Here is a 115,343-nt window from a genome sequence, read left to right as displayed (position 1 = left end):
ACGCTGTTGGCCGTGCCGGTCTGGAATGACCGCGACAGCCTGCCGGACGCGCCCGACGGCGACCTGGAACTGATGGTGATCGATACGGCCAGCGCCACCCCGCGCGCCTGGAGCGTGCTGCGCGGCGCGGTCGACAGCGACGCCGTCCGCTTCGACGGCGTTGCCCTGGATACCGCCCGCTATCGGCTCGACGACGCACACTGGACCTTCGGCGTGCGTACCCGCTTCACCGGCGCGTCCAGCCCCAACCCGTATTCGGAAACCCGGCTGCGCCTGATCGCCTACACGCCGGGCCACCTGCAGGTGCTGACCCAGCCGATCAGCGTGGACATCGCCCAGGGAGAGTGGGATACCCGCTGCGCCGGCGAGTTCCAGACCACCACGCGCACCCTGGAGGTCGGCGCACCGCGCCCACCGGGATTTGCCGACCTGATCGTCCGCGAGCGGCAGGTGGCGCGACGCAGCGCCGTGCGCGGCGAAACCTGCGTGGACAGCGACGCGCCCGCGGTCCAACGCAGCTACCGGCTGCGCCACGATGGCCGCGCCTACCCCTTCCTGGATGCCCTCAGTCCCTACTGAGGGGGGGGCACCCGGTCTGCGCGAAGCTGCGTGACGCAGTGCACTTTATGACGCCGACAACGCCCCTGCTCCGGGCGTCGCGGGGCGATGCCGCACCCTGTCACGGTTGCGTCATATGACAGACGCTGCGCTGTCATCGAACCGTTATGGAATGGGCGCCGGGCGGGACACCCCGCACCGTCATCCATCCCAGGAGCCATCCCGTGATCCACGCCTTCAAGTCGCGCGCCGCCGTTGTCGTCCTCGCCGCGTCGTCCGTGTTTGCCGCCAATGCCGCCGATGTCACCGGCGCGGGCGCCTCGTTCATCTATCCGGTCATGTCCAAGTGGTCGGCCGACTACAGCGCCGCTACCGGCAAGAAGGTCAACTACCAGTCCATCGGTTCGGGCGGCGGCATTGCCCAGATCAAGGCGGCGACGGTGGACTTCGGCTCCTCCGACGCCCCGCTGAAGCCGGAAGAGCTGGCCTCGGCCGGGCTGGCCCAGTTCCCGTCGGTGATCGGCGGCGTGGTCCCGGTGATCAACGTGGCCGGCATCGCGCCGGGCGCACTGAAGCTGGATGGGCCGACCCTGGGCAACATCTTCCTGGGCAAGATCAAGACCTGGAACGACCCGGCCATCGCCGCGCTGAACCCGGGCGTCAAGCTGCCGGACGGCAAGATCACCGTCGTGCACCGCTCGGACGGCTCCGGCACCACCTTCAACTTCGTCAACTACCTCTCCAAGGTCAATCCGGAGTGGAAGAGCAAGGTTGGTGAAGGCACCTCGGTCCAGTGGCCGGTCGGCATCGGTGGCAAGGGCAACGAAGGCGTCGCCGCGTACGTCAAGCAGATCAAGGGGGGCATCGGCTACGTCGAGCTGTCCTACGCGCTGCAGAACAAGATGTCCTACGCCGCCATGAAGAACGCCGCCGGCAAGATCGTCCTGCCGAGCGACACCTCCTTCGCCGCCGCAGCCTCCAGCGCCGACTGGGGCAGCGCCAAGGACTTCTACCTGGTCATGACCAACGCGCCGGGCGCCGATGCGTGGCCGATCACCGCCACCAACTTCATCCTGGTCCGCAAGCAGCCCAAGAACGTCGCCAACGCCAAGGCCACGCAGGAGTTCTTCCGCTGGATCTACCGGAACGGCGACGCCCAGGCCAAGCAGCTCGATTACGTGCCGCTGCCGGACACCCTGGTCAAGCAGATCGAGACGTACTGGTCGCAGAATCTGAAGTACTGAGGTGCCGTCACGACCACGGTCGTGACCCACCCCGGCCGGGTACCGCCATTGGCCGGTACCCGGCCGGATCGACGGACAAGGCAATGGCGGCGGCAGGTCCTCTCTCCCCCTGCCGCCGCCGGGCGCGGATCGCAAGATCCGCGCCTTTTCTTTTTCCGCACGTGCCATCGCCGGCCCCCGTCCCACCGGGCTTTCCCGTGCGTCCGGTCACGTCGTCATACGGCTGTAACAAAAACATCATTTCATAGCAGCGTCGCCGGAGAGACCGGCCCCCATCCCGCTACGGAGTGACGCATGAAACTGCACACGGCTGGCTTGACCGCCCTTACCCTGGCCATCGCGCTGGGCCTTTCCGCCTGCAAGCCGGGCGCTGAAGGCCAGGCTGCCGCGCCGGCCGCCGACACCCCCGCCGCCGCGCCTGCCGCCGGCGACAGGCTCACCGCCGAGATCTCCGGTGCCGGTGCCTCCTTCATCTTCCCGCTGGTGTCCAAGTGGTCGGCCGACTACAACGCGGCCACCGGCGCCAAAATCAACTACCAGTCCATTGGTTCGGGTGGCGGCATCGCCCAGATCAAGGCCGGCACCGTCGACTTCGGTTCCTCCGACAAGCCGCTGAGCAGCGAAGAGTTGGCCCAGGCCGGCCTGGGCCAGTTCCCGTCCGCCATCGGCGGCGTGGTCCCGGTGGTGAACATCGAGGGCCTGGACGCCGGCAAGCTGCGCCTGAGCGGCGCGCTGCTGGCCGACATTTTCCTCGGCAAGGTCAAGACCTGGAACGATCCGGCCATCGTTGCCGCCAACCCGGGCGTGAAACTGCCCGACGGCAAGATCACCCTGGTCCACCGCTCGGATGGCTCGGGCACCACCTTCAACTTCTCCAATTACCTGTCCAAGGTCAGCCCGGACTGGAAGAGCAAGGTCGGCGAAGGCACCTCGGTGCAGTGGCCGGACGGCGTGGGTGGCAAGGGCAATGAAGGCGTGGCCTCGTACGTGAAGCAGATCAAGGGCTCGATCGGCTACGTCGAACTGGCCTACGCGCTGCAGAACGGCATGCCGTACGCCTCGATGCAGAACGCCGCCGGCAACTGGGTGCAGCCGAGTGCGGAGAGTTTCGCCGCCGCGGCCGCCAGCGCCGACTGGGCCAGCGCCAAGGACTTCAACCTGGTCATCACCAACGCCCCGGGCGACCAGGCGTGGCCGATCACCGCCACCAACTTCATGCTGATGCACAAGCAGCCCAAGGATGCCCAGCGCAGCAAGGACACCCTGGCGTTCTTCAAGTGGGCCTTTGAAAAGGGCCAGACGCAGGCCAACGAACTGCACTACGTGCCGCTGCCCGCCGAACTGGTGACGCAGATCGAAGCCTACTGGGCCGCTGAATTCAAATGACAACCCGGGCCCGCGCGCCGCGCGGGCCCTCCCTTGTCGCCACCACGCCGCACCCCACCTCTCGGGCCCCTGCCTTTCCCATGAATGCCATTGCCCAGCCTGTTCCCGCACCGTCCCTCCGCGACCTGCGTGATGCCCGCAACGACACACTGTTCCGCTGGGTACTGATCACCACCGTCGTTCTGGTGCTGGTCGCCCTGGCCTGCGCCGCGCTCTCGATGCTGTGGGGCGGCCGCCATGCCCTGCAGGAGCAGGGCCTGAGCTTCTTCTACTCGTCCGAATGGAATCCGGTCGAAAACAAGTTCGGTGCGCTCGCGCCGATCTACGGCACCCTGGTCACCGCGCTGATCGCCATGATCATCGCCGTGCCGGTGAGCTTCGGCATCGCCTTCTTTCTGACCGAAGTCGCCCCGCGGTGGATGCGTGGTCCGGTCGGTACCGCCATCGAACTGCTGGCCGGCATTCCGTCGATCATCTACGGCATGTGGGGCCTGTTCGTGCTGGTGCCGGTGATGACCGAATACGTCACCCCGTTCCTCAACGACCACCTCGGCACACTGCCGGTCATCGGTCCGCTGTTCCAGGGCCCGCCGCTGGGCATCGGCGTGCTCACGGCCGGCTTCGTGCTGGCGATCATGGTGATCCCGTTCATCTCCTCGGTCATGCGCGAAGTGTTCCTGACCGTACCCACCCGCCTGAAGGAATCGGCATACGCGCTGGGGTCCACGAAGTGGGAAGTGAGTTGGGACATCGTGCTGCCCTACACCCGCTCGGCGGTGATCGGCGGCATCTTCCTCGGCCTGGGGCGCGCCCTGGGCGAAACGATGGCGGTGGCCTTCGTGATCGGCAACAGCGTGCGCCTGTCGCCCTCGCTGCTCGAGCCCGGCACCACCATCGCCGCGCTGATTGCCAATGATTTCGGTGAGGCCACCGAAACCTACCGCTCGGCACTGCTGCTGCTCGGCTTCGTGCTCTTCATCGTGACCTTCGTTGTGCTGGCCATTGCCCGCCTGATGCTGATGCGCCTCGCCCGCAAGGAGGGCAACTGATGTCCACCATCGCCCCGTCCGCCGCACAACCGCTGTACCTGCGCCGCCGCATCGTCAACGTGGTCGCGCTGCTGATGTCCTGCCTGACCGCGCTGTTCGGCCTGTTCTTCCTCGGCTGGATTCTGTGGACGCTGGCCTCCAAGGGCCTGGCCGGGATCAACCTGGACCTGTTCACCAGGATGACCCCGCCCCCCATGCAGGAGGGCGGCCTCGCCAACGCCTTCTTCGGCAGCGCGGTGATGTGCGGTCTGGCGATCGCGATCGGCACCCCGCTGGGCGTGCTGGCCGGCACCTGGCTGGCCGAGTACGGCAACTTCCGCAAGGCCGGCACGGTGGTGCGTTTCGTCAACGACATCCTGCTCTCGGCGCCGTCGATCGTGCTGGGCCTGTTCGTCTACACCCTGTACGTGATGCAGACCGGCGGACAGTTCTCGGCGTTCGCCGGTGCACTCTCGCTGGCGTTCATCGTGCTGCCGGTGGTGGTGCGCACCACCGACGAGATGCTGCGACTGGTGCCGTCGCAGATGCGTGAGGCGGCGCTGTCGCTCGGCATCCCGCAGTGGAAGGTGACCGTGCAGGTGCTGTATCGCAGCGCCGCCGCCGGCATCGTCACCGGCATCCTGCTGGCCCTGGCCCGCATTTCCGGCGAGACCGCGCCGCTGCTGTTCACCGCCTTCGGCAACCAGTACTGGAACAGCAACGTGTTCCAGCCGATGGCCTCGGTGCCGGTGGTGATGAACCAGTTCGCGGGCAGCCCGTACGAATCCTGGCAGGTGCTCGCCTGGGCCGGCGCCCTGGTGCTGACCGTGTTCGTGCTGCTGGTCAGCCTCTCTGCGCGCGGCATCCTGCTGCGCAACCGTATCTCCCATGACTGACCTTTCCACGGACATCGCCATGAACGATCTCTCCAACGCCGTACCGATGCAGCGCATCGTGGTCCCGGCCTCGCATGAAAGCCTGCACACCCCGGCGCCGATCAAGCTGGCCGCGCGCGGGTTGGACTTCTACTACGACAAATTCCATGCGCTCAAGGGCATCGACCTGGAGATCCCGGAGAAGCGCGTCACCGCGCTGATCGGTCCGTCCGGCTGCGGCAAGTCCACGCTGCTGCGCATCTTCAACCGCATCTATGCGCTGTACCCCAAGCTGGAAGCACGCGGCGAAGTGCTGCTGGACGGTGAGAACATCCTCTCGCCGAAGTATCCGATGAACCGCCTGCGCAGCAAGGTCGGCATGGTGTTCCAGAAGCCGGTGCCATTCCCGATGACCATCTTCGAGAACGTCGCGTACGGCATCCGCCATCACGAAAAGCTGTCCAAGTCGGAGATGACCGACCGCGTCGAACAGGCGCTGCGCCAAGGCGCGCTGTGGGACGAGGTCAAGGACAAGCTCAACCAGAGCGCGCTGGGGCTGTCCGGCGGCCAGCAGCAGCGCCTGTGCATCGCCCGTGCCGTTGCGCTGCGCCCGGACGTGCTGCTGCTGGATGAGCCGACGTCGGCACTGGACCCGATCTCCACCAGCCGCATCGAACAGCTGGTCGAAGAGCTCAAGCACGATTACACCATCGTGATCGTCACCCACAACATGCAGCAGGCCGCGCGCGTGTCCGACTACACCGCCTTCATGTATCTGGGCGACCTGATCGAACACGACCGCACCGAAGTGATCTTCTCGCAGCCCAACAAGCAGCAGACCGAGGATTACATCACCGGGCGGTTTGGCTGAGCGCCTGCGTCTCCACATCATCCAGCCGGGCAGAGCCCGGCTCTACGAGAATCATCATGAACTTTCCCAACGACCATATCGTCAAGAGCTACGACGAAGAGCAGCAGCGGCTGGTGGCCGAGATCGTGCGCATGGGCGAGATGGCCGTGGCGCAGCTCGATGCGTCGATGGACGTCATCGAGAAACGCGACGAGAACGCGGCACAGCGCATCATCGCCAACGACGAAGCCATCGACAGCCTGGAACAGCAGATCAGCCACGATGTGATGCGTCTGGCGCTGCGCGGCCCGATGGCGCGCGACCTCCGCGAGATCCTGGCCGGCCTGCGCATCCCGGCCGACATCGAACGCATCGGCGATTATGCCGCCAACGTCGCCAAGCGCTCGATCGCCCTGAGCAAGGTCCCGCCGCTGCCGCAGATCCAGGGCCTGCGCTCGCTGGGCCGGCTGGCCGCACAGCAGGTCCGCCGTGCCATCGAGGCCTACCGCGACAACGATGCCGCCGCCGCCCTCGCCCTGCGTGATGACGATGCGCGCCTGGATGCACAGTACACCGCGCTGTTCCGCGAGCTGCTCACCTACATGATGGAAGACCCGCGCAACATCACCCCCTGCACGCACCTGCTGTTCATGGCCAAGAACCTGGAGCGCGTGGGCGACCATGCCACCAACATCGCCGAGAACGTCTGGTTCCTGGTGCACGGCGAGCAGGCCCTGCCGCCGCGCGAGAAGCGCGACGAAACCAGCAGCACCGATCACGTCTGAGGCATCCTGCCAATGCAGGGAGCAGACGCCGCGGCCCTCGGGTCGCGGCTTTTTTTTTGAATCCGCGAGATGCGCCCCGTCGAGTGCCGGGGCGCACGCGGGGGATGGACGGCCGGGGGCCGCTGGGCCGCGCGGGGCCCGCGCGGAGCGACCGCCGTGTACGCAGGGTCCTGTTGCATTGCCACGATGGGAATCTCCCACACTTCACGAAATGTTGAATGCTGTGTGAGGATTCGTTGAGCGAGGACCGGCCATCATGGCCGCACCTGCTGCCCCACCAGCAGCCATTCCGGGCACTGGCCCATACCCAAGGAGCACCATCGATGAGCACATCCACCCGTTCGCTGTCCCTGCTGGCGGCCACCGCCCTGGCCGCCGGCCTGGGCGCCACCACGTCGGCCTCTGCATTGAGCATGACCGACCTGGCGCAGGGCTACCTGGTTGCCGGCCAAGCCGCCGCCAAGACCGCCGAAGGCAAGTGTGGCGAAGGCAAGTGCGGGGCGCATGGTGCCAAGGGTGGGGAGAAGGCCGGCGCCGCAGCGGCCGGCAAGACCGCCGAGGGCAAGTGTGGGGAAGGCAAGTGTGGCGCCGACAAGGGCAAGGCCAAATCCAAGGCGGACGACGCCAAGGCTCCGACCGCGGCCGGCAAGACCGCCGAAGGCAAGTGCGGCGAAGGCAAGTGCGGTGCCAAGCACTGACGCCCCGGCCACCGCGCTGCCCCGGTCGCCGCTGCCTGCGGCGGCGACCGGACTGGGGCTGCGCCGTGCGCTGCTGCAGGACCTGCGCGAGGCACCCGAGGGCGATGTCGATTTCCTCGAGTGCGCGCCGGAGAACTGGATCGGCGTGGGCGGCCTGGCCGGCGAACAGCTGGCCGAGCTGGCGCGGCGCCATCCGCTGAGCTGCCACGGCCTGTCGCTGTCGCTGGGCGGCACCGCGCCGCTGGACACGTCACTGCTGGAGCAGGTGGGTCGCTTCCTGGACCAGCATCGGGTGCCGCTGTACAGCGAACACCTGAGCTACTGCAGCGACGAGGGCCATCTGTACGACCTGCTGCCGATTCCCTTCACCGACGAGGCCGTGCGCCATACCGCCGCCCGCATCGCCCGCGTGCAGGATCTGCTGGGACGGCGCATCGCGGTGGAGAACGTGTCCTACTACCTGGCGCCGGAACCGGCAATGGATGAGCTGGCCTTCACCAACGCCGTGCTGGCCGAGGCCGACTGCGACCTGCTGCTGGACGTCAACAACGTCTACGTCAACGCCTTCAACCACGGTTACGACGCGGACGCCTTCATCGCCGGGCTGCCCGCGCATCGCATCGCCTGCCTGCACGTGGCGGGCCACCTCGACGACGCCGACGACCTCAAGATCGATACCCACGGCAGCGCGGTGATCGATCCGGTATGGGACCTGCTCGGCCGCACCTATGCACGCATTGGCCCGCGCCCCACCCTGCTCGAACGCGATTTCAACTTCCCCCCCTATCCGGAGCTGCGCGACGAACTGCGCATCATCCGAGGCCTGATGGCCGCGCACGGAGCGGTGTCCAATGGCTGACACATCCCCTCGCCTGCACGCACAGCAACGCGCGTTCACCGCGCATCTGCGCGATCCGGAGCGTGTCGCCGCGCCGACCGGCCTGGACCCGCGCCGGATGGGCATCTACCGGCGGCTGGTGTTCAACAACGTGCTGGGGCTGCTCGGCAACGGCTTCCCGGTGTGCGCGCGGCTGCTCGGCGAGGCGGCCTGGGCAGCGCTGGTACGCCGCTTTCTTGCCGATCATCGCGCGCAGACGCCGCTGTTCACCGAGCTGGCCGCCGAATTCGTGCAATGGCTGCAGGAACGCCCGGTACTGCCGCATCCGGCACTGGCCGAACTGGCGCACTACGAATGGGTGGAGACCGCGCTCTATCAGCTCGACGCCTGTCCGCTGCCGATTGCCACGGGCATCGACCCGCAGGTTGTGCCGCTGCAGCGCTCGCCCTTGGCGTGGCCCCTGCTCTACCACTGGCCGGTCCATCGGCTCGGCAGCGCCGACGCGCCGGCCGAGCCCCCCACCGAACCGACCGGACTGCTGGTTCGGCGCGACGCGGACGGCCAGGTGCGCTTCGCGACGATCAGCCCACTGGCCGCCCACCTGCTCGAGCGCATCGGCCAGTCGCCCGGCCAGACCGGCGCTGAGCACCTGCAGGCGTTGGCGCAGGCCCACGGCCTGCCCCCCGATGTCCTGCTGACCGAGGGAACCGCGCTGCTGCAGCAGTTCCTGCGCCACGCCGTGATCGCCCCGTCCCCTCCGCCTGCCTGACCCCTTTTCCAGGAGTTCCCCTTTGATGAAGACACTGCACCGGGTCGCCCTGCGCGACCGGCTTGATCGGCTTGCGCCGTGGATCGCCCCGCTGGGCCTGCGTCTGCTGCTGGCCTGGGAGTACCTGGAGTCCGGCCGCGAAAAGCTGCGCGGACAGAACTGGTTCGGCGACCTGCAACAGGCCTTCCCGTTTCCGTTCGACCAGCTCCCGGCCAGCCTCAACTGGCACCTGGCCATCGGATTGGAGTTGGTCGGCGCGCTCTGCCTGCTGCTGGGGCTGGGTACCCGGCTGGCCGCCGGCAGCCTGCTTGTCCTGACCGTGGTGGCGACCTGGGCGGTGCACTGGCCGATGCACTGGGACGGACTGGCCGAGCTGTGGCAGGGCTATGCCATCACCGACCAGGGGTTTGGCAACTTCAAGCTGCCGCTGCTGTTCATGGCCATGCTGCTGCCCCTGGCGCTGCAGGGCGCCGGCCCGCTGAGCGTGGACCACCTGCTGCGCCGGCAGCCGGGGCGCCGTCCCGCAGACGCCTGAGTGGCGGGGGCATACAGGCCCCCTCTGCTAGAATCCACGGATGAACGATGCCGCCTTGCCCCCTGCCGCCGCCGAAACGACTGCCCCCGCGGCGAACCTGGCAATGGCCCAACGCTTCCGTGGTTTCCTGCCTGTCGTGATCGACGTGGAAACCGGCGGCTTCGACTGCAACCGCAACGCACTGCTGGAAATCGCCGCGGTGCCGATCGAAATGGACGAGAACGGCCTGCTCTATCCCGGCCCGACCGCCAGCGCCCACGTGATTCCGGCCGACGGGTTGGAGATCGACCCGAAATCGCTGGAAGTGACCGGCATCATCCTCGACCACCCGTTCCGGCTGGCCAAGTCTGAAAAGGACGCGCTCGACCACATCTTCGCGCCGGTCCGCGCCGCCGTGAAAAAGTACGGCTGCCAGCGCGCGATCCTGGTCGGCCACAACGCGCATTTCGACCTGGGCTTCGTCAATGCCGCGGTCAACCGCACCGGCCACAAGCGCAATCCGTTCCATCCCTTCAGCGTGTTCGACACGGTGACTCTGGCCGGCGTCGCCTACGGCCAGACCGTGCTGGCGCGCGCGGCCAACGCCGCCGGGCTCGGCTGGGACGCCGACGAAGCGCACAGCGCGGTGTACGACACCGAGCAGACCGCCAAGCTGTTCTGCACGATCGCCAACGCCTGGCCACGTCCCTGACGCACCCGCGCGGGGCGGCCGAACCCTGCTCCGCCCCGGCCTGATCGTCACCCGATGGCGGTGCGGTCGCGGCCTTCGCTCTTGGCGCGGTACAGCGCGCGGTCCGCGCGCTGATACAGCAGCATCGGGGTACGGTCGGCCGCATCCAGTTCGACCAGTCCGGCGCTGAAGGTCACCTTCAGACCCGCCACACCGGCCCAGTCGGGGTGGTCGTGGAACAGGCCACGCAGACGTGCGCAGACCTGCGCCGCTTCGTCCAGGCGGGTGTCATTGAGCAGCAGGGCGAACTCCTCACCACCGGTGCGTGCCGGCATGTCCGAATCGCGGCATGCCGAGGCGATCAGGCGCGCCACTTCCACCAGCACCACGTCGCCGACGCTATGGCTGTGCCGGTCGTTGACCTCCTTGAAGTGGTCGATGTCCAGCACCACCAGGCACATCGGGTGACGGCTGCGCTGCGACCGGGCGAAATCGCGGGCCAACGCTTCGTCGAATGCACGCCGGTTGGCCAGGCCGGTCAGCGCGTCTTCGCGCGCCTGGCGTTCAAAGGCTTCGGCCTGCACGGCCAGACGTTCGGCCAGCGCGGTCTTTTCCTCGTTCAAGGCCTGCAGGTGCATGGTCTGCGCCTGCAGGTCGCGCGTGGCCTCATTCACCCTCCGCGCCAGGCGGATGTTGCTGGCCTTGTAGCGATTGATCAGATAGCGGTACAGCGCCACCAGGCCGGCCAACAGCAGCAGCGAAGCGATCACCTGCACGCTGCGCCGCTGCCACAGGAACGGCTCGACCGTGAACGCCCAGACCGCCTCGCTGTCGCTCCATGCACCGCCGGGGTGGGCGGCCGACACATGCAGCGTGTAGTCGCCCGGCGGCAGACCGATGAATTCGACGTTGCGCTGCTGCCCGCGCTCGATCCAGCCGCTGTCCAGGCCCTCCAGGCGGGTGCGATAGCGGATCCGTTCGGACAGCAGATAGCTCAGCCCCACATAGCTCACGCTCAGGCGCTTGCCGCCGGGAATGCGGTTGTAGTCGTTGCCCTGCCAGTGCAGGGGCGTGCCATCCACCTGCACGTTCTCGATCACCGCCGGCGGCGCCAGGCGCTCGCGGAAGCGCTGCAGCCGCAGCGGATCGACCGTGCTGAGGCCACCGGCAGTGACCACCCAGAACGTCCCGTCCTGGCGCAGGATCGCCGACGGGCCGGAACTGCCATTGGCCTGCGAATTGGCCATGCCGTCGATTTCGTTGTAGTGCTCCACGTCGATGTGCGGCGCGCGTCCGTCGGCCACATCGTTGAGCATCGCCATGTCGGTGCGCAGGACGCCGCGGTTGCTGCTGATCCACACATTGCCGACGCGGTCGGGCACCAGCTGGAACACCGTATCCACGGGCATGCCCTGCTCCAGCCCGACCCGCGCCAACCGGCCGTTCTGCCAGCGGTACAGCCCACGGTCGGTGCTTACCCACATCGCATCGCCGATCTGCTGGAAGCCGAACACGCTGCGGCCGCCGCCCATGCGCTCCAGGTCGATGGCCTGCACGCGGTTGCCGCGCAGCACGCGGATGCCTTCGATCGTGCCGATCCACAGATTGCCCTCGGCGTCGTGGGCCAAGGCGGTGATCAGCCCGGACGGCATGCCGGGCACGGTCGGCACGGCCACGCCACGCGCATCAATGCGCACCACGCCCTTCTGCGTGCCGGCCCAGACCCCGCCGTCACGGTCCACGCTCATCGCACGGATGTTGCCCCCCGGCAGCCCATCGGCGGTGCCGTAGGTGCGCAGCACCCGGCCCTGTGCGTCCACCCGGAACACCCCGTCGCCGAAGGTGCCCACCCACAGATCACCTGCACGGTCCTGGGCCAGGCTCAACACCGACGGCGGCTTGCCGCCCTGATTGCGCAGCGCGATCGCATGGAAGCGGCCGTCGCCGTCCATCCGGTCCAGGCCGCTGGCACTGCCGATCCACATCTGGCGTTGCCGGTCCTCATACACGGTGCGCACGTAGTCGCCACTGAGTCCATCGCGTTCGGTGTAGCTGCTGAACAGCGTTTCGCGCAGGCGGTACAGACCGCCGTTGGCGCCGACCCAGATGCTGCCCTCCGCATCCTCCCGCAGGCTGACCACACGTCCACCCGGCAGCGAAAGACCGGCCGGCAGCCGCTCCAGCCCATGCCGCGAGAGCCGCAGCAGGCCCTGATTCTCGGTGCCCAGCCACAGGTCGCCGTGGCGGTCCTGCAGCATCGCGGTCATGTGCATCTGGCCGGGCAGGCGGTGCTGCAGCTCGGGCACGCCGTCCTGCATGCGGTAGATCCGCTCGCCGGCCACGATCCACATCACCCCGTCGGGCGCCCGGTACGGCCACACCAGGCCACGCCCCAGCCCGAAGCTCTCCGGCGCACGGCGCAGGACGCCGTCGTTGTCGCGCACCACCAGGCCATCCAGGGTGCCCACCCACACGCGGTCCTGGGCGTCCACCACCATTTTGGTGAAACTCATCGCCATCGGCACGTCGGCCGCCGGCGGTGTGTATGCGATGCGGCCGTCCGGGTCGAGGCTGCCGATGCCCTTGCCTTCGTACAGCAGCCACAGGCGCCGATGGCTGTCCATCTGCATCGCCTGGATCAGCACCTGCGGCGTCCCCGGCTGGTGTTCCCATACCCGCCACTGGCCATCGCTGCCGCGGCGGGTGACGTTGCCGCGCGAGTCGCTGATCCACAGGTTGCCGGCGTGGTCGACATACAGGGCGCCCACGCCATTGTCGCGCAGGCCCGGCCGCGTGCTGCGGTCGAACACGGTGAAGTCCAGCCCGTTGTAGCGCACCAGACCCTCCCAGGTGGCGAACCAGAGGTGGCCTTCGGGCGTCTGCGCGATGTCGCGCAGCGAGTTGTGCGGCAGGCCGTTGCGCGAGGTCCACACGTCGATCGCGTAGTCGCGCAGCGGCGGTGGCCCATCCTGCGCCGACAGCGACGGAATGGCCGCCAGCCACAGCAGCAGGCACAGCCCTGCGGCCTGCAGCCACGGCAGGACGCGTCCTCGGGATTGGACCGGCCGCCGCCGGTTGACGCCCCCCCGTTCCCTCATCCGTGCAGGCCTGCCCGCATGGCGTTGGGAAGGGAAGCCCCGGCCCGCAGGCCGGTTGATTCGTGCGCTCTCATGGGGGAGAAGCTGGCAAAGAGGTGCCCATAGTAGGCAAATCCGCGCCCGAACGGTCGTGAAGATCTATCCGGTGCGGCTTCCGGTTGCAACCCGCCAGGTGGCCGGCCAACGCACCACGGCCTCCAATCCCCCCTGCGGATGATTGCGCAGGTGCAACGTGGCACCGTCCTTCTCGGCCAGCGCGCGGGCGATGGTCAGGCCCAGCCCGGCGCCGCCCGTATCGCGCGAGCGCGAGGTCTCCAGCCGCACGAACGGATCGAACACGGCCTCCAGTTCGTCCTCGGCCAGGCCCGGCCCGCTGTCGCGGATGCGGACCACCACGTCATGCTCGGTCTGCTCCACACTCACCCGTGCCGACTGCCCGTACATCACCGCGTTGTCCACCAGGTTGGAGAACAACCGGTGCATGGCCAGCGGGCGCAGCATCATCACCGCGCCACTGGCCTGGTCGAAGCGCACGTCGGCGCCGGCTTCGGCGGCGTCCTCCACGATGCTCTCCAGCAGCGAATCCAGCACCAGGGCAGCGCGCTGTTCGGCGCTTTCGGCACTGCGGGCCAGCTCCAGACCCTCGCGGATCAGCGCCTGCATCGCGCCCAGGTCGCCGATCAGGCGCTCACGCAGCGCCTCGTCGGTCACGTTCTCCAGCCGCAGCCGCAGCCGGGTCACCGGCGTCTGCAGATCGTGGGTGATCGCGGCCAGCATCTGCGTGCGCTCGCCCAGGTGCCGCTGCAGGCGCTGCTGCATGGCGTTGAAGGCTTCGGCAGCGCGTCTGACTTCCAATGGCCCGGTCACGGGCATCGGCGCGCCCTGCAGGTCGTCGCCCAGCGCCGCGGCGGCAGCGGCGAGGCGCTGCAGCGGCGCGCTGGCCATGCGCGCCACGATGTAGGCCAGGATCGCGATGGCGATCACCAGCAGGGTCAGGAACAGCGGGTCCACCGCCAGGATGCCGTTGTGCGCCACGGCCGGGGAATCCAGTGCAAGCCGCAGCGGCGTGCCGTCGCTGAGTACCACCGACACGGCGCGGCATTTGGGCGGGATGAACGCCGGATCGCGCTCGCGCGGGCGCTTGGGCGCGCCCATCTTGTGCGGCGGCGGCGGCAACAGCTCCGGCAGCCGCGGCAGGCAGGAGCGGAACGAGGTGAAATGGACCTGGGCGTGGGCCACCGGGCCGGGCCGGTCATCCAGCACGGCCATCATCGCGGTGTCCCTGCGGCCCTGGCGCGCGCCGTCGGGCAGCTCGCGCACGCTGGGGCCGCCCACGGCCAGCAGGCGCTCGCGCAGCTCGGGGTTGCCGTCCAGCAGGTTGACGTAGCCCTGCAGCCGGTCTGCGATGCGGTTGAGGTTCTGCCGTTCAAATTCCTGCTGGCGCTTGGCGCTGGCCAGCACGGTGGCACCGATCGCGGCCACCGCCATGCCCAGCAGCAGAATCAGGAACAGGCGCCCCACCATCGAAGCGAAGAAGCGCCGCAGGCGTTTCATTCCAGCCCCACCGCCGTGGCCAGTACGTAACCTTCGTTGCGCACGGTCTTGATCAGCCCGTCGCTGCCGCCGTCATCGCCCAGCTTGTTGCGCAGGCGGCTGACCTGCAGGTCGATCGCGCGATCCTGCGACTCGTAGCTGCGGCCACTGCTCAGCGCCACCAGCTGCTCGCGCGACAGTACCTTGTTGGCATGTCCGACAAACACCCGCAGCAGGCGGAACTCGGCACCGGACAGCACCACCACCCGGCCATCGGGGTCGACCAGGTGCCGGTGTTCAAGATCGAATATCCAGTGCGAGAACCGCGCGCGGCGGATCGCCAGCGGCTCCAGATTGGCCGGCAGCGCCTCGGTCCGGCGCAGCACGTTGCGGATGCGCGCCAGCAGTTCGCGCGGCTCGAAGGGCTTGGCCAGGTAGTCATCGGCGCCCATTTCCAGGCCCAGCACGCGGTCGATCGGCTCGCTGCGCGCGGTGAGCATGATCACCGGCGTGCTTGACCGCGCACGCAGGTCACGGCACAGGGTCAGCCCGTCTTCGCGCGGCAGGTTGAGGTCGAGCACGATCAGGTCGACGTGTTCGCGTTCAAGCACCTGACGCATGCCGGTGCCATCGCTGGCGGTGCTGATCTGGTAACCGGCGCGTCCCAGCTGTTCGGCAAGCAGTTGGCGGATATCGTGGTCGTCGTCGACGATCAACAGGCGATGCATGGTGGTGGTGGTCTCCATGCGGTCATGATCCCCTGTCCGGAGATGAACCGCATCAATGGGAATGCGTACGCGTGTGTCAGGACACGACGACGATACACAACGAAACGCGGGACAGCGCGTCTGGTTACCCTTTGATACACGGCGAGCGTTGAGCCCTCCGGCGTGGGTCTTCACAATGCTGACAACGCCGACGCAACGGCCTGCCGAGTAGACGATCATCGTGAAGCCCCGCCTGCCCCACACCCGCCGCGGCCGCATCCTGCTGCTGATCGCCTTCGTCGTCGTGATTGCCGCGATTGTGGCATGGTTCGCCCGCAAGCCTGCCGCCCCGGCCCTGGCGACCACGCCGGTCAGCCGTGGCGACATCGAGCAGACGGTGGAGGCCACCGGTGTGGTCGATGCCTACAAGCTGGTGAGTGTGGGTGCGCAGGCCTCCGGCCAGATCAAGTCGCTGAAGGTGCAGCTGGGCGATACCGTCAAGGAAGGCCAGCTGATCGCCGAGATCGACGCCACCACGCAGCAGAATCAGGTGCTCAACGCCGAAGCCGCACTGGACAACATCCGCGCCCAGCGCGCGGTACAGCAGGCCAGCCTGCGTGAGGCCGAACTGGAGTTCGCCCGTCAGCAGCAGATGCTCGCGGCCGAAGCCACCTCGCGTGCCGAGTACGACGCGGCCGACGCCAGGCTGAAGACCGCACGCGCGCAGATCCAGTCCTACGACGCGCAGATCAAGGGTCGCGAGACCGAACTGGGCACCGCCCGTGCCAACCTGGCCTACACCCGCATCACCGCGCCGATGGACGGCACCGTGGTGGCGGTGGTGGCCGAGGAAGGCCGTACCGTCAATGCCAACCAGACCGCGCCCACCATCGTGATGCTCGCGCGCCTGGATCTGGTCACGGTCAACGCCGAAATCTCCGAGGCGGACGTGGTCAAAATCAAGGCCGGCATGCCGGTGTACTTCACCACGCTGGGCGAGCCGGACCGCAAGTACCACGCCACGCTGCGCCAGATCAATCCGGCGCCGTCCTCCATCGCCAGCGACAATGCATCAAGCTCCAGTTCCTCCGGCTCCAGCTCGAGTACGGCGGTGTACTACAACGCCCTGTTCGACGTGGAGAACCCCGACGGCACGCTGCGCATCGACATGACCGCGCAGGTATCGGTGATGCTCAAGCAGGCCAAGGGCGTCCTCATGATCCCGGCGGTGGCGCTCGGCCCGAAGACCCGCGATGGCCAGTACGTGGTCCGCGTCGCCGACGCCGACGGCATGCCGGCGCCACGCAAGGTGCGGATCGGCATCAACAACGGCGCCAACGCCGAAGTGCTGTCCGGCCTGACCGAGGGCGAAAAGGTCATTGTCGGCGAGGGTGGCGCGGCGGCAGGGGGCAGCAGCGGCGGCGGCCGTGGTGGCCCGCAGATCCGGATGGGTGGGCCGGGCATGGGCGGGCCGCGCCGATGAGCGGTGCCCCGACCGGCGCGCAGCCCACGCGCGCCCCGCTGCTGCGACTGCGCGACCTTCGCCGCGAGTTTCCCGCCGGCGAAGACACCATCGCCGTGCTGCGCGACGTCAACCTGGACATCGATGCGGGCGAGATGGTCGCCATCGTCGGCCAGTCCGGGTCGGGCAAGTCCACGCTGATGAACATCCTCGGCTGCCTGGACCGGCCGACCCGCGGCAGCTACCAGGTGGCGGGCCGCGAAACCGGCAGCATGCTGCCGGACGAGCTGGCCGAGCTGCGCCGCGAGCATTTCGGCTTCATCTTCCAGCGCTACCACCTGCTGGGCGACCTCGATGCGCGCGGCAATGTCGCCGTGCCGGCGGTCTATGCCGGCAGCCCGGGGCCGGTGCGCACCGCGCGCGCCGAGCAGCTTCTGCAGCGCCTCGGTCTCGGCGACCGCATGCACCACAAGCCCGGCCAGCTGTCCGGCGGCCAGCAGCAGCGCGTGTCGATCGCGCGGGCGCTGATGAACGGCGGCGAGGTGATCCTGGCCGACGAACCGACCGGCGCGCTCGATACGCGCTCCGGCGAAGAGGTGATGGCGATCCTCGGCGAGCTGCATGCCGAAGGCCACACCATCATCATCGTCACCCACGACATGTCGGTGGCCGAACACGCGCAGCGCATCATCGAGATCCGCGACGGCGAGATCATCGCCGACCGCGCCAATGCGAACGCCCCCCGTTACCGCGCGCAGCGCCAGCCCACCGTGGATGCCGGCCGCGGCCACAGCTGGCGCGCCGCGCGCGACCGCTTCACCGAAGCGTTCCGGATGGCGCTGCTGGCAATGAACGCGCACCGGTTGCGCACCTTCCTGACCATGCTTGGCATCATCATCGGCATCGCCTCGGTGGTGTCGGTGGTGGCGCTGGGCAACGGCTCGCAGCAGCAGATCCTGCAGAACATCAGCGCGCTGGGCACCAATACCATCGACGTCTATCCCGGTCGCGGCTTCGGCGACATGCGCTCGGCCCGGGTGCAGACGCTCAAGGCCAGCGACGCCGATGCGCTGGCGCGGCAGAGCTACGTGGACAGTGCCACGCCCAGTGTGTCTTCCTCGGTCACCGCCCGGTACCGCAACCAGTCGGCCACCGCCCAGGTCAGCGGCGTGGGTGAGCAGTTCTTCCGGGTCAAGGGCGTGACCCTGGTTGCCGGCAGCTTCTTCGACCGCGATGCGGTACGCGGCCTTGCCCAGGTGGCGGTGATCGACGAAAACACCCGCACCCAGTTCTTCCCCAACGGCGAGGACCCGATCGGCCAGGTGATCCTGCTCGGCAACGTGCCGGCGCGCGTGGTCGGCGTCGCACAGCGGCAGAGCTTCGGCTTCGGTGGCAGCACCAGCCTGAGCGTGTGGGTGCCCTACACCACGGTGATGTCACGCATGCTTGGCCAGAGCCACGTCTCCAGCATCACCGTCCGGGTGGACGACAGCACGCCGATGGATGCCGCCCAGGCAGCCATTTCCAAGCTGCTGGTGATGCGCCACGGCACCGAGGACTTCTTCCTCAGCAACAGCGCCGAAATCCGCCAGACCATCGAGCAGACCACGCGCACCATGACCCTGCTGATCAGTGCCATCGCGGCGATCGCGCTGCTGGTGGGCGGCATCGGGGTGATGAACATCATGCTGGTGTCGGTCACCGAGCGCACCCGTGAAATCGGTGTACGCATGGCAGTGGGCGCGCGCCAGAGCGACATCCGCCAGCAGTTCCTGATCGAAGCGGTGCTGGTCTGCCTGCTCGGCGGCCTGCTTGGCGTGGGGCTGTCGCTGGTGGTGGGCTGGCTGTTCGGCAAGTTCGCCCCCGACTTCCAGATGCTGTTCTCGACCGCGTCCATCGTGGCCGCCTTCGCCTGCTCCAGCCTGATCGGCGTGGCGTTCGGCTTCCTGCCGGCCCGCAGTGCGGCACAACTCGACCCCGTGGAGGCGCTGGCGCGCGAATGACCATGTTCCCGATTCCCCTGATGTCCCGGCGTCCGCTGGCCCTGGCCTGCCTGTCCGCACTGGCGCTGTCTGCCTGTGTCAGCACCGGCCAGTACCGGGTCGACCCGCCGGCGGTGCCGGCCAGCTACGGTCGCGGCGATGCGGCGCGCAACGCGCCGGTGCAGGCTGTCGCCGTGTCACCGGCCGAGGCGGGTGCCGACGTGCGCCACGACGCCTGGTGGACCGGATTCGGCGATCCGCAGCTGGACGCGGTGATCGCCCGTGCCTTGGCCGCCAACACCGACCTGGCGTCTGCCGGGCTGGCCGTGCAGCGTGCGCGCCTGCAGGCCGGACTGGCCGACAACGCGCTGTGGCCGCAACCCTCGGGCAGCGTCGGCAGCAGCGGCAACCGCGCGATCGACCAGTCTGCGGACTGGAACCGCAGCAGTTCGGCCAGTGTCGGGCTGCAGTGGGAGGTTGATCTGTGGGGACGGCTGCGCGCCCAGCGCGACATCGCCCAGTGGGAAGCACAGGCCAGCGCCGAGGACCTGCAGAACACGGCGCTGCTGGTGATCGGCGATGTCGCCACGCAGTACTGGACGCTGGCCTTTCTCAACCAGTCCATCAGCGCCGGTGAGGCCAATCTGGCGCGCCTGCAGCGCACGCTGCAACTGGTGCAGGCCCGCTTCGATGCCGGTGCGGTGTCGCGGTTGGAAGTGCGCCAGGCCAGCCAGAGCCTGGAGGCGCAGCGCGCCGCACAGAGCGCGCTGGAACAGCAGCGCGTGGCCACCCGCAACGCGTTGACCGTGCTGCTCGATGGCCAGCCGTTGGCCCTGTCCGACGAACCCCGCCAGCTGGAGCGTGCCACCAGCCCGGCCATCGCCGAAGGCCTGCCGGCCGATCTGCTCGGTCGCCGGCCTGACCTGCGCGCGGCCGAACTGCGCCTGCGCAACAGCCTGAAGACCATCAAGGTGACCGCCACCCGGTACTACCCGGCGCTGAGCCTGACCGGCAGCGTCGGTAGCGGCGCCACCTCGCTGTCGGACGTGTTGAAGCATCCGGTGGCCACGCTCGGTGCCGGGCTGTCGCTGCCGTTCCTCAATGTGCGCCAGGCCGAGTTGGACACCCGATTGGCCGGTACCGATTACCAGATCGCCGCCAACGACTTCCGCCGCACGCTGTACACCGCACTGTCGGAAGTGGACAACGCCCTCTCGGCACGCACGCAGTTCGCCACGCAGGTCGCGGCGTCGCAGGCGTCGTATGACGAAGCGGTGGAAATCGAGCGGATGTACGAGGTGCGCTACCGGGTCGGTGCGACCGACCTGCGCACCTGGCTGGAAGCGCAGCAGACCCGGCGCGATGCGGAGCTGTCGCTGGCGTCGGTGAGGCAGCGGCAGTTGATCAACGATGTCACCTTGTTCAAGGCATTGGGCGGCAGCGCAGGCTGATGCCCGCCGCGCGTCCTCATGTAGCGCCGACCGTTGGGCGGCTGCCGCGCCGCGCGCGGCCGCGTCGAAACGGGCGGCGCGCAGGCGGATCGGATGTCACGACGCCGGAACGAAGGGCGGCCGACCAACGGTCGGCTCCACACCCCCGCCCGCGCGCGGCTTACAGACCGCGCTGGCGCACGGCCTCGAACAGGCTGACCCCGGTGGCGACGGAGACATTCAGGCTCTCGATGTCGCCCGGCATCGGGATCTTGACCAGGCCGTCGCAGTTCTCGCGGGTCAGGCGACGCAGACCATCGGCCTCACCGCCCAGCACCAGCGCCACGTTGCCCTTGAGGTCGATCGCATACAGCGATTCGGTGGCTTCGCCGGCCAGGCCGTAGATCCACACGCCCAGCTTCTGCAGGTCCTTCAGGCAGCGCGACAGGTTGGTCACGGCCACCACCGGGATGCGGTCGGCGGCACCGGCCGAGGTCTTGCGCACGGTGGCGTTCACCGTGGCCGACTTGTCCTTGGGGATGATCACCGCAGTGGCACCGGCCGCCGCTGCGCTGCGCAGGCAGGCACCGAGGTTGTGCGGGTCCTGCACCTCATCGAGGATCAGCAGCAGGGCCTTGCCCTCGGCCGCTTCGACCAGCCCTTCCAGCTCGTTCTCGCCCCAGGTGCGTGCAGCCTGGTAACGCGCGGCCACGCCCTGGTGACGCACCGACCCCCCCACGCCGTCCAGCGCCTGGGTGTTCACCTTGCGCACGTCGATGCCCTTGCGCCGCGCGTTCTCTTCGATCTCGGTCAGACGCGGGTTCTTCGCGCCGGCCTCGATCAGGACCTCGCGGACGTTCTCGGCATCGTTCTCAATCGAGGACGCGACGGCGTTGACGCCGACAATCCACTGGCTTTGCTTGCTCATTGCGGGGGGCGGGACCGGAAAGGGGGTGGTAATGGTAGAGCATCGGCGGCGCCCCCGCCTCACGCGGCGGGCGGAGGCCAGTCACCGGTGTCGTGGTCGGGATGCTGGTGGGAGACCAGGTGCTGCAGGTAGACCGCCTCCGGGTCGTCTTCGTCGCGGATGGCGCTGAGCCGGTCCAGGGCATCCACGAACGGCAGTTTGGCGTCGATACCGTACTGGACCGTGGGCGGCAGGCGCGCGGGCGTATCGAAGGCGCCTGCGGCGATCGCCATCCCGTTGGGGGCCTCGTAGGTCAGCGGGGTGCCGCAGTCCGCGCAGAATCCTCGCTTGACCAGATTGGAGGAGGCGAAGCGGCGCGGTTCCCCGCGCGTCCAGGCGAATGCCACCCCGCGCACCGAGACCAGGGGCGCGTAGTAGGCCCCGAACGCCTTCTGGCACATCCGGCAATGGCAGATCGAGCTGTCGGTCAGCTCACCGCGGACGTGAAAACGCACCGCACCGCATTGGCAGCCGCCGCTGTATTCGGGAAGGGTAGTCATGGGGCCCGTCCGTTCCGGGGTGACGGAGGGCCGGCCAGCGGCCGGCACTCCGGTTCAGTACGCCTGCTTCCGGCGCTTGGCCGGCTGGCCACGTGGCGGCAGCGCCGGGAGCTCGTCGTCCTTTTCCTCGACCAGACGGAAGTCGATCTTGCGCTCTTCCATGCTGGCCTTCAGTACCAGGATGCGGACCCGGTCACCCAGGCGGTAGGCCTTGCCCCGGCGCTCGCCGCTGAGGGTTTTGCGCACCGCATCGAACTGGTAGTAGTCATGCGGGAGCTGGGTGACGTGGACCAGGCCGTTGACCTTGGACTCGTCCAGTTCCACGAACAGCCCGAAGCTGGTCACGCCACTGATGACGCCGTCGAACTGGCCGCCCACGTGCTTCTCCATCCAGGCCGCCCGGTAACGCTCGTCGACCTCGCGCTCGGCCTCGTCGGCGCGGCGTTCGCGTTCGGAGCACTGCAGCGCCAGCGCCGCCATCTCGCGCGCGGAATAGGTGTACTTGTCGAGCGAACCGCCGCTGAGCGCGTACTTGATCGCACGGTGCACCAGCAGGTCGGGGTAGCGACGGATCGGCGAGGTGAAGTGCGCGTACGCGTCCAGCGCCAGGCCGAAGTGGCCCTGGTTGTCCGGCGAATACACCGCCAGGCTCTGGCTGCGCAGCAGCACCGATTCCAGCAGTGCCGCGTCGGGGCGCTCGCGCACCTTCTTGAGCAGCTTGGTGTAATCGCCCGGCTGCACCTTCGACCACGGCGGCAGGCTCAGCTTGAATTCCTTCAGGAACTCCAGCAGATCATCGTACTTGGCTTCCGGCGGCTTGGCGTGATCGCGGAACGGCGCCGGCACGTGCTTGCTGAGCAGGTAGCGCGCCGCCTGCACATTGGCCGCGATCATGCATTCTTCGATCAGCTTGTGCGCGTCGTTGCGCACCAGCATGCCGGCCTGGGTGACTTCACCGGTGTTGTCCAGCACGAAGCGCACTTCGGAGGACTCGAACTCGATCGCGCCACGGCGCGTGCGCGCCTTGGCCAGCACTTTGTACAGTTGGTGCAGACGCTCGACCTGCGGCAGCACCGCGGCGATCTGGTTGCGCACCGCCACGTCGTTCTCGCCTACCGCCTGCCAGACCTGGGTATAGGTCAGGCGCGCGTGCGAATTCATCACCGCCTCGTAGAAGCGCGAGTGGATCACCTCGCCCTCGCGGTTCACCTGCATGTCGCAGACGAAGCACATACGGTCGACCTTGGGCATCAGCGAACAGATGCCGTTGGAGAGGGTCTCCGGCAGCATCGGCACCACGAACCCCGGGAAGTACACCGAGGTGGCGCGCTTCTGCGCTTCGTCGTCGAGCGGCGTGCCCGGCCGCACGTAGTTGGACACGTCCGCGATCGCCACGACGAGACGGAAGCCCTCGGCATTCGGTTCGCAGTACACCGCGTCGTCGAAGTCCTTGGCATCTTCGCCATCGATGGTCACCAGCGGCGTGCTGCGCAGGTCGACGCGACCGCCGATCATCGACGGTTCCACCACCAGCGGCACGGCGGAGGCTTCGTTCAGCACCTCCTGCGGGAACTCGAACGGCAGCTCGTGGCCGTGGATGGCGGTTTCCACGATCAGCGAGGCGGTCAGCTTGTCACCAAGCACCGCGATGATGCGGCCGATCGGCGGGCGCCGGGTATCGGGCGCCTGGGTCAGTTCGCAGACGACCAGCTGGCCATCACGCGCATCGCCGGTCTGGTCCGGCGGAATCTGCACATTGCGCTGCACCCGCTTGTCATCGGGCACCACATAGCTGATGCCGAACTCGATGCTGAAACGGCCGATCAGGCGGGTCATGCCGCGCTCGAGCACGCGGGCGATGCTGCCTTCGCGACGGCCGCGGCGGTCGATGCCGGTGACGTTGGCGAGCACACGGTCCCCGTGCATCACCTTGCGCATTTCATACGGCGGCAGGAACAGGTCGTCGCCGCCCTCCACCGGACGCAGGAAGCCGAAGCCTTCCGGGTTGGCGATGACCACACCGGTGATCAGGTTGGTGGCCTGCACCGGCGCGAAGCCGCCGCGGCGGTTCTGCACCAGCTGGCCATCGCGCACCATCGCGCCCAGGCGCTTGCCCAGCGCGTCGGCCCGATCCGGTTCGGTCAGTCCCAGATGGACGCCAATCTCATCGGCGGTCTGCGGGCCATCGCAGCGGTCGAGCAGCTGCAGGATCGCCTCGCGGCTGGCGATGGGCTGGGCGTAACGCTCGGCCTCACGCGCGGCAAACGGGTCCTGCACGGTCATATCGCCCGCGCCCGGCAACGGGCGGCGGCGGGTGGCGTCCTTGGCGGCGGCGCGGGTACCGGGGCGCGGCGCGGCGGGCGCAGTCAGAGATTCGGGCATCCAAGGTGGCAGCTTGCCGGGCTTCTTCTTCGCGGCAGCGCGGGGCTTGCCCGACGGACCGGACGCCTGCTTGGGCGCCGGGGACTTGGGGGCTTTCGCGCCCCGGGTCGGTTTCTTTGGTTTCATTGGCCTCCATCTTAACCGCTGGCGGTGTGCAGAACCGGTCATGGCATGCGCACATGCAGCTTTGTGAAGAATTGTCGAAAAACCGTTGACAAGCGCCGATGGCATCTTCACAATTCGCCCCCTGAGTCGCCCAGGTGGCGGAATTGGTAGACGCACTAGCTTCAGGTGCTAGCGGGGGCAACTTCGTGGAGGTTCGAGTCCTCTCCTGGGCACCATGACTCAGACAATGATCAAACCCGCGCAAGCGGGTTTTTTCATGTCCGGGGTACGTCCGGCGCAGCCCGGGTGGATCAGGTGTCCGGGTCGTAGTAGCGGCGCGACAGCCCTGCCCGCCCCGGAAAGTGCTTGAACCAGGGCCGCGCGGCGTCGATCACCGCCGCCACAGGTGCATGCGCCATCAACCGCTCCACATAGGCGGACAGCGCGGTATGTGACGCAGGCAACGGCACGTAGGCCACTGCATAGAACAGCGCCGGCGCTGCGGCGCAATCGGCCAGGCTGAAGCTGTCGCCCGCCAACCACTGACGCCCACCCAACTGCCGGTCCAACACCGCATAGGTGTTCAGCAGCATCGCGCGGGCGGCGGCGTCCGCAGCTCCGCCTCCATCGCCCGACGGCTGCAGCAGGGCGGCAGTCAGTGCCTGCATCGGCGCCATCACGTACAGATCGCAGACCCGGTCCCAGAAGCGCACCTCCAGCGCCTGTGCCGGGTCCTGCGGAATCAGCAGTGCCCCTTGGGCGGCATGATGGCACTGCAGGTACTCGATGATGATGCTGGTCTCGCCGATGCACGTGTCCTGCTCCACCAGCAGCGGCATCTTGCCGAGTGGCCACAGCGTCCGGAACGCCTCGCGCTCGACCGGGTCGCCCAGGTTCAACAGCCGCGCATCCAGCGATGCGCCCAATACGCGCGCGGCGATCAGCACTTTCTGGCAGCACGATGACAGGGGATGAAAATGCAGGATCGGGTTCGGCATGGGAACGCCTTGCTGCAGGGTGGGGCCAGTATTTTCAGTGTCGGCTGCCCCGGTCAAGCCGCGCCCCACCCGCCAGCGCGACCGGGACCGGGACCGCACGGCGCGTCACAAAGCGTTGACAGTCTTCAACGGCTTCCGCATAATTCGCGTCCTGAGTCGCCCAGGTGGCGGAATTGGTAGACGCACTAGCTTCAGGTGCTAGCGGGGGCAACTCCGTGGAGGTTCGAGTCCTCTCCTGGGCACCATGACTCAGAACATGATCAAACCCGCGCAAGCGGGTTTTTTCGTTTCCGGCGTTCGATGACACCCGCTTCGCAGGACGCCTGCATCACGCGACATGCAACGCGATGTCGCGGCGACAAGCGAGCAATGCCACGTCGTGCGAAATGCTGTTGACACATTCCCGGTTCTCCCGCAGAATTCTCCTCCTGAGTCGCCCAGGTGGCGGAATTGGTAGACGCACTAGCTTCAGGTGCTAGCGGGGGCAACTTCGTGGAGGTTCGAGTCCTCTCCTGGGCACCATGACTCAGACAATGATCAAACCCGCGCAAGCGGGTTTTTTCATGCCTGCCGGTTTCTGCCGCCGCGCGTGGCTCGGCATAGAAAAAACCCCGCTCTTCAGCGGGGTTTTTTGTTTCATCAGGTCACGCCGTCAATGTCCGCCGGCAGAGGCCGCGCCGGCCCCTGCGCCGAACGGCGGCTTGGCCAGCCACAGGAACGCGATGATGGCCAGGAAGATCCAGCCCAGCAGGAAGAAGATGTCGTTGAAGCCCATCTGCGATGCCTGGTGGTTGATCATGGTGTTGAGCACGGCGGCGCCATGCTGCAGGTCGCCCTGCCCCATCGCGGTCACCTGGTCCTGCATGCCCGGCGTGTAGCCGGACACATGCTCGGTGAGGTGCGCATGGTGCTCCTGGGTGCGCCGCGCCCACAGCCACGTCGTCAACGACGCCGCGAAACTGCCGCCCAGCGTGCGCAGGAACGTGGCCAGGCCGGAACCGGCCGCGATCTCGCGCCCGTCCAGATCCGACAGCAGGATCTGCAGCACCGGCATGAAGAACAGCGCCACACCGATACCCATGATCAGCTGGATGCCGGCCACATGGCCGAAGTCCACCTGCAGGTTGAAACCCGAACGCAGGAAGCTGGTGAAAGACAGGAACACGAAGGCGATGGTGGCCAGCATGCGCATGTCGAACCGCGACGCGTACTTGCCCACGAACGGGGTCATGATCACCGGCAGCACGCCGATCGGCGCGGTCGCCAGGCCCGCCCAGATCGCCGTATAGCCCATGTCGCGCTGCAGCCACTGCGGGATCAGCAGTGCCACGCTGAAGAACGCGGCATAGGCCACCACCATCGCCAGCGTGCCGGCGCGGAAGTTGCGGTGCCGGAACAGGCGCAGATCCACGATGGGATCCTTGTCGGTCAGTTCCCAGATCAGGAACACCGCCAGGGCCACCACCGACACGCAGGCCAGCACCACGATCTTGCCCGAGCTGAACCAGTCCTCGTCGTTGCCGAGGTCCAGCACCAGCTGCAGCGCACCCACGCCGATGACCAGCGTGATCAGGCCGACGTAGTCCATCTTCGGCTTCTCGGTGTGCTCCGGCCGGCCCTTGAGCTGGTTGCCCACCACCAGCGCGGCGAAGATGCCCAGCGGCACGTTGATCAGGAAGATCCACTCCCAGCTGTAGTTGTCGGTGATCCAGCCGCCCAGGATCGGGCCGGCGATCGGCGCCACCACGGTGATCATCGCCAGCAGCGCCAGCGCCTGCCCGCGCTTCTCGCGCGGGTACAGGGACACCAGCAGGCTCTGGGTGATCGGGTACATCGGACCCGCCACAAAGCCCTGGATCGCACGCGACACGACCAGCATGCCCATGCTCTGCGCCAGGCCGCACAGCAGCGAGGCCAGCGTGAAGGCCAGCGTGGCCCAGACGAACAGTTTGGTCTCGCCGAAGCGACGGCTCAGAAAGCCGGTCAGCGGCAGCGCGATCGCGGTACTGACCGCGAACGAGGTGATCACCCACGTCGCCTGCTGCGAACTGGCGCCGAGGTTGCCGGCGATGGTCGGCAGCGACACGTTGGCGATGGTGGTGTCGAGCACCTGCATGAACGAGGCCATCGCCAGGCCGGCGGTACACAGGGCGACGTTGGCCGGCTTGAAGCCGGCGGTCGTCCCTGGCGCACCCGGCATACCGGGCGCGGCGGGAGCTTGTGCGGACATGATGGCCTCAGCTTGCCTTGGCCTGCTGCGGCAGGTTGCTCTGGATGATCTGGTGGATCACGTCGTCGGCGCTGTGCAGCTGCTTTGCGTAGACGTCGGTGTCGAACACCTGGCCCTTGGCGGTTTCGGTCGGCAGCACGGTGCCCTTCTGGTCGCGCAGGCTCACTTCAGCCTTGATCGACAGGCCGATGCGCAGCGGGTGCTCGGCCAGCTGCTTGGCGTCGATGGCGATGCGCACCGGCACGCGCTGCACGATCTTGATCCAGTTGCCGCTGGCGTTCTGCGCCGGCAGCAGCGAGAACGCCGAGCCGGTGCCCAGGCCCAGGCTGTCGATGCGGCCCTTGTAGGTCACATCACCGCCGTACAGATCCGAGCGCAGCTCCACTTCCTGGCCCAGGCGCATGTGGCGCAGCTGGGTCTCTTTGAAGTTGGCCTCCACCCACATCTGTTCGGTCGGCACCACGGCCATCAGCGCAGTGCCCGGCTGCACGCGCTGGCCGACCTGTACCGAACGACGGGCGACATAGCCGGCCACCGGCGCGACGATGCCGGCGCGGGCATTGTTGAGGTAGGCCTGGCGCAGCTGCGCGGCGGCCGCCTGCACGTCCGGCTGCGTGGCGATCACGGTGTCGTCAACGAGTGCGCTGCTGCGTTCGAAGGTCTCGCGCGAACCGGCGACGGCGGCTTCGGCAGCGGCCAGTTCGGTGCGGGCATGCGCCAGCTCTTCGTTGGAGATCGCACCGGTGGCGGCCAGGTTCCTGCGGCGATTGAAGTCCTCGCGCACACGATTGAGCGTGACCTGGCGGGCATTCAACTCGGCCTGCGCGCCCTCGACGCTGCGGTACAGGCCGCGCACCTGGCGGACCGTCCGGGCGAGGTTGGCTTCGGCCTGCTGCAGCGCCACTTCGGTGTCGGCCGGATCCAGCTGTACCAGCAGCTGGCCACGCGCCACGCGCATGCCGTCATCGGCGTTGATCGCCACGACGGTGCCGCTGATCAGCGGGGTGATCTGCACCTGGTTGCCCTGCACGTAGGCATCGTCGGTTTCCTCGAACCAGCGGCCGAACATGAAGTACCACAGGGCCAGCGCGGCCAGCAGCAGCACCACGATGACCAGCAGGCCGCGCAGCAGCTTGCCGCGACGGGAGGGAGCTGCGTTCTCGGCAGCGGGGGCGGAGGTCTGACTCATGGGATGACTCTCAGGAATGCGAGGATTCGGGGGTGGCGGCAACCGTGGCGGTGTCGCTGGACGGGATGAAACCGCCGCCCAGCGCCTGGCTCAGTCGCACCGAAACAAGGATCTGACGCGACTGCAGCTCGGCCAGGCGCTGCTGGGACACCAGCAGCTGCTCTTCCACGCTGAGTACGTCCAGGTAACTGCCGATGCCGGCGCGGTAGCGCTGTCCGGCCAGGTCGTGGGCGGCCCGCGCGGTGCTCACCGCCTGGGCCTGCGCGGCGGCCTGGTCGGCCAGCGAACGCACCGCATTGACCTGGTCGGCGACATCGCGCAGCGCGTTGACCACCGACTGGTTGTAATCGGCCACGGCCAGGTCGTACTGCGCGTCGGTCTTGTCCAGGTTGGCGCGCAGGCGGCCACCGTCGAAGATCGGCAGGCTCAGCGCCGGGCCCAGGAAGGCGAAGGTCGAACCGCTCTTGAGCAGTTGGTCGACCTCGCTGGACACCACCCCGCCGAGCGCGGTGAGGTCCAGGCTGGGATAGAACTGCGCCTTGGCCGCGTGGATCCCGCGCTGGGCTGCTTCCACGCGCCAGCGCGCGGCGACGATGTCCGGGCGACGGCCGAGCAGTTCGCTGGGCAGCACGCCCGGGAGCTGCAGCGCGAGCGGGTTGAGCACCTGCGGGCGTTCGATCTGCAGGCCGCGGTCCGGGCCCTGCCCGACCAGCGCGGCCAGCGCGGTGCGCGCTTCGTCGATCTGCTGCTGCGCGGCCTGCCGCTGCTGCTGCGCGGCCGGGATGCGGGCTTCGGCCTGGCGGGTCTGCAGGTCGCTGTCGATGCCGGCGGCGCGCCGCTGACGGGTCAGGTCCAGGGTCTTCTGCGCCCGTACCAGTTCTTCGCTGGCCACATCATGCAACTGCCATGCGTAGCCCAACTGCGCATACGCTTCGGCAATCGCCGCCGAGAGGTTCAGGCGCGCGGCCTGCGCGTCCACTGCGGCGGCGTGGCCGCTGTCCACGGCCGCTTCCCAGGCCGCGCGCTTGCCACCCCAGAGGTCGATGCCATAGCTGACGCTGAGGTAGGCCTGGCCACTGCCGGCATAGCTGCCGCCAAGCTCATCGCCCACCATCGATTCGGGCAGGCGCACACCGGTGTAGCCGCCGGAGGCGGACACGCTCGGCAGGCGGTCGGCACGGGCGGTGCCGATCTGGGCGCGGGCCTGGCGCAGGCGCGCATCGGCGGCGTCCAGACCCGGGTTGCGCTGCAGGCCTTCAGCGATCAGGGCGTCGAGCTGGGGGTCGCCCAGCGCACGCCACCAGTCGGTGGACGGCCAGCCCGGCTGGCTCAGCCCGGGGTTGGCCAGGGTGCGCTGGGTCTGCAGGCTGTCGGCGTCGAGCAGCATGGCCTTGGGTTCCAGGCCGCCGGTGCTGGCACACGCGGCCAGCGCCAGCGCCAGCACGGACAGCAGCACCGGCCGCAGCGGGCGCAGTGACGAGGGGCGATCAGAGGGGAGAGTCATGGCGAATTGAGGGAGTCACGTACACGGGTCATGAGGGAATGCAGCTGCGCGCGCTCGTCCTGGGACAGGTCGCGCATGGCGTCGTTCATCGTCTGGTCGCCGCGCTGCTTCAGCCGGGCCCACAACTGGCGGCCTTCGTCGGTCAACACGATCTGCAGCGCCCGACGGTCCTGGGCATGCGGCTCGCGCCGCACGCAGCCCATCGCTTCGAGCTTGTCCAGCAGCCGGGTAACGGCGCTGGGCACCTGGTCCAGGGCCTGGGCCAGTTCGTTGGCGGTGCACGGCGCGCGCGCCGAGAGCACCTTCAGGCCCAGGTAGTGGGTGAACCCGATGCCGAGGTTTTCTTCGGCCATCGACGTGTCCAGCTGACGGACCAGGCCGTCGCGCACCTGGCGCAACAGCAGTCCGAAGCTGGGAGGCGTGGTTTCGGGACAGATCATGGTGAGCATTCTCTTCCAAAAATTATATTTCTCAATGGAAATATTCGATCTGGAACCAAATGCTGTGTTGCAGCACACAGAACAATGGAGGAACGCCACCTTAATAGCGCCCGACACTGGCCCGGTATTACAATATAGCCAATGAATGACACATTCCGGCCAGCACCCGACCCCGTCGCCGCCCAGATGATCCGCAACAACGTGCTCGACTGGTTCGAGCGCGACGATGGGCTGGGCGTGCTCGGCTTCCGGGTCGAGAGCGCCAACGGGCTGGAGCGCGAGATCGACTGGCACCAGCATCGGCGCGGCCAGTTGATCAGCGTGGAGGCCGGCCTGCTCAACATCCGCACCCGGCACGGAAACTGGTCGCTGCCGCCCGGCTGCGCGGGCTGGATGCCCCCGGCCGAACCCCACACGGTGGACATCTGCGGCCCGCTGCGGGGCTGGGGCGTGATCATCAGTGCCGGGCTGACCCGCGAACTGCCCGATGAACCCTGCGTGGTCGCCATCTCCGACCTGTTGCAGGCGCTGGCGCTGCGTGTCACCGAATGGCCCCCTGCCGAGACGGCCAGCCCGCGCCAGCAGCACATGATCGAGGTCCTGCTGGACGAACTGCGGCATGCCCCGCGCCAGCGCATGCATCTGCCGATGCCGCAGGACCGGCGGCTGCTGCGGATCGCCTCGCAGCTGATCGCCAACCCGGCAGACGGCCGCAGCCTGGAGCAGTGGGCGCGGTGGGCGGGGCTGTCGCCGCGTACACTGACCCGGCACTTCCGCGACGAAACCACCCTCAGCTTCGCCCAGTGGCGCCAGCAGGCGCGCCTGGCCGAGGGCCTGCGCCGCCTTTCCGACGGCCAGGGGGTGTCCGACATCGCCCACGAACTGGGGTTCAGCAGCCCCAGCGCCTTCGTCACGGTGTTCCGCCGCCACTTCGGCTGCCCGCCCGGGCGCTATCTGGCGCGCAACGGACAGCCACTGAACCCATCACGCGGCTTGGCATCCCCGGCCGCATCCGGATAATCGTCCGCCTGCGAGGGCGACAGCCGTCGCCGTCCCTTGCCACAGGTACCAATCCCGCATGACCGATCTCGCCCGCCCCGCCTTCCACGGCTTTGAACAGCTGCCCCTGCGCGAATACGCCGAACGGGCGTACCTGGACTATTCGATGTACGTGGTGCTCGATCGCGCACTGCCGTTCATCGGCGACGGGCTCAAGCCGGTGCAGCGCCGCATCATCTATTCGATGAGCGAGCTGGGCCTGAACGCGGGCTCCAAGCCGAAAAAATCCGCACGTACTGTCGGCGACGTGATCGGCAAGTACCACCCGCACGGCGACAGCGCGTGCTACGAAGCGCTGGTGCTGATGGCCCAGCCCTTCTCCTACCGCTATCCGCTGATCGAAGGCCAGGGCAACTTCGGTTCGACCGATGATCCCAAGTCGTTCGCGGCGATGCGTTACACCGAATCCAAGCTGACCCCCATCGCCGAAGTGCTGCTGGGTGAGATCAGTCAGGGCACCACGGACTGGACCCCGAACTTCGACGGCACCCTGGAAGAGCCGACCTGGATGCCGGCGCGCCTGCCGCACCTGCTGCTCAACGGCACCACCGGCATCGCCGTGGGCATGGCCACCGACGTGCCGCCGCACAACCTCAACGAGATCGTCAGCGCCCTGCTGCACCTGCTGGACGATCCCGATGCGACCGTGGCCGATCTGTGCGAGCACGTGAAGGGGCCGGACTACCCGAGCTTCGCCGAGATCATCACGCCGCTGGCCGACCTGCGGAACATGTACGAGACCGGCAACGGCAGCGTGCGGGCGCGCTCGACGTTCGTGAAGGAACACAACAACATCGTGGTCAACGCGCTGCCCTTCCAGGTCTCGCCGTCGAAGGTGATCGAGCAGATCGCCGCGCAGATGCGCGCCAAGAAGCTGCCGTGGCTGGAAGACATCCGTGACGAATCCGACCACGCCAACCCGGTGCGGGTGGTACTGGTGCCGCGCTCGAACCGCGTGGATGCCGAACAGTTGATGGGCCACCTGTTCGCCACCACCGACCTGGAGCGCAGCTACCGGGTCAACCTCAATGTGATCGGGCTGGACGGCCGTCCGCAGGTGAAGAACCTGAAGATGCTGCTCAGCGAGTGGCTGCAGTTCCGCGGCACCACCGTGACCCGCCGCCTCAACCACCGCCTGCAGAAGGTCGAGCGCCGCCTGCATGTGCTGGACGGCCTGCTGGTTGCCTTCCTCAACCTGGATGAGGTGATCCACATCATCCGCACCGAGGACGAGCCCAAGCCGGCGCTGATCGCACGCTTCGGACTGAGCGAGGAGCAGACCGAGTACATCCTGGAAACCAAGCTGAAGCAGCTGGCACGCCTGGAGGAAATGAAGATCCGTGGCGAGCAGGATGCGCTGGTCAAGGAACGCGACAAGATCCAGTCGATCCTGGAGAGCAAGGCCAAGCTGAAGAAGCTGATCCGTGACGAGCTGGTGGCCGATGCGAAGAAGTTCGGCGACGACCGCCGTTCGCCGCTGGTCCAGCGGGGTGCGGCGCAGGCCATCGACGAAACCGAGCTGGTGCCCAGCGAGCCGATGACCGTAGTGCTGTCGGAGAAGGGCTGGATCCGCGCGGCCAAGGGCCACGACATGGACCCGTCCACGCTGTCCTACCGCGACGGCGATGCGCTGCTGGGGGCGGTCCGCGCACGCAGCACCCAGCAGGTCGCGTTCCTGGACAGCGAAGGTCGCGCGTACTCGACCCTGATCCACACCCTGCCCTCCGCGCGCGGCAATGGCGAGCCGTTGACCGGCCGCTTCTCGCCCGCGCCGGGCAGCGCGTTCATGACCCTGGCCAGCGGCGAGAACAACACCCGCTTCGTGCTGGCCTCCACGCATGGCTATGGCTTCGTGACGCGCTTCGAGAACCTCACCGGCCGCAACAAGGCCGGCAAGGCGATGCTCAATCTCACCTCCGGCTCGAAGGTGCTGACCCCGGCCGTGGTCGCCAATCCGGACACGGACCGGATCGTGGCGGTGACCAGCTCGGGCAACCTGCTGGCGATTGCGGCCAGCGACCTGCCGGAACTGGACAAGGGCAAGGGCAACAAGATCATCGACATCCCCAAGGCCAAGCTCGCCACCGAGCGCGTGGTGGCGGTGGTGTCGGTGAGCCCCGGCAACACCCTGCTGGTGCGCAGCGGCCAGCGGACGATGAACCTGTCGTTCAAGGACCTGGACACCTACCTGGGCACGCGTGCCACGCGCGGCCATCTGCTGCCGCGTGGCTGGCAGAAGGTCGAAGGACTGGCGGTGGAGTAACGCCGAGAGGATCGAACGCGGTCCCGATCACGTAGACACAGAAAGGCCGGGTTTCCCCGGCCTTTCTGTTTGCTTCTGCGTCGGCTGGCTGGCGGCTGCGGGCGGGCGGACGCGGGTGTCTGCGGCGTGCTGGCGAACGCTGGCTGGCGCGCGATTGAACACGCACGCACCTCAGTGCGCGGCGGTGCCCTTGGCCTGCATCTTGCTGGTCTGGTACAGCGCCAGGCCGATCCGCTTGATCAGCCCCAGCTGCTGTTCCAGCCACCAGGCGTGGTCTTCCTCGGTGTCCTTGAGCTGCACCAGCAGCAGGTCGCGGCTCACGTAATCCTGATGCTGTTCACACAGCTTCATGCCGGCAGCCAGGTTGTCGCGCACGCTGTACTCGGTGTCCAGGTCCTTCTGCAGCATCTCTTCGACCGTGGTGCCGGGCTCGAACGCATGCGGGCGCATATCCGGATCGCCGCCGAGGAACAGGATGCGACGCAGCAGCGCATCGGCGTGCTGGGTTTCCTCTTCCATCTCATGGTTCAAGCGCTCGTACAGCGCGAACAGGCCCTGGTCTTCGTAGCGTCGCGAGTGGATGAAATACTGGTCGCGTGCGGCCAACTCGCCGCGCAGCAGGTCCTTCAGGCACGCAATGACGTCCGGATTGCCTTTCATGGTGGGGGGTTCCTGGTGGATCGATGGCGCACATGGTGCCGCATCCAGCGTTCCAATGATCTAATCGGAATCAGTCGCAGTTGGCGCCTACAATCGGCCAACACCGTCATCGGGGGGCGCGGGATGCGTCGCTGGCTCACGCGGGTGCTGTGGCTGTTGGTGGTACTGCTCATCGTTGTCATCGCCATCGTGTGGGGGCTGCTGCGCGGCAGTCTGCCCGCGCTGGACGGCACACAGCCGCTGGCGGGCCTGCAGGCTCCGGTGAGCGTCACCCGCGATGCGCTCGGCGTGGTCACCATCGATGCCGGCAGCCAGGCCGATGCGATGCAGGCGCTGGGGCTGGTGCACGCGCAGGAACGCTATTTCGAGATGGACCTGATGCGCCGCACCGCCGCCGGCGAGCTGGCCGCGCTGTTCGGCCCGGCCGCCGTCGAGATGGACCAGCGGATGCGCGTCCACCGTCTGCGTGCGCGTACCCGCGCGCATCTGGCCGAGGCCATCGGTGCGCAGCCCGAGGTGATCCAGGCCTATGTGGCGGGTGTCAACGCCGGCCTCGCCGGGCTGCGCGTGCGCCCGTGGCCGTACCTGCTGCTGCGCCAGCCGCCGGCCCCCTGGGCAGCCGAGGACAGCGTGCTGACCGGGCTGGCGATGTATGCCGATCTGCAGGACCCGGGCAACCAGGACGAGCTGGCGATGGCGCGCCTGCGTGACGTGGTGCCGCCACCGTTGTATGCCCTGCTCGCCCACGACGGCAGCGAGTGGGATGCGCCGCTGTTCGGCCCACCGCGTGGCAATGCGCGGCTGCCCGGCGCCGACGTGCTGGACCTGCGCCGGCCGTTGGCCGTGCCCCCCACCACAACAGCCGCGCGCGCCGAGCCGGATGTGCACGGCAGCAACACTATGGCCGTGGCCGGCGCACTCACCGCCGATGGCCGTGCGATCGTCGCCGATGACATGCACCTGGGCCTGCGCGCGCCGAACCTCTGGTTCCGGGTGCGGCTGCGTTATCCCGACCCGCAGGCACCCGGCGGCAAGGTCGATGTCACCGGCTTTTCCCTGCCCGGGTTGCCGGCGATCGTGGTCGGCAGCAACGGGTACGTGGCGTGGGGATTCACCAACAGCTACATCGACAACGCCGACTTCGTCCCTGTGCCGGCCGCCGCGCCCGGCACGGTCGATGGCATCCGGCGCTACGAGGAGCGCATCCAGGTGGCCGGGCAGCCCGACGTCCTCCTGCAGGTGCGCGAGAGCGCCTGGGGGCCGGTCCTGCACACGCGTGCGGATGGCAGCGGCGAGGCCCTGCGCTGGACCGCGCAGTTGCCCGGTGCACTGCGGCTGGACTTCGCGGCGATGGCGCGCGCCGGGAATCTGGACGAGGCCCTGCGCATCGCCGACCACGCCGGTATTCCCACCCAGAACCTGCTGCTCGGCGACCGCAACGGACGTATCGCCTGGCGGCTGATCGGCGCCCGACCCGACCGTGCCGCCGGCTGCCCGCCCGCCGGCGCCGCACAGCCGGCGGCGGCGCACTGCGCACCGTGGCCGGTCCGCAGCGACGGCTCACCGGCCCTGGTCGACCCGCCCTCGCACCGCCTGTGGACCGCCAACGGGCGCGTCCTCGACGGCGAAGCGCTGGCCGTCGCCGGCAACGGTGGCTACGACCTGGGCGCGCGCGGGCGGCAGATCCGCGACGGCCTGCTCGCGCGCGACCGCTTCACCGAAGCCGACCTGCTGGCGATCCAGCTCGACGACCGTGCGCTGTTCCTGGCGCGCTGGTGGACCCTGCTGCGCCAGGTGGTCGAACGCAGCGACGACCCCGCGCTGCAACGCCTGGAGGCGGCCAGCCGTCACTGGGACGGGCGCGCCGGGATCGACTCGGTCAGCTACCGGCTGGCGCGCGGCTTCCGCGGCAAGGTGGTGGACGCACTGACGGCGGGCCTGCTGGCACCGGCCAAGGCGCAGCTCGGCGACCAGTACCTCGCACCGCGGCTGGCCCAGTTCGACGGGGTGGCCTGGCCGCTGGTGACCGAGCGCCCCCCCCACCTGCTGCCGCCCACCTATCCCAGCTGGGACGCGCTGCTCGCCGATGCCGCCCGCCAACTGGAGACCGACCTTGCCGCACAGGGGCCCGATCTGGCGCAGCGCACGTGGGGCGAGCGCAACACCGCCGCGATCTGTCATCCGATCAGCCGCGCCCTGCCCGCGTTCGCCCGCCGCGGGCTGTGCATGCCGGCCGAGGCCCTCCCCGGCGACCGCGACATGCCACGCGTGCAGGGGCCGGCGTTCGGCGCCTCGCAACGCATGGTGGTCGCCCCCGGCCATGAGGCCGATGGCCTGGTGCACATGCCCGGCGGCCAGAGCGGGCATCCGCTGTCGCCGTTCTGGGGCGCAGGGCACGAGGATTGGGTGAAGGGAACGCCGACGCCGTTCCTGCCGGGCAGGACGGTGTACCGCCTGGACCTGACGCCGGGCACCGCGCGGTAGCGGGCACCCGCCGCCTCTGCCGCAGCTAGCGCCAGCGACGGTCCATCGCGCTCAGCAGCGGCCCGGTCATGGCGGTGGTCACCAGCGCCATGATCACCAGCACGGCGAACAGCCGGTCGCCAAGGAAGCCCAGTTCGTAGCCCAGGTTGAGCACGATCAGCTCCATCAGCCCGCGGGTGTTCATCAGCGCGCCGAGCCGCCAGGCCTCGTGATTGCCCATGCCCGCGCTGCGCGCCGCGCTCCACGTGCCGATCAGCTTGCCCAGGGTGGCCACCGCGATCACCACCAGGCACAGCAGCAGATCGCTGGCCTGCAGCGCGTCGGCGCGCATGCGCAGGCCGGTCATGGCGAAGAACAGCGGCAGCAGCAGGGTGACCGCGAACGGCTCGACCCGGGTGGCCACGGTGTGCCGCAGCGTGGCATTGCCGGACACCGCCACACCGGCGGCGAACGCACCGAACAGCGCGTGGATGCCGAGTATTTCAGTGACCAGCGCGCAGCCCAGCGCCATCAACAGCATGATCAGCAGCCAGCGGCCCTCCAGCCCCGGCGCAATCGTGCGGCGCGAGAACCACGGCCGCACCACGCCCAGCATCAGCGCCACGAACGCCACCACACAGACCAGGTTGATCGTCGCCGGCACCCAGCCCTGCGCCTGCGCGGCCGCCACGATCAGCGCCAGCAGGCACCAGGCAGTGGCATCGCCAAGTGCGGCGCAGGCGATCGCGGTCTGGCCCAGCGGCGTGCCGGTCATGCCGCGGTCGGCCAGGATGCGCAGCAGCACCGGGAACGCGGTGATGCTCAGCGATACGCCGACGAACAGCGCAAATCCGGTGAATCCCACACCGCCCGGCGCGTGCGCGTCGTACAGCCACAGCGCCAGCAGCACGCCAAGCACGAACGGCACGGCGATGCCGGCATGGCTGACCACGAACGCGAAGCGACGCCGGCCACGCAGGCCACCCAGATCCAGTTCGGCGCCGGCCACCAGCAGGAACATCAGCACACCCAGCTGACTGAGCAGCCCCAGCGAGCCCAGCGACGCCGGCGGGAACAGCACGCCGTGCACCTGCGGCAACAGCGCGCCCAGCACCAGCGGCCCCATCATCAGGCCCGCGGCCATTTCGCCGATCACGCCCGGCTGGCCGAGCCGGCGGAACAGCCAGCCGGTGCCCTTGGCCACCAGCAGCAGCACAAGAAGCTGCAGCAGGAACAGCCCCAGTGGCGTACTCAGATGCGCTGCCCAGTCGGCATCGAGGGCCGCATGGGTACGGGCGACCTGCGCCTGCACGCCGGGACCGGCAAAGCGCGCAAGGCCGAGGCCCACCAGCAACGGTAGCGCCACCCAGCCGAGATACCGCCATGCCAGTCCGCGGCGACGCACGCCGCCGGTGGTGTCCGCTTCCATGACCGGTCCCGATCGATTGACGCAGGGATTCTACGGGTTCAGGGGCATCGCGGCAGCAGGCAGCGGTGCGGCGACACGGTGGCGTCGCCGCACCGGATCGATCACGCCAGTGCCTGGGCGTGCACACCGGCGACCGCGCGACCGGACGGGTCCGCCATTGCCGCGAAGCTCGCGTCCCAGGCGATGGCGGCCGGCGACGAACAGGCGATCGACTTGCCGCCCGGCACGGTTTCGGCCGCCGCCTGGGTCGGGAAGTACTGCTCGAACACGTGGCGGTAGTAATAGGCCTCTTTGGTCTGCGGCGGGTTGTGCACGAAGCGCTTGTCCGCCGCCGCCATCACCCGGTCGCTGATCTGTGCGTCGGCATGCGCCTTGAGCCCATCGATCCAGCCGTAGCCCACGCCGTCGCTGAACTGCTCTTTCTGCCGCCACAGAATCGACTCCGGCAGATAGCCCTCGAAGGCTTCACGCAGCACCGCCTTTTCGATCCGGCGCGCGCCGTCGCCGCCCTTCCCCACCATCTTGTGGCGGGCATCGATGCGCATGGCCACATCGAGGAACTCGCGGTCCAGGAACGGCACGCGCGGCTCCACGCCCCAGGCCATCATCGACTTGTTGGCACGCAGGCAGTCGTAGTTGTTGAGCGCGTCGAGCTTGCGCACCAGTTCCTCATGGAACTCCCGTGCGTTCGGCGCCTTGTGGAAGTACAGATACCCCCCGAAAATCTCATCGCTGCCTTCGCCGGACAGCACCATCTTCACGCCCATCGCCTTGATCCGGCGCGCCAGCAGGAACATCGGCGTGGAGGCGCGGATGGTGGTGACATCGTAGGTTTCCACGTGCCGGATCACTTCCGGCAACGCATCCAGCCCTTCCTCGAAGGTGTACTCGAACCCGTGGTGCACCGTGCCCAGCGCCTCGGCCGCGATCGCCGCAGCCGCCAGGTCGGGCGATCCCTTCAGGCCGATCGCGAACGAATGCAGGCGCGGCCACCACGCTTCGCTCTGGTCGCCGTCCTCGATGCGATGGCGGGCATAGCGTGCGGCCACCGCAGCCACCAGCGAGGAATCGAGACCGCCGGACAGCAGCACGCCATAGGGCACGTCGGTCATCAGCTGCCGGTGTACGGCACGCTCGAAGGCTTCGCGCAGCTCGGTCAGGTCGGCAGCCACGCCGTCCACCGCGTCGTAGTCGCGCCACGGGCGCTCGTAGTAGCGGGTCAGCGTGTCGGTGGCGCTGTCGTACCAGTGGCCGGGCGGGAACTGCGCGGCGTCGGCGCAGATGTCCACCAGTGACTTGAGTTCGGAGGCCACCACCAGGCGGCCGGCGCTGTCGTGGCCCCAGTACAGCGGCACCACGCCGATCGGATCGCGTGCGATCAGTACACGCTGCGCCGCGCGGTCCCACAGCGCGAAGGCGAAGATGCCGTTGAGGCGGTTGAGGAACGACGCGGGGGTGTCCTGGCGGTACAGCGCGTTGATCACCTCGCAGTCCGACCCGGTCTGGAAGGCGTAGGGCTGGGCCAGCTCGCCCTTGAGTTCACGGTGGTTGTAGATCTCGCCGTTGACGGCCAGGGCCAGGTCGCCGTCGTCGGACAGCAGCGGCTGCGAGCCACCGGCCGGATCGACAATCGCCAGGCGCTCATGGACCAGGATGGCGCCGTCATCGACGTACACCCCGCTCCAGTCCGGGCCGCGGTGGCGTTGCCGCTGGGACAGCTCGAGGCTGTGGCGGCGCAGGGCCGGAAGGTCGTCGCCGGCCTGCAGGCCGAAAATACCGAAGATCGAACACATGGGAGCAGCTCCTGGGAATGGGGGAATACACGTGACGTCTGTATCCGACCGGCCACCTTTCCCGGGCCTGTGCTGCACCCGGAAAACAAAAAACCCGCATCGACCGATGCGGGTTTTCTGGGTCCGGGCGTGTGTTGCTGTTCTAGCCCTGGTCGCAGTCCCGCATCGGCCGCGCACGATTATTCGCGCGCAGATTGCTGCGGTTATTGGTGTTGACGGCGGTGGCCAGGAACGAGGACATGGATCGACCGTACCCCGGTTTTGGCGACGGCGCAACTGTTGCGACGGCAACCGATTCAGCGGGCGCGCCATCGCGCTCGGGGATAATCGCCCACCCCGTTCCGGATCTCATGGATGACCCTCTGCTTCCCCCGCCTGCGCGCCGCGCTGCTGCCGACGCTGGCCCTGCTGGTCCTGGCAGGCTGCCATAGCGCCCCTACCCGCCCGGTCAGCGACACCGAACGTGATGCCCTGGCCGCTGCGGCCGATGGGCAGTTCGACTCGGCGATGCGCGTGGCCAGGATGTACCGGGCCTGGAATGACCCGCGCGCGTTGGACTGGTACGCGCGCGCCGCCGCCACCACCCCACGCACGCATCGCACCACCGGTGCCGAAGAGGAGTTGGGCACGATCCTGGAACGCGGCCGCCTGGACAGCAGCGACACGCCGCAGAAGCCCGAGGCGGTCGTGTTGAAGCCGTCGCCACGCAAGGCCTTCCGCTGGTACCACAGCGCCGCGTACCACGGCTCGCCCTATGCCATGCACGACCTGGAGAAATGGTATGAACGCCGCGGCGACATGGAAGGCGCACTGCGCTGGCGCCTGCGCTCGGCGGTGTATCTGCGCGAGCTGTACAAGCTGCAGGCGCTGCGCGATGCGACCAGCGGGTCGGCCAAGCCCGGCACGCCGGTCAGCAGCGCGCCGTCGCCGAACCCGGTGATCGCCGCCATCCAGCGCCGTGCCGAACGCGGCGATGCCGAGGCCCAGGTCGATCTTGGCGCGGTGTACGAAGCCGGCATCGGCGTGACCGAGAGCAAGGCTGATGCGCTGCGCTGGTATGCCCGCGCGGGCGACCAGGGCAATGTGTATGGCCAGTACCTCGCCGGGCTGCTGCAGGGCCGCGGCGGGCGTGGTCTGGAAAAGAACGTGGACGCGGCCGCAGGCTGGTTCGCCCGTGCCGAAGCGCAGGGCTTCTACATGGCGGCCGAATCGTACTGGCGCGAGGCGATTGCGCCGCCGTTCTTTACCTTTGAATGATGGCCAAGCGGCGTACCGGGCCCCGCCCGGTCGCGCTGTACACAGCCAACGGCGCTGCGCAAGACTGCATCACCACGCGCTTCTCGCCCAGAATGGGCGGCATGAACAGCGTCACTTTCCGCAACGACACCCTCACCCGCGAACGCATGCAGCAGATCATCGCCGCGCATCCACGCGCGGCGGTTTTTGAATCCTGCGTGTTCGACGGCGGCGATTTTTCGCGGCTGGACATGGATGGCTTCCAGTTCAACCAGTGCTCGCTGGCGGGCACGAGCTGGCTGGCCGCCTCGCTGGAGGAAAGCCGGTGGCACAAGTGCCGGGGTGCGCAGGCCGACCTCAGTTCGGCGCTGCTCAGCGACAGCCATTTCTCGCACTGCGATCTGAACAACAGTCATTGGCGCCGCGCGACGCTGTCCTCGGTGCGGTTCGAGGACTGCAAGCTCACCGGCGCGCACCTGCAGGAGGTCAGCGGCTGGGCGCTGGAGTTCCGCCATTGCCTGATGGTGAGCGCGGACCTGCGCGGTCTGTCGTTCCGCAAGGCGCAGCTGGACGGCATGGATTTCTCCGATGCGGAGCTGTCCGGCTGCGACTTCCGCGACGCGGTGTTCAACGGCGGCAGCCTGCGCAATGCGCAGACCCGGCTGACCCGCATTGACGGCGCGGACCTGCGCGGCACCGATATCAGCGGGCTGAACGTGATGGACAGCAAGCACTTCAAAAAGGCGGTGATTTCGCAGCAGCAGGCGGCCGCGGCATTGGCCGCGTTCGGGCTGATTGTGGCGTGATGGGCGGCTGGCTGGAATGCCTGGCTGGAATGCCTGGCTGGGTAGAGCCTACCGGGTAGAGCCGGGTGTTGGTCGGCTGTTTGTGGTCTGGTGAAGAGCAGCCGACTGACAGTCGGCTCTACCTTTTCGTCGGCTCTACCTTGTCGTCGGCTCTACCCTGTCGGCCACGCGGTTACGCCAGGAGCCGCTCGATGAGGCGCTGGTACAGGGCCGGCAGCCGTTCCAGGTCGGCCACCGCGACGTTCTCGTCCACCTGGTGGATGCTGGCGTTGACCGGCCCCACTTCGATGCACTGCGCGCCCAGCGGCGCGATGAAGCGCGCATCGGAGGTGCCGCCGCCGGTGCTTTCCTCCGGCGGCGCGCCGGCGAACGCACCCAGAACCTCGCGGGCCACCTGGCGCAGCGTGCCTTCCGGGGTGTAGAACGGCTCGCCGCTGCGGTGCCAGCGGAGCGTGTAGTCCAGCGCATGGCGGTCGAGCAGCGTGGCGATCTCCTGCTCCAGCACCGGCGCGCTCCAGTGCGGGTTGTAGCGCAGGTTGAACTGCACCTGCAGCTCGCCGGGGATCACGTTGTTGGCCCCGGTACCGGCATGGATGTTGGAGATCTGCAGGCTGGTCGGCGGGAAGCTCTCATAGCCGTCGTCCCATTGGCGCGCCGTCAGTTCGGCCACTGCCGCGGCAGCCAGATGGATCGGGTTGCGCGCCTTGTCCGGGTAGGCCACATGGCCCTGCACGCCCTTGACCGTCAGCGTGGCCGACAGGCTGCCACGACGCCCGACCCGCAGCAGATCGCCGAGCACGGCGGTGGAGGACGGTTCGCCGGTGATGCACCAGTCGATGCCCTGCCCCCGCGCACGGAAGACGTCGGCCACCCGGCGCACGCCATCGATGGCGTCGCCTTCCTCATCACTGGTGAGCAGTACCGCGAGGGTGCCAGGGTGGTCCGGATGAGCGGCGACGAACTGCTCGGCGGCCACCACGAAGGCGGCCACGCTGCCCTTCATGTCCGCCGCACCGCGGCCGTACAGCACGCCATCACGGATCTGCGGCACGAACGGGTCGCTGGTCCAGGCCTCGACCGGCCCGGTCGGCACCACGTCGGTGTGGCCAAGCAGCACGAGCACCGGCGCGCCGTGCCCGTGGGTGGCCCACAGATTGTCGACCTCGCCAAGGCGCAGGTGTTCGCAGCTGAACCCGGCGCGCTGCAGGCGCCCGGCCAGCAGCGCCTGGCAGCCGGCATCGTCGGGGGTCACCGACGCGCGCGCGATCAGGTCGCAGGTCAGTGCAAGGACATCGCTCACGCGCCGGCTCCGAAGCGCTGCTTGAAACCGTTGTCCGAGAACCCCTGGGTCACAGTGCCGTCGGCCGTGACCACCACCGGCCGCTTGATCAGCTGGGGATGCTCGCGCAGCAGCAGCTTCCACTCCGCGTCGGAGGCCGCCGCCTTGCGGTTCTCCGGCAGTTGCCGCCAGGTGGTGGACGAGCGGTTGACCAGTGCGGCGAATCCGCCGGCCTGCGCGGCCCAGTCGATCAGGGTTTCCGGCGAGGGGGTGTGCTCGCGGTAATCGACAAAGGTGTACGGCACATGGAAGCGGTCGAGCCACTTGGTGGCCTTCTTGCAGGTGTCGCAGTTCTTCAATCCATACAGGGTGGTGGTCATGGCGCGCTCCGCACAACGTCGATCAGGAAAGACCGCCGAAGCATGTCACACCAGGCGTTCGGACACGACCCGGAACGGCACCTGCGGCACCCGGAAGCAGAGCGCATCGGCGGGATCGACCCCCATGCCCGCCACCCGCGGACAGTGCGGCTGGCCCACCAGCCGCAGCGGCTGCACCTGCGACACCGTGATCGGCAGGACTATGTGGGTCAATGCGGTACGGCCGTCGCCGCACACGGCGATGGCCGCGTCCTGGCAGGCGAGAAATGCCAGCGCCTGCGGCGTGTCGGCGAACGCACCCGCCGCCCAGCCGGGCGGCCAAGCCGCTGTCGGCGCCAACTGCGCCTGCAGTGCCGGTGCACTGCCCTGCCCCGGTTCGATGCGCGTCCGCCACCCATCGCCGCTGCGGCCGTGATCGAAGCGTGCCGGCCAGTGCGGCTGCATCGCATCGCTGAACAGACGGGCGCCCACGGCGTGGGTCACGCTGTCGATCACGTTGCGGTCGAACAGCACCACCGGCGTGGTCGCCGTGTCGTCTTCGGGCAGCAGGTACCAGCGCCAGTTGCTCTGCAGCGGCGAGGGAAACAGCGCACGCAGCCGTCCGGCGAACGCCGGGCCGAAATGGCCGTGCCGATAGGTCAACACCGTGTAGGGCGTGCGCCCGGCGTGGGTGAACAGCCGGTAGCCCGGTGGCGCTGTGGGCGCGTTGGCGGCATCCACCCACCAGGTCATGTAGATCACATCGCGCACATCGCTGCACAGCGGTGGCACCGGCAGCACGCGGGTCAACGCGCGCCGCAGGGCCGTCCAGCGCGTACCGTCCAGCAGGCGCTGCAACGCGCGTCCCGGCCACCCCGGGAAGGGATGGCGGTAGCGCGCTGCCTGCGCCAGCGACGGCGCCAACTCAGTCGGCCAGACCGCGCAGCAGGTCGTTGACGCTGGTCTTGCTGCGGGTCTTGGCATCGACCTGCTTGACGATCACGGCGCAGTACAGCGAGTGCGAGCCGTCCTTGGACGGCAGCTGGCCGGACACCACCACGCTGTACGGCGGCACCGAGCCGTAGCTGATCTCGCCGGTGGCACGGTTGTACACGCGGGTGCTCTGACCGAGGAACACGCCCATGCCGATCACGCTGTGGTGACCCACCACGAAACCCTCGACCACCTCCGAGCGGGCGCCGATGAAGCAATGGTCTTCGATGATGGTCGGGCTGGCCTGCAGCGGCTCGAGCACGCCCCCGATGCCGGCGCCGCCGGACAGGTGGCAGTGTTTGCCGATCTGCGCGCAGGAACCGACGGTGGCCCAGGTATCGACCATCGTGCCTTCACCCACGTAGGCGCCGATGTTGGTGAAGCTCGGCATCAGCACCACGTCCTTGCCGAAGTAGGTGCCGCGGCGCGCGATGGCGCCCGGCACCACGCGCACGCCGGCACGGCGGAACCTGGCTTCATCGAAGCCGGCGAAGCGCGATTCGACCTTGTCCCAGAACGGCGCCGGGCGTGCGTCGACCACGGCCATGTCGTTGACGCGGAAATACAGCAGCACGGCCTTCTTCAGCCACTCGTTGACCTTCCAGCCGCCGTGGCCATCCGGCTCGGCCACGCGGAATTCGCCGGTTTCCAGGCCGTCGATGACCCGGCCGACCAGCGGCTTGGTCGAGCCTTCCAGTTCATGCAGGGTCAACGTGGCACGGCGCTCGAAGGCGCTCTCGATGCCGAACTTCAGCTCTTCCACGCCCGGCGTGGCCGGCTTGCGCAGCGACTTGCGGGCGATGGTGGCGTCCCGGCTGGCGGTGCGCTTGGCGGCACTTTCGGTCGGGCTGGCGGCGGCCTTGCCGGCGGCGGCTTTGCGCGGCGCGGCCTTCTTCGCGGCCACCGGCGCCTTCGCGGCAGGCGCCGTCCTGGCGGCGGCAGTCTTCTTGGCCGCCGCAGAGGTAGCGGCAGTCTTCTTGGTCGGCTTGGTGGCCATCAGCGGGGGTCTCCGGCGTTTCGATCAGGGTCCAGGCAGGCCAGCATGGCGTCGTGCAGCTGCTGCCTGGCGGATTCGGTCAGGGGGTGGTCGTGTTCATCGCTGATCACGAACATGTCTTCGGCGCGCTCGCCGAAGGTGGCGATGCGGGCGTCGTGCACGCGCAGGCGCTGGTTGCGCAGCACGTAGGCGACATCGGCCAGCAGGCCGGGGCGATCCGGCGCGACCAGGCTGAAGCGGGTGCTGCTGCTGCCTGCGTCGGCGATGTCGCGGAATTCGATGCGGGGCGCGAAACGGAAATGGCGCAACTGGCGGGGAATGGCCCGGCGCGAGGGACGCAGCCGGGACAGGTCACCGGCCAGCGCATCGCGCAGCGCCGCCTCCAGCCGTGGCGCGTCGCCATCGGCGAAGCTGTCGGCCGGCGTCACCTCGAAGGTATCGAAGATGGTGTCCACCGGCCCGTCCAGTACGCGCGCGCGGTGGATGCCGTAGCCCTTGCGGTCCAGCGTCATCACGATCGCGGCGAACAGGCCATCGCGATCGGGCGAATGCACGAACACTTCCAGCGCCTGGTCGTCAGGAGTGATGCGGCGCACCTTGACCAGGGTCTGGCCCTGCTTCACCGGCACCAGCGCTGCAGCCTGCCACGCCAGTTGCTCGGGGCGCAGTCGGATGAAGCTCTCGTCGGGCATCACCGCGAACTGGCGGTCGATGGTGGCGTCGTCGTAACCGCGTTCGCGCACCAGCGTGCGCACCGAGTCACGCGCCTCGGCCACGCGCTCGGCCGCCGGCATCTGGTTTTCGAGCCCGTCGCGCAGCGCGCGGCGCGCGGCGAAGTACAGATCGGCCAGCAGCCGGTCCTTCCAGGCGTTCCAGAGCTTGGGACTGGTGCCGGCGATGTCGGCGCAGGTCAGCAGATAGAGATAGTCCAGCCGGTCGCGGCTGGCCACCAGCGTGGCGAAGCGGTGGATCACGTCCGGATCGGAAATGTCCTGCTTCTGCGCCGTCACCGACATGCGCAGGTGCTGCTCGACCAGCCAGGCCACCAGGTCGGTGTCCGAGGCGCTCAGCGCATGCGCCTGGCAGAAATCGCGTGCGTCCACCGCACCGAGTTCGGAATGGTCGCCGCCGCGGCCCTTGGCGATGTCGTGGAACAGGCCCGCCAGCAGCAGCAGCTCCGGCTTGCGCAGGCGCGGCCACACCTCGTGGGCGATCGAGAAGCGCTCGTCGGCGCGGCTGCTGGCGAACAGCCCGATGTTCCGCAGCACCATCAGGGTGTGCTGGTCCACCGTGTAGACATGGAACAGATCGAACTGCATGCGCCCGGACACCTGGGCGAACGCCGGAATCCACTGGCCGAGCACGCCCAGGCGGGCCATCCGCGCCAGCGTGTCGACCGCGCGCGGGCTGCGCAGCAGTGCCATGAACTGCTCGCGCGCCGCCGCGCCCGCGCCGGTATACGCCGGCAGCGCGGCCAGCGACTCGGCCAGCGCGCGTGCGGTCAGCGAATGCAGGCCGCGCACGTCGGGGTTGTAGGCCCAGCTGGAGAACAGCGCGAACACCTGTTCGATATCGCCCTGCGGCCACTGCGGATCGTTGGCGGCCAGGTAGCCGCGACGCAGCGAGAAACCCACGCTGACCGGCTCGGGCACCGCTTCGCCGTCGAACTGTTCTTCAAAGCGCTGCAGCAGGCGGTCACTGATCCGCCGCACCACCGTGGCGCTGCGGTAGAAGCCCTGCATCATTTTCTCGACGCCCAGGCTCTCCGGGTCGTCTTCGAAGCCGAGGCGTGCGGCCAGGGTCTTCTGGTAATCGAAGCGCAGGCGCTCTTCGGGCCGGTTGGCGACCAGGTGCAGGCCGAAACGCAGCTGCGCCAGCGCACAGCGCTCGCGGCGCAACGCGGCCGCTTCGTCCAGCCCCAGGTGGCCCAGACCGACCAGGGCTTCCAGCTCGCGCACGCCGAAAGCGCGCAGCGCCATCCAGCCCAGCGTGTTGAGATCGCGCAGGCCGCCGGGGCCATCCTTGATGTCCGGCTCGAGGTTGTCGGCGGTATCGCCAAAGCGGCGATGGCGCGCCAGCAGCTCCTCGCGTTTGGCAAGGAAAAACTCGCGGGGCGGCCACAGGCCATCGACGTTGACCGCTGCCTTCAGCGCCTGCCGGGCGGCATCGTCGGCCACCAGCGGGCGCGATTCGATCAACGCGGTCAGCACGGTCTGGTCGGCGCTGGCGTCGGTGCATTCCTGCGCCGAGCGCACTGCATGACTGACCGGCAGGCCGCAGTCCCACAGCAGGGCGAACAGGCGTGCCAGCGCCGGCTCCTGCGCCCGCTGGCGCGGCGGCTCGCCGAGAATCAGAAGATCGATGTCCGACCGCGGAAACAGCTCGCCGCGCCCGTACCCCCCGACCGCGAACAGCGCCAGCCCGCTCTCGGCCGGCAGACAGCGCTGCCAGGCCAGCCGGATCAGGTGATCGGCCGCGCGGGCGCGCAGCGCCAGCAGGCGCTCGATGTTGTCGCCCTGGTCGAAGCGCCGGTACAGGCGTGCATCGGCCTGCTGCAGGGACTGGCGCGCTGTCGCCGCCCATTCCGGGTCAGCGACGGAGGTGGCCGGCGCGTCCAGCATCGGGCTCGCCGGCAGCATGCTCAGACCTGCGATTCGCCGGGCGACAGGGTCAGCACGTCCACGCCGGTCTCGGTGACCGCGATCATGTGCTCCCACTGCGCCGACAGCTTGCGGTCCTTGGTCACCACGGTCCAGCCATCCGGCAGCACCTTGTTGTAGCGGGTGCCCTCGTTGATCATCGGCTCGATGGTGAAGGTCATGCCGGGCTGCAGCACCAGCCCCTGGCCCGGGCGGCCGTAGTGCATCACCTGCGGTTCGTCGTGGTAGATCTTGCCGATGCCGTGGCCGCAGTACTCGCGCACCACGCTGAACCGCTCGGCTTCGGCATAGCTCTGGATCGCATGGCCGATATCGCCCAGCGTCGCGCCCGGCTTGACCGCACGGATGCCGCGCCACATCGCTTCATAGGTGGTGTCGACCAGGCGCCTGGCCATCACCGACGGGGTGCCGACGTAATACATGCGGCTGGTGTCGCCGTGCCAGCCGTCCTTGATCACGGTGACGTCGATGTTGACGATGTCGCCGTCCTTGAGGACCTTGGCTTCGCTGGGAATGCCGTGGCAGATGACGTTGTTCACCGACGTGCAGACGGTCTTCGGGAAGCCCCGGTAGCCGACGTTGGCCGGCGTGGCCTTCTGCACGTTGATGATGTGGTCGTGGCAGATGCGGTCCAGCGCTTCGGTCGTCACGCCCGGCTTGACGTGCGGGGTGACGATGTCGAGCACCTCGCTGGCCAGACGGCCGGCGATGCGCATCAGTTCGATTTCCTGGGGAGTTTTCAGATTCACGCTCATGGCGACCATTATCGCCGATCCGGAGCCAGACTGAACGGGGCCGGCGGGAACGCCGACAGCCGAGGTTGGGCTGGCTGACCGGGGCCGCCGTGCACCGGGGAGGCCGCGTGAACGCAAAAAACGCCAAATCCGGCCAGAAATCCTCACGTTTCCCCGACAACCCCGCTTCTATAAGCAGGGTAGCGCCCGCCCGGCGCCCGTCCCTGCAGTACGTCAGCATCGACCTGATCATCCAGGACCCCCGTCCAAGGAGAATGCCCATGCGATCCCTGCGTCCCCTGCTCGTCGGTGTCGGCCTGGCGGCCCTGTCCACCCCCGCCCTGGCCGCCGATACGACCACCTTCAACGTCAAGATCATCATCACCAAGGCCTGCACGATCACGGCGGCAGCCGCCACGGACGTGGATTTCGGCAGTGCGCTGTCCACCGCCACCAGCCCCTCCAACGCCCAGGGCACGATCACCGCCCAATGCTCGGCCTTGACGCCCTACACCATCGCGCTCAACGCCGGCTCCAACGCGGGCACGGCCAATGACGTCACCACCCGGCGCATGAAGAACACCAATGCGGCGGTGACCACCAACAATTTTGTCGGCTACCAGCTGTACCAGGATGCCGGCCACAACACCGTGTGGGGTGCCACCGCCGGCACCAACACCGTGGCCGGCATCGGAACCGGCCTGCCGCTGGCCTACAACGTGTACGGCCAGATCGCCAATCCCAGCGTCAACAACGCCGCTACCGGCAGCTATCAGGACACCGTCACCGCCACCATTTCCTACTGAGGTTGCCATGCTGACTTTCGGACCGGGGCGCCCACGGCGACCCACGGCGTCGGCATGGCGGGCGTTGCCTTGGCTGTGGCTCGGCATCGCCGGCATGGTCCACGCCGCGAGCCTGCAGGTCGCGCCGACCTCGCTGCAGCTCACCCCTGGACAGAATGCGGACGCGTTGTGGGTCAGCAACAGCGGCACCTCGCCGGTGGACGTGCAGGCGCGCGTATTCCGCTGGACGCAGCGCGATGGCAAGGACGCGCTCGAGCCCACCACCGAGCTGGCAGTGAGCCCGCCGATGCAGTCGCTGGCCGCCGGCCAGCAGCAGCTGATACGGGTGGTGCGCGTGCAGCCGGAAGCGCCCGCTGCGCAGCTCGCGTATCGGGTGATCGTCGATGAGGTACCAACGCTCGACCCGGCCCGCCGGGGCATGCAGTTCGTACTGCGCTACTCGCTGCCGGTGTTCGTGCAGCCGGCCGGCGGACAACCGCCGGCCCCGGACCTGCAGGCCAGCGTGGTCGATCTCGGCGCGGGGCGCATCGCGCTGCAGGTGCATAACCGCGGCAACAGCTATGCCCAGATCGCCGACCTCGCCGTGGGCGACCCCGCGCGACCGCAGATCGTGCAGCCGGGCCTGCTCGGGTATGTACTGAGCGGCCAGACCATGCGCTGGCCCCTGGAACTCACCGCAGCCCGGATGGCGGGCGGCACGCTTTCGGCGAAGATCAATGGCGAGCAGGCCCAGACCCCGCTCCCCCTTGCGCCACCGTCTCGCTGAGGCGTGCGTGCGGATGGCGCTGGCTGCAAGCCTGTTGCCCCCGGCCGCGAGCGCGGCGGAGGCCGATATCGGCGCGTCCGGCGACGCCATGCTGCCGGCACCCACGCCGTTGACGGCAACGCAGACGCTGTATCTGGATGTGACCCTCAATCGCAGTCCACGCGGTCTGCTGCCGTTCTCGCTGGACGCCGGCCGCCTGATGGCCCCGGCCTCCACCCTGCGCCAGCTCGGTTTCAGCGTGCGGGGTGAGGCCCCGCTGCCACTGGATGCCCTGGGCGGCGTTGTGGTGCGCTACGACGCTGCGCTGCAGACCTTGGCGCTGGACGCGCCGCTGTCGCAGCTGACCCTGCCCACCACCCTGCTGGAACGCGCGGCAGCGCCCACGCCGGTGGCCAGCGCGTCGCCGGGCGCCCTGCTCAATTACGACGTGTATGCCAGCCACAACCAGGATGCGGGCAACCTGGCCCTCACCACCCAGTGGCGCGTGTTCGGCCTCGGCCGTGGCGTGCTGGAAAGCACCCAGTTGCTGCGCACCTACCAGGAAGGCCGCAGTGGCCACTGGCGCGGCGAAAGCGTCCGTCTGGACAGCCACTGGGAACTGGACTTCCCCGACAGCGCCACGACCTTGACCGTGGGCGACTTCTTCAGCGGGTTCGTCGACTGGAGCCGCCCGGTACGCATGGGCGGCGTGCAGATCGGCCGCAACTACGGACTGCAGCCCTACCGTGTGCTCACCCCCACGCCCACCTTCCTTGGCGAGGCGGTGGTGCCCTCCAGCGTGGAGCTGTACGTGGACGGACTGCGTCAGTACAACGGCGAGGTCCCGGTGGGGCCGTTCCAGCTCGCCGCCCAGCCCGGCATCAGCGGGGCCGGCAACGCGCAGGTGGTGATCACCGACGCCTACGGGCGCATGCAGACCGTGGACTTCGCCTTCTACGGCGCCCAGCAGCTGCTCGCCAAAGGCCTCACCGACTGGTCACTGGGCGTGGGCCGGATGCGCCGCGAATACGGCATCCACTCCTTCGCCTACGACACCCCGGTGCTGGTCAGCGGCACCTGGCGCCACGGTGTCAGCAACCGCTTCACCGCCGAGGCCCACGCCGAAGGCGGTGGCGGCGTGGCCAACGCCGGCGCCGGCGGCTGGTGGCTGCTGGGCCCCGGCGGCGTGTTCAACGCAGCGTATGCCGGCAGCCGTGTGAACGGTCGCGAGGGTGGCCAGTGGGCGCTGGGCTACAGCTGGAACAACCGGCGCGTCAACGTCAATGCCGCCACCCGCCGCACCCACGGCGACTACCGCGACCTGGGCGCCCTGCAGGAGGCCCTGCCCCCCGATGTCACCGACCAGCTCACCCTGGGCCTGACCCTGGGCCGCGCCGGCGCGATCAGCGCAAGCTACCTGCGGTTGTCCTATCCCGACGGTGACGACAACCGCTACGCCAGCCTGTTCTGGAACAAGACCTTCTCGGCGCGCTGGTCTGCCTACCTGTCCTTCAACCAGGACCTGTCCGACCGTGACGACCGCAGCGTCTACCTGTCGGTGTCGGCCAGCCTGGGCCGCAACCGACAGAGCAGCGTGTCGGCCCAGCGCAACGGCGACCGCCGTCTGTATGCCGTGGATGTCTCGCAACCGGTTCCGGGGGACGGCAGCCAGGGTGGGTTCGGCTGGCGGCTGCAGGCCCGCGATGGCGACGGTGGTGCCGGCGGACTGGCCGAACTGGGCTGGCTGAACCGGGTGGGCCGCTACGCACTCGGCGCCTCGCGCCAAGGCGATGCCAACTTCGCTTATGCCAATGCCGCCGGCAGCCTGGTCTGGATGGGGGGCCATGCCTTTGCCGCACGCGAAGTGCCGGATGCGTTCGCGGTGGTTTCCACCGATGGTATCGGCGGCATCCCGGTGCGCCTGGAGAACCGACTGATCGGGGTGACCGATGCCAACGGCCTGCTGCTGGTCACCCCGCTGCTGTCCTGGCAGCGCAACCGCCTCTCCATCGACACCCTCGACCTGCCGGCCGAGATGCGCGCCGACCGGGTGGACACCTGGGTGACGCCGCGCCAGAACGCCGGACTGGGCGTTGCCTTCGGGCTGCGGCGCACCCGCCAGGCCACCGTGGTACTGCACGATCCGCTGGGCCTGGCCCTGCCCCCGGGCAGCCGCGTGCACCTGCCCGATGGCCGCCAGACCATCGTGGGCTATGACGGCGAGGCCTACCTCGACGATCTGCCTGCGCAGAGCCGCCTGCGCGTGGAGACAGAGACCGGCCGCTGCGAGGTCGAGGTCGCGGTGGTCGGCACGGCCGACGGTACGCCCCTGCGCATCGGCCCGCTGCGCTGCCTGCCGGTGCCCCCATGAGCAGCGCCTGGCACAGCGGACTGCCGCTGGCGGCGCTGCTGGCGTGCCTGTGGCTGGTACCGGCGCCTGCGCGGGCAGCCACCACCTGCACCGCGACCGCCCCGGGCGCGCTCGCCTTCGGCACCATCACCAATGGCGCAGCGGCGCCGACCAATGTGATGGTGTCGTTCAAGATCCAGTGCAGCACCGTCGGCCTGTCCCTGCTCGCCGACGCGTCGGTCCGGGTCTGTGTCGGCATCGGAACCGGCAGCACGGGCACCACCCTGTCCCCGTTCCGCGGCATGACCAACACCTTCGGCGACACCATGTCGTTCCAGCTCTACACCAATGCCGCGCGCACCATCCCGTGGGGACTGCTGCCGGGCGGAACGCCCCCGGCGCAGGTCGTCGATCTGAAGTACCCGGTGCCTGTCCTGGGTGGCAATGGCGAAGTCACATTGACCCTCTACGGCCAGATCCCGGCCAACCAGGCGCTGGCCTTCGGCAGCTACACCAGCAGTTTTTCCGGCAGCGCGGTCACCCTGGAATACGCCTACAACGAAGTTCTCCTGGGCGGCTCGACCACCCCGGCGACCTGCACCGCCGGCACCACCGGGCACAAGACCGCCACCGACGCCTTCCCGTTCACCGTGACCGCCAACGTGCTCGCGCAATGCAGCGCCACGGTCGCCACCGACATGGACTTCGGCAGCCGCGCCGGCAGCATCGCCAGCGCGATCGACCAGACCTCCACCATCACCACCACCTGCCTGAAGCGCACGCCGTTCACGGTCGCGCTGGACAACGGCCTGTATGCCGGTGGCACCAGCGTGCGGCGGATGCGGCACGTCACCAACGCCGCCTACACCATTCCCTATGAGCTGTACCGCGACAGCGCGCGCACCCTGCGCTGGGGCACTACGCAGAACGTGGACACCCTTGCCCAGACGGGCACCGGCAGCGCGCAGCCGATCACCGTGTACGGCCGCGCACCGGCCACGGTCGGTGCGGTGGCCGAAGGCAGCTACAACGACCGCGTCCAGGTCACCATCACGTTCTAGGCCGGTGGCGTTCCCTCAAGCATGGCGCCACAACGCCGATAACCCCGTCGCCCTCCCTGTTGTCGACGTGGATGATCCGCCGCCGTTCCGTCCCGCTGCTGGCGCTGAGCCTGCTCGCCAGCCTGGCCGTCCCCGCGGCCTTGTGCGCCCCCGCCACGCCCCTGCGCATCACCCTGCGGGTCGTCGAGGCATGCCGTCTGCCGTCCGGCCCGGCGACGGACGCCTGTCAGGCGGCCCACCAGCGCAGCGATGATGGCACCCCGCCACCTGCGCAGGTGCAGGCACTGGCCCCGGCCGATGAAACGGCACCGCCCGGCCCGGAGCGCGCATGGCCTCCCACCTTCATCTTCTGATCGCGCCGCGGGCGGCGCTGCTTGCCGTGCTGGCAGGGCTGCTGTCCGGCGTCGCAGCGGGCCAGGCGCTGGAGATCGCGCCGCTGCAGGTCACCCTCCCCGCCGGCAGCGCCGACGGCGAACTCTGGCTGCACAATACCCACCCGGGCGCATGGACGGGCCACGCACGGCTGTATCGCTGGGAGCAGATGCCCGACCGGGAGCTGCTGACCCCGGCCGATGACGTGGCCTTGAGCCCGACCCGGCTCACCATTGCCCCGGGCGGCCGGCAGCGGCTGCGCGTGGTGCGGCTGGACAGCGGCCCGCTGGCGCAGGAGCGCAGCTACCGGCTGCTGCTCCGCGCAGGGCCGGACAGCCCGCCCCTGCAGGTCTCGCTGCCGGTGTTCCTGGCCCCGGACGGCGACGCGGCAGGTCCGCCCGCCCTGACCGTGCAGCTCGGCGACGCCCTGCCCGGCCCGTCCCTTCGGCTCTACAATGACGGCCCTCGCCATGTCCGCCTGGCCGACCTGGCCTTCGTGGACCCCCACGGCCGGCGCCACCCGCTGATCCCCGGCCTGGCCGGCTACGTCCTGCCGGGCCGGATGCGCCAATGGTCCCTGCCGGCCCGGGCGGACGGCTACCACCGCGGCCGTTTCCAGGCCCGCCTGGACGATGCCGCCCAGGCCGATCTGGCCCCGGCCACCCCGCCAATTGCGCCGGCCGCCGCAGCCGGGCTATAATCGACGGGATTTCCCGCGCTCTTCGCGTGAAAACCGTCCACACCGGACGTCACCGGTGAATCCACACCTGTCGTCCCCATCCGTGCCGGGGTGCTCCGCAAGGAGTTCGGCCACGGAGACGACCGGGAAGCCCAACCCCGGAACCACCCGCCTCACGGCGGACCGCCCATCTATTACCCGTGGCGGCCGGTTCCCACTCAGGAGTATTGCAATGCCCCAGGTCACCATGCGTCAGATGCTGGAAGCCGGCGTCCACTTCGGCCACCAGACCCGTTACTGGAACCCCAAGATGGGCCAGTACATCTTCGGCGCCCGCGGCAAGATCCACATCATCAACCTGGAAAAGACCGTTCCGCTCTTCAATGACGCGATGAACTTCATTTCCAGCATTGCCCAGAAGCGCGGCACCATCCTGTTCCTGGGCACCAAGCGCAGCGCCCGCGAGTCGATCCGCGAAGAAGCCGAGCGTTGCGGCATGCCGTTCATGAACCAGCGTTGGCTGGGCGGCACCCTGACCAACTTCCGTACCGTCAAGCAGTCGGTTGCCCGCCTGAAGGAACTGGAAGCCGGCGAAACCGACGGCAGCTTCGACAAGCTGGTCAAGCACGAAGTGCTGGGCCTGCGTCGCGAGCGTGACAAGCTGGAAGCCTCGCTGGGCGGCATCAAGGACATGAACCGTCTGCCGGACGCGATCTTCGTCATCGACATCGGCCACGAAGACATCGCCATCAAGGAAGCCAAGAAGCTCGGCATCCCGGTGATCGCTGTCGTCGACACCAACTACAACCCGGAACTGGTCGACTACGCGATCCCGGGCAACGACGACGCCATCCGCGCTGTGCAGCTGTACGCCCGCGCCGCTGCCGACGCCGTGCTGGAAGGCAAGGCTGCTGCGCCGCACGCCGCCACCGTCCGTGAAGAAGAGTTCGCCGAAGCCGCGGCCGCCGAAGAAGGCAAGCCGGCTCGTCGCGCTCCGGCCAAGAAGGCCGCTGCCGACAAGGGCGAAGCCCAGGCCTGATCCAGGCCCCTGGTGGGCGCCACGCGCCCACCGATCCTGTCCGCTGCCGACGGCGCGACGACAGGACACTGTCACACGGGCCGGCCACCATGCCGGCCCAACCCCTTTCTTTCGTGAGGAAATCCCGTGGAAATCACTGCTTCCCTGGTCAAGGAACTGCGCGAGCGCACCGGCGCCGGCATGATGGAGTGCAAGAAGGCACTCACCGAAAATGGCGGCGACATCGACGCCTCGGCCGAATGGCTGCGCAAGTCGGGCCTGGCCAAGGCCGACAAGAAGGCTGACCGCGTTGCTGCCGAAGGCATCATCGTTGCCGCCCAGGACGGCAACAAGGCCGTGCTGGTCGAGATCAATTCCGAAACCGACTTCGTCGCCAAGGACAGCAACTTCCTGGACTTCTCCAAGGCCGTTGCCGCCACCGCCCTGAGCTCGGGCGCTGCCGACATCGACGCGCTGAAGGCCGCCAAGCTGCCGACCGGCGAGACCATCGAAGAAGCCCGCGCCGCCGTCATCGCCAAGGTCGGCGAGAAGGTCGACGTGCGTCGCATCGTGCGTCTGGAATCGACCAACAACGTCGCTGCCTACGTGCACGGCGGCCGCATCGGTGTGCTGGTTGAACTGGCCGGCGGCGACGCCGAGCTGGCCCGTGGCCTGGCCATGCACGTGGCTGCCATGAACCCGCCGCACAACAAGGCGGCCGATGTGCCGGCCGACTTCGTGGCGAAGGAAAAGGAAATCGAACTGGCCAAGATGTCCGACAAGGACAAGTCCAAGCCGGCCGACATCCTGGAAAAGATCATCAGCGGCAAGATCGCCAAGATCGTCAACGAAGTGACCCTGTACGGCCAGCCGTACGTGCTGGACACCAACCAGTCGGTCGAGCAGGTGCTGAAGGCGGCCGGCGGCGACGTGGTCGGCTTCAAGCGCCTGGCCGTTGGCGAAGGCATCGAGAAGGTCGTGGAAGACTACGCGGCCGAAGTGATGAAGCAGGCCGGTCTGGCCTGATCCATCGCCTCCAGCGCGATAACGAAAAAGCCCGGCTGACGCCGGGCTTTTTTTTTGCTCCACGCCTCTGCGCGTGACATCGCCGCCGTTGACGTTGCAGCGCCCCTCAGCCCTTGGACTGGAACGACACTTCTTCGTAGGGCTGCACCACCACCCAGCCTTCGCCGGCGAACTTCATCTGCAGACTCTCGCCCGAGCCGCGACCGACCAGCGTGCCCAGCGACACATCCGCCACCACCTCCGGCGACAGCGAACCCGACCACGCCACCGTCGCGTTCGGATCGGTGAACACCGGCCCGCCCTGCGCCGTCACCCGCAGCGTCATCGGCTCGTAGTGCGACGTCACGGCCACGATGCCGTGCCCGCTCAACCTGATGTTGAACAGCCCGCCGGACAGCATCCCCGCCACTTTCTTCATCATCGTGATCTTCGACTCGATCCCGGTTTCGAAGGCCAGCACATCGTTGCCGTTGACGAAGATCGACTCGCCCGCCAACCGCAGCAGCGTCACCTTCTTGCCCGCATCGGCCAGGTACACCCGCCCCTGCCCTTCCACCTTCATCAGTTGCAGGCCTTCGCCGCTGACCATCTTCTTCAGCAGCGTGCCCAGCCCCTGCTCCAGGATGCCCTGGCGGGTGAACTTCACCCCGCCCTTGCGCGCCACCATCGACCCCGCCTTGGCCCACACCAGACCATCGACACGCACCTCCAGCATCCGCGGGCTTTCCAGCTCGAACGCGTCGGCGCTCACATCCTTTTCCTGCGTGGTGGACAGAAACTCCTGAAGCGACTTCACGGTCATGGGGACAACGTCCTTGAGATTGAGACCGCGAATGGTAGCGCCCACCGCCCCAACGGCGCACGCCTTCGAACCGCAGGCCCCCACCTCTCACCCGCCACTCCCCCATTCGTCGGCGGATGTGTTACCAAAGAACCTGTCGCGCCTGCCCCCTGCAGTCTGCCCACTGGTTTTGCCTTGCATGGCGCCTCGGCGCACCATTGCCAACGCCAGTTTCCATAACAACGCAAGAATCCACGATCAAATCTGTGACGCACACCATGTATTCTTGCCACAACACATCAATAGCCCCGCCATGCCTCCCGAGCTGACAGCCGCCCTGGCGCTCTGCCGCAACCTGCCCTCGCCACCCGGTATCGCCTTGCGCATCATCGAGCTGGCGCAGGACCCGGAAGCGGACATCACCACTGCCGCCGACATCATCGCCATCGACATGGCGTTGAGCGCGCGCATGCTGCGCATCGCCAACTCGCCGCTGTACGCCAGCCGCCGCCGGATCGAGAACCTCGGCCAGGCACTGACCATGCTCGGCCTCAACGCCACCGTCAGCCTCGCCCTTGGCTTCACCGTGACCCAGGGGCTCACCGGCCCGGGCGAAGGCCAGGACCTGCGCGAACGCGCATGGCGACGCAGCATTCTCAGCGCCCTCGCCGCCAGCCTGCTCGGCCAGGCGCGGGGTCTGCGCAAGGCCGAAGAGCTGATGCTGGCCGGCCTGCTGCAGGACATCGGCGTGCTTGCGCTGGCCCAGGCCGAGCCGGAACGCTATCTGCCCCTGCTCCGCCAGGCCGCCGACAACGACGCGCTGGTGGCACTGGAACGTGAACACCTCGCCTGCAGCCATGCCGACGTAGGCGCCTGGATCGCCGAAGCGTGGGCCTTGCCGCGCTACCTGGTGGAGAGCATCGCGCGCAGCGAGCAGCCCGAGGCCACCGAAGACACCTTCCAGGCCTGCGTCGCCGTCTCGGGCGCGGTAGCCGACATCTGGCTGAGCCGCGACGCCGATGCGGCCCGCGAACACGCCCTGCAGCTGGTCAATACCCGGCTGCAGCTGGACAGCGCCCAGTTCGACCAGGTCCTGGCGCGCATCAGCGAAGCGCTGCCGGACATCGGCGCCCTGTTCGAGACCACCCTGTTCTCCCCGGCGCGCGTCCAGCAGCTGATCGACCACGCCCAGGAACTGGCCACCCTGCGCAACCTGCGCGAGATGCAGGACGCCGCCCAGGCCCGCAAGCGCGCCGATGAATTCGAGGCGCGCGCCAACCGGCTGGCCGAGCAGGCCCATCGCGATGCCCTGACCGGCGTCCTCAACCGCCGCCAGCTCGAGGCCGTGCTGGAACAGGAGTTCCTGCGCGCCACCCGGCACGGCTGGCCCCTGTCGGTGGCCTTCATCGACCTGGACGACTTCAAGAAGATCAACGATGCCCACGGCCACCTGATGGGCGACCAGGTCCTGCGCATGTTCGCCAGCAAGCTGCAGGAGCAGCTCCGCAACAGCGACACCGTGGCCCGCTTCGGCGGCGAGGAGTTCATCGCCCTGCTGCCCAACACCACCGAACCGGTGGCCCTGGAAGTGGTACGCCGGGTCCTGGCCAACATCGTCAACACGCCGATGGCCGAACTGGAGGGAGGCCCCCTGTTCGTGACCTTCTCGGCCGGCGTGGCGACCCAGGGCGGTTACGAGCGTTTTGCCGATGTTCAGGACCTGCTGAAGGCCGCCGACGACGTGCTGTACCGCTCCAAGAACCTGGGCCGCAACCGCGTCATCGCTCGCTCCCCGAGCTCCGCCCCGGCCTGAACGGGGCCGTGACGACAGGCCCCCGGCGGTCCCGCCACGGACGCCGCAGTGCAGCAAAATAATCCTGCTCCGCGGCCCGGCTTCCAGTAGAATTCCCGCGTTTTCCACGCATCCAGAGGCCACCATGTCCAATCTCACCTATCGCCGCATCCTGCTGAAAGTTTCCGGGGAGGCGCTGATGGGAGACGAGGACTACGGCATCGACCCCAAAGTGATCCACCGGCTGGCGCGTGAAGTGCTCGAGGCCCAGCAGGCCGGGGCTGAAGTCGCCCTGGTCATCGGCGGCGGCAACATCTTCCGCGGCGCCGGCCTGGCCGCAGGCGGCATGGACCGCGTCACCGGCGACCAGATGGGCATGCTCGCCACGGTGATCAACGCGCTGGCCATGCAGGATGCGCTGGAAAAGCTCGGCGCCAAGGCGCGCGTGATGAGCGCGATCAAGATCAACGATGTGTGCGAGGACTACATCCGCCGCCGCGCCATCCGGCACCTGGAAAAGGGTCGCCTGGTGATCTTCGCCGCCGGTGTCGGCAGCCCGTTCTTCACCACCGACTCCGGTGCCGCCCTGCGCGCCATCGAGATCGGCGCGGATCTGCTGTTGAAGGCCACCAAGGTCGATGGCGTCTACGACAAGGACCCCAACAAGTACAGCGATGCCGTGCGCTTTGACACGCTGAGCTACGACGAAGTGATCCGCCGCGGCCTGGAAGTGATGGATACCGCCGCCTTCGCACTGGCGCGCGACAGCGACCTGCCGCTGCGCGTGTTCGACATGGGCCAGCCGGGCGAACTGCTGAAGATCCTGCACGGCGAGAACATCGGCACCCTGGTGCAGGGCCGCGACAGCGCTGCCTGACCCCCGCCGCCCCCGGCAAACGGCACCGATTCCGCAACCGCAGCCCACGCAGCGGCGCGGAACTGGTGCCGATGGGCCCGGTATCGGCCCGTATTCGCCTATAATCGCCCGATTCCAGTTACATCCAGGATTCGGGCGATGCTCAACGATATCAAGCAGGACGCGCAGACGCGCATGGCAAAGAGCATCGATGCTCTGAAGCACACCCTCACCTCCATCCGCACCGGCCGCGCATCGCCGTCGCTGCTGGACCGGATCACCGTCAAGGCCTACGGCACCGACACGCCGCTCAACCAGGTCGCCTCGATCAGCGTCTCCGAGGGCCATTCGCTGGTCATCACGCTGTTCGACAAGGGCATGATCAAGGACGTCGAGAAGGCCATCTACGCCTCCGACCTCGGCCTGACCCCGAACGTGGCCGGCACCGTGATCCGCCTGAACCTGCCGCCGCCGACCGAGGAGCGCCGCAAGGAGCTGGGCAAGCAGGTGCAGAAGGAAGGCGAAGGCGCCAAGATCGCCATCCGCAACATCCGCCAGGACGCCAACAAGGCGATCGCCGCGCTGCTCAAGGACAAGTCGATCAGCGAAGACGACAAGAAGCGCGGTGAAGACGACATCCAGAAGCTGACCGACAAGTCCATCAAGGACGTCGACAGTGTCGTGGCAGAGAAAGAAAAGGAACTGATGGCGGTCTGAGCCCCCATGACCTCAGCCCCGTCCAGCGGCACTGCCGCGCCCCTGCCCCGCCACCTGGCCATCATCATGGATGGCAACGGGCGCTGGGCACAGAAGCGTCGTCGCCCGCGCGTGATCGGCCATCGTGCCGGCGCGCGCGCGGTCAATCGCACCATCGACTTCTGCCTGGAGCGCGGCATCGCCGTGCTGACCCTGTTCGCCTTCTCCAGTGAGAACTGGGGGAGGCCGCAGGAGGAAGTGGATGCGCTGATGAAGCTGTTCCTCAATGCGCTCGATCGCGAAGTGGACGAGCTGCACCGGCGCGGGGTCCGCGTACGCTTCATCGGCGACCGCCAGCGCTTCGGCGCCGGCCTGGTCAGCCGCATGCAGCTGGCCGAACAACGCACCGCCGACAACCGCGCGATGACCCTGAACATCGCGGCCAGCTACGGCGGCCGACAGGACATCGCGCAGGCCGCGCGCGACCTTGCCGCCGAAGTGGCGGCCGGTCGCCTGCTGCCCGAGCAGATCGACGAAGCCCTGCTCGGCAGCCGCATCGCGCTGGCCGACCTGCCGCCCCCGGATCTGTTCATCCGCACCGGCGGCGACACCCGCATCAGCAATTTCCTGCTGTGGCAGCTGGCCTATACCGAACTGTGGTTCACCGACGTGTTGTGGCCCGAGTTCGATGCCGCCGTCCTGCAGCAGGCCCTGGATGCCTACGCCGCGCGTGAACGTCGTTTCGGCCTGACCAGCGCCCAGATCGCCGCCCTGGCCACCGAGACCACGACCCCATGACCAGAACCCGAGTCATCGCCGCACTGATCATGGCGCCGGTCGCCATTGCGGCCATCCTGCTGCTGCCGACCCCGTGGCTGGCCGCCGCCGCCGCCGCCGTGTTCCTGATCGGCCTGTGGGAATGGCTGAAGCTGGCCGATGTCGACGACACCCTCGCCCGCACCGTGCTGCTGGTCCTGAACCTGGTGCTGATGGTGCTGATCGTGTGGGCCGGCGACGGCTCGCTGGTGCTGTACCAGATCGCCGCACTGATCGGCATCGGCTGGTGGGTGCTGGCCCTGGTATGGCTGCGCTTCTTCAACTTCGGCGCCAGCCCGAGCAGCCCGGCGCGTGCGCTCAAGCTGCTCGCCGGCACCCTGGCCATCGTCCCGGCCTGGGCCTCGCTGGTGCTGATCCATGCCAGCGGCAGCAACGGCCACCTGTGGCTGCTGACCGCGTTGGCGGTGGTGTGGGCGGCCGATTCGGGCGCCTACTTTGCCGGCCGCACCTTCGGCCGCACCAAACTGGCGCCGCGGATCAGCCCCAACAAGACCTGGGAAGGCCTGGGCGGCGGCATGGTCGCCGGCCTGCTGGTCGCGCTGGGCTTCGGTTTCATCGCCGGGGTCGAGAGCGGCCACCTGGTGGGCCTGACCATCACCGCTGTCGTCACCGTGTTCGCCTCGGTGCTGGGTGATCTGTTCGAGAGCCTGATCAAGCGCCACGCCGGCGCCAAGGACTCCGGCCACATCATCCCCGGCCACGGCGGCGTGCTGGACCGCGTCGACGGCGTGCTGGCCGCCCTGCCGGTCTTCGCCCTCGGCAAGGAAATCTTCGGATTCTGAGCATGACCAGCGTCAACACCCCCCGCCAGGTCGCCGTGTTCGGCGCCACCGGTTCGATCGGCGCATCCGCGCTGGACGTGATGGCACGCCATCCCGACCGGTATCGCGCCAGCGTGCTGGCTGCCGGCCGTCAGGTCGACGCGCTGGTCGCGCTGTGCGTGGCGCATCGGCCCGATCACGCGGTGATCGCCGACGCGACCCTGTATCCGGCCCTTCGCGCCGGCCTGCAGGCCGCCGGGCTGGCCACCGAAGCGCATGCCGGGGCGGCCGCACTGGATGCCCTGGCCGCCAGCGATGCCTGCGACACCCTGGTGGCGGCCATTGTCGGCGCGGCCGGGCTGTCGTCCACGCTGGCCGCAGCCCGGGCCGGCAAGCGCATCCTGCTGGCCAACAAGGAGTCGCTGGTGCTGGCCGGCGAACTGCTGATGCGCCAGGCTGCCGCGGCCGGCGCCGAGATCATCCCGATCGACAGCGAGCACAGCGCCATTTTCCAGTGCCTGCGCTCCTGTGACGCCAGCCTGGACGGGGCCGGCGTCCGCCGCATCATCCTCACCGCCTCGGGTGGCCCGTTCCGCGGCCGCCGCCGCGCCGAGCTGGCCGACGTCACTCCGGCCCAGGCCGTGGCGCACCCGAAATGGTCGATGGGGCCGAAGATCTCGGTCGATTCGGCGACGTTGATGAACAAGGGCCTGGAAGTGATCGAGGCCCACCACCTGTTCAACGTGCCCGGCGAGCGCATCGATGTGCTGGTGCACCCGCAGAGCCTGGTCCACTCGCTGGTCGAGTTCGTGGATGGGTCCACCCTGGCCCAGCTCGGCCTGCCGGACATGCGCACCACGCTGGCCGTCGGCCTGGGCTGGCCCCGCCGGATCGACTCGGGTGTCGGCGGGCTGGACCTGCTGACCCAGGGACGGCTGGATTTCGAGGCCCCCGACACCGACGCCTTCCCCTGCCTGAAGCTTGCGTGGCAGGCGATGGCCGCCGGCGGTACCGCGCCGGCCGTGCTCAATGCGGCCAATGAAGTGGCGGTTTCAGCGTTTCTTCAGGGTCGGATCGCTTTCCTTGCCATTCCGGCGCTGGTGGCTAACGCTCTGTCAACACTGTCGGTGGAGTCCGCCGATACACTGGAGGTCCTGCTGAGCGCGGACCGCCGTGCCCGCCAGATCACCGAAGCCGCCATCGACCCCGCCTGAATGCCCGACGCTCCCTCTTACTTTGCCATCGCTCATGGGTGACTTCATCGGATCGGTCTGGTGGATGATCGTCAGCCTTGGGCTGCTGGTGACCTTCCATGAGTTTGGCCACTACTGGGTCGCGCGCCGCTGTGGGGTGAAGGTACTGCGCTTCTCTGTCGGCTTCGGCCGGCCCCTGTGGATGCGCCGCAACCGCGCCGGCACCGAATTCGCGATTGCCGCCATTCCGCTCGGTGGCTACGTGAAGATGCTCGATGAGCGCGAGGTCGAGGTACCGCTGGCCGAGCGCTCGCAGGCCTTCAACAACAAGACCGTCTGGCAGCGGATCGCGGTCGTGGCCGCCGGCCCGCTGGCCAACCTGCTGCTCTGCGTGGCCCTGCTCTGGGCGATGTTCGTGATCGGTCGCCAGGACTATTCGGCCACCATCGGCCGCACCACGGGCATGGCCCAGGCCGCCGGCCTCCAGGCCGGCGACCGGGTGCTGCGGGTGGACGGGCGCGACGTCGTCACCGCCGGCGAGGCCAGCATGGCCCTGACCACGGCGGCGATGGACCGCAAGGACGCGCAGGTCGAGGTGCTGGACACCCAGGACCAGCAGCGCACCCGCCTCCTGCCGCTGTCACAGCTGCCGGCCGGCTTCGACGAGCGCCGTGTTCCGGTGCTGGCGGGCCTGAACTGGCAGTACTGGCTGCAGCCGGCACTGGTGGACAGCGTGGTGCCGGGCTCGGCGGCGGACGGCGTGCTGCTGCCGGGCGACCTGATCGTGGCCGTGGACGGCCAGCGCATCGAAGCGGCCGACCAGGTGCCGGCCCAGGTGCTGGCGCTTGGCCAGCGCGGTGGCGCGGGCATGATCGACGTGCTGCGTGCCGGTGAACGGCTGGCGCTCGAGGTCACCCCCCAGGCAGGCAAGGGTCCGCGCGGCCAGGCGACCTGGCAGCTCGGCATCGCCTTCCCGCAGGGCCATGCCCCGGCCTACGACGCCGAGCTGAAGTTCGGCCCGTTCGCCGCCGTGCCGGTGGCGCTGCGCGAAACCGCCCGCCTGGCCGGCGATTCGCTGGGCATGATGCGCCGCATCGTGACCGGCAACGCCTCCCTGAAGAACGTGTCCGGGCCGGTCACCATCGCCCAGGTGGCCAATGGCACGGCCAAGCGCGGGGTGGACTGGTTCCTGTATTTCCTGGCCCTGCTGTCGCTGAGCCTGTGCATCATCAACCTGCTGCCCATCCCCATCTTGGACGGCGGGCACCTGCTGTATTACCTTATTGAGTTGGTCAAGGGCAGCCCGCTCAGTGAGCGCGCCATGGCCGCCGGTCAGTACATCGGCCTGGCGCTGCTGGCGGGACTGATGGGATTGGCGTTCTACAACGACATCCTTGGTCTGGCCCAGCGATGAACTTTTTTCTTTTGTCGTCGTCTTACACGCCGGCATCCCGCAATGTTGAAATCGACTCCAACCGGACGTGACATGACGCGACTCCCCAATCGCCGCCTGCTTGCCCTCGCACTCGCCGCCGGTTTCGGCGCGCCCGCCCTGGCGCAGGCAGCCGAGCCCTTCACCGTCAGCGACATCCGTGTCGATGGTCTGCAGCGCATCACCTCCGGTACCGTGTTCACCTACCTCCCGGTGGAGCGTGGCGACACCCTGACCGACAACAAGGTCGGCGAGACCATCCGCGCCCTGTACAAGACCGGTTTCTTCGAAGACGTGCAGATCGACCGCCAGGGCAACATCATGGTGGTGACCGTGCGTGAGCGCCCGGCGATCAACAAGCTGACCGTCACCGGCAACAAGGACATCAAGAGCGACCAGCTGCTCAAGGGCCTGAGCGACATCGGCCTGACCGAGGGCGGCACCTTCGACCGCCTGAGCCTGGACCGCGTGACCCAGGAACTGCGCCGCCAGTACAACGATCGCGGCAAGTACAACGTCGACATCACCCCGACCGTGAGCCCGCTGGACCGCAATCGCGTGGACATCACCATCGCGATCAAGGAAGGCAAGGCCGCCAAGATCCAGCACGTGAACCTGGTGGGCACCGAGAAGTTCGCCTCCGAGGACATCCTGGAAACCTGGGAATCCAAGGAGCACAACTGGGCCTCGTGGTATCGCCGCGACGACCAGTACTCCAAGGAAAAGCTGTCCGGCGACCTGGAAAAGCTCAACTCCTGGTACCTGGACCGCGGCTACGTGGACTTCAGCATCGACTCCACCCAGGTGTCGATCAGCCCCGACAAGCGCGACATGTTCATCACCGCCGGCGTGACCGAGGGTGAGCAGTACAAGATTTCCGAGATCAAGGTCACCGGCGACACCATCCTGCCGCAGGAGGATGTCGAGCGCATGGTGATCCAGAAGTCCGGCGACACGTTCTCGCGTGCGCTGCTGGAATTCAGCTCGGATGCGATCACCAATTCGCTGTCCAACATCGGCTACGCCTTCGCCAAGGTCAACCCGATCCCGACCAGCAACCGCGCCGACCGTACCGTGGCGATCAACATGCAGGTCGTGCCGGGTCCGCGCGTGCAGGTGCGCCGCATCACGTTCAAGGGCAACACCCGCACCTCCGACGAAGTGCTGCGTCGCGAAATGCGCCAGTTCGAGAACAGCTGGTACTCGCAGGCCGCGATCGACCGCTCCAAGATCCGCCTGCAGCGCCTGGGCTACTTCGAGGCGGTGGACGTGGAAACCCCGCAGGTCACCGGCAGCAACGACCAGGTGGACGTGGTCTACAACGTCAAGGAAACCACCTCGGGCAGCTTCGTGTTCGGCCTGGGCTATTCGCAGTCCTACGGCATGACCACCTCGGTGCAGCTGTCGCAGAACAACTTCCTCGGCGGCGGCAACCGCGTGTCGGTCGAAGCCTCGCGCAGCAGCTACCTGCAGCGCTACGGTTTCTCCTACACCAACCCCTACTTCACCGATGACGGCGTCTCGCTGGGCTACAACCTGTCCTGGCGCGAACTGGACTACTCCGACTTCAACACCGCGCAGTACAACAGCACCAACGGTGCGGCGCAGATGATCTTCGGCGTGCCGATCACCGAGAACGACACCGTCTCGCTGATGTTCGGCATCGACAGCAACCAGATCACCACCTACCGGGAGGCCACGCCGGAAGCGATCATCGACTACATCAACGCGGTCGGCCAGCGCACGTTCCACTCCTGGCGTACCGAACTGGGCTGGGCGCGCGATACCCGCAACGACTACTTCATGCCCACCCGCGGTACCTACCAGCGCGTCGGCCTGGAGACCACGCTGCCGGGCTCGACGGTCGAGTACTACAAGCTGAACTACCAGTTCTCCAAGTACTGGCCGATCATGCCGTCGCTGGTGATCAACACCCGCGCGGAAATCGGCTACGGCGACAGCTACGGCAAGGACGTCACCCGCGACCTCTGCTACACCCCGCCCACCACCGACAACCCGAATCCGACGCAGACAGTGAACTGCAATACGTCCTCGCCGGACTACCGCAAGACCGTGACCGCCACGGGCCTGCCGTTCTACGAGAACTTCTACGCCGGCGGCACCAACTCGGTGCGCGGCTTCGAAGACAACACGCTGGGCCCGCGTTCGGAAGCCATCAACGGCTACAGCAACGGCCAGCCGCTGGGCGGTTCGCTGAAGACGGTCGGCTCGATCGAAGCGTACTTCCCGCGTCTGTTCGACAGCCCGTCGGCACGCATCTCGGCGTTCCTGGACTTCGGCAACGTGTACACCGGGGTGGACAACTTCAAGGCCAACGAGCTGCGCGTGTCCACCGGTGTGGCGCTGTTGTGGCGCGCACCGGTCGGTCCGATCTCGATCAGCTACGCCTTCCCGCTCAAGAAGGAAGACGGCGACGAAATCGAGCGTCTCCAGTTCACGTTCGGCGGCCAGTTCTAAGCGTCGGACGCATCAGCAGAAACGCCGGGCATGTCCCGGCGTTTCTGTTTTCGAGCCTCAAGCCGCAAAGCGAACGGCGAACGGCAGCGTTTCACCTGCTACGGGCTGGAGCCGCCGCCGGGTAGCCCCGCGCCGGGACGTCCGCCGCGAACCCGCCCCGACCCGCCCAAGCCAGACGTCCCTTCAGCCACACGCTGTTCGCCTGAATCCAACAGCAGCCGGGCACAGCCGGGGGGTACACAGCCCGTCGTACGCGCGTGGTGGATCAGGCCCGGAAAGGGCCGAACATGACCGAAGTCACGGCACACGGTAAACTTCCGGCGTGAATACTCCTTCCTATACCGCCCAGCAACTCGCCGAGCAGTTTGGCCTGCAGGTCCACGGTGATGGCAGCACCGCCATCCGTGGCGTGGCCACCCTTGCCCATGCCGGCCCCGGCCAGCTGACCTTCCTGGCCAACCCGCGCTACCGCGCCCAGCTGGCCGACAGCCAGGCCGGCATCGTGGTGCTGCGCGCCGAGGATGCCGAGGCCGCACCCGGCACCGCGCTGGTGGCCAAGGACCCGTACACGACCTTCGCCAAGATCGCCGCGCTGTTCGACATCGCGCCGACCCGTCCGCCAGGCATCCACCCCAGCGCGATCATCGATCCGGATGCGCAGGTGGCCGCCAGCGCCCACATCGGCCCGTTCGTCACCATCGGCGCGCGCAGCGTCGTCGGTGAGAACTGCATCGTCGGCCCCGGCAGCATCATCGGCGAGGACTGCACCCTGGACACCGGCTGCGAGCTGATCGCACGGGTGACCCTGGTGACCCGGGTCAAGCTCGGCAAGCGCGTGCGCATCCATCCCGGTGCCGTGCTCGGCGCCGACGGCTTCGGCCTGGCAATGGATGCCGGCCACTGGATCAAGGTGCCGCAGCTCGGCGGCGTGCGCATCGGCGACGACTGCGAGATCGGCGCCAACACCTGCGTGGACCGCGGCGCGCTGGAAGACACCGTGCTCGACAACGACGTGCGCCTGGACAACCTGGTGCAGATCGCGCACAACGTGCAGATCGGTGCGCACTCGGCCATCGCCGGCTGCACCGGCATCGCCGGCAGCGCCAAGATCGGCCGCTACTGCCTGCTCGGCGGCGCCGTCGGCGTGGTCGGCCACCTCGAAATCTGCGACAAGGTCGTCATCACCGGCAAGTCGGTGGTGCGCAACTCCATTCATGAGCCGGGCGAGTATTCGTCCGGCACCCCACTGACCGACAACCGCACGTGGCGCAAAAACGCCGCGCGCTTCAAGCAGCTCGATGCATTGGCCCGTCGCATCCTGTCTGTGAGCAAGGAGAAGGAATGAGCCACGAACAGAAGCTGCCGGACATCACCGAGATCCAGGCGTTGATCCCGCACCGTTACCCGTTCCTGCTGGTCGACAAGGTCGTGTCGATCGACTACGACAAGCGCACCATCGTCGCAACCAAGAACGTCAGCATCAACGAACCCTTCTTCCAGGGCCACTTCCCGGGCCAGCCGATCATGCCCGGCGTCCTGATCATCGAAGCGATGGCCCAGGCCGGTGGCGTGCTCACCCAGCTCACCCTGGGCCGCGATGCGCAGTCCAAGCTGTTCTACATGGTCAAGGTGGACAAGGCCCGTTTCAGCAAGCAGGTCGTTCCCGGTGACGTGCTGGAAATGCACGTGGAGATCAAGCGCGTGATCCGCAACATGGCCGTGTACGACTGCGTGGCCAAGGTCGACGGCGAGATCGTGGCGTGCGCCGAAGTACTGTGCGCCGGCACCCGCGAATGAGTCCGGCAGGAGACCTGCGATGAGCGACAACGCCCCCCTGATCCATCCCACCGCCGTGGTCGACCCGTCGGCCCGGCTGGCGCCCGATGTCCGCATCGGCGCGTTCAGCCTGATCGGTGCCGATGTCGAGATCGGCGCCGGCACCGAGGTCGGTCCGCACTGCTCCATCCACGGTCCGACCCGGATCGGCCGCAACAACCGTTTCATCGGCCACGCCGCGATCGGCGGCGAGCCGCAGGACAAGAAGTACACGGGCGAACGCACCGAGCTGGTGATCGGCGATGACAACGTCATCCGCGAGTTCGTCACCATCAACCGCGGCACCGCAGGCGGCGGCGGCATCACCACGGTTGGCAACGACAACTGGATGCTGGCCTACACCCACGTGGCGCACGACTGCCATGTCGGGGACCACTGCGTGTTCTCCAACAACACCACGTTGGCCGGCCACGTGACCGTGGGCGACTACGTGATCATCAGCGGCTTCGCCGGTGCCCATCAGTTCTGCCGGATCGGCGCGCATGCGTTCCTGGGAATGGGCGCGTTGACCAATGGCGACGTACCGCCGTTCACGATGGTGGGCAGCGATTCGCTGGGCCGACCGCGTGGCATCAACAGTGAAGGACTGAAGCGCCGCGGTTTCGACGCCGAGCGCATCGCCAGCATCAAGCGCGCTTACCGCACGCTGTATGTGGCCGGCCTGCCGCTGGCCGAAGCCAAGGTGCAGCTGGCCGAACAGGCGCTGCACAGCGCGGACGTGAAGGACCTGCTGGACTTCATCGAGCACGCCGAGAGGCCGCTGCTGCGATGACGGGACCGGGCGGGCCCCTTCCCACCGGCACGACCGCCGAGATCATCGAGCTCGCGGCGGTTGTGGGTGCGCTGGAGACCACCATCGTGGCCACGCCACGCGCATCCGACCGCCCGGTGCGGATCGCACTGGTCGCGGGCGAAGCATCCGGCGACCTGCTCGGTGCCGGCCTGGTCCGCGAACTGCGGCAGCGCTTCCCCAACGCCGAGTTCGCCGGCATCGGCGGCGATGCCATGCGCAGCGCCGGCTGCCAGACCTGGTTCGATGCCAGCGAGCTGGCGGTGATGGGGCTGACCGAAATCCTGCGCCACCTGCCGCGCCTGCTGAAGCTGCGCGCCGAGTTCCGCACGCGTGCGCTGGACTGGCGGCCGGATGTCTTCATCGGCATCGACGCCCCGGACTTCAACCTGGGCGTGGAGCGCTGGCTGAAGGAGCGCGGCATCACCACGGTGCACTACGTGAGCCCGTCGGTGTGGGCCTGGCGCGAGAAGCGGGCCGAGAAGATCGGCGCCAGCGCCGATCTGGTGCTTTGCCTGTTCCCGATGGAGCCGCCGATCTACGCACGGCACGGCATCGATGCGCGCTTCGTCGGTCATCCGATGGCTGACGACATTCCGTTGCAGAGCGACCGCGACGCGGCCCGCATGGCGCTGGGCCTGCCCGCCAACGCCAGCGTGCTGGCCGTGCTGCCGGGCAGCCGCCTGGGCGAGATCGGCAAGCTGGGCGAGGCGTTCTTCGAAGCCGCCTGGCAGGTGTCCGAGCGCATTCCCGGGCTGCATGTGGTGGTTCCGGCCGCCAATCCGGCCTGCCGCCAGCTGATCCAGGAACAGTTGTCGCGCTCGGCGCTGCCGGTGGCGCATTCGCACCTGCTCGATGGGCAGGCACGCGAGGCGATGATTGCCGCCGACGTGGTGGTGCTGGCCTCCGGCACCGCGACACTGGAAACCATGCTGGTCAAGCGCCCGATGGTGGTCGGCTACCGGGTGGCCGAGCTGACCTACCGCATCGTCAAGGCGCTGGGCCTGATCAAGGTCGACCGCTTCGCGTTGCCCAACATCCTGGCCGGCAAGGACCTGGCGCCGGAGCTGATCCAGCACGACTGCGTGCCGGACAAGCTGGCAGCCGCGATTCTGCAGTGGTTCGACCACCCGCAGCGTATCGCCGACCTGCAGGGCACTTACGCGCAACTGCATCTGCAACTGCGCCGTGACGCCTCGGCACGTGCCGCCGAGGCGGTGGCCGAGCTGCTGATGCGCCAGCCGCGCACAGGTGGGGCGGCGTGAGCCGCCGCCACGCTGCGGCCGCCTCGCTGGCGCTGTTCGATGGGGCGGCACTGGCGACAGTCGCACCGCGCTACGTCGCGGGCGTGGACGAAGCAGGGCGCGGCCCGCTTGCCGGTCCGGTCGCGGTGGCGGCCGTCGTGTTCTGCCCGGACCGCCCACGCCTGAACGGCCTGGACGACTCCAAGCAGCTGACGGCGCTCCGCCGCGACGCGCTGTTCGACAGGATCCAGCAACGTGCGCTGGCCTTCCACGTAGTGATGGTGGACGTGGCCGAGATCGACGCGCTCAACATTTACCAGGCCACGATGCTCGGCATGCGCCGCGCGGTCGAAGGCGTGGCGCACGTGGCGCAGTTCGCGCGCATCGACGGCAACGTGGTGCCCAAGGGCCTGCCCTGCCCGGCCCAGGCGCTGGTCGGCGGCGATGCGCTGGACCGCGCGATCATGGCCGCCTCGATCCTGGCCAAGGTCAGCCGCGACCGCTACATGCTGGCGCTGCACGAGCAGCACCCCGAGTACGGCTTCGACCAGCACAAGGGCTACGGCACCCCGGCCCACCTGGCCGCCCTGCGCACGCACGGCCCCTGCCCGCAGCATCGACGCAGCTTCGCGCCGGTTCGGGCGTGTTTCGATACCGAGCTGGTCGCGGTCCCGGGCTGAGCGCTTCACGGCCGACGCGGAGGCGTGCTGTGCCTCGGACCGGTCGTGCTTTCCGGGAGTGAGAGGTGCCGGGCATGGCTCAGCACGGCGTGGACGGGGCCGGCAACAGCGCGCCAACCTGAACCGTACTGCCCGCACCACCGCCCCTGCCTGACCTGTCAAGCCTTGTTCCGCCTGCCGCCCGCCGCTACCCTGACCGGGCATTACATTGGCCCGGCATGTCCACTTCCCGTTTCGTACATCTCCACATCCACACCGAGTTTTCGCTGGCGGATTCGACCATTCGTGTCCCGGCGAAGCCGGATCAGGCCGACCCGAAGAAGGCCAAGCAGGCCAACCTGCTCAGCCGCGCGGTGGAACTGAAACTGCCGGCGCTGGCAGTCACCGACCTGAACAACCTGTTCGCGCTGGTCAAGTTCTACAAAGCGGCCGAAACCGTCGGCATCAAGCCGATCGCCGGTGCCGACATCATGATCGCCGAAGAGGGCATGACCCCTTGGCGCATGACCCTGCTTTGCCGCGATCGCGAGGGCTACCTGAGTCTCTCTCGCCTGCTGACCCGCGCCTGGATGGAGGGCCACCGCCCGGAAGGCGGCGTCGCCGTGCACCCGGACTGGCTCAAGGCCGGCTGCCACAACCTGTTCGCCCTGGCCGGCCGCGACAGCCTGGCCGGGCGCCTTGCCGGTGAAGGCCGCCACGACCTCGCCGAGCAGCAGCTCGCCGACTGGCAGCGCGTGTTCGGCGATGGCCTGCACCTGGAACTGACCCGTACCGGGCGCGAGGGCGAGGAAGCGTTCAACCAGTTCGCCCTTCAGGCCGCCGGCCAGCGCGGCCTGCCCGTAGTGGCCAGCAACGACGTGCGCTTCCTGCAGCCGGAGGATTTCAGCGCGCACGAAGCCCGTGTGTGCATCTCCTCCGGCCGCGTGCTCGACGACCCCAAGCGTCCGCGCGACTACAGCGACCAGCAGTACCTCAAGTCCCCCGAGGAGATGTGCGCGCTGTTCGCCGACATCCCCGACGCCATCGACAATACGCTCGCACTTGCGCAGCGCTGCAACGTCGAAATGCGTCTGGGAACCTACTTCCTGCCCAACTACCCGGTGCCGGAAAACGAAACGCTGGACAGCTGGATCTGCAGCGAATCGCGCAAGGGTCTGGACGCGCGGCTGGAGAAGAACCCGCTGGCCGAAGGCAAGACCCGCGCCGATTACGTCGAGCGCCTGGAGTTCGAGCTCGCCACCATCATCAAGATGGGCTTCCCCGGCTACTTCCTGATCGTGGCCGACTTCATCCAGTGGGGCAAGAACCAGGGCATTCCGATCGGCCCCGGCCGTGGTTCCGGTGCCGGCTCGCTGGTCGCCTGGGCGCTGCAGATCACCGACCTCGACCCGATCCCGTACAACCTGCTGTTCGAGCGGTTCCTCAACCCCGAACGCGTGTCGATGCCCGACTTCGATATCGACTTCTGCATGGACCGCCGCGACGAAGTCATCGACTACGTCGCGCGCAAGTACGGCCGCGAGCGGGTCAGCCAGATCATCACCTACGGCACGATGGCCGCCAAGGCGGTGGTGCGCGACTCCGGCCGCGTGCTCGGTTTCCCGTATGGCCTGGTCGATGGCGTTTCCAAGCTGATCCCGAACATCCTGGGCATCTCGCTCAAGGATGCGATGGGCGAAGGCAAAGACCCGGAGATGGCCTCGCCCGAGCTGATCCAGCGCTACCAGTCCGAAGACGATGTGCGCGACCTCATCGACCTGGCCCGCCAGCTCGAGGACCTCACCCGCAACGCCGGCAAGCATGCCGGTGGCGTGGTGATCGCGCCCGAACCGCTGGCCGAGTTCTGCCCGCTGTTCGCCGAACACGACGAAGGCGGCCGTGGCCGCAACCCGGTCACCCAGTTCGACAAGAACGACGTCGAAGAAATCGGCCTGGTGAAGTTCGACTTCCTCGGCCTGCGTACGCTGACCATCATCGACTGGGCGGTCAAGGCGATCAACAAGCGCCATGCCCGTGCCGGCATTCCGCCGGTGGACATCACCGCCCTGCCGCTCGACGACGCCCCGACCTACAAGGACATCTTCGCCAACGGCAATACCGGCGCGGTGTTCCAGTTCGAATCCTCGGGCATGCGCCGCCTGCTGAAGGACGCGCGCCCCGACCGCTTCGAAGACCTGATCGCGCTGGTGTCGCTGTACCGGCCTGGTCCGATGGACCTGATTCCCTCCTTCAACGCGCGAAAGCACGGGCAGGAAGAAATCATCTACCCCGATCCGCGTACCGAAGCCATCCTGAAAGACACCTACGGCATCATGGTGTACCAGGAGCAGGTGATGCAGATGGCGCAGATCGTCGGCGGCTACTCGCTGGGCGGCGCCGACCTGCTGCGCCGTGCAATGGGCAAGAAGGTGCCGGCCGAAATGGCCAAGCACCGCGAGATCTTCCGCGAAGGCGCGGCCAAGGATGGCGTCGGCGAAGCCAAGGCCGACGCGATCTTCGACCTGATGGAGAAGTTCGCCGGCTACGGCTTCAACAAGTCGCATGCGGCCGCCTATGCACTGGTCAGCTACCAGACCGCCTGGCTGAAGCGGCACTACCCCGCCGAATTCATGGCCGCCACGCTGTCCTCGGACATGGACAACACCGACAAGGTGGTCGGCTTCCTCGCCGAAGTGCGCAACCTCGGCCTGACCGTGCAGCCGCCGCGCGTCAATGAATCGGCGTACATGTTCGAAGCGTCCAGTGCCGACACCATCGTGTACGGCCTGGGGGCGATCAAGGGCGTCGGACAGGGTGCCTGTGAAGCGATCGTGGAAGAACGCCGGCGCGGCGGGCGTTACGCCTCCCTGCTGGATTTCTGCATGCGCATCGAATCGGGCAAGCTCAACCGGCGCACCCTCGAAGCGATGATCAACTGCGGCGCGCTCGACGGACTCGGCAAGAACCGCGCCTCGCTCATGCTGCAGTTGCCGGAGGTGCTCAAGGCCACCGACCAGATGTCGCGCGAAAAGGCCTCCGGCCAGAACTCGCTGTTCGGTGCCCCCGATCCGGTCAGCACCGCACAGCAGCTGGACCTGCCCGAGGCCAAGGAGTGGGCGCTGGGCCAACTGCTCGAGGGCGAACGCGAAACGCTGGGCTTCTACCTCAGCGGCCACCCGTTCGATCCGCATGCCGACGACGTCAAGGAACTGGTCGGCACCGACCTGGGCATGCTGGAGAAACTCATTCCGCCCGCACGCCCGAGCAAGGACGGCGAGAAGCGCGCCTGGCGCCAGGAAACCCCGGTGATCCTCGCCGGCCTGGTGGTCGGCGTCCGGCGCAAGGGCGAAAGCCAGGTGTTCATGCAGCTCGAGGACGGCAAGGGCCGGGTCGAGTGCAGCGCGTTTTCCGATGGCCTGGCCGAGTTCGGCCACCTGATGACCAAGGACCGCATCCTGGTGGTCAAGGGCGGCCTGCGCGAAGACGAATTCAACGGCGGCTACGCCCTGCGCATCCGCCAGTGCTGGGATTTCGAGGACATCTGCGCCAACTACGCCACGCGCCTGTCGCTGCGCCTGGACCTGCGCCAGGGCCGCCCGGTGTGGGCGCGCATCAATGCGCTGCTGGACCGCCATCGTCCGGGCCGCACGCCGCTGCGCCTGGACCTGCTGCTGGACTCCGACCAGGGGCCCATCGCCGGCATGCTCGATGTGGCCGGCGACATCGCCGTGCGCGTGGACAGCCACCTTGTCGACGCGCTCCGCGCCGACCCCGCCGTGCGTACCCTGAAGGTGCGCTACAGCCCGCCGTGGGCGAACTGATCCGCTCCATCCGCACTACAGGTACCTTGTTTTGATCAAACGTTTCACCGTGCTGCTGTGTGCAGCCGTTGCCATCGCCGGCTGTTCCAGTCCCGCCCAGACCTTCGTGATCGACAACCCGCGCGATACCCCGCTGATCGTGCGCATCGACGGCAACGAACTGCCGATCGCCGCGCACGCCTCCCGCCCGGTCAACCTCACGCCCGGCGAGCATCACCTGCAGAGCGCGCCGCTGGGCGATGTGCGCTTCATCGTGTACGCACGCGGCAAGGGCGGACTGATCAACCCCACCTTGGCCGAGTACGTGATCGCGCAGGAGGTCTACGTCACCGGCGAAAGCAAGCTCGCCAACTTCGGCCGCATCGACCACCGCATCGAGCTGGGCGGCGTCCCCTTCGAGGGCCCCTACCAGAAGACCCACGACCTGTTCATCGACAGGACCTGGACCTTCGACGTGCGCGAGCCCTTCCCGGACGTGCAGACCGTGGCCCACGTGGACGAGAGCGGTGGCCGCATCAACACCAAGATCTTCACCGCCCCGGACTTCATCGCCTACGTGGACCCGTCCGGTGCCTACCTGCGCGCGCAGCCCGCCGGCTACGTCGCGCCGCATTACGCGCCGGAAGCCGCACCGGCCGCCCTGCCGCCGCTGGACCCGGTCTTCGAGGCCCATGCCGGCCCGCTCCGCGAGCTGTACGCACGCTACCTGCACGCCACCACCGCCGATGCCCAGCTGCAGCTGCAGCAGGAGGCCCACCAGGCGCAGATGGCCTTCACCGCCGCGACCGCCTCGCTGGGGTCCGCCCTGCCGGTGGAGGCCCATGAGGCGTACAACACCTTCGTGGAGACCCGCAGCCGACTGATGGGCAGCGCCGCGCTGGTCGTTCCCTGAGACCGGCCACGGCTGGCGCGCCCCGCCCCGCTGCGCTACCGTCGCCTTTCCAGACGACGGCGTACGGGGCTTTTCGGCGCATTCGGCTACACTTTCCCTCTTTTCTTCACGACGGCTTCCGATGAATCCGAACTACCTCGACTTCGAGCAACCCATCGCTGATCTGGAAGCGAAGATCCAGGAACTGCGCAGCGCCAGCGCCGGTCCTGCGGTCAATGTCGAGGCCGAAGTGCACGCCCTGCAGGACAAGCTGCGGGTGCGCACCGCGCAGATCTTCCGCAATCTGACCTCGTGGCAGATCCTGCAGCTGGCCCGTCACCCCTCGCGCCCCTACACCGCCGACTACATCCGCATCATCTGCGATGAGTTCCAGGAGCTGGCCGGCGACCGCGCCTTCGCCGACGACAAGGCCATCATCGGCGGCCTGGCCCGCATCGGTGGGCGTTCGGTGATGCTGATCGGGCACCAGAAAGGCCGCGACACCAAGGAAAAGATCAAGCGCAACTTCGGCATGCCCAAGCCGGAGGGCTACCGCAAGGCCCTGCGCCTGATGAAGATGGCCGAGCGTTTCGGCCTGCCGGTACTGACTCTGATCGATACCGCCGGCGCCTGGCCGGGCATCGATGCCGAATCGCGCGGCCAGTCCGAGGCGATCGCCCGCAACCTGATGGAAATGGCTGAACTGAAGGTCCCGGTGATCTGCACCGTGATCGGTGAAGGCGGCTCCGGTGGCGCGCTGGCGCTGGGTGTCGGTGACCGCACCGTGATGCTGGAGTACAGCGTGTACTCCACGATCAGCCCGGAAGGGTGTGCCTCGATCCTGTGGAAGGACGCCGGCAAGGCCAAGGACGCCGCCGAACAGCTCGGCCTGACCGCCTCGCGCCTGAAGGGCCTGGGCCTGGTCGACAAGGTGGTGCGCGAGCCCACCGGCGGCGCCCACCGCAACCCGACCCAGATGGCCAGGCGCCTTAAGGCCGTGCTGCTCAACGAGCTGGATCAGCTGGAGAGGCTCTCCACCGGCGACCTGCTGCAGAAGCGCTACGAGCGCCTGCGCAGTTACGGCGCGTACGAAGCGGCCTGATCGGCGGCAAGGAACGCAAAAAAAGCCGGGCGCGCAGGCGTCCGGCTTTTTTCATGCAGCGCACCGGCACGCGGGCCGATGCGCTGGCCGGTTCAGAACGGCTTGGCCAGCACCAGCCACACCACCGCGATGAACAGCACCAGCGGCAGCTCGTTGAACCAGCGCAGCGCGCGCGAGGACGGCAACTCCCTGCCCTTCACCGATGCCTTCAGCAGTCGCCCGGTCCACGTGTAGTAGCCCAGCAGCAGCACCACCAGCCCCAGCTTGGCATGCAGCCAGCCGGACGCGCCGGGCGGCGCCATCGTCGGGAAATCCGGAATCACCCTGTAGCCCAGCCAGAGCACCAGGCCCAGCAGCAGCGCGAGGCCGAACATCATGTGGCCGAACCGGTACAGGCGCAGGCCCATCAACTGCAGGCGCTCGGTCACCGGCAGCTGGCCGGCGGTCTCACTGATGTTGACCAGGATGCGCGGCAGGTAGAACACCGCCGCCATCCACGCCACCACGAACAGCAGATGGAAGGTCTTGACCCAGAGATACATGTGCTCGCTCCATCGGCTGGCGCAGAAAGTGACCCATTTTCACCGATTCACCCCGGCCGCGCATGCGCGACGGTTTGACGCAGTACGATGGCGTCCGTTTCTTCTGTTGCCCGCCTCTTTCATGCACAAGATCTACGACCAGGCCTATTTCCAGCGCTGGTACCAACCCGACCAGACCGGCGGCCCCGCGCGCCTGGCGCGCAAAGTGGCCCTGGCCGTGGCCAGCGCCGAGTACTACCTGGAACGCCCGATCCGCAGCGTGCTGGACATCGGCTGCGGCGAGGGCGCCTGGCGCGCGCCGCTGCTCAAGCTGCGTCCGCGCGTGCAGTACCTCGGCTTCGACAGCAGCGAATACGCCGTGCACCGCTACGGGCGCAGCCGCAATCTGCACCTGGCCCGGGTGGGTGACTTCGCCTGGCTGCGCCCGTGTGCGCCGGTGGACCTGCTGGTGTGCTCGGACGTGATGCATTACGTGCCCAGCCGCGAACTGCGCCCCGCGCTGGCCGGGTTTGCCGAGCTGACCGGCGGCATCGCGTTCCTGGAGGCGTTCAGCGCCGATGATGCGTTCGAGGGCGACCACGAGGGCTTCCAGCCACGCCCGGCGCGCTGGTACCGAAGCCAGCTCAGGACGGTCGGCTTCACCGCGCTCGGGTCGCACTGCTGGCTCTCACCGGCACTGGCCGGCCACGCGGCGGCGCTGGAACGCGCAGCGCCCTGATCGCAGCGTCAAATGAGACGCTCCCCCGCATTAACGCACCCGGCCGACGGGTGCGCTATGCTGCGCGGCAACATAAGACCATACATATTCGGACGTCATGCTTTATCAGCTGCATGAATTGACCCGCAACATGCTCGCCCCCTGGGTGCACCAGGCCCAGGCCAACGCGAAGTTCTTCGCCAATCAGGGACACTGGTGGTCGCAGATGCCGGGCGCCGATCGTCTGGCGGCGGTGAACGAGCTGTTCCATCGCATCGGCAAGGATTACGAGAAGCCCGAATGGGGCATCAACGAAATCGACGTCGATGGCGAGCGCGTGCCGATCGTGGTCCACGAAGAAATCAGCAAGCCGTTCTGCAAGCTGCTGCGCTTCAAGCGCCACAGCAACGAAGCGGACCAGCTCAACACCATGCTCAACCAGCCGTTCGTGCTGGTGGTGGCGCCGCTGTCCGGCCACCACGCCACGCTGCTGCGCGACACCGTGCGCACGCTGCTGCGCGACCACCGCGTGTATGTCACCGACTGGGTGGACGCGCGCATGGTGCCCGGCAGCGAAGGCGAGTTCGGGCTGGAGGACTACATCGCCTACGTGCAGGAGTTCATCCGCCATCTGGGCGGTGACACGCTGCACGTGGTGAGCGTGTGCCAGCCGACCGTACCGGTGCTGGCGGCGGTCTCCCTGATGGCCAGCCGTGGCGAACCCACCCCGCGTTCGCTGGTGATGATGGGCGGCCCGATCGATGCACGCTGCAGCCCCACCGCGGTGAACAACCTGGCCACGCAGAACCCGCTGTCGTGGTTCGAGAACAACGTCATCCACACCGTACCGGCCACCTACCCCGGTGCCGGCCGCCGTGTGTATCCGGGCTTCCTGCAGCATGCCGGGTTCCTGTCGATGAACCCGAGCCGCCACTTCAGTTCACACTGGGATTTCTATGCCGACCTGGTCAAGGGCGACATGGAGGATGCCGACGCGCACCGCCGCTTCTACGACGAGTACAACGCCGTGCTGGACATGCCGGCCAAGTACTACCTCGATACGATCCGCGTGGTGTTCCAGGAGTTCCTGCTGCCGCGCGGCGAGTGGTACGTGCACGGTGAGCGCGTGGACCCCGCCGCGATCACCGGTACCGCGCTGCTGAGCATCGAGGGCGAGCTGGACGATATCGCCGGCCTCGGCCAGACCGAAGCGGCGCAGGCGCTGTGCACCGGCATCCCGGCCGGGCGCCGCGAACACTTCATCGTCGAAGGCGCAGGCCATTACGGCATCTTCAGCGGCCGCCGCTGGCGCGAGACGGTGTACCCGAAAGTGCGCGATTTCTTCGCCGCTGCCAACGCGCAGGCCGCCGGCGCCAAGCCGAAGAAGACGGCCAAGGCCGCCAGCAACGTCACTCCGATCCGAAAGAAGGCGGGGTGACGCGGACGGAGCCGGCGGCGGGCCGGCTCCGTTCTGTCGCCGTCTGGCGCCGGCCAGCGGCCGGCGCCGCGGTTACAGGCGGACCAGCAGGTGCTTGGCGAGCTGGCCGTGCAGATGGCCGATACCGCGCGCCAGGTGCATGGTCAGGAACAGCAGCAGGATGCCGACCACGGCCAGCAGCGGCGTGGCCCAGATCGACAGCATCTGGTCGCCATCAATGTAGATGCCCGGCAGCGCACCGGTGAACAGCGCCGCCACCGGCGCCCAGATGAAGCCCAACGACACCGACAGCAGGGTGATGGCGATGGTGAAGTAGAGGATGCCCAGCGGCAGCATCAGGACGAAGTACAGCAGGGTCAGCCAGGTGCGGCCGTCGGTGAACATGTCGCCGATCCGCTGCAGCCAGCTGCGGCTGCGGTCGGAATAGGTCGGCCGCCGTGGCATGCGCTCGCCGAGCAGGGCTTCCACCAGCCGGCCTTCCAGCAGCGACAACCCGCGCACCGAGCCGAAGAACAGCACCGTGAGCGGAATGCCGATGATCAGGATCAGCAAGCCCAGCGACAGTGACAACCCGGTGATCACCCACGTAAAGAAGAAGATGCCGGTCGCCAGCGACAGCAGCATGTAGAACAGGGCGCCGTAAGTACGCGCGTCCAGCGCCACGCCGAAGAAGCGCGCCAGCAGCGAGCGCGGCTTGGCCGGTGCGTGCGGCGGCGGCACGGCCGTCGCGGCCGTATCACCCGCCACACCGGCGGCGACCCCCACCGCAACCACCGGGGCCCGCCGCACCGGCCCCGCACCGGCACTGGGCGTGCGCAGCGCGCGGTTCACGGTGATCTCGGTTTCCCGGTAGATCTCGGCCACTTCGTCCGGCGCACCGTAGCTGCCGGCCACGTCGGCGATGACCTCGGCCTCGCTGCGGCCCGGCTGGGCAGCCAGCTCCGAGCGCAGGTACTCCTCGGCGTCGTACAGCGCGTCCTGCACCATCGCCGGATCGGCATCGTGCAGCGCGCCACGCAGTTGCGCCAGGTACTGCGGGATGGTGGTGGGCAGGCTGCTGCCTGCCGTGGTCGGGTCGTTCATTGCAGTACCCCCTCCAACACGGAATCGACGGAATCGCGGGTGGCGCGCCAGGCCTGGATCCACTGCTCCAGTACCTGGTGGCCACGTTCATTGATGCGGTAGTAGCGTCGCGGCGGACCGGCCATCGACGGTTCGACATGGCTTTCCAGCAACCCGGCCCCTTCCAGGTTGCGCAGGACGGGATACAGCGCGCTCTGCTTGCCGCTCAGTACCCCCTCGCCCACCCGTTCCAGCTCCTTGGCGATGAGGTAGCCGTAGAGCGGCTCGCCGGCCTTGGCCAGCACCGCCAGCAACGCCAGCGACACCGTGCCGGCACTGAGCTCTTTCTGGAACTTCTTCAGCGGGGCATCGAGATCGCTCATGGCTGTCTCCAACTAGCGTGGAGTCAACACTAGTGCGAAGTGAGTTATAGCGAACGTGCCGTTAGTCACCGTGCCTGGCGTCAGGGGCGCCGCTGGCGGCGATGGGCGCGCTTCGCGCACAATCGGCCGACACTTTCTGAACGGGTCCGCCATGTCGCCACGTCGTCCTGCCCTGCTCGCCTTCGCCCTGGCCTGCGCGCTGCCTTTCATTGCGTCGGCGGCCTCGCCCTACCGCAGCCCGCAGCAGATCCTGGCGGCCTCGCCGGACAGCGACTGGCGCACCCCGGACCCGGCCAACCTGCTGTACATGAACCTGGACGGCGGCCGGGTCATCATCGAACTGGCACCGGCGTTCGCGCCGGCGCATGTCGCCAATATCCAGACCCTCGCCCGTGAGCACTTCTGGGACGGCGAGAGCATCTACCGGGCACAGGACAATTTCGTGGTGCAGTTCGGCGATGCCGATGCCGACGAGGCGGCCAAAGCGAAACCGCTGGGGTCGGCCAAGCGCAGGCTGCCGGCCGAGTTCCAGCGCGACAGCAAGGGCCTGAAGGTGACCGTGCTGCCCGATCGTGACGGCTGGGCCGACCGCACCGGTTTCGTCGATGGCTTCGCGGTGGGTCAGGACGCGCAGGACGGCAAGACCTGGCTGGCGCACTGCTACGGAGCGCTCGGCGCCGGCCGCAGCAACGAGGAAGACAGCAGCATCGGGGCGGAACTGTACGTGGTGACCGGGCAGTCGCCGCGTCAGCTGGACCGCAACATCACGCTGGTGGGCCGCGTACTGCAGGGCATGGAACTGCTCAGCGCCCTGCCGCGCGGGCCGGCGCCGATGGGGTTCTACGCCGATGCCGCGCAGCGCACACCGATCCGCTCGATCCAGCGCGCCAGCGATGTGCCGGCGGCGGAACGGCCGGCGCTGCAGGTGCTGCGCACCGATTCGAAGACGTTCGCCGATACGGTCGAGGCGCGCCGCAACCGGGTGGACGACTTCTACAAGCGGCCGGCCGGCCACATCGACCTGTGCAACATTCCGGTGCCGGTGCGGTAACGGCGGCGTCGCCTATCGCTTCTGCGAGGCTGCCACGCTGCCGAGGATCAATGCGCCGGCGACCACCATCGCCCAGGTCACCGGCTCGCCCAGGAACAGCCACGCAAACAGCGCCCCGAACATCGGTACAAGGTAGGTCACTGTGGACGCACGCGCCGGGCCGATGCGTGCGATGAGGCGATAGAACATCAGGAACGCCAGGCCGGTGCAGACCACGCCGAGGGCGATCGCGCAGGCCCAGGCCAGCACCGGAATCGGGGCGGAGGGCCAATGGGTGAGTGCCATCGGCAGCAGCAGGATCGCCGCGCAGCCCAGCGTGGCACCGGCCGAGGCCGCCGGCGGCAGGCCGGTCATGTGGCGCTTGACCAGGTTGACGCCCAGCCCGTACAGCAGCGCGGCCAAGGCGCCAGCGACCACTGCCGCGCCGATGCTCAGGCCGGACACCTTGGCGGTCGCCAGCACCACCACACCGGCGAAGCCGACCAGCAGGGCGATCGCGCGGCGCATGCCGATCTTCTCGCCGAAGAACAGGAAGGCGATCAGCGCGGCGAACAGCACCGTCATTGCATTGCAGATCGCACCGATCGCGGCCGGCGCCCGTTGTGCGGCCCAGGCGAACAGCACGAACGGGATCGCCGAATTGATCAGGCCGATCGGGGCCAGCCACAGCCAGCGCCGCGCCGGAAACCGCGCGCGTGCCTGCCAGAGGAACGGCAGCAGCACGAGCGCACCCAGCAGCAGCCGCACCTCCACCAGGGCGTAGGGCCCGAACGACGGCACCGCCACACGCATGAACAGGAACGAACAGCCCCAGATCGCGCCCAGCACGGTCAGTTCGAGCGGGGTTCGCCAGTCGCGCTCGATCACGCCGCTGGCCAGCGGTGCGCCGCTCATGGCCGGCTCCCCGACCACAGGCAGATACGTGGCTGGACAAGGATGGCGGACGGCAGCATGGGATCGACTCCGGGGGACAGGCGCACAGCATCCGCCTACCGGTACAGGCCGACAAGCGCGTAGTATCCGGGCAAGCCACAAATCTGATTTGGGTCTCGACCATGATTCTCCGGCCTGCCCTGCTGCCCGCACTGGGAGTGTTCGCGGTCGCCGCGCGCCACCAGAATTTCGCCCACGCCGCCCAGGAGCTGCATCTCACCGCCAGTGCGGTGAGCCATCACGTGCGCAAACTGGAAGACCTGCTCGGCACGGTGCTGTTCCAGCGCCACGCACGCGGCGTGCGGCTCACCGTGGAAGGTCGGCAACTGGCCGATGCGGCGGCCGCAGCGCTGAGTGACCTCAATGCGGTAGCCGGCAACCTGCACCCGCAGGCGGACACCGTGCCGCTGCGCATCACCACCATCCGCTCGCTGTCCTACTGCTGGCTGGTGCCACGGCTGCCGCGTTTCACCCGCCAGCACCCGCGCATGCGCATCGAACTGCAGACCAGCACCGAACTGGTGCGGTTCGACGAGAACGGACCGGAGCTGGGCATCCGCTACGGGCTGGGCCAGTGGCCAGGCCTGCGCGCGCACCACCTGATGGACGACGAACTGTGCCCGGTCGCGTCGCCGGCGCTGGCCGGAGTCGCGGCACTGCGCGAGCCGGCCCAGATCGCCAGCCTGCCGCTGATCAGCGACATGTCGCCGCAGGGCTGGCGTGACTGGTTCCGTGCGGCCGGGGTGCGCGGTCTGGACCTGCCATCGCTGCACACCTTCAGCGACAGCACCGATGCGATGCGCGCGGCGGTCTACGGCATCGGCGCGGTGCTGGCGCGCAAGCACATCGCCCAGCCGTACCTGCAGCGCTATGAACTGGTGCGGCTGCCCGGCCCGGCGCTGAAGGCGCGCTACGCCTACTACGTGGTCCATGCCGAACACCGCCCGCTCAGCCCGACCGCGCTGGCGTTCATGGACTGGCTGCGGCGCGAGGCGCTGGACGAACGCACACCGGTGCCGGCGCTGCCGGACGAACTGCTGGGCCTGCCTGCCGACGCGGACTAGCGCGCCCGGTCGTCACCCCTTCTTGTCCATCGCGCCGCTAGGCTGAAGTCCCTTTCCCCCAAGGCGAACTCATGGCCCTGTTGCGACTTCGAATCACCGGCAGCGAAGACGATGCGCGTGCCATCACCGACCTGCTGCAGAGCATCGAGGGCATCGAACATGTGGAAGAAACCGACGATCTGATGCCGCACATGGATGACGACGATTCCAGCTCGGCGGGTCTGTCCGACGACATCGGGCCGGGTATCCACGAACTGGAAGTGGAAGTCGGCAACGACTACACGGCCCAGCGCGTGCGCGATGCGGTGCAGGAGCTGGCGCTGGAACTGGACGTGTTCGTCGAGTACGAGCGCGACGAAGGCTGATCTGCGCGCGGAGCCGGCTCACACCGGCTCCGCCGCGCTCTGCTCAGTGCGTCGCCTGCAGGCGGCGCTGACGACGACGCCACAGCTTCAGGCCGATCCACACGAATACCGACAGCACCACCGCCACCGGCAGCAGCGCCGCCACGGCGCGGATGACGAACGCGACGCTGGCGGTGAGAATCGCACCGGACTCGCGCAGCGCTTCGCCGATTTCGCTGCGGCTGCGCTGCCCTGACGGGGTATGGAACTGCAGGGTGACCAGCTGCGTGTCGATCCGTCGGCGCTGCTGCGCGGCATCCTTGTTGGCCTGCTCGACGCCCGCTTCGATCTCCGCCAGCCGCTGGCTCACCACCAGCAGATCGGCCGTGGTGATGGTCCTGCTGTCCTGATAGGCCAGCAGGCGCGCATGCTCCTTCTCCAGCCTGGCCTTGGTCAGCGCTGTATCGGCCACCTGCTGCGCCAGATCCTCCGCATGGGTGTTGCGCGAGGACACCTCGCCGCCCTGCCCGGCCAGGCCGATGATCGGCTCCACGCCCTTGGGCGCGATGCGCACGCGGATCGAGCCGGTTGGATACTCGCCACCCTGCTGGCCCACCTGCAGCACCGCGCAGTCCCCGAAGCGGGCGGACTGGCAGGCGTCGGCGATCTGCTTGACGCGCGGGCCGATCTGCGCGGCATCCAGGCGGATGTCCAGATCATGCTCGTAGGCCAGTGCAGCGCCTTCGGGCGATGCCACCGCGCCGGCGCCACCACCGCTGTCGGCGGCCATCTCGGTCTTGCTGCAGCCGCTCGCGGTGAGCAGCAGCATCCCTGCAAGGGCACCGGCAAGGTGCCACGTCATCCGTTTCATTACTGGCTTGCTCCATCGAATCGCGTGATCGTGAGCCCGCCCAGGTCGACCCCGGGCAGGCAACATGCATTCACCTTCACCATCGCCGGGCCGCTGCACGGGTCGATGCCCTCGCTGAACGGGGCGGTGCCGCAGGTGTGGTGGTGCCGGAAAGCATCATGGTAATCCAATGGCACGGGGACAAAGACCGCCGGCGGGCCTATCCTCGGGGATTGTCCCCAGTACAGGATCCACGATGCGCCAGCATCTCCTTGCCCTCGCCCTGGTCGCCGCCCTCGGCGGCTGCCAGCAGGCCGACGCTCCGCCGGCCGCCAACGACGCCCCGGCTGCCGCGGCCAGCGCCAGTGACGCCGCTGTCGACACCGCCTTCGCCGACCTGTCCAAGCGCGCGCTCGATACGTGGATGCAGCTGTCGCCGATCAGCGCCACCCAGATCGGCGACCATCGCTACGACAGCGAGATCGACGATCTGAGCGCGGCTGGCCAGCAGAAGATGCTGACCGCGTACAAGGGCCTGGTCGCCGACCTGGACCGCATCGACGTGAGCAAGCTGTCGCGCGAGAACCAGGTGGATGCGGCGATCCTGCGCAATCAGCTGCAGTCGGATATCTGGAACGCCGAGGTGCTGCAGTCGTCCAGGTGGGACCCGCAGGTCTACAACGGCCTGGCCGGCAGTGCCATCTACAGCCTGATGGCGCGCGAGTTCGCGCCATTGCCGGAGCGGCTGAAGTCCGCCACCGCGCGTATGGAAAAGCTGCCGGCGATCTTCGCCCAGGCGCGTGATAACCTGGACCCGGCACGCGTGCCGAAGATCCATGCCGAGACGGTCGCCAAGCAGAACCGCGGCATCCTCAGCATCGTCGATTCGTTCATCGTGCCGCATATGGGCGAGCTGCCGGCCGAGGACCAGAAGCGCCTGCAGGCTGCCATCGAAGGCCTGAAGAAGGCGGTGGACGAGCAGCAGACCTGGCTGGACAAGACCCTGGTGCCCAACGCCAAGGGCGACTTCCGCATCGGCGCGGATCTGTACGACCAGAAGCTGAAGTTCGCGCTGAATTCGTCGCTGTCGCGCGCGGAGATCGGTGAGCGCGCGCGGGCCGAGCTCAAGCGCGTGCGCCAGGACATGTACGGCATCGCGCAGACCGTGCTCAAGGACACGGCCGGCGCGCCGGCGCTGCCGGCCAACCCGACCGACGCGCAGCAGCAGGCGGCGATCGAGGCGGCGCTGGAACTGGCCTACGCCGACAAGCCGGCGCGCGACAAAGTGGTGGACGACGCCAAGGCCGCGCTGGCGCAGTCCACCGAGTTCGTGCGCAAACACGACCTGATGACGTTGCCCGACTCGCCGGTGGACATCATTCTGATGCCGGAGTTCCAGCGCGGCGTGGCGGTGGCGTACTGCGATTCGCCGGGTCCGCTGGACAAGAACCTGAAGACGTTCTACGCGGTCTCGCCGATTCCGGACGACTGGAGCGACGCGCAGGTGGACTCGTTCCTGCGCGAATACAACAGCCGCATGATCCACCTGCTGAGCATTCACGAAGGCACGCCGGGCCATTACCTGGAAGGCTGGCACTCGGGCAAGTTCCCCTCGACCCTGCGCGCGGTGCTGCGTTCGGGCCTGTTCGCCGAAGGCTGGGCGGTGTACACCGAGCGGATGATGCAGGAGCAGGGCTACCTGGACAACGACCCGCTGTTCCATCTGGTGCAGCTGAAGTTCTACCTGCGCACCATTTCCAACGCGATCCTGGACCAAGGCGTGCACGTGGACAACTGGACCCGCGAGCAGGCCATGCACCTGATGACCCACGACGCGTTCCAGCAGGAAAGCGAAGCCTCGGGCAAGTGGGTGCGCGCGCAGTTGACCTCGGCGCAGCTGCCGACCTACTTCGTCGGCGCGCAGGAGCACTTCGACACGCGCAAGGCGGTGCAGGAGAAGCAGGGCGACAAGTTCAACCTGAAGGCCTACCACGACCAGATGCTGTCCTACGGCGCCCCGCCGGTGCGCTTCGCGCGCCAGCTGATGCTGGACCAGCCGATCGAGTAACCGGTCGACAGCGTGATCGGTGGGTGCCGACCGCCGGTCGGCACGCAAGCCAAACGGCCCGGTGCGAACCGGGCCGTTTCTGTTTGCGGTTTTCTTCTGTGAAGCAGAGCAGCGTCTTCTCTGTTCCCGTGTGAGGAGGGCCGTCAGCCCTGTCCGGGACACGCCGTGAACCCATCCCTGGGGGCTCGTAGAAAACATCCATGTTTTTTACGGTCCCGGACAGGGCTGACGACCCTCCTCCGATAGGTTCACGTGTGCGGCCTGCAATGACTGCAACGACTGCCGACGCTGTTCGGCACGCAAGGCAAACGGCCCGGTACGAACCGGGCCGTTTGTGTTTGCGGTTGTTCTTCTGTGAAGCAGAGCAGCGCCTCGCTTGTTCCTGCGTGAGGAGGACCGTCAGCCCTGTCCGGGACACGCCGTGAACCCATCCTTGGGGGCTCGTAGAAAACATCCATGTTTTCTACGGTCCCGGACAGGACTGACGGCCCTCCTCCGATAGGTTCACGTGTGCGCGGCCTGCAACGAGTGCCGATGCTGTTCGCCTGTCGATGACGCACCGGGCCGCTGTCAGTGGCTGGCGGAGATGGGTATGCGGGACCGTAGAAAACATGGATGTTTTCTACGAGCCTACATGGACGTATTCACGGCGTGTCCCGCATGCCCATCTCCGCCGGCCACCCGCCGGGAACCAGGGCAGCCAGCACTGGCTTCATGCCTCTTCTTCACCAGGATCAGGATCACGCGTCCGCCGCGACGAACCCGCCGGTCTGGCGGGCCCACAGCCGTGCGTACAGGCCACCGGCGGCGACCAGTTCAGCGTGCGTGCCGGTCTCCACGATCCGGCCCTGGTCCATCACCACCAGCCGGTCCATGCGCGCGATGGTGGACAGCCGATGGGCGATCGCGATCACCGTCTTGCCCGCCATCAGCTCGTCCAGGTTGTCCTGGATGGCCGCCTCCACTTCCGAATCCAGCGCGGAGGTCGCCTCGTCCAGCACCAGGATCGGCGCGTCCTTGAGCAGCACCCGCGCGATCGCGATGCGCTGGCGCTGGCCGCCGGACAGTTTGACCCCGCGCTCGCCCACGTGGGCGTCGTAGCCGGTGCGGCCCTCGCCGTCGCGCAGCGTCTCGATGAAGCTTGCGGCGCGCGCCTTGGACACCGCCGCGCGCAGCTGCGCCTCGGTCGCGTCCGGTCGTCCGTACAGCAGGTTGTCGCGGATCGAACGGTGCAGCAGCGACGTGTCCTGGGTCACCACGCCGATCTGCCGGCGCAGGCTCTCCTGGGTCACCCCCGCGATGTCCTGGCCATCGATCCGGATGTATCCGCTTTCCAGGTCGTACAGCCGCAGCAGCACATTGACCAGCGTCGACTTGCCCGCGCCGGACGGGCCTACCAGACCGATCCTCTCGCCCGGTGCCACCACCAGGTCGAGACCGGCGATCACGCCGCCGGTCTTGCCGTAATGGAAATGGATGTCGTCGAAATGCACCCCGCCTTCGCGTACCTCCAGCGGCACCGCGTCGGGACGATCCTGCACGGTCAGCGGCTGGGCGATGGTGGTGATGCCATCCTGCACCGTCCCGATATCCTCGAAGATGCCGTTGATGGTCCACATGATCCAGCCGGACATGTTGTGGATGCGGATCACCAGCCCTGTCGCCAGCGTGATCGCGCCCACGGTGATGTGCCCGCCGTTCCAGAGCCACAACGCCAGCCCGCAGGTCCCGGCGATAAGGAAGCCGTTGACGATGGCGATGGTCAGGTCCATCGACGTGGTGATCCGCGTCTGGCGACGGTGCTTGACCGCCAGCTCATCGATCGCCTCGGCCACGTATGCCTGCTCGCGGCCGCCGTGGGCGAACAGCTTGAGCGTGGGGATGTTGGTGTAGCCGTCGACGATACGGCCCATCGCCTTGGAACGCGCTTCAGAGGCGATCCACGCGCGCTCCTTCGCGCGCGGCACGAAGTACCACATGATCGCCACATAGGCGGCCAGCCACAGCACCAGCGGAATCATCAGCCGCCAGTCGGCCTGCGCGAACAGATACAGCGCGGTACCGGTGTAGACCACGATGTACCAGAGCGAGTCGACCATCTGCACCGCCGATTCGCGCAGCGACGTGCCGGTCTGCATCACCCGGTTGGCCATGCTGCCGGCGAAATCGTTCTGGAAGAAACTCAGGCTCTGCCGCACCACGTAGTTGTGCATCAGCCAGCGCGAGCGGTTGCTCAGCCCCGGCACGATCGCCTGGTTGACCAGCAGGTTGTGCAGGCCGACCAGGATCGGGCGGGCGATCAGGGTGATGCCGGCCATCCACAGCAGCGTGTCGGCGTGCGCGGCAAAGAAGCCGGGATCGGGCTGCTCGCCCACCATGTCCACGATGCGGCCGAGGAAGTCGAACATGGCCACTTCCACCAGCGCCAGCAGCAGGCCGGCGATCAGCGTGGCCAGCAGTACTGGCCATACCGGCCGCAGGTAATGGACGTAGAACGGCAGCACCTTGCGCGGTGGCATGCGGCCATCGATCGGCGGGAACACCGGAATCAGCGACTCGAACCAGCGGAACATTCCATTTCCCACAAAAAGAAGCAGGCCGCGATTATCCCACCGCGGCCTGCGTTTTGTTTTCACCCGCGCCACACGCGGGACGCGCGGTTCAGCCCTTCGCGTCGTTGGCGATCGGCGTCAGCAGCAGGTCCTGGAAATCAAAACTGAAATCGGTCAGCGACGACACCGCCTGCATGCGCGCCTCGCGGACCTTGCCGTCCGGGTCCAGGCTGAAAGTGATGAATGCATCGGCATTCAGTGAACGGTCGTCCCAGTGCACCAGGAAGGTGTCGTGCTGCCACGGCTCCATCGTGCCAACCAGCTGCGCGGTCCTGCCGAAGCGCAGGCGCAGCGTACCGGCCTTCTGCTCCACGAACACATCGCCGTACCACGGATCGCGGTAGCCACCGGCGTAGCCGGCCAGCGGCAGTGACGGGCGGGACTTCGCATCGCGCGCGGCCTGGTGCCGGGCCCACCCCTCGTCGGCCTTGTCCTGCGCCTTGGCCACCGCGGCCGCGTACGCGCCGACCCAGTCGGTCGTCGGTGCCGCGAGGTAGGCGTCCAGCACATCCATCGTGATCGCGTTGAAGGCCGCACCGACTTCCTGGTTGGTCAGCACGACGATGCCCAGGTTCTGTTCGGGCACCAGGGTCACGCGCGAGACCATGCCCGGCCAGCCGCCGGTGTGCCACACCAGTTTCTGGCCCCGATAGTCGCTCAGGCTCCAGCCTTCGCCGTATCCGGCGAAGTTCGGGCGTGCCGCGGCCAGCTCCGGCACGCTCGGCTCGGGCACCACCTGCGGGGTGATCATCTGCCACATCGCGTTCTGGGTCTTGGCGCTGAACAGCGCGGTGCCGTTCTCCAGGGTGCCGTGGGCCAACTGCACATTCATCCAGCGCGCCATGTCGTGCACGCTGGAGTAGATGCCGCCGGCACCGGCGTTGTTGGACCAGGTCAGCGGCGCAACCGTGCGCAGCGCGGTGAAGTCGTATTTGGCGTGTCCCACGGCCGCGTTGTCGCCCGGCTGCAGGTGGTCGGCGTTGTAGCGCGTGCCGGTCATGCCGACCGGCGTGAAAATGTGCTGCTGCAGGAAGTCCGCGTAGGACTGCCCGGACACCTGCTCGATCACCTGCTGGGCCACAGCGTAGAGAATGTTGTCGTACGCGTAGCGGTCGCGGAATCCGGCCTTCAGCGGCACCTTGGCCAGGCGCTGCACCACCTCCTGGTTGGTGTAGGTAGTGGTCGGCCAGAACAGCAGGTCGCCGGCGCCGAGGCTCAGCCCGCTGCGGTGCGAGAGCAGGTCGCGGATGCGCATCTCGCCGGTCACGTACGGATCGGACATGCGGAAACCGGGCAGGTGGTCGATCACCCGGTCGTCCATCTTCAGTCTGCCCTGCTCGGCGAGCAGGTTCAGCGAGGTAGCGGTGAAGGCCTTGGTGTTGGATGCGATCGCGAACAGCGTGTCGGCCTGCACCGGCGCGGGCTTGCCCAGCTCGCGCACACCGTAACCACGTTCGAGGACGACCTTGCCGTCCTTCACCACCGCCACCGCGATGCCGGGTACATCGAATTCACTGCGGACGCGCTCGACCGTGGCGTCCAGCCGCTGCAGTTCGGCCGGCACGGCCGCCGATGCCAGGGGTGCGCACGCCAGCAGCACGACGCCTCCGATCCAGGATGTGTTCAATCAGTGTCTCCAGTTGCATGTCGCGGGGGCGTTGAGATCCACAGGATGCCCGTCGCCGGTTTCGCACGATGGTAACGCGGCCCCCTTCACGCTCGCCTGTGCCAGAAGGCGGCCCGCCCCGGAGAGCCTGCATGACCGCGCCAGCCAATACCGTCTCCACCATCATTCCGTGCCTGCGCTACCGCGACGCCCGGGCGGCGATCGCCTGGCTGCAGCGCGCGTTCGGCTTCGAACCGCAGGCGGTGTATGCCGATGGCGACACCGTCCACCACGCGCAGCTGGTCTACGGCCACGGCATGATCATGCTGGGCTCGGTGGACAACGGCAGCGCATGGGGACGCCACAGCGTGCAGCCGGACGAGGTCGGCGGCCGCCAGACCCAGAGCGCCTGCGTGATCGTGGCCGACCCCGATGCGCACCATGCGCGCGCGGTTGCCGCCGGGGCCGAGGTGGTGATCGCGATCGCCGACCAGGACTACGGTGGTCGTGGCTACGCCTGCCGCGATCCCGAAGGCTACCTGTGGTGGTTCGGCAGTTACGATCCCTGGCAGGCCCACGCAGGCGGCGCATGAGCGCACCGCCCGGTCGTATCCGTACCGGCATCGGCGGCTGGGTGTTTCCGGCCTGGCGCGGCGGCATGTTCTATCCGCCCGGGCTGCCCCAGCGCGATGAACTGGCGCATGCCAGCCGCGCACTCGGATGCATCGAAATCAACAGCACCTTCTACCGCGCACAGAAGCCGGCGGTGTACGCCCAGTGGCGTGAGCAGACCCCGGCCGGCTTCCGGTTTTCGGCCAAGGCACCGCGCACCATTACCCAGACCCACGACCTGGGCACGGTCGGGGCGCGCGTGGATGCCTTCGTCGAGGGCATCGCCGCGTTGGGCGACCGGCTGGGCCCGCTGGTCTGGCAGTTCGGCGACAGCCATCCGGCCGACGCGGAGGCGTTCGACGCGTTCCTGCAGCGCCTTCCGCGCGAGGCCGACGGCGTTCGCCTGCAGCATGCGCTGGAGGTGCGCAATCCGGCGGCGTGGACGCCGGCCCTGATCGCAACCGCACGTGCGCACGGCACCGCCCTGGTGTACAGCGGCTCGGCCGACTATCCCAGCTTCGCCGACCCCACCGCCGACTTCATCTATGCACGGCTGATGCATGCGCGCGGCAACCTGCGCGCCGGCTACCCCGAACGTGCGCTGGAACAGTGGTGCCTGCGCGCGATGCGCTGGGCGCGCGGCGAGGACAACCCCGACCTGCCGCATGTGGTTGCCGATGCACCGCCGGCTGTCTCCCGCGACGTGTATGTGGTGTTCATCGGCGCGGCCAAACAGCGCAATCCCGGCGCGGCGATGGCGCTGCGCGATCAGCTGCGGCGGGTCGGCGCCCCCTGAGCGGGGTGTGCCAGGCGGGCATCCAGCCGCCACAGCAGCGCCCCCACGGCAATGAACGCCGCTGCCACCACCGCCGCGTTGCGCGCGACCGTGGCCCCACCCAGCAGGCCCAGGTCCAGGAACGGATAGGGATAGTGGCCACTCCAGCGGCCGACCAGCAGGGCCCAGCCCAGGTACACCGCCGGGAACACCAGGGCGCCGCCCAGCTGGCGCCAGCGCAGGCCGACATGCGGCCCGGCCAGCCAGCCCAGCAGATACAGCACCGGCACGGCGGTATGCAGGCCGATGTCGGCCCACCACTGCCAGCCCTGCGGTTGCCAGAGCGGGCGCAGCACCAGCGCGTACACCAGCCCGGTGATGCCGATGTACAGCGCCACCGCGGCGCTGGGGGCAGGCGCGGCCAGGCCGCTCCGGCTGCCACGCAGCCGCGCCAGGCACACCGCCGCCACCCCGATGTTGCTGAGGATGGTGAAGTAGCCCAGCAGCCGCAGGGTGGCCTGGCCACTCCCGGCCTCGGCACCAACGGTCTGCAGCAGCAGGCCGTACTGCAGGGCCAGCGCTGCGACGGCGACCAGACCGGTGAGCGCGGCCCAGGCGCGCGCGGCCCCGGTCGGGGCCGGAACGGGGAGCAAGGCGTGGGGCGTCTCCATTGGCGCAGGATGCCATGCGGCGGCGGGGTGCTGCAGCAGGATCGCGATGACCGCGCGCTTCCCGCACAATATGCGGATGCCGATGACCGACACCCGCAAAGCGCTGCTGCAAATCCACTTCTGCGTGCTGTTGTGGGGCGTCACCGCCATCCTCGGCAAGCTGATCACCCTGCCCGCCCTGCCGCTGGTGTGGTGGCGCATGCTGCTGGTGGTGGCCATGCTCGCGCTGCTCCCGCGTGTCTGGCGCGGCCTGCGCCAGCTCTCGCCGGCCCTGTTTGCCGGCTACTGCGGCGTCGGCGCGCTGGTCGCGCTGCATTGGTTGACCTTCTACGGCGCGGTGAAACTGGCCAATGCCTCGGTCGCGGCGACCTGCATCGCGCTCGCCCCGGTGTTCACTGCCGTGATCGAGCCCTGGGTGGCCAGACGTCCCTTCCAGCTGCGCGAACTGGCGTTCGGTATTGCCGTACTGCCCGGCGTGGCGCTGGTGGTCGGCGGCGTGCCCCACGGCATGCGCCTGGGCGTGCTGATCGGTGCATTGTCGGCCTTGCTGGTGGCGGTGTTCGGGTCCCTCAACAAGCGTCTGGTCAGCCATGCCGATCCGCTGACGGTCACCGCCCTGGAGCTGGGCGCCGGCACGCTGACGCTGACGCTGCTGGCGCCGCTGCTGCCGTTCCTGCTGCCGGCGCTGGCCAGCCCGTTGTGGGTGGTCCCCAACCTGCACGACGGTCTGCTGCTGCTGGCCCTGGCCGGCCTGTGCACGCTGCTGCCGTTCGCGCTGGCGCTGGTGGCGCTGCGCCATCTCAGCGCCTATACCGTGCAGCTGGTGACCAATCTGGAGCCGGTCTACGCGATCCTGCTGGCGATGGTGCTGCTCAGTGAACAGCGCGAACTCACACCGCTGTTCTACGCTGGCGTGGCGATCATCGTCGGCGCCGTGTTCCTGCATCCGCTGCTGAACCGCCGCAAGCCGGTCCAGCATCCGGAGCTCCTGGGCACGGCCGAAGCCCGCAACATCGCCGACTGATCGCCGCGGCGATTACCGCGCCGGCCAGTACCAGGCCGGTGCATCCAGCAGCCCCTGGCCCAGCACGCGCGTCTGGCTCATTTCCTTGTGCAGCCGGATCGCATGGCAGGCGGGCGCTTCCTGCAACGCGGCAATCAGACGGCTCGCGTGCGATACCACCCAGACCTGGCTGCGCACGCTGGCGGCGATGATCAGGCGTGCCAGCGCGGGGAGCAGATCCGGGTGCAGGCTGGTTTCCGGTTCGTTGAGCACCAGCAGCGGTGGCGGGCGCGGTGTGTACAGCGCGGCGATCAGCAGCAGGTAGCGCAGCGTGCCGTCGGACAGTTCAGTGGCGGCCAACGGGCGCAGCAGGCCGGGTTGCTGGAACGTCAGCGACAGGCGTCCGTCGTACGCGTCGATCCGCACCTGTGCGCCCGGGAAGGCATCGTCCACCGCGCCGGTCAGCCCGGCGACATCGCCGACCTCCACGATGGTCTGCCAGGCGGCAGCGAGATCATGGCCATCATTGGCCAGCACCGGGGTACGGATCGCCAGGCACGGCAGCCGCGCCGGCGCAGCCATGTCGGTGCGGAAATGGTCATGGAAGCGCCAGCACCGGATGTAGTCGCGCAACTGCATCACCTCGGGCATGCGCTGCGGATCGGCCAGTTGGGTGAACAGACTGTCGAACGCCGACAGCGGTTCCTCCAGCAGGTCCCAGCCACGCCCGGCGCGGCGACGCACCCGCGCGCCACGCCGTTCGACCAGGGCGTTGGCGCTGCGCAGGAACGGGCCAGCCCAGATGCACTCGGTCTTGATCCGGGGTTCCCGGTCGAACATCGACAGGCCCGGGACCGGCAGACCGAGATCGATCGCATACCCGAACGCCTCGGCCGAAAAACCCAGCTTCAGCGACACCGGATGGCGGCGCGCGGTGCCCTGCACCGGCACCTCCCCGGTACGCATGCGCCGGTCGATCTCTTCCGGACCGGCCCACAGCGCCGAGCCAAGCCCCCCTTCCCGGGCCAGCGCGGCCGCCACCCCGCCCTGCGCGGTTTCGGCCAGCAGGCGCAGCGCACGGTACAGGCTGGACTTGCCGCTGCCGTTGTCGCCGGTCACCAGCGTCAGGCGCTGCATCGGCACCACCAGCGCATGCAGCGAGCGGTAGTGCGAGATGGCGAGGGTCTGCAGCATGGCGCGTCCTGACAGGAGGGAGAGCGCGCAGTGTGGAAGGGCGCGGTCGCAGCGCCTGCGACCGGGCCGATGCCGTCAGGGGGCGTTGGCGGTGCGCCACAGCGCCGGCCATTCGGCCGCATCGTCGCCGCGGCAGGCCCCCATGTGCTCGTAGGCGAGCAGTGCAAAGGTGGTACCGGTCCAGCCCCAACGCGCGCCGCTGCCGCAATCGCCCATGCCGCGACCACGGCCGGAATGGGTAAGCACGCCGTCCTCGAACGCCGCCGATGTGACCATGTCCAGTCGCGCGCGCACACCCGGCAGCGTGAACGGCAGGGTCGGCGTCACACGGGTGGCGCGCGACGGATCGGCTACCGGCACCTGGAACACCAGGCTGGAGCTCTGGTAGGCGCCACGCAGGCACTCGATCAGCACCAGCGCGCGGGTATCGTCCAACGCGGCCGCTTCATCGAAGGCGTCGTCACCGCCGTGCTGGCTGCAGTCTTCACGCTGTATCAGGGCCGCCTGGCCGCGCCGCACCTGGGCGATCAGGCGGGCCTGGGCGGCCGCGTCGAGGACGGCCCGGGGCGGCGGCGCCAGCGCCACCCGCGGCAACGGCGCCGCGGCCGGCACCGTGCTGGCCGCCGCGGCACCTCGTCGCAGCAGCGCGGTGGTGCCGCCGAGGCGACCCTGGGTCTCATCGACCAGCAGCAGCGCGGCGCTCAGCCCGCCCAGCGGTATCGCGTCGCGCTCGCCGGCACCGAAGCGCAGCGACTGCCCATTGCGCACCGCATCGACGAACGCCTGTGCGTCGGCCAGGCCGCGCGTCCGGCGCACCACCCACTCCGCGCCGTCCTGCGTGCGCGCCCAGCCCGGTGCGGTCAGCGCCACGGCCTTGCCGTCGAGCCGCAGCGGCGCATTGCCACCGCGCGTGGGCAGCACCACGGTCACGTCAATGGCGCCCTGCGGGCCGGCATCCCGCTGCACGGTGATGCGCCCATCCAACGCTTCGGCAGCGCCGGAGACAACGCAGCGCGCGACGTTGTCGCAGGCCACCACCCAGTCCTGGAACTGGCGGTACACCGGCGTGGCGGCATGCGCGGGCAGCGCCGTGGCCAGGGCAACGGCCAGCAGCGAAACCACGGAAACAACGTTCATGAACATCCTTATTCGGCAGGCACGACGCGATTGCGGCCTTCGCGCTTGGCACGGTACAGCGCGGCATCGGCACGCGCCAGCGTCTGTTCCGCCGTGTCGCCCTCTCGGTGGGCGGCCACGCCGATGCTGACCGTCAGCGGTATGCCCAGCGGCAGATCGGCCGCCGCCACGCGCAGGAACTCGCACTGCATTTCGGCCACGCTCAATGGCGTATCGGGCATCACCACCACGAACTCCTCACCGCCGTGGCGCGCGGCCATGCCACCGCCGGCGAAGGTGGCGCGCAGCAGGCGCCCCAGTTCGGCCAGTACGTGGTCGCCGCTGGCATGGCCGTACAGGTCGTTGACGTTCTTGAAGTGATCGATATCCAGCAGCGCCACCGACACCGCGCGCGGTGCTCCGTTGGCATCGTGCAGCGCCGCATCGAGGAACGCGCCCATCGCGCGCCGGTTGGGCAGGCCGGTCAACGCATCGGTGCGGCTCTGCTCGGCGAGGTCGGCGTTCTGCCGTTCCAGCAGCGCGTTGTACTCGGACAGACGTTGCTCATACCACGCCCGTTCGCTCATGTGCTGCTGGATTTCGTGTGCATAGCGGCGCAGTTCCATCACCAGCGATACCTGCCGCGACAACGCCGACAGTGCCTGTAGACGTTCGGGCGACAACTGCCCGGGCGCGGCATCGAACACGCACAGCGTGCCCAACGGCAGGCCTTCGAAGCTGAGCAGCGGTGCTCCGGCATAGAAGCGGATGTGCGGGTCGTCGACCACTATCGGGTTGTCGAAGAAGCGCGGGTCTTCGCGGGCGTCCTCCACCACCATCACCTGGTCCGGCTGCAGGATGGCGTGGCCGCAGAAGGAGATCTCGCGGGTGGTCTGCGGCACATCCAGCGCTCGCCGCGCCTTGAACCACTGGCGGTCGCGGTCCACCAGCGTGACCGCGCCCATGCGCGTGCCGCAGAGCGCGGTGGCGATGGTGACCAGGTCATCGAAGGAACGTTCGGCCGGGGTGTCCAGCACTTGATAGCGCAACAGCGCCTGCAGGCGCTGTTCTTCATTGTCCGGTCTGGACGGTTTGATCATGTGTCGGCTCCCGGCGAGTCGGTCGCAGTCTAGCCAATCAACGCCGGTGCCGGCGTCAGCGGACCCTCACCAATCCAACTGCTTGGGCAACAGCCCGCGCAGTTCGGCGTCGGTGAGGTTGCGCCACTGGCCCGGCTTGAGCGCGCCGATCTTGACGTTGTCGATGCGCACACGGCGCAGCTGGGTGACGCGGTAGCCGAACGCGGCGGCCATCAGGCGGATCTGCCGGTTCAGGCCCTGCTGCAGCACGATGCGGAAGCCGAACTTGGCGATGCGGCTGGCACGGCACGGCAGCGTGGTCTGGTCGTGGATGCGCACGCCGCGCGCCATGCCACGCAGGAACTCGTCGGTGACCGGTTTGTTGACCGCCACCAGATACTCCTTCTGGTGGTTGTTCTCGGCGCGCAGGATCTGGTTGACGATGTCGCCGTTGCTGGTCATCAGGATCAGGCCTTCGGAATCCTTGTCCAGGCGGCCGATCGGGAAGATGCGCTGTTCGTGGCCGACGAAGTCCACGATGTTGCCCTTGACCGCGCTTTCGGTGGTGCAGGTGATGCCCACCGGCTTGTTCAGAACGATATAGACGTGGCGACGGCCGCCGGGCTTCTTCGCCTCGCGGGTGCGAAGCGGCTGGCCGTCGACCAGCACCTGGTCGCCCTCCCCGACCACCGCGCCGGTGCCGGCGGGGATGCCGTTGACGGTGACGCGGCGCTCGCCGAGCAGGCGGTCGGCTTCGCGCCGGGAACAGAAGCCGGTGTCGGCGATGTACTTGTTGAGTCGGATGGTCATCCGCCCATTATCCGGCAAAGCCGGTCCCGGCTGCGGGTTTGCCTGCAATCGGGCTCACGCCGCCTGCGGATCGGGTTGTCCGGCCAGCGCCTCGGCGTCGAACACCTGGTTGCGCCCGGCGCGCTTTGCGCAGTACATGGCGTGGTCGGCACGGCGCAGCAGGCCGGCCAGGTCGTCGCTGTCGGCACGCAGCACCGCCAGACCGATGCTGGCCGACACGTTCAGGCCGGGGATGCCGAGCCCCGGGGTGACCGCGGCCACCTTCAGCCGAAGGTCTTCGAGCCGCGCCGCGGCGGCGGCACGGCCGGCACCCGGCAGCAGGACCAGGAACTCCTCGCCCCCCATCCGGATCACGTCGGCGTGGTTGCGCACCGAGGTCCGCAGCGCGCGCGCCACGGCCACCAGCACCTGGTCGCCCACTTCATGCCCGTGCTGGTCGTTGATGTCTTTGAACAGGTCGATGTCCAGGAAGCCGATCGCCAGCGCCTGGGGCTGCACGCGCGCCTGCTCCAGGTACTGTGACAGCAGGCGCAGCCCGGCCCGGCGGTTGGGCAGGCCGGTCAGCATGTCGGTGTCGGCCAGCTGGCGCATCTCGTCGCGCTGCTGCCGCAGCCGGCCCAGGCGCAGGTTGAGCGCGAAGGCCGCCATCATCAGGAACCAGGTCGTGGCCACCTGCAGCGCTTCGATCCGGTAGGCGATGAGCCAGCGCGCACCGACCGCTTCGGCCACGATCAGGATCCACCACGGCAGCAGCGCGCCCAGGCCGGCCAGCGCCTGCGCATCGCCGCGCCACAGTGCCCAGACGCCCACGCCCAGGCACAGCACGCAGCCAAGCAGGTACAGCGTCTCCAGCGCGGCTGCCAGCGTTCCCAGCGCGGGCATGCCCAGCCAGGGCACGCTGCAGCCCACTGCGACCAGTCCCCACAGCACCGCGTGCTGCCAGGCGCGCGACCGCGGCCAGCGCCGGTCGCCGCCATTGAGGCGCCACAGAATCGGCAGCAGCAGCGCTTCGGAGAAGGCGGTCAACCCCACCAGCCACCAGGAGGCGCGGTCATGCACCGGCAGCCAAGGCTCGGGGTAGCCGCTCAGCCCGCCGAGCACGGCCTGCCACAGCACGAACACCAGGCAGACCACGACGTAAAGGAGGAACAGGCGATCGCGCGTGGTGGCAAACCCCATCAGCGCCGACAGTGCCAGGGCGATCGCCACGGCAATGCACGCCGCACGCACCAGCAGGCGCGCGGTGTCGTTCTGCTGCACCGGGCTGGGCGCACCCAGCTGCAGGGTCGGCACCCAGCGCTCCTTCAGCGGCCGGGCCCAGGACACCACGATCGGCTCGCGGTCGCCGGCCTTGGGCACCACCACCATGCCGACGCCGGCACGGAAGCGCGAATCGCGGGTGCGGGCGTCATGCATGCTGCCGCAGACCTGGCGTTGGCCGTGGCTGATGCGCACCTCGCCCGACAGCACACCGAAGACGTCCACCGCCTGCGGCTCACCGGACCAGCCCTGCGCGGGTGCGGCAATCGACAGCACGTCCTGGTGGCGCGCCAGCACCCCCGGTGCACACGCCCGCTGCGGGGTCGGCTCGGACGTGGCCTGGCCCAGCAGCAGATAGTCCACGCCGGCCCGCGGCGCATCGGCCCGGGTGGGCCAGGCGCACAGCATCAGCACCACCAGCAGCAACGCCGCTACCGCCTGTTCCCCGCACCAGCCGTGCCTGCCTGTCACAACAACGTCCTGCCCGTGCTTCACGCCAACGCACACACCGTGCATCGCCCCTGGCGCGGATTATCGCAAGAACCGCCGCCACGGCGGTGATGACCCGGTCCGCACACCCGGGCACCGCCGCAGCGGGCGTCACGCCGGGCCGTGCGCGCCGTCGGACGCCGCCCCCGGGTGGATTGCCCACAGCCCCTGCTGGGTCATCCGCTCCAGTGGAATCGGCCGTTCGATCGCGTAGCCCTGCAGGCCCTGCACGCCCAGGTCGGCCAGTTGACGGGCCACATCGGCCGATTCCACCCATTCGGCCACCACCGTCATGTGCAGCTCGCGCCCCACTTCGGTGATGGCGCGCACGGCCGCGCGGTTGATCGGGTCGGACTCCATGTCACGCACGAACATGCCGTCGATCTTGAGCATGTCCGCCGGCAACTGCCGCAGGTAGCCGAACGAGGACAGCCCGGAACCGAAATCGTCCAGCGCCATCCGGCAGCCGCGCGCCTTGACCGCGTCGATGAAGCTCCGCGCCTGCGCCAGATTGCTGACCGCGGCGGTCTCGGTGATCTCGAAGCACAGCTTGGTGGCCAGGCCGCGATTGCGCTCCAGCAGATCGGTCACGAACGCCAGAAAACTCGGCTCGGCGATGGATTGCGCGGACACGTTGACGTTGCACAGGCCGAGCAGCTTCACATGTGCCGGGCAGACCTGCAGGTGGCGGAACAGCAGCCCCAGCACGTGCCGGTCCAGCGCCATCGCCATGCCGTAGCGCTCGACCGCACTCATGAATTCGCCCGGGCCCTGCAGGGCGCCTTCGGGGCTGCGCATGCGCACCAGCACCTCGTAATGCAGGAAGCCCGGATCGCCAACCCGCTCGATGCGCTGGGCGTACAGCAGCATGCGGTTCTCGGAAATCGCGCTGGCCACGCTGGACAACCGCTCGGCTTCCAGCCGGCGCTCGTCCAGCGCCATGCGGCTTTCATTGAAGCAGTGCACGCGGTTGCGCCCGGCTTCTTTGGCCGCGTAGCAGGCGCTGTCGGCCGCGCTCATGAGCCAGTTGACGTCCTGCGCTTCGGCGGTGATCTCGACCACGCCGATGCTGCAGCTCACCTTCGGCGCCCCCTCGCCGTGCTGGAAACTGACCTGTCCCAGGGTGCGGATCACCCGCTGCAGCACGCGCTTGGCTTCTTCCTGGCTGGCATTGGCCAGAAACACCGCGAACTCGTCGCCGCCCAGCCGCCCGACCCAGTCGCCTTCGCGGACCGCGCCCACCAGGTGGTCGGCGAACGTGCGCAGCAGCTGGTCGCCGGCGGCATGGCCGAGGCCATCGTTGACCAGCTTGAAGTAATCCAGGTCCAGGTAGCACAGCGCGTGCATGCCGCCGCGATCGCGGACGTCGAGCAGCGCCAGTTCGATCAGGCGCTCGATCTCGCGCCGGTTCACCAGACCGGTCAACGGGTCGTGGCTGGCGTGGTGCTCCACCTCGCGCGCCAGCGCATGGTTCTGCGACACGTCTTCGACAATCGCGAAGGCGGCCGGCTCCCGCCCGCGGGTATGCACCACCGTGCCGCTCCAGCGCCCCCACAGCAGGCCACCATCGGCGCGCCGGAAGCGCAGTTCGGCCGGCCGCAGCTGGCGCATCCAGTCAATCGCGCCGGTGCCGTCAACCACCAGTTCGCCCTCCACCAGCAGCTCCTGCAGCGACAGGTGCAGCAGGGCATCGCGGCGGTACTCGAGGATGTCGGCCATTGCCTGGTTGGCTTCGACCACGCGCCCGCCCATGTCCAGCTTGAGCATGCCGACGGTGGCCTGGTAGAACGCGGCGCGGAAGCGGCTTTCCTGCTCGATCAGATCGTTGCGCACCCGGCGCGCCAGCATCACCGCGACCACGGTGATCATCAGCACCGACAGCCCGCCCACCACCAGGGTCGTCATGCGAACGATGCCCGACGTACGCAGCAGCGACGCCGAGAAAGCCTGGGCCTTGGTGCGCAGACTGACATCGAGCCCCTGCAGCCGCGCCTGCAGGGCGTCGTGCAGCGCCGGCGTCATGCCCCCACTGCCGTGCAGCGCCTGCGCCTGGTCGGCCAGCGCCTGCAGGTGCAACAGGTCGGCATCGGTCGTGCGCCACAGGCGGACCGCATCGCGGAAGTAGCCCAGGCGCCCGAGATAGCGGAACGAGACAATCAGCCGATTGACGTCACCGGGCGCATTGTCGCCGGCCAGGAAGCCCCGGCGCGCCCGCGCCAGGTCGGCGTCCGGCGCTTCCAGCGCGTGCCGCGCCTGCAGGTCGCCCAGAGGCACCGCCAGCGCCGCGCGCGCGTCGGCCAGATCGTCCGGATCGGCGGTGGCCAGGTAACGCGACAGTGCCAGGGTCGCGTGCTGCTGCGCCCGCGACCAGTGGCTCTGGCCGACGATCCACGCCGTCGAAGCGGCCTGCAGCTCCTGGATCAGGGCCGAAATGCCGACCAGGCCGATCGCCATGCCGGTCAGCAACGCGAAACGCAGGATGAGGCCCCGCGTTGGATACGGTACTTCCCTGACGCCCCCGCCCCTGCCACTTCCAAGCATCGTCGATTCCCCTGGACGCTTTCGTTGTGTGGGGACCGATTCCGTTGCGCGGCCCATTGCCGAGGCTAGGACCAAGCATGTTGAGACGGCGCGAAACCCGGCGTGACTCCCCGGAAACGACAACGCCAGCCCGGAGGCTGGCGTTGCAGGGACCGCCCGGGGCGATCAGAAGCTGCGCGGGCCGCGCGGCTTGAAGCCGTCCCGGCGCGGCGGACGGTCGTTGCCGCCCGGACCACCCGGACCACGGTGACCGCCCGGGCCACCCGGCTTGCCGCCGCGGCCGAACTTCGGCTTGAACGGGGGACGCGGCGACGGGGTCAGGTCTTCACCCGGCTCCACCTTGCGCATCTGAAGCTGCTGGCCGGACACCCACACCTTCTTCAGGTGGGTGAGCAGGTCGCTCGGCATCTCGGCAGGCAGGTCCAGCACCGAGAAGTCGTCGTGGATGTCGATGCGGCCGATGAAGCGGCTTTCCAGGCCGGCTTCGTTGGCGATCGCGCCGACGATGTTGCCCGGCTTGACGCCGTGCACATGGCCCACTTCGATGCGGAAGGTCTCCATGCCCTGCTCCGGCGCACCGCGCGGGGCGATCTCACGGCGCGGGGCGCGCTCGAAGCCACCCTCGTTGCCGCCGAAGTCGCCTTCGGCACGCGGCGGACGCGGACCGCGGTCGTCTTCACGGCGCGGACCACGCTCGAAACGCGGCTCGAAGCGCGCCGGGCGATCGCCACGATCATTGCGGTCGTTGCGTTCGCGAGGCGCCCGTTCTTCACGCGCACCCCGCACCGGCGGGGTCAGCAGGAACGGCGAATCGCCCTGCAGCAGCTTGGCCAGCGCAGCGGCGATCTCGATCGCCGGCACGTTGTTCTCGGCCTCGTAGCGCTGCAGCAGCTCGCGGTAGAAGTCGACGCCGCCGCCTTCCAGCGCCTCGCTGATGCGGCTCATGAACTTGGCCACGCGGGTATCGTTGACCGCGTCCACGCTCGGCAGCTGCATTTCCTCGATCGGCTGGCGCGTGGCGCGCTCGATCGCCCGCAGCATGCCCTTCTCGCGCGGGGTGGCGAACAGGATCGCGTCGCCGGTGCGGCCGGCACGGCCGGTACGGCCGATGCGGTGCACGTAGCTTTCGGTGTCGTACGGAATGTCGTAGTTCAGCACGTGGCTGATGCGTTCCACGTCCAGGCCGCGCGCGGCCACGTCGGTGGCGACCAGAATGTCCAGCTTGCCTTCCTTGAGCTGGCCGATGGTGCGCTCACGCTGGGCCTGCTGCATGTCACCGTTGATGGCGGCAGCCGCCAGGCCGCGGGCCTGCAGCTTCTCGGCAAGTTCTTCGGTGGCCGCCTTGGTGCGCGAGAAGATGATCATCGCGTCGAACGGTTCCACTTCCAGGATGCGGGTCAGCGCATCCAGCTTGTGCATGCCGCTCACCCACCAGTAGCGCTGGCGGATGTTGGCCGAGGTCGTGGTCTTGGCCGCGATGGTGACTTCGGCGGGGTTCTTCAGGTAGGTCTGCGCGATGCGACGGATCTGCGGCGGCATGGTGGCCGAGAACAGGGCGACCTGGCGGGTCTCCGGCAGCTTCTTGAGCACGGCTTCGACGTCGTCGATGAAGCCCATGCGCAGCATTTCATCGGCTTCGTCCAGGACCAGCGTCTTCAGCTCGGACAGGTCCAGAGTGCCGCGATCGAGGTGATCGATCACGCGGCCCGGGGTACCCACCACCACGTGCACGCCACGGCGCAGGGCCGACAGCTGCTGGCCGTAGGGCTGGCCGCCGTAGACCGGCAGCACGCGGAAGCCCGGCATCGCCGAGGAATAGGTCTGGAAGGCCTCGGCAACCTGGATGGCCAGTTCGCGGGTCGGCGCCAGCACCAGCACCTGCGGCTTGGCCTGGTTGAAGTCGAGGTTGGACAGGACCGGCAGCGCGAAGGCGGCGGTCTTGCCGGTACCGGTCTGGGCCTGACCCAGCACGTCGCGACCTTCCAGCATGGCCGGAATGGTGGCGGCCTGGATCGGCGACGGCGTTTCATAGCCGACGGTGGCCACGGCCTTCATCACAGCATCGGACAGGCCGAGGTCTGCGAACAGCAGCGGCGCGGGGGATTCTTGGGACATGGGAAACTCCGAAGGCACTGCCATTTTTCGGGCAATGCGATAAAAAAAGGGGATGGTCCGCGCTTTGGGCGCCCTTTCTTATCGCGTGCCCTGGCGCTGCTCGGTCGGAGGAGAATTCACTCGCTCAGGGCGCGATGATACCGCATCGTTCCTGAACCACGCGTACAGATTTCCGCCTGAATCCCGCGCAGGCCCCGCGCTGGCGCACAATACGCGCCCTCCCCCGGCCCGGGCCACCGTCCGCGCCCCTTTCCAGGATACCCGCTTCATGCAGACCCTCGAATTCGAACTGGACCGCGACTACGTCGAGCTCAAGCAGCTGCTCAAGCTGGCCGACCTGGTCACCAGCGGCGGGGAGGCCAAAACCGTCATCGGCGACGGCCAGGTCCTCGTCGATGGGGAAGTTGAACTGCGCAAGGCCTGCAAGATCCGCGCAGGCCAACAGGTCCGGTTCGGCGACACCACCATCCACATCATCGCCGACAGCGACGCCCCCTGAGCCACCGCCGCCCCGCGGCTGCCGCCCCGCTCAGGAGGCGCGCGTCAGCTGGGCGGCGATCAGCTGCCGGAAGGGGGCCACGCCCTGGGCCAGGCGCAGGCCGGCACTGCGCAGCGCGCGGGCCGGCAGGCGGTCGTCGGTGTACAGCGTGGCGATGGCATTGGTGGCCTCGTACAGCGGCCGCGACGCCAGCCGATGGCCCCGCTCATAACCGGCCAGGCCCGCCGGCGCGGCGATGTCGCCGCCCCGCTGGGCGGCGGGGGCGATCACCGCAGCCAGCCGGTCCTGGCTGAGCAGGCCGAGGTTGAAGCCGTGCGCGGTGACCGGGTGCATGCCCACCGCCGCATCGCCGATCAGCGCGCAGCGCGGGCCCACGAAGGATTGTGCGTAGACCCCCACCAGCGGATAGGCGATCGGCCGCGCGCACGGCTGCATGCGGCCGAGCCGGTGCTCGAAGAAGCCACTGACGGTACGCCCGAGGGCGTCGTCGTCCTGCGCCATCAGCGCCGCGATCTGCCGCGGTGGCAGGGTGATCACCGCCGAGGCCAGGTCGCCGTTCAGCGGCAGCAACGCCATCGTGCGGCCATAGCCGAACCATTCCCAGGCCGTGTGATGGTGCGGTTGTTCGATACGCATCCGGCACACCAGCATCGACTTGCCGAAATCACGCATGCGCGCACCGATCCCGAGCAGGCGGCGGGTACTGGAGAAGCGGCTGTCGGCGGCGACCACCAGCCGCGCCTGCAGGCGGCGCCCATCGGCCAGGGTGACAGAGGTGTGCCGGGGGCCGGTGTCGATGGCGGCCACGCTGGTCTGGTCGAGCACCTCGACCCCGGGCTGGTCCTGCACCGCCTGCCATGCGGCGCGCCGGATCAGATGATTGGGCACCAGCCAGCCCAGGTCGCGCCCGTGCCCGTCGCGTGCCGCCGCGAAGGTCAGCGCGAACGGCGAACCGCCGTTGAGCACCTGCGCATCGCGCAGCGGTGAAATCTCGGCCGGGTCCAGCCGCGCCCACAGACCCAGCCGCTCCAGGATCGCGCGGGACGCATGGGTCAGCGCGATCTCGCGGCCATCGAACGCCGCCTCGGCCAGTGCCGCACGCGGCTGCTGCTCGATCAGCGTCACCGTCAGGCCGGTCCCGGCCAGCGAGCGGGCCAGGCACAGCCCGACCGGCCCTGCCCCCACCACCACGACATCCACCGGGCGCGCGTGTTGCTCCACCATGATCCGATCCTGCGGTTGCCAGTCCACGTGGAGCTTAGCGCCGCCGGCAGTGCGCCGGCCTTGATCTGGATCAGCCGCGTGCGGAACGGTTCACCCCCGCGTTACAGCAGCGACCACATCAGCAGCAGGATGCCCACCAGCGAGGCCAGCCACACCAGGCTGCGCACGTACGGCACGCCGGCCGCATACAGCGGCAGGTAGACCACCCGCGCCCAGAAGTACAGCTCCGCGGCCAGTGCGGTCAGCCCGTCCTGGCGCTGGGTGAGCGTTACCGCCAGCACGGCCGCCGCGAAGAACGGAAAGGTCTCCATGAAGTTGGACTGGGCGCGCTGCAGCCGGCCCGTCAACGGGCGTACCGGGGCGCTCTGCCCGTCGCGCGCGGATGCATTCCACGCCAGCCCGCGCTCGCGGGTCACTGCCGTGGACGCTGCGAACAGGTGCACGATGCCCAGCAGCATCGACCACACCAGCATCTGGATCTCGATCGTCATGGCGTACTCCGGAAGGTGTCAGGCAGAACGTCAGGGGGTGGCGGCACGCACGCTGTAACCGGCGAGCCGCCAGACGCGGTCTTCATCCAGTCGGAAGGACACCAGTTCGCGTACCGGCTGGGCGCTGTTGGCAAAGCGGGTCGGGAAGCTGACGTTGATGTACAGCCCTTCCGGCACGGTCGCGCCAGCCGCGTACTTGACCCGGGTCACGGTGGGCTGGCCGCGCGATGCGAGCGTGCCGAGCCGCTTGCGGTCGGCCGCCAGCTGGGCCACGAAGGCCGGTTCGGTGACGGTCTTCTTCGCCACGGCGGACGCACCACGCCACGCCTCGGCCGCCCGGTTGGCATCGACCAGCTGCGCCACCTTCAACGCCGCCGCGCTCATCTCCGCATCCTGCTCGCGCACCTGGGCCTGCTGCGCGGGCGTCAGCACCGGGCGCGGCGCGGCGGCGGCATCCGGTGCCGGGCGGGCCGGCGCCGGGGCGGGCGTGGCCGGGGCAGGCGTCTGCGCCATCGCGGCGACGGGGAACAGGATCGACAACAGCAGCAGCGGAACACGCATCAGGGCACCGTCGGCAGAAGGAAACTGCCGGCCAGCATACGTCAAGGACGTGAGTAGTCCGTCAGTTGCGCTGCGCCGCCTCGGGCGGCGGCCGGTGTCCTTCGCTCGCGGTCTGCGCCGGTGCGGCCGGCACCGCGTCTGCCGACGCCGCGGTGGGCGTGGACGGTGGCAGCAGGCTGGTCACGTCGATTTCCGACAATGGGCTTTCGTCCGGGCAGGTCGCGTCGGGGAAACCGAATCGCTGTTTGAGCATCTGCCCGCAGGTGTTGATCGCCTCCATCTCGGCGCCCTCGCGCTTGCATTCCTGATCAAAGGCGATCAGGAACGCATCCTTGCGGCGCACGAAATCATCGCCGCACTTGCGCATCTGCTTGATCCGCTCCAGGTCGTCCTGCACCGCATTGGTGCCGTCCAGGCCGAACTGCCGCAACTCGCCGGCATCGAGCAGGCGCAGGCTGCGGTTGGGCACGGTCATCATCAGGTCGGCCACGCCCACCGCCACGCCATTGCGCTGCAGGTAGTCCTTCACGTTGTCATAGACTTCGTGCAGCTCGCGGTTGAGCTCGGCGCGCGAGGTCGCCTTGGAGCTGATCCGCATCATGCGGTGGATGCCGACCTTGCCCGAGACGAGCCGGTTGTCACCGGCCGCCAGCACAAACACGCACGCACTGTGGCAGACCGATCCTTCGCGCACCCAGATGGTCCAGTTGGATTCGCCGATGCTGTCGCCGGCCACGATGGCCGCCTCCACCTGGCCGCCACTGGAATCCAGATCCAGGATGCGCCGCGAAATGTGCTGTGCATCGGCCACGATCGCCACCCGGCCGACCAGCTCGGCAAACCCGGGATTGATCTTGCCGACGTAGCGCACGCGCAGCAGGCCACGCTCGGCGCACGGTGCCAGCGCCGCCTCCACGCCGGCGCGGTCGAGCGCCTCCAGCGGCTGCCCGTCGCCCCCTTCGGCGGCGTAATCGGTATCGCAGCTCACGAACGCCTTGCCGTTGTCCAGCGCCGCGTCCGGCCACGCCTGCTGCCCACGCCGCGGCGGCGGCGGCGGCGGTAGCGGGGCGTCGGCGGCGTTGATGGACACCATGTGGTCGCCATCGGCCGCCTGCGCACGCACCGCCTTGTCGGCCGCAGTGACATTGCCCGGATTCTCCAGCTGGCTGCAACCGGCCAATCCCAGGCACAACAACGGCAACCACCACGACTTGGGCAACATGGACAACCTGGACTCCACGACAAGGGGCGCACCTGCGGCGCGCAGGCAGACAGTCTAGTGCGCCACGGCAGCGCCGCGACAACCTGCACTGAACCGTCCGGGGCCGCGACCGCATTGCCGTCCGAAAACGGCGAGCCGGGTCCATCCCGGGGGCATAGACTGACCGGCATGGACACCGCCCTGCCCCTGGACTACGCCGCCTGCGAAAGCGCCCGCCTGGCACGCGACGCCCGCTTCGACGGGGTGTTTTTCACCGCCGTGCGCAGCACCGGCATCTATTGCCGCCCGGTCTGCCCGGCACCACCGCCGAAGCCGCGCAACGTGGACTATTACCCGACCGCCGCTGCGGCCGCCGCCGCCGGTTTCCGACCCTGCCTGCGCTGCCGCCCGGAACTGGCGCCGGAGGCCCAGGACGTCCTCAGCAACGAAACCCTGCAGCGCGCGTTGGCGCTGATCCACGATGGCTACCTGCAGGATGCCCCGGTCGGCGCGCTCGCTGCCCACGTGGGGCTGAGCGCCCGCCAGCTGCAGCGCCTGTTCGTGGCCCGCCTCGGCGCGGCGCCGGCGCAGATCCACGCCACCCGTCGCCTGCTGCTGGCCAAGCAGCTGTTGACCGAAACCGCGCTGCCGGTCACCGACGTGGCGATGGCGTCCGGCTACAACAGCCTGCGCCGCTTCAACGCCGCGTTCGTGGACGGCTGCGGGATGCCTCCGACGGCCATCCGCCGCCAGCGCGGTGCGCTCGGCGACGCCCCCCTGACCCTGCGCCTGGGCTACCGGCCGCCACTGGATTTCGCCGCGATGCTCGGCTTCCTGCGCCGCCGCGCCATTCCCGGTATCGAGCAGATCGACGACCACAGCTACCAGCGCGTGATCGGCCCGGCCGCGCGCCCCAGCGTGATCCGCGTCAGTGCCGATCCGAAGCGCCCGGAGCTGCTGCTGCAACTGGGCCAGGTCGATCCACGCGCCATCCCCGGCATCGTGCGACGGGTCCGGCGGATCTTCGATCTGGATGCGGACCTGCGCATCGTGCACGCCACGCTGGCCCGGGAGCCACTGCTTGCCAGGGGCATCGCCGAGCGCCCCGGCCTGCGCGTGCCCGGCGGCTGGGACGGCTTCGAGGTGGCCGTGCGCGCCGTGCTCGGCCAGCAGGTCAGCGTGGCCGCGGCGGCCACGCTTGCGCGACGCGTGGTCGACCGCTTCGGCATCACGCTGCCGGGCATGCCCGAGGGCCTGGACCGTCAGTTCCCCACCCCGCAGGCGCTGGCCGAGGCCCCGCTGGACACCGTGGGCCTGCCGAAAACCCGCGCGGCAACGGTCCGCGCGGTGGCCGCCGCAGTCGCCGACGGCCGCTTGGACTTCGCCGCCGGCCAGCGCCTGGACAGCTTCGTGGCGCGCTGCGTCGCGCTGCCCGGCATCGGCCCGTGGACCGCACACTACATCGCGCTGCGCGCCCTGGCTCTGCCCGACGCATTTCCCGCCGGCGACCTCGTGCTGCAGCAGGTCCTCGGCGGCGAAACCCGCCTTGCCGAGCGCGCCACCGAGGCCCGTTCGCATGCCTGGCGCCCGTGGCGCGCCTATGCGGTGCTGCACCTGTGGCACCTGTCTCCCCCCGCTCCCGGAGTACGCCCATGACACTGCGCTACGACACCTTCGACAGCCCCATCGGCGCCCTCACCGTGGCCGGCGACAGCCGTGGCATCCACCACATCCTCTTCGAGAACAACCGGTACGACGCCAAGGGCCGCGAGCACTGGCAGCGCGACGCACATGCCGTGCGCGAGGCACGCCTGCAGCTGCTGCAGTATCTGCGCGGCGAACGCACCGCCTTCGCGCTGCCGCTCGCGCCGCATGGCACGCCGTTCCAGCTGCGCGTGTGGCGGGCGCTGGCAGATATCCCGTTTGGCCGGACCTGGAGCTACGTCGACCTTGCCCGCCACATCGACCATCCCACCGCCAGCCGGGCGGTCGGGGCCGCCAACGGCCGCAACCCGCTGCCGATCGTGCTGCCCTGCCATCGGGTGATCGGCAGCAACGGTGCACTGACCGGATTTGGTGGCGGACTGGACACCAAGGCCGCCCTGCTGCAGTTGGAGGCACGGCGCGATTCGCTGTTCGCCTGAGCCGCGCCCCCTGCCATTGGTTGTCTTCGTCGCGTCACCGCTGCCGATTATCATGGCGTGATGATCTCCGTACGTTTCCCACTGGCGCTTGCCGCCGCCCTGTCGCTGGCCGCCTGCGCCACCGCACCGTCCGCACCGCCGCCGCCTGTCGCCGCTGCCACCCCCAATGCTTCACCGCCGAAACTGCTGCTGGTCTCCATCGATGGCCTGCGTGCGGACATGCTCGACCGCGGCATCAGCCCCAACCTGTCGCGGATCGCCGACAGCGGCGTGCGTGCGCGCTGGATGACGCCGTCGTATCCCGCACTGACCTTTCCCAACCACTACACGCTGGTCACCGGCCTGCGTCCGGACCACCACGGCATCATCCACAACAGCATGGAGGAAGCCGGACTGGGCAGCTTCCGGCTGAATCGCCGCGAGGCCGTCACCGACGCGCGCTGGTGGGGCGGCGAGCCGATCTGGGTGGGCGCGGAAAAAGCCGGCGTGCGCACCGCCACCCTGTCCTGGCCCGGCAGCGAAGCGGCCATCCAAGGCGTGCGGCCGAGCCAGTGGCGCGTGTTCGACAGCCAGGTGACGCTGCCCGATCGCGTTGATCAGGTCCTCGGCTGGCTCGGCCAGAGCGATCCGCAGGCGCCCCGTCTGGTCACGCTGTACATGGAACAGGTCGACCACGCCGGCCATGACCACGGCCCGGAGTCGCCCGAGTACGCCGCCGCCATCGTCGAGGTCGACACCGCCATCGGGCGGCTGCTGGACGGCCTGCAGGCGCGCGGCCTCGCCGACGACACCAACATCGTCGTGGTCTCCGACCACGGCATGGCCAGCGTGCCGGCAGGCCAGGTCATCGCCACCGAGGACATGGTCGATCCGGCCATCGCGCGGGACGTGACCGTCGGGCAGTCGGTCGGCTTCGCGCCGTTGCCCGGCAAGCAGCGCCAGGCCGAGAAGATCCTGCTGGGCGCGCACGCGCACTACGACTGCTGGCGGCGCGAGGCGCTGCCGGCGCGGTGGGCCTATGGCACCCATCCGCGCATCCCGCCGATCCTGTGCCAGATGCACGAAGGCTGGGACGCGCTGACCCGCGATCGGATCGCCAAACGCCCCCCGGGAGACCGCGGCTCGCACGGCTACGACAATGCACTGCCCTCGATGCGGGCGGTGTTCATCGCGCGCGGGCCGTCGTTCAGACAGGGCGCGGTGATTGCGCCGTTCGACAACGTGGACGTCTATCCGTTGCTGGCGCGCCTGCTCGACGTGCCGGCCGCGCCCAACGATGGCGACCCGCAACGCCTGCTGCCGGCCCTGCGCTGAGGCGCGCCGGCGCCGCGCGGACAACAAAAAACGCGGCGCAGGCGCCGCGTTTTTCGTGGGCCCTGCCTGGCTGGGATCAGCCGGCCTTGGCCACCGCCTTCTTGGCGACAGCCTTCTTGGCCGGCGCCTTGGCAACGGTCTTCTTGGCGACCGGCGCAGCTGCGCCCACGGCCACCTTGCTCACCGCGTGCGAACGCGAATTGCCGTAGCTGGCGTTGTAGCGCTTGCCCTTGGCGGTCTTGCGGTCACCCTTACCCATGTCGTCAACTCCTTAGTCTGAAATCTGATAACCCCGTACTGACACGGGTTCGGCGGGGCCGCCCTCTCAGGCGCCCCCGCGCACGATCTGAAAGCCTACCACACGCACTCAGTGCGCACAGCTCGCATCATGGATGTGGCCGTGGTTCAGCCGCAGGTTCACCAGGTGCGCCACCCCCACCAGCACCCCGCCGAGGGTCATCACCACGGCGTGCGGAACCGCTGAATGGTGCAGCGGGCCATACAGCAGCCCGGCCCACAGCGCGACCAGCCCCGGCACCAGGAAGCCCAGCGCGCGCAGCGCACCGTGGCGACGATATCCCCAGACCAGGCTGAACAGCCCCAGCAGGGTCACGAAGCAGACCAGCGCCAGCTCGACCCCGTCGCTCATCCACACCGACAGGCCCAGCGAGGGCGCGGCGGCCAGCAGCACCGGCAACACCGCGCAGTGCACCGCACACAGCAGCGATCCGGTGGCACCGAAACGATCGAGAAGATGGCGGAGGCGTGGGAACAGGGGCATGACTTCCAGCAGGGTCGGCGAAGCGTTATGGAATAATATAACATCAATCCCGACGCGCACCTGCCTCCCCTGCCCCACCCCCGTTCATCGACGGGTTTCGCGCGCCCCACCAT

General features: G+C 68.5%; 98 protein-coding genes, 3 tRNA genes and 1 pseudogene (1 of these 102 running past the window's edge). 60 read left to right on the top strand and 42 right to left on the bottom strand.

Annotated elements, in window-relative coordinates; translation table 11 throughout:
* From OC534_RS07345 to rnt, 12 genes are all read left to right on the top strand, one after another.
* Positions 1–579: the 3' portion of a hypothetical protein gene (locus OC534_RS07345; protein ID WP_136004206.1), read on the top strand. 198 nt of this gene lie to the left of the window's left edge; only the last 579 of its 777 coding nucleotides appear in the window; its start codon lies off the left edge, out of view; its stop codon occupies positions 577–579.
* Positions 580–782: 203 nt separating this feature from the next.
* Positions 783–1,802, top strand: coding sequence for a phosphate ABC transporter substrate-binding protein PstS (gene pstS, locus OC534_RS07340; RefSeq protein WP_153164403.1), 1,020 nt, complete (start codon positions 783–785; stop codon positions 1,800–1,802).
* A gap of 294 nt (positions 1,803–2,096) precedes the next feature.
* Positions 2,097–3,188 carry a phosphate ABC transporter substrate-binding protein PstS gene (pstS, locus tag OC534_RS07335; protein ID WP_017356818.1) on the top strand — a complete coding sequence of 364 codons (1,092 nt, stop codon included), beginning with the start codon at positions 2,097–2,099 and terminating at the stop codon, positions 3,186–3,188.
* Between the two features lie 80 nt (positions 3,189–3,268).
* A complete protein-coding gene (pstC, locus tag OC534_RS07330; protein WP_017356817.1) occupies positions 3,269–4,237 on the top strand; it encodes a phosphate ABC transporter permease subunit PstC in 969 nt (322 codons plus the stop codon).
* Positions 4,237–5,112 (top strand): phosphate ABC transporter permease PstA, encoded by an 876-nt coding sequence (pstA, locus tag OC534_RS07325; RefSeq protein WP_017356816.1) that lies wholly within the window; start codon positions 4,237–4,239, stop codon positions 5,110–5,112. Before pstC ends, pstA begins: the two co-directional genes overlap by 1 nt.
* A gap of 19 nt (positions 5,113–5,131) precedes the next feature.
* Positions 5,132–5,962 (top strand): phosphate ABC transporter ATP-binding protein PstB, encoded by an 831-nt coding sequence (gene pstB / locus OC534_RS07320; protein WP_017356815.1) that lies wholly within the window; start codon positions 5,132–5,134, stop codon positions 5,960–5,962.
* Positions 5,963–6,018: 56 nt separating this feature from the next.
* Positions 6,019–6,726, top strand: coding sequence for a phosphate signaling complex protein PhoU (phoU, locus tag OC534_RS07315; RefSeq protein WP_017356814.1), 708 nt, complete (start codon positions 6,019–6,021; stop codon positions 6,724–6,726).
* 323 nt (positions 6,727–7,049) lie between these two features.
* On the top strand, positions 7,050–7,424 hold the full coding sequence (locus OC534_RS07310) for a hypothetical protein (protein WP_017356813.1): 375 nt from the start codon (positions 7,050–7,052) through the stop codon (positions 7,422–7,424).
* A complete protein-coding gene (locus tag OC534_RS07305; RefSeq protein WP_136004211.1) occupies positions 7,411–8,283 on the top strand; it encodes a DUF692 domain-containing protein in 873 nt (290 codons plus the stop codon). Before OC534_RS07310 ends, OC534_RS07305 begins: the two co-directional genes overlap by 14 nt.
* A complete protein-coding gene (locus OC534_RS07300; RefSeq protein WP_262071623.1) occupies positions 8,276–9,031 on the top strand; it encodes a putative DNA-binding domain-containing protein in 756 nt (251 codons plus the stop codon). The genes OC534_RS07305 and OC534_RS07300 overlap by 8 nt, the downstream gene beginning before the upstream one ends.
* 25 nt (positions 9,032–9,056) lie before the next feature.
* Positions 9,057–9,566, top strand: coding sequence for a DoxX family protein (locus tag OC534_RS07295; RefSeq protein WP_262071622.1), 510 nt, complete (start codon positions 9,057–9,059; stop codon positions 9,564–9,566).
* A gap of 103 nt (positions 9,567–9,669) precedes the next feature.
* Positions 9,670–10,257 carry a ribonuclease T gene (rnt, locus tag OC534_RS07290; protein ID WP_136004413.1) on the top strand — a complete coding sequence of 196 codons (588 nt, stop codon included), beginning with the start codon at positions 9,670–9,672 and terminating at the stop codon, positions 10,255–10,257.
* A gap of 47 nt (positions 10,258–10,304) precedes the next feature.
* Here rnt and OC534_RS07285 read toward each other — a convergent pair whose 3' ends face one another.
* The 3 genes from OC534_RS07285 to OC534_RS07275 form a co-directional block, all read right to left on the bottom strand.
* The gene (locus tag OC534_RS07285; protein WP_262071621.1) at positions 10,305–13,334 is read right to left on the bottom strand and encodes a ligand-binding sensor domain-containing diguanylate cyclase; all 3,030 of its coding nucleotides are present in this window, start codon (positions 13,332–13,334) and stop codon (positions 10,305–10,307) included.
* Positions 13,335–13,472: 138 nt separating this feature from the next.
* Entirely contained in the window at positions 13,473–14,888 is a 1,416-nt protein-coding gene (locus OC534_RS07280; RefSeq protein ID WP_262071620.1) for an ATP-binding protein, read from the bottom strand.
* Complete coding sequence (locus OC534_RS07275; RefSeq protein ID WP_017356981.1) at positions 14,885–15,613, bottom strand: response regulator transcription factor; 729 nt, start codon at positions 15,611–15,613, stop codon at positions 14,885–14,887. Before OC534_RS07275 ends, OC534_RS07280 begins: the two co-directional genes overlap by 4 nt.
* 202 nt (positions 15,614–15,815) lie before the next feature.
* On the opposite strand from OC534_RS07275, the gene OC534_RS07270 reads away from it, so the two are divergent.
* From OC534_RS07270 to OC534_RS07260, 3 genes are read left to right on the top strand one after another with little or no spacing between them, the layout of a single operon-like run.
* Positions 15,816–17,057, top strand: coding sequence for an efflux RND transporter periplasmic adaptor subunit (locus OC534_RS07270; RefSeq protein WP_262071619.1), 1,242 nt, complete (start codon positions 15,816–15,818; stop codon positions 17,055–17,057).
* On the top strand, positions 17,054–19,039 hold the full coding sequence (locus OC534_RS07265) for a MacB family efflux pump subunit (RefSeq protein ID WP_136004219.1): 1,986 nt from the start codon (positions 17,054–17,056) through the stop codon (positions 19,037–19,039). Before OC534_RS07270 ends, OC534_RS07265 begins: the two co-directional genes overlap by 4 nt.
* Positions 19,040–19,041: 2 nt before the next feature.
* Entirely contained in the window at positions 19,042–20,469 is a 1,428-nt protein-coding gene (locus OC534_RS07260; protein ID WP_262071618.1) for a TolC family protein, read from the top strand.
* 160 nt (positions 20,470–20,629) lie between these two features.
* Here OC534_RS07260 and rlmB read toward each other — a convergent pair whose 3' ends face one another.
* Genes rlmB through rnr form a run of 3 tightly spaced genes read right to left on the bottom strand, consistent with a single transcriptional unit; the run spans position 20,630 to position 24,423 of the window.
* Positions 20,630–21,376, bottom strand: a complete 747-nt coding sequence (rlmB, locus tag OC534_RS07255; RefSeq protein ID WP_017357418.1) for a 23S rRNA (guanosine(2251)-2'-O)-methyltransferase RlmB — start codon at positions 21,374–21,376, stop codon at positions 20,630–20,632.
* Between the two features lie 59 nt (positions 21,377–21,435).
* The gene (locus OC534_RS07250) at positions 21,436–21,915 is read right to left on the bottom strand and encodes a GFA family protein (protein WP_017357417.1); all 480 of its coding nucleotides are present in this window, start codon (positions 21,913–21,915) and stop codon (positions 21,436–21,438) included.
* Between the two features lie 54 nt (positions 21,916–21,969).
* Positions 21,970–24,423, bottom strand: coding sequence for a ribonuclease R (gene rnr / locus OC534_RS07245; protein ID WP_262071617.1), 2,454 nt, complete (start codon positions 24,421–24,423; stop codon positions 21,970–21,972).
* A 128-nt stretch (positions 24,424–24,551) separates the two neighbouring features.
* Here rnr and OC534_RS07240 point away from each other — a divergent pair.
* A tRNA-Leu gene (locus OC534_RS07240) sits at positions 24,552–24,638 on the top strand.
* Positions 24,639–24,713: 75 nt separating this feature from the next.
* Here OC534_RS07240 and OC534_RS07235 read toward each other — a convergent pair.
* The gene (locus OC534_RS07235) at positions 24,714–25,400 is read right to left on the bottom strand and encodes a glutathione S-transferase family protein (RefSeq protein WP_166472795.1); all 687 of its coding nucleotides are present in this window, start codon (positions 25,398–25,400) and stop codon (positions 24,714–24,716) included.
* A gap of 158 nt (positions 25,401–25,558) precedes the next feature.
* Between OC534_RS07235 and OC534_RS07230 the strand changes: the two genes are divergently transcribed.
* Positions 25,559–25,645: transfer RNA gene (locus OC534_RS07230), tRNA-Leu, on the top strand.
* A gap of 190 nt (positions 25,646–25,835) precedes the next feature.
* Positions 25,836–25,922, top strand: a tRNA-Leu gene (locus tag OC534_RS07225).
* Positions 25,923–26,052: 130 nt separating this feature from the next.
* Here the strand turns inward: OC534_RS07225 and OC534_RS07220 are convergent.
* The 4 genes from OC534_RS07220 to OC534_RS07205 are packed head-to-tail and all read right to left on the bottom strand — an operon-like array spanning position 26,053 to position 30,763.
* The gene (locus OC534_RS07220; RefSeq protein WP_017355817.1) at positions 26,053–27,630 is read right to left on the bottom strand and encodes a DHA2 family efflux MFS transporter permease subunit; all 1,578 of its coding nucleotides are present in this window, start codon (positions 27,628–27,630) and stop codon (positions 26,053–26,055) included.
* A 7-nt stretch (positions 27,631–27,637) separates the two neighbouring features.
* Complete coding sequence (gene emrA / locus OC534_RS07215) at positions 27,638–28,819, bottom strand: multidrug efflux MFS transporter periplasmic adaptor subunit EmrA (protein ID WP_017355816.1); 1,182 nt, start codon at positions 28,817–28,819, stop codon at positions 27,638–27,640.
* Between the two features lie 10 nt (positions 28,820–28,829).
* A complete protein-coding gene (locus tag OC534_RS07210) occupies positions 28,830–30,323 on the bottom strand; it encodes an efflux transporter outer membrane subunit (protein WP_262071616.1) in 1,494 nt (497 codons plus the stop codon).
* Positions 30,320–30,763 carry a MarR family transcriptional regulator gene (locus tag OC534_RS07205; RefSeq protein WP_026070989.1) on the bottom strand — a complete coding sequence of 148 codons (444 nt, stop codon included), beginning with the start codon at positions 30,761–30,763 and terminating at the stop codon, positions 30,320–30,322. The genes OC534_RS07210 and OC534_RS07205 overlap by 4 nt, the downstream gene beginning before the upstream one ends.
* A gap of 141 nt (positions 30,764–30,904) precedes the next feature.
* Between OC534_RS07205 and OC534_RS07200 the strand changes: the two genes are divergently transcribed.
* Positions 30,905–31,783, top strand: coding sequence for a helix-turn-helix transcriptional regulator (locus tag OC534_RS07200; RefSeq protein ID WP_262071615.1), 879 nt, complete (start codon positions 30,905–30,907; stop codon positions 31,781–31,783).
* A gap of 58 nt (positions 31,784–31,841) precedes the next feature.
* Positions 31,842–34,085 (top strand): DNA topoisomerase IV subunit A, encoded by a 2,244-nt coding sequence (gene parC, locus OC534_RS07195; protein WP_017357361.1) that lies wholly within the window; start codon positions 31,842–31,844, stop codon positions 34,083–34,085.
* A gap of 171 nt (positions 34,086–34,256) precedes the next feature.
* Here the strand turns inward: parC and bfr are convergent, their stop codons facing one another.
* Positions 34,257–34,745 (bottom strand): bacterioferritin, encoded by a 489-nt coding sequence (bfr, locus tag OC534_RS07190; RefSeq protein ID WP_017357360.1) that lies wholly within the window; start codon positions 34,743–34,745, stop codon positions 34,257–34,259.
* Between the two features lie 123 nt (positions 34,746–34,868).
* Here bfr and OC534_RS07185 point away from each other — a divergent pair, with 123 nt between their 5' ends.
* Complete coding sequence (locus OC534_RS07185) at positions 34,869–37,229, top strand: penicillin acylase family protein (RefSeq protein WP_262071614.1); 2,361 nt, start codon at positions 34,869–34,871, stop codon at positions 37,227–37,229.
* Between the two features lie 25 nt (positions 37,230–37,254).
* Here the strand turns inward: OC534_RS07185 and OC534_RS07180 are convergent, their stop codons facing one another.
* Positions 37,255–38,637, bottom strand: a complete 1,383-nt coding sequence (locus tag OC534_RS07180; protein ID WP_166472792.1) for a cation:proton antiporter — start codon at positions 38,635–38,637, stop codon at positions 37,255–37,257.
* Positions 38,638–38,738: 101 nt separating this feature from the next.
* Positions 38,739–40,430 (bottom strand): asparagine synthase B, encoded by a 1,692-nt coding sequence (asnB, locus tag OC534_RS07175; protein WP_136004235.1) that lies wholly within the window; start codon positions 40,428–40,430, stop codon positions 38,739–38,741.
* A gap of 354 nt (positions 40,431–40,784) precedes the next feature.
* Here asnB and OC534_RS07170 point away from each other — a divergent pair, with 354 nt between their 5' ends.
* Both OC534_RS07170 and OC534_RS07165 read left to right on the top strand, forming a co-directional pair.
* Entirely contained in the window at positions 40,785–41,687 is a 903-nt protein-coding gene (locus tag OC534_RS07170) for a tetratricopeptide repeat protein (protein WP_262071613.1), read from the top strand.
* Between the two features lie 101 nt (positions 41,688–41,788).
* Positions 41,789–42,472, top strand: a complete 684-nt coding sequence (locus tag OC534_RS07165; RefSeq protein ID WP_262071612.1) for a pentapeptide repeat-containing protein — start codon at positions 41,789–41,791, stop codon at positions 42,470–42,472.
* A gap of 172 nt (positions 42,473–42,644) precedes the next feature.
* On the opposite strand, the gene dapE is transcribed toward OC534_RS07165, so the two are convergent.
* Genes dapE through map form a run of 6 tightly spaced genes read right to left on the bottom strand, consistent with a single transcriptional unit; the run spans position 42,645 to position 49,515 of the window.
* Entirely contained in the window at positions 42,645–43,772 is a 1,128-nt protein-coding gene (dapE, locus tag OC534_RS07160) for a succinyl-diaminopimelate desuccinylase (RefSeq protein WP_262071611.1), read from the bottom strand.
* A complete protein-coding gene (locus OC534_RS07155; protein WP_262071610.1) occupies positions 43,769–44,131 on the bottom strand; it encodes an arsenate reductase in 363 nt (120 codons plus the stop codon). The genes dapE and OC534_RS07155 overlap by 4 nt, the downstream gene beginning before the upstream one ends.
* A gap of 45 nt (positions 44,132–44,176) precedes the next feature.
* Positions 44,177–45,034: a hypothetical protein gene (locus OC534_RS07150; protein ID WP_262071609.1), complete on the bottom strand. Its 858-nt coding sequence runs from the start codon at positions 45,032–45,034 to the stop codon at positions 44,177–44,179.
* A 1-nt stretch (position 45,035) separates the two neighbouring features.
* A complete protein-coding gene (gene dapD / locus OC534_RS07145) occupies positions 45,036–46,100 on the bottom strand; it encodes a 2,3,4,5-tetrahydropyridine-2,6-dicarboxylate N-succinyltransferase (protein WP_153164421.1) in 1,065 nt (354 codons plus the stop codon).
* Positions 46,100–48,739, bottom strand: a complete 2,640-nt coding sequence (locus OC534_RS07140; RefSeq protein WP_262071608.1) for a [protein-PII] uridylyltransferase — start codon at positions 48,737–48,739, stop codon at positions 46,100–46,102. Before OC534_RS07140 ends, dapD begins: the two co-directional genes overlap by 1 nt.
* 2 nt (positions 48,740–48,741) lie before the next feature.
* Entirely contained in the window at positions 48,742–49,515 is a 774-nt protein-coding gene (map, locus tag OC534_RS07135) for a type I methionyl aminopeptidase (RefSeq protein WP_026070700.1), read from the bottom strand.
* A 260-nt stretch (positions 49,516–49,775) separates the two neighbouring features.
* Here map and OC534_RS07130 point away from each other — a divergent pair, with 260 nt between their 5' ends.
* The 8 genes from OC534_RS07130 to tsf all read left to right on the top strand — a co-directional run bounded on the left by OC534_RS07130 (position 49,776) and on the right by tsf (position 57,551).
* The gene (locus OC534_RS07130) at positions 49,776–50,300 is read left to right on the top strand and encodes a spore coat U domain-containing protein (protein WP_017355581.1); all 525 of its coding nucleotides are present in this window, start codon (positions 49,776–49,778) and stop codon (positions 50,298–50,300) included.
* 7 nt (positions 50,301–50,307) lie between these two features.
* On the top strand, positions 50,308–51,066 hold the full coding sequence (locus OC534_RS07125; protein WP_026070699.1) for a molecular chaperone: 759 nt from the start codon (positions 50,308–50,310) through the stop codon (positions 51,064–51,066).
* A 13-nt stretch (positions 51,067–51,079) separates the two neighbouring features.
* Positions 51,080–53,416, top strand: a complete 2,337-nt coding sequence (locus OC534_RS07120; RefSeq protein WP_262071607.1) for a fimbria/pilus outer membrane usher protein — start codon at positions 51,080–51,082, stop codon at positions 53,414–53,416.
* Complete coding sequence (locus tag OC534_RS07115; protein WP_136004253.1) at positions 53,413–54,456, top strand: spore coat protein U domain-containing protein; 1,044 nt, start codon at positions 53,413–53,415, stop codon at positions 54,454–54,456. Before OC534_RS07120 ends, OC534_RS07115 begins: the two co-directional genes overlap by 4 nt.
* Positions 54,457–54,527: 71 nt before the next feature.
* Entirely contained in the window at positions 54,528–54,809 is a 282-nt protein-coding gene (locus OC534_RS07110) for a hypothetical protein (protein WP_136004255.1), read from the top strand.
* The gene (locus tag OC534_RS07105; RefSeq protein ID WP_262071606.1) at positions 54,785–55,528 is read left to right on the top strand and encodes a fimbria/pilus periplasmic chaperone; all 744 of its coding nucleotides are present in this window, start codon (positions 54,785–54,787) and stop codon (positions 55,526–55,528) included. The genes OC534_RS07110 and OC534_RS07105 overlap by 25 nt, the downstream gene beginning before the upstream one ends.
* A gap of 211 nt (positions 55,529–55,739) precedes the next feature.
* On the top strand, positions 55,740–56,546 hold the full coding sequence (rpsB, locus tag OC534_RS07100; RefSeq protein WP_017355305.1) for a 30S ribosomal protein S2: 807 nt from the start codon (positions 55,740–55,742) through the stop codon (positions 56,544–56,546).
* 126 nt (positions 56,547–56,672) lie between these two features.
* On the top strand, positions 56,673–57,551 hold the full coding sequence (gene tsf / locus OC534_RS07095) for a translation elongation factor Ts (protein WP_017355306.1): 879 nt from the start codon (positions 56,673–56,675) through the stop codon (positions 57,549–57,551).
* Between the two features lie 106 nt (positions 57,552–57,657).
* Here tsf and OC534_RS07090 read toward each other — a convergent pair whose 3' ends face one another.
* Positions 57,658–58,353 (bottom strand): AIM24 family protein, encoded by a 696-nt coding sequence (locus OC534_RS07090; RefSeq protein WP_017355307.1) that lies wholly within the window; start codon positions 58,351–58,353, stop codon positions 57,658–57,660.
* Positions 58,354–58,645: 292 nt separating this feature from the next.
* On the opposite strand from OC534_RS07090, the gene OC534_RS07085 reads away from it, so the two are divergent.
* The 16 genes and pseudogenes from OC534_RS07085 to OC534_RS07010 all read left to right on the top strand — a co-directional run bounded on the left by OC534_RS07085 (position 58,646) and on the right by OC534_RS07010 (position 78,700).
* A complete protein-coding gene (locus OC534_RS07085) occupies positions 58,646–60,145 on the top strand; it encodes a GGDEF domain-containing protein (protein ID WP_017355308.1) in 1,500 nt (499 codons plus the stop codon).
* Positions 60,146–60,269: 124 nt separating this feature from the next.
* Positions 60,270–61,001, top strand: coding sequence for a UMP kinase (pyrH, locus tag OC534_RS07080; protein ID WP_017355309.1), 732 nt, complete (start codon positions 60,270–60,272; stop codon positions 60,999–61,001).
* A 138-nt stretch (positions 61,002–61,139) separates the two neighbouring features.
* Positions 61,140–61,697, top strand: a complete 558-nt coding sequence (gene frr / locus OC534_RS07075; RefSeq protein WP_017355310.1) for a ribosome recycling factor — start codon at positions 61,140–61,142, stop codon at positions 61,695–61,697.
* 6 nt (positions 61,698–61,703) lie between these two features.
* Positions 61,704–62,474 carry a polyprenyl diphosphate synthase gene (gene uppS / locus OC534_RS07070; RefSeq protein WP_017355311.1) on the top strand — a complete coding sequence of 257 codons (771 nt, stop codon included), beginning with the start codon at positions 61,704–61,706 and terminating at the stop codon, positions 62,472–62,474.
* Positions 62,471–63,295 (top strand): phosphatidate cytidylyltransferase, encoded by an 825-nt coding sequence (locus OC534_RS07065; RefSeq protein ID WP_017355312.1) that lies wholly within the window; start codon positions 62,471–62,473, stop codon positions 63,293–63,295. The genes uppS and OC534_RS07065 overlap by 4 nt, the downstream gene beginning before the upstream one ends.
* A 2-nt stretch (positions 63,296–63,297) precedes the next feature.
* Positions 63,298–64,488 (top strand): 1-deoxy-D-xylulose-5-phosphate reductoisomerase, encoded by a 1,191-nt coding sequence (locus OC534_RS07060; RefSeq protein WP_017355313.1) that lies wholly within the window; start codon positions 63,298–63,300, stop codon positions 64,486–64,488.
* 34 nt (positions 64,489–64,522) lie between these two features.
* Positions 64,523–65,881 carry an RIP metalloprotease RseP gene (gene rseP, locus OC534_RS07055; protein WP_136004259.1) on the top strand — a complete coding sequence of 453 codons (1,359 nt, stop codon included), beginning with the start codon at positions 64,523–64,525 and terminating at the stop codon, positions 65,879–65,881.
* A gap of 72 nt (positions 65,882–65,953) precedes the next feature.
* Positions 65,954–68,377 (top strand): outer membrane protein assembly factor BamA, encoded by a 2,424-nt coding sequence (gene bamA, locus OC534_RS07050; RefSeq protein ID WP_017355315.1) that lies wholly within the window; start codon positions 65,954–65,956, stop codon positions 68,375–68,377.
* A gap of 322 nt (positions 68,378–68,699) precedes the next feature.
* Entirely contained in the window at positions 68,700–69,722 is a 1,023-nt protein-coding gene (gene lpxD / locus OC534_RS07045; RefSeq protein WP_017355316.1) for a UDP-3-O-(3-hydroxymyristoyl)glucosamine N-acyltransferase, read from the top strand.
* On the top strand, positions 69,719–70,174 hold the full coding sequence (fabZ, locus tag OC534_RS07040) for a 3-hydroxyacyl-ACP dehydratase FabZ (protein WP_136004262.1): 456 nt from the start codon (positions 69,719–69,721) through the stop codon (positions 70,172–70,174). Before lpxD ends, fabZ begins: the two co-directional genes overlap by 4 nt.
* A gap of 19 nt (positions 70,175–70,193) precedes the next feature.
* Complete coding sequence (lpxA, locus tag OC534_RS07035; RefSeq protein ID WP_017355318.1) at positions 70,194–70,985, top strand: acyl-ACP--UDP-N-acetylglucosamine O-acyltransferase; 792 nt, start codon at positions 70,194–70,196, stop codon at positions 70,983–70,985.
* Positions 70,986–71,095: 110 nt separating this feature from the next.
* Positions 71,096–72,268, top strand: a pseudogene (gene lpxB / locus OC534_RS07030) (lipid-A-disaccharide synthase); the annotation flags it as partial.
* A complete protein-coding gene (locus tag OC534_RS07025) occupies positions 72,265–72,927 on the top strand; it encodes a ribonuclease HII (protein ID WP_026070657.1) in 663 nt (220 codons plus the stop codon). The pseudogene lpxB and the gene OC534_RS07025, both read left to right, overlap by 4 nt.
* Positions 72,928–73,145: 218 nt before the next feature.
* The gene (gene dnaE / locus OC534_RS07020; protein WP_153164428.1) at positions 73,146–76,727 is read left to right on the top strand and encodes a DNA polymerase III subunit alpha; all 3,582 of its coding nucleotides are present in this window, start codon (positions 73,146–73,148) and stop codon (positions 76,725–76,727) included.
* A 31-nt stretch (positions 76,728–76,758) separates the two neighbouring features.
* Positions 76,759–77,619: a hypothetical protein gene (locus tag OC534_RS07015; RefSeq protein ID WP_262071605.1), complete on the top strand. Its 861-nt coding sequence runs from the start codon at positions 76,759–76,761 to the stop codon at positions 77,617–77,619.
* A 121-nt stretch (positions 77,620–77,740) separates the two neighbouring features.
* Positions 77,741–78,700, top strand: coding sequence for an acetyl-CoA carboxylase carboxyltransferase subunit alpha (locus OC534_RS07010; RefSeq protein WP_136004269.1), 960 nt, complete (start codon positions 77,741–77,743; stop codon positions 78,698–78,700).
* Positions 78,701–78,792: 92 nt separating this feature from the next.
* On the opposite strand, the gene OC534_RS07005 is transcribed toward OC534_RS07010, so the two are convergent.
* On the bottom strand, positions 78,793–79,242 hold the full coding sequence (locus OC534_RS07005; protein ID WP_136004271.1) for a CopD family protein: 450 nt from the start codon (positions 79,240–79,242) through the stop codon (positions 78,793–78,795).
* 121 nt (positions 79,243–79,363) lie between these two features.
* Between OC534_RS07005 and OC534_RS07000 the strand changes: the two genes are divergently transcribed.
* On the top strand, positions 79,364–79,960 hold the full coding sequence (locus tag OC534_RS07000; RefSeq protein WP_136004273.1) for a class I SAM-dependent methyltransferase: 597 nt from the start codon (positions 79,364–79,366) through the stop codon (positions 79,958–79,960).
* A gap of 97 nt (positions 79,961–80,057) precedes the next feature.
* The gene (gene phaZ / locus OC534_RS06995) at positions 80,058–81,377 is read left to right on the top strand and encodes a polyhydroxyalkanoate depolymerase (protein ID WP_262071604.1); all 1,320 of its coding nucleotides are present in this window, start codon (positions 80,058–80,060) and stop codon (positions 81,375–81,377) included.
* Between the two features lie 72 nt (positions 81,378–81,449).
* On the opposite strand, the gene OC534_RS06990 is transcribed toward phaZ, so the two are convergent.
* Both OC534_RS06990 and OC534_RS06985 read right to left on the bottom strand, forming a co-directional pair.
* Entirely contained in the window at positions 81,450–82,460 is a 1,011-nt protein-coding gene (locus OC534_RS06990; protein WP_262071603.1) for a sensor domain-containing protein, read from the bottom strand.
* Positions 82,457–82,822, bottom strand: coding sequence for a PadR family transcriptional regulator (locus OC534_RS06985; RefSeq protein WP_017355577.1), 366 nt, complete (start codon positions 82,820–82,822; stop codon positions 82,457–82,459). Before OC534_RS06985 ends, OC534_RS06990 begins: the two co-directional genes overlap by 4 nt.
* 151 nt (positions 82,823–82,973) lie before the next feature.
* Between OC534_RS06985 and OC534_RS06980 the strand changes: the two genes are divergently transcribed.
* Positions 82,974–83,873, top strand: a complete 900-nt coding sequence (locus OC534_RS06980; protein WP_017355576.1) for a peptidylprolyl isomerase — start codon at positions 82,974–82,976, stop codon at positions 83,871–83,873.
* Positions 83,874–83,885: 12 nt separating this feature from the next.
* On the opposite strand, the gene OC534_RS06975 is transcribed toward OC534_RS06980, so the two are convergent.
* Complete coding sequence (locus tag OC534_RS06975) at positions 83,886–84,767, bottom strand: DMT family transporter (RefSeq protein ID WP_136004281.1); 882 nt, start codon at positions 84,765–84,767, stop codon at positions 83,886–83,888.
* A gap of 161 nt (positions 84,768–84,928) precedes the next feature.
* Here OC534_RS06975 and OC534_RS06970 point away from each other — a divergent pair, with 161 nt between their 5' ends.
* Both OC534_RS06970 and OC534_RS06965 read left to right on the top strand, forming a co-directional pair.
* Positions 84,929–85,870: a LysR substrate-binding domain-containing protein gene (locus OC534_RS06970; RefSeq protein WP_262071602.1), complete on the top strand. Its 942-nt coding sequence runs from the start codon at positions 84,929–84,931 to the stop codon at positions 85,868–85,870.
* 71 nt (positions 85,871–85,941) lie between these two features.
* On the top strand, positions 85,942–86,235 hold the full coding sequence (locus OC534_RS06965; protein ID WP_017355573.1) for a hypothetical protein: 294 nt from the start codon (positions 85,942–85,944) through the stop codon (positions 86,233–86,235).
* Between the two features lie 43 nt (positions 86,236–86,278).
* Here OC534_RS06965 and OC534_RS06960 read toward each other — a convergent pair whose 3' ends face one another.
* A complete protein-coding gene (locus tag OC534_RS06960; protein WP_026070698.1) occupies positions 86,279–87,076 on the bottom strand; it encodes a DUF4349 domain-containing protein in 798 nt (265 codons plus the stop codon).
* 244 nt (positions 87,077–87,320) lie between these two features.
* On the opposite strand from OC534_RS06960, the gene OC534_RS06955 reads away from it, so the two are divergent.
* The gene (locus OC534_RS06955; protein ID WP_262071601.1) at positions 87,321–89,132 is read left to right on the top strand and encodes a DUF885 domain-containing protein; all 1,812 of its coding nucleotides are present in this window, start codon (positions 87,321–87,323) and stop codon (positions 89,130–89,132) included.
* A 740-nt stretch (positions 89,133–89,872) separates the two neighbouring features.
* Here the strand turns inward: OC534_RS06955 and smrA are convergent.
* Together smrA and OC534_RS06945 are read right to left on the bottom strand one after the other, a co-directional pair.
* The gene (gene smrA / locus OC534_RS06950; RefSeq protein ID WP_262071600.1) at positions 89,873–91,705 is read right to left on the bottom strand and encodes a multidrug efflux ABC transporter SmrA; all 1,833 of its coding nucleotides are present in this window, start codon (positions 91,703–91,705) and stop codon (positions 89,873–89,875) included.
* An 88-nt stretch (positions 91,706–91,793) separates the two neighbouring features.
* A complete protein-coding gene (locus OC534_RS06945) occupies positions 91,794–93,371 on the bottom strand; it encodes a serine hydrolase (protein ID WP_262071599.1) in 1,578 nt (525 codons plus the stop codon).
* Between the two features lie 131 nt (positions 93,372–93,502).
* On the opposite strand from OC534_RS06945, the gene OC534_RS06940 reads away from it, so the two are divergent.
* Positions 93,503–93,943, top strand: coding sequence for a VOC family protein (locus OC534_RS06940; RefSeq protein WP_136004291.1), 441 nt, complete (start codon positions 93,503–93,505; stop codon positions 93,941–93,943).
* Complete coding sequence (locus OC534_RS06935) at positions 93,940–94,758, top strand: DUF72 domain-containing protein (protein WP_262071598.1); 819 nt, start codon at positions 93,940–93,942, stop codon at positions 94,756–94,758. The genes OC534_RS06940 and OC534_RS06935 overlap by 4 nt, the downstream gene beginning before the upstream one ends.
* Here OC534_RS06935 and OC534_RS06930 read toward each other — a convergent pair.
* Positions 94,731–95,390 (bottom strand): Pr6Pr family membrane protein, encoded by a 660-nt coding sequence (locus tag OC534_RS06930; protein WP_262071597.1) that lies wholly within the window; start codon positions 95,388–95,390, stop codon positions 94,731–94,733. The two genes, OC534_RS06935 and OC534_RS06930, sit on opposite strands and share 28 nt — an antisense overlap.
* 94 nt (positions 95,391–95,484) lie before the next feature.
* On the opposite strand from OC534_RS06930, the gene OC534_RS06925 reads away from it, so the two are divergent.
* The gene (locus tag OC534_RS06925; protein WP_136004419.1) at positions 95,485–96,432 is read left to right on the top strand and encodes a DMT family transporter; all 948 of its coding nucleotides are present in this window, start codon (positions 95,485–95,487) and stop codon (positions 96,430–96,432) included.
* Positions 96,433–96,444: 12 nt separating this feature from the next.
* Here OC534_RS06925 and OC534_RS06920 read toward each other — a convergent pair whose 3' ends face one another.
* The 7 genes from OC534_RS06920 to OC534_RS06890 form a co-directional block, all read right to left on the bottom strand.
* Positions 96,445–97,605, bottom strand: coding sequence for an AAA family ATPase (locus tag OC534_RS06920; RefSeq protein WP_136004297.1), 1,161 nt, complete (start codon positions 97,603–97,605; stop codon positions 96,445–96,447).
* A gap of 75 nt (positions 97,606–97,680) precedes the next feature.
* On the bottom strand, positions 97,681–98,742 hold the full coding sequence (locus OC534_RS06915) for a DUF1176 domain-containing protein (protein ID WP_262071596.1): 1,062 nt from the start codon (positions 98,740–98,742) through the stop codon (positions 97,681–97,683).
* Positions 98,743–98,750: 8 nt separating this feature from the next.
* Positions 98,751–99,821: a sensor domain-containing diguanylate cyclase gene (locus OC534_RS06910; RefSeq protein ID WP_136004300.1), complete on the bottom strand. Its 1,071-nt coding sequence runs from the start codon at positions 99,819–99,821 to the stop codon at positions 98,751–98,753.
* A gap of 66 nt (positions 99,822–99,887) precedes the next feature.
* The gene (locus OC534_RS06905; protein ID WP_017354731.1) at positions 99,888–100,610 is read right to left on the bottom strand and encodes a pseudouridine synthase; all 723 of its coding nucleotides are present in this window, start codon (positions 100,608–100,610) and stop codon (positions 99,888–99,890) included.
* Between the two features lie 54 nt (positions 100,611–100,664).
* Positions 100,665–102,278, bottom strand: a complete 1,614-nt coding sequence (locus tag OC534_RS06900) for a diguanylate cyclase (RefSeq protein ID WP_243746361.1) — start codon at positions 102,276–102,278, stop codon at positions 100,665–100,667.
* Between the two features lie 192 nt (positions 102,279–102,470).
* Entirely contained in the window at positions 102,471–104,813 is a 2,343-nt protein-coding gene (locus tag OC534_RS06895) for an EAL domain-containing protein (RefSeq protein ID WP_262071595.1), read from the bottom strand.
* A gap of 252 nt (positions 104,814–105,065) precedes the next feature.
* Positions 105,066–107,015, bottom strand: a complete 1,950-nt coding sequence (locus tag OC534_RS06890) for a DEAD/DEAH box helicase (protein ID WP_153164439.1) — start codon at positions 107,013–107,015, stop codon at positions 105,066–105,068.
* Positions 107,016–107,283: 268 nt separating this feature from the next.
* On the opposite strand from OC534_RS06890, the gene OC534_RS06885 reads away from it, so the two are divergent.
* A complete protein-coding gene (locus OC534_RS06885; protein WP_136004306.1) occupies positions 107,284–107,514 on the top strand; it encodes an RNA-binding S4 domain-containing protein in 231 nt (76 codons plus the stop codon).
* Between the two features lie 30 nt (positions 107,515–107,544).
* Here OC534_RS06885 and ubiM read toward each other — a convergent pair whose 3' ends face one another.
* The 4 genes from ubiM to OC534_RS06865 all read right to left on the bottom strand — a co-directional run bounded on the left by ubiM (position 107,545) and on the right by OC534_RS06865 (position 111,012).
* Positions 107,545–108,738: a 5-demethoxyubiquinol-8 5-hydroxylase UbiM gene (gene ubiM, locus OC534_RS06880; RefSeq protein ID WP_153164440.1), complete on the bottom strand. Its 1,194-nt coding sequence runs from the start codon at positions 108,736–108,738 to the stop codon at positions 107,545–107,547.
* Between the two features lie 101 nt (positions 108,739–108,839).
* Complete coding sequence (locus OC534_RS06875) at positions 108,840–109,229, bottom strand: MAPEG family protein (protein WP_262071594.1); 390 nt, start codon at positions 109,227–109,229, stop codon at positions 108,840–108,842.
* Positions 109,230–109,259: 30 nt separating this feature from the next.
* Positions 109,260–109,790 carry a DUF4019 domain-containing protein gene (locus tag OC534_RS06870; RefSeq protein ID WP_153164441.1) on the bottom strand — a complete coding sequence of 177 codons (531 nt, stop codon included), beginning with the start codon at positions 109,788–109,790 and terminating at the stop codon, positions 109,260–109,262.
* Between the two features lie 61 nt (positions 109,791–109,851).
* Positions 109,852–111,012, bottom strand: coding sequence for a hypothetical protein (locus tag OC534_RS06865; protein ID WP_262071593.1), 1,161 nt, complete (start codon positions 111,010–111,012; stop codon positions 109,852–109,854).
* A gap of 168 nt (positions 111,013–111,180) precedes the next feature.
* Between OC534_RS06865 and OC534_RS06860 the strand changes: the two genes are divergently transcribed.
* From OC534_RS06860 to OC534_RS06850, 3 genes are read left to right on the top strand one after another with little or no spacing between them, the layout of a single operon-like run.
* Entirely contained in the window at positions 111,181–112,647 is a 1,467-nt protein-coding gene (locus OC534_RS06860; protein ID WP_136004314.1) for an AlkA N-terminal domain-containing protein, read from the top strand.
* Positions 112,644–113,135: a methylated-DNA--[protein]-cysteine S-methyltransferase gene (locus tag OC534_RS06855; RefSeq protein ID WP_136004316.1), complete on the top strand. Its 492-nt coding sequence runs from the start codon at positions 112,644–112,646 to the stop codon at positions 113,133–113,135. The genes OC534_RS06860 and OC534_RS06855 overlap by 4 nt, the downstream gene beginning before the upstream one ends.
* Before the next feature lie 60 nt (positions 113,136–113,195).
* Positions 113,196–114,449 carry an ectonucleotide pyrophosphatase/phosphodiesterase gene (locus OC534_RS06850; RefSeq protein ID WP_262071592.1) on the top strand — a complete coding sequence of 418 codons (1,254 nt, stop codon included), beginning with the start codon at positions 113,196–113,198 and terminating at the stop codon, positions 114,447–114,449.
* Between the two features lie 76 nt (positions 114,450–114,525).
* Here OC534_RS06850 and OC534_RS06845 read toward each other — a convergent pair whose 3' ends face one another.
* Both OC534_RS06845 and OC534_RS06840 read right to left on the bottom strand, forming a co-directional pair.
* The gene (locus tag OC534_RS06845; protein ID WP_068850363.1) at positions 114,526–114,708 is read right to left on the bottom strand and encodes a 30S ribosomal protein THX; all 183 of its coding nucleotides are present in this window, start codon (positions 114,706–114,708) and stop codon (positions 114,526–114,528) included.
* Between the two features lie 108 nt (positions 114,709–114,816).
* Positions 114,817–115,230, bottom strand: a complete 414-nt coding sequence (locus OC534_RS06840; RefSeq protein ID WP_136004320.1) for a MerC domain-containing protein — start codon at positions 115,228–115,230, stop codon at positions 114,817–114,819.
* Positions 115,231–115,343 lie beyond the last annotated feature (113 nt).

Source organism: Stenotrophomonas sp. Marseille-Q5258 (genome assembly GCF_946900935.1).
Lineage (GTDB): Bacteria > Pseudomonadota > Gammaproteobacteria > Xanthomonadales > Xanthomonadaceae > Stenotrophomonas > Stenotrophomonas nematodicola.
The sequence above is the reverse complement of the archived record's forward strand: the minus strand, read 5'-3'. Positions and strand labels throughout refer to the sequence as shown.

Coding starts and splice junctions, on each gene's coding strand:
- pstS (WP_017356818.1), top strand. CDS start 2,097: ATGAAACTGCACACGGCTGGCTTGACCGCCCTTACCCTGGCCATCGCG.
- pstC (WP_017356817.1), top strand. CDS start 3,269: ATGAATGCCATTGCCCAGCCTGTTCCCGCACCGTCCCTCCGCGACCTG.
- pstA (WP_017356816.1), top strand. CDS start 4,237: ATGTCCACCATCGCCCCGTCCGCCGCACAACCGCTGTACCTGCGCCGC.
- pstB (WP_017356815.1), top strand. CDS start 5,132: ATGAACGATCTCTCCAACGCCGTACCGATGCAGCGCATCGTGGTCCCG.
- phoU (WP_017356814.1), top strand. CDS start 6,019: ATGAACTTTCCCAACGACCATATCGTCAAGAGCTACGACGAAGAGCAG.
- OC534_RS07310 (WP_017356813.1), top strand. CDS start 7,050: ATGAGCACATCCACCCGTTCGCTGTCCCTGCTGGCGGCCACCGCCCTG.
- OC534_RS07300 (WP_262071623.1), top strand. CDS start 8,276: ATGGCTGACACATCCCCTCGCCTGCACGCACAGCAACGCGCGTTCACC.
- OC534_RS07295 (WP_262071622.1), top strand. CDS start 9,057: ATGAAGACACTGCACCGGGTCGCCCTGCGCGACCGGCTTGATCGGCTT.
- rnt (WP_136004413.1), top strand. CDS start 9,670: ATGGCCCAACGCTTCCGTGGTTTCCTGCCTGTCGTGATCGACGTGGAA.
- OC534_RS07285 (WP_262071621.1), bottom strand. CDS start 13,334: ATGAGGGAACGGGGGGGCGTCAACCGGCGGCGGCCGGTCCAATCCCGA.
- OC534_RS07280 (WP_262071620.1), bottom strand. CDS start 14,888: ATGAAACGCCTGCGGCGCTTCTTCGCTTCGATGGTGGGGCGCCTGTTC.
- OC534_RS07275 (WP_017356981.1), bottom strand. CDS start 15,613: ATGGAGACCACCACCACCATGCATCGCCTGTTGATCGTCGACGACGAC.
- OC534_RS07265 (WP_136004219.1), top strand. CDS start 17,054: ATGAGCGGTGCCCCGACCGGCGCGCAGCCCACGCGCGCCCCGCTGCTG.
- OC534_RS07260 (WP_262071618.1), top strand. CDS start 19,042: ATGTTCCCGATTCCCCTGATGTCCCGGCGTCCGCTGGCCCTGGCCTGC.
- rlmB (WP_017357418.1), bottom strand. CDS start 21,376: ATGAGCAAGCAAAGCCAGTGGATTGTCGGCGTCAACGCCGTCGCGTCC.
- OC534_RS07250 (WP_017357417.1), bottom strand. CDS start 21,915: ATGACTACCCTTCCCGAATACAGCGGCGGCTGCCAATGCGGTGCGGTG.
- rnr (WP_262071617.1), bottom strand. CDS start 24,423: ATGAAACCAAAGAAACCGACCCGGGGCGCGAAAGCCCCCAAGTCCCCG.
- OC534_RS07235 (WP_166472795.1), bottom strand. CDS start 25,400: ATGCCGAACCCGATCCTGCATTTTCATCCCCTGTCATCGTGCTGCCAG.
- OC534_RS07220 (WP_017355817.1), bottom strand. CDS start 27,630: ATGTCCGCACAAGCTCCCGCCGCGCCCGGTATGCCGGGTGCGCCAGGG.
- emrA (WP_017355816.1), bottom strand. CDS start 28,819: ATGAGTCAGACCTCCGCCCCCGCTGCCGAGAACGCAGCTCCCTCCCGT.
- OC534_RS07210 (WP_262071616.1), bottom strand. CDS start 30,323: ATGACTCTCCCCTCTGATCGCCCCTCGTCACTGCGCCCGCTGCGGCCG.
- OC534_RS07205 (WP_026070989.1), bottom strand. CDS start 30,763: ATGATCTGTCCCGAAACCACGCCTCCCAGCTTCGGACTGCTGTTGCGC.
- OC534_RS07200 (WP_262071615.1), top strand. CDS start 30,905: ATGAATGACACATTCCGGCCAGCACCCGACCCCGTCGCCGCCCAGATG.
- parC (WP_017357361.1), top strand. CDS start 31,842: ATGACCGATCTCGCCCGCCCCGCCTTCCACGGCTTTGAACAGCTGCCC.
- bfr (WP_017357360.1), bottom strand. CDS start 34,745: ATGAAAGGCAATCCGGACGTCATTGCGTGCCTGAAGGACCTGCTGCGC.
- OC534_RS07185 (WP_262071614.1), top strand. CDS start 34,869: ATGCGTCGCTGGCTCACGCGGGTGCTGTGGCTGTTGGTGGTACTGCTC.
- OC534_RS07180 (WP_166472792.1), bottom strand. CDS start 38,637: ATGGAAGCGGACACCACCGGCGGCGTGCGTCGCCGCGGACTGGCATGG.
- asnB (WP_136004235.1), bottom strand. CDS start 40,430: ATGTGTTCGATCTTCGGTATTTTCGGCCTGCAGGCCGGCGACGACCTT.
- OC534_RS07170 (WP_262071613.1), top strand. CDS start 40,785: ATGACCCTCTGCTTCCCCCGCCTGCGCGCCGCGCTGCTGCCGACGCTG.
- OC534_RS07165 (WP_262071612.1), top strand. CDS start 41,789: ATGAACAGCGTCACTTTCCGCAACGACACCCTCACCCGCGAACGCATG.
- OC534_RS07155 (WP_262071610.1), bottom strand. CDS start 44,131: ATGACCACCACCCTGTATGGATTGAAGAACTGCGACACCTGCAAGAAG.
- dapD (WP_153164421.1), bottom strand. CDS start 46,100: ATGGCCACCAAGCCGACCAAGAAGACTGCCGCTACCTCTGCGGCGGCC.
- OC534_RS07140 (WP_262071608.1), bottom strand. CDS start 48,739: ATGCTGCCGGCGAGCCCGATGCTGGACGCGCCGGCCACCTCCGTCGCT.
- map (WP_026070700.1), bottom strand. CDS start 49,515: ATGAGCGTGAATCTGAAAACTCCCCAGGAAATCGAACTGATGCGCATC.
- OC534_RS07130 (WP_017355581.1), top strand. CDS start 49,776: ATGCGATCCCTGCGTCCCCTGCTCGTCGGTGTCGGCCTGGCGGCCCTG.
- OC534_RS07125 (WP_026070699.1), top strand. CDS start 50,308: ATGCTGACTTTCGGACCGGGGCGCCCACGGCGACCCACGGCGTCGGCA.
- OC534_RS07120 (WP_262071607.1), top strand. CDS start 51,080: ATGGCGCTGGCTGCAAGCCTGTTGCCCCCGGCCGCGAGCGCGGCGGAG.
- OC534_RS07115 (WP_136004253.1), top strand. CDS start 53,413: ATGAGCAGCGCCTGGCACAGCGGACTGCCGCTGGCGGCGCTGCTGGCG.
- OC534_RS07110 (WP_136004255.1), top strand. CDS start 54,528: ATGATCCGCCGCCGTTCCGTCCCGCTGCTGGCGCTGAGCCTGCTCGCC.
- OC534_RS07105 (WP_262071606.1), top strand. CDS start 54,785: ATGGCCTCCCACCTTCATCTTCTGATCGCGCCGCGGGCGGCGCTGCTT.
- rpsB (WP_017355305.1), top strand. CDS start 55,740: ATGCCCCAGGTCACCATGCGTCAGATGCTGGAAGCCGGCGTCCACTTC.
- OC534_RS07090 (WP_017355307.1), bottom strand. CDS start 58,353: ATGACCGTGAAGTCGCTTCAGGAGTTTCTGTCCACCACGCAGGAAAAG.
- OC534_RS07085 (WP_017355308.1), top strand. CDS start 58,646: ATGCCTCCCGAGCTGACAGCCGCCCTGGCGCTCTGCCGCAACCTGCCC.
- pyrH (WP_017355309.1), top strand. CDS start 60,270: ATGTCCAATCTCACCTATCGCCGCATCCTGCTGAAAGTTTCCGGGGAG.
- frr (WP_017355310.1), top strand. CDS start 61,140: ATGCTCAACGATATCAAGCAGGACGCGCAGACGCGCATGGCAAAGAGC.
- uppS (WP_017355311.1), top strand. CDS start 61,704: ATGACCTCAGCCCCGTCCAGCGGCACTGCCGCGCCCCTGCCCCGCCAC.
- OC534_RS07065 (WP_017355312.1), top strand. CDS start 62,471: ATGACCAGAACCCGAGTCATCGCCGCACTGATCATGGCGCCGGTCGCC.
- OC534_RS07060 (WP_017355313.1), top strand. CDS start 63,298: ATGACCAGCGTCAACACCCCCCGCCAGGTCGCCGTGTTCGGCGCCACC.
- rseP (WP_136004259.1), top strand. CDS start 64,523: ATGGGTGACTTCATCGGATCGGTCTGGTGGATGATCGTCAGCCTTGGG.
- bamA (WP_017355315.1), top strand. CDS start 65,954: ATGACGCGACTCCCCAATCGCCGCCTGCTTGCCCTCGCACTCGCCGCC.
- fabZ (WP_136004262.1), top strand. CDS start 69,719: ATGAGCCACGAACAGAAGCTGCCGGACATCACCGAGATCCAGGCGTTG.
- lpxA (WP_017355318.1), top strand. CDS start 70,194: ATGAGCGACAACGCCCCCCTGATCCATCCCACCGCCGTGGTCGACCCG.
- dnaE (WP_153164428.1), top strand. CDS start 73,146: ATGTCCACTTCCCGTTTCGTACATCTCCACATCCACACCGAGTTTTCG.
- OC534_RS07010 (WP_136004269.1), top strand. CDS start 77,741: ATGAATCCGAACTACCTCGACTTCGAGCAACCCATCGCTGATCTGGAA.
- OC534_RS07005 (WP_136004271.1), bottom strand. CDS start 79,242: ATGTATCTCTGGGTCAAGACCTTCCATCTGCTGTTCGTGGTGGCGTGG.
- OC534_RS07000 (WP_136004273.1), top strand. CDS start 79,364: ATGCACAAGATCTACGACCAGGCCTATTTCCAGCGCTGGTACCAACCC.
- phaZ (WP_262071604.1), top strand. CDS start 80,058: ATGCTTTATCAGCTGCATGAATTGACCCGCAACATGCTCGCCCCCTGG.
- OC534_RS06990 (WP_262071603.1), bottom strand. CDS start 82,460: ATGAACGACCCGACCACGGCAGGCAGCAGCCTGCCCACCACCATCCCG.
- OC534_RS06985 (WP_017355577.1), bottom strand. CDS start 82,822: ATGAGCGATCTCGATGCCCCGCTGAAGAAGTTCCAGAAAGAGCTCAGT.
- OC534_RS06980 (WP_017355576.1), top strand. CDS start 82,974: ATGTCGCCACGTCGTCCTGCCCTGCTCGCCTTCGCCCTGGCCTGCGCG.
- OC534_RS06975 (WP_136004281.1), bottom strand. CDS start 84,767: ATGAGCGGCGCACCGCTGGCCAGCGGCGTGATCGAGCGCGACTGGCGA.
- OC534_RS06970 (WP_262071602.1), top strand. CDS start 84,929: ATGATTCTCCGGCCTGCCCTGCTGCCCGCACTGGGAGTGTTCGCGGTC.
- OC534_RS06965 (WP_017355573.1), top strand. CDS start 85,942: ATGGCCCTGTTGCGACTTCGAATCACCGGCAGCGAAGACGATGCGCGT.
- OC534_RS06960 (WP_026070698.1), bottom strand. CDS start 87,076: ATGACGTGGCACCTTGCCGGTGCCCTTGCAGGGATGCTGCTGCTCACC.
- OC534_RS06955 (WP_262071601.1), top strand. CDS start 87,321: ATGCGCCAGCATCTCCTTGCCCTCGCCCTGGTCGCCGCCCTCGGCGGC.
- smrA (WP_262071600.1), bottom strand. CDS start 91,705: ATGTTCCGCTGGTTCGAGTCGCTGATTCCGGTGTTCCCGCCGATCGAT.
- OC534_RS06940 (WP_136004291.1), top strand. CDS start 93,503: ATGACCGCGCCAGCCAATACCGTCTCCACCATCATTCCGTGCCTGCGC.
- OC534_RS06935 (WP_262071598.1), top strand. CDS start 93,940: ATGAGCGCACCGCCCGGTCGTATCCGTACCGGCATCGGCGGCTGGGTG.
- OC534_RS06925 (WP_136004419.1), top strand. CDS start 95,485: ATGCCGATGACCGACACCCGCAAAGCGCTGCTGCAAATCCACTTCTGC.
- OC534_RS06920 (WP_136004297.1), bottom strand. CDS start 97,605: ATGCTGCAGACCCTCGCCATCTCGCACTACCGCTCGCTGCATGCGCTG.
- OC534_RS06915 (WP_262071596.1), bottom strand. CDS start 98,742: ATGAACGTTGTTTCCGTGGTTTCGCTGCTGGCCGTTGCCCTGGCCACG.
- OC534_RS06910 (WP_136004300.1), bottom strand. CDS start 99,821: ATGATCAAACCGTCCAGACCGGACAATGAAGAACAGCGCCTGCAGGCG.
- OC534_RS06905 (WP_017354731.1), bottom strand. CDS start 100,610: ATGACCATCCGACTCAACAAGTACATCGCCGACACCGGCTTCTGTTCC.
- OC534_RS06900 (WP_243746361.1), bottom strand. CDS start 102,278: ATGCTGTGCGCCTGGCCCACCCGGGCCGATGCGCCGCGGGCCGGCGTG.
- OC534_RS06895 (WP_262071595.1), bottom strand. CDS start 104,813: ATGGCGATCGGCCTGGTCGGCATTTCGGCCCTGATCCAGGAGCTGCAG.
- OC534_RS06890 (WP_153164439.1), bottom strand. CDS start 107,015: ATGTCCCAAGAATCCCCCGCGCCGCTGCTGTTCGCAGACCTCGGCCTG.
- OC534_RS06885 (WP_136004306.1), top strand. CDS start 107,284: ATGCAGACCCTCGAATTCGAACTGGACCGCGACTACGTCGAGCTCAAG.
- ubiM (WP_153164440.1), bottom strand. CDS start 108,738: ATGGTGGAGCAACACGCGCGCCCGGTGGATGTCGTGGTGGTGGGGGCA.
- OC534_RS06875 (WP_262071594.1), bottom strand. CDS start 109,229: ATGACGATCGAGATCCAGATGCTGGTGTGGTCGATGCTGCTGGGCATC.
- OC534_RS06870 (WP_153164441.1), bottom strand. CDS start 109,790: ATGCGTGTTCCGCTGCTGCTGTTGTCGATCCTGTTCCCCGTCGCCGCG.
- OC534_RS06865 (WP_262071593.1), bottom strand. CDS start 111,012: ATGTTGCCCAAGTCGTGGTGGTTGCCGTTGTTGTGCCTGGGATTGGCC.
- OC534_RS06860 (WP_136004314.1), top strand. CDS start 111,181: ATGGACACCGCCCTGCCCCTGGACTACGCCGCCTGCGAAAGCGCCCGC.
- OC534_RS06855 (WP_136004316.1), top strand. CDS start 112,644: ATGACACTGCGCTACGACACCTTCGACAGCCCCATCGGCGCCCTCACC.
- OC534_RS06850 (WP_262071592.1), top strand. CDS start 113,196: ATGATCTCCGTACGTTTCCCACTGGCGCTTGCCGCCGCCCTGTCGCTG.
- OC534_RS06845 (WP_068850363.1), bottom strand. CDS start 114,708: ATGGGTAAGGGTGACCGCAAGACCGCCAAGGGCAAGCGCTACAACGCC.
- OC534_RS06840 (WP_136004320.1), bottom strand. CDS start 115,230: ATGCCCCTGTTCCCACGCCTCCGCCATCTTCTCGATCGTTTCGGTGCC.